Source organism: Rhodococcus sp. C1 (assembly GCF_020809065.1).
GTDB lineage: Bacteria > Actinomycetota > Actinomycetes > Mycobacteriales > Mycobacteriaceae > Rhodococcus_F > Rhodococcus_F qingshengii.
Genome location: NZ_CP078080.1, coordinates 4,312,672 through 4,427,243 on the forward strand (window position 1 = coordinate 4,312,672; position 114,572 = coordinate 4,427,243).

General features: G+C 63.0%; 114 protein-coding genes and 1 tRNA gene (2 of these 115 only partly in view). 45 read left to right on the plus strand and 70 right to left on the minus strand.

Annotated elements, in window-relative coordinates:
• Positions 1–389 carry the 5' portion of a VOC family protein gene (locus tag KTR60_RS19605; RefSeq protein WP_228401175.1) on the minus strand. Its footprint begins 22 nt before the window's first position, so only the first 389 of its 411 coding nucleotides appear in the window; its start codon is at positions 387–389; its stop codon lies off the left edge, out of view.
• A 154-nt stretch (positions 390–543) separates the two neighbouring features.
• On the opposite strand from KTR60_RS19605, the gene KTR60_RS19610 reads away from it, so the two are divergent.
• The 5 genes from KTR60_RS19610 (at position 544) to KTR60_RS19630 (ending at position 10,916) form a co-directional block, all read left to right on the plus strand.
• Positions 544–1,293 carry a hypothetical protein gene (locus KTR60_RS19610; protein WP_003945111.1) on the plus strand — a complete coding sequence of 250 codons (750 nt, stop codon included), beginning with the start codon at positions 544–546 and terminating at the stop codon, positions 1,291–1,293.
• Positions 1,294–1,361: 68 nt separating this feature from the next.
• Complete coding sequence (locus KTR60_RS19615) at positions 1,362–2,363, plus strand: ABC transporter ATP-binding protein (RefSeq protein WP_030536929.1); 1,002 nt, start codon at positions 1,362–1,364, stop codon at positions 2,361–2,363.
• Positions 2,360–3,133, plus strand: coding sequence for an ABC transporter permease (locus KTR60_RS19620; RefSeq protein ID WP_042450365.1), 774 nt, complete (start codon positions 2,360–2,362; stop codon positions 3,131–3,133). Before KTR60_RS19615 ends, KTR60_RS19620 begins: the two co-directional genes overlap by 4 nt.
• A 36-nt stretch (positions 3,134–3,169) precedes the next feature.
• Positions 3,170–6,979, plus strand: a complete 3,810-nt coding sequence (locus KTR60_RS19625; RefSeq protein WP_228401176.1) for an ABC transporter ATP-binding protein — start codon at positions 3,170–3,172, stop codon at positions 6,977–6,979.
• 175 nt (positions 6,980–7,154) lie between these two features.
• Positions 7,155–10,916: a multifunctional oxoglutarate decarboxylase/oxoglutarate dehydrogenase thiamine pyrophosphate-binding subunit/dihydrolipoyllysine-residue succinyltransferase subunit gene (locus KTR60_RS19630; protein WP_228401177.1), complete on the plus strand. Its 3,762-nt coding sequence runs from the start codon at positions 7,155–7,157 to the stop codon at positions 10,914–10,916.
• Positions 10,917–10,988: 72 nt separating this feature from the next.
• Here the strand turns inward: KTR60_RS19630 and KTR60_RS19635 are convergent, their stop codons facing one another.
• Positions 10,989–11,618, minus strand: coding sequence for a TetR/AcrR family transcriptional regulator (locus tag KTR60_RS19635; protein WP_007736130.1), 630 nt, complete (start codon positions 11,616–11,618; stop codon positions 10,989–10,991).
• Between the two features lie 71 nt (positions 11,619–11,689).
• Between KTR60_RS19635 and KTR60_RS19640 the strand changes: the two genes are divergently transcribed.
• From KTR60_RS19640 to KTR60_RS19650, 3 genes are all read left to right on the plus strand, one after another.
• Entirely contained in the window at positions 11,690–13,264 is a 1,575-nt protein-coding gene (locus tag KTR60_RS19640) for a flavin-containing monooxygenase (protein ID WP_003945071.1), read from the plus strand.
• On the plus strand, positions 13,261–14,091 hold the full coding sequence (locus KTR60_RS19645; RefSeq protein ID WP_007736128.1) for an SDR family NAD(P)-dependent oxidoreductase: 831 nt from the start codon (positions 13,261–13,263) through the stop codon (positions 14,089–14,091). The genes KTR60_RS19640 and KTR60_RS19645 overlap by 4 nt, the downstream gene beginning before the upstream one ends.
• Positions 14,092–14,154: 63 nt before the next feature.
• Positions 14,155–15,096: an alpha/beta hydrolase fold domain-containing protein gene (locus KTR60_RS19650; protein WP_007736126.1), complete on the plus strand. Its 942-nt coding sequence runs from the start codon at positions 14,155–14,157 to the stop codon at positions 15,094–15,096.
• On the opposite strand, the gene KTR60_RS19655 is transcribed toward KTR60_RS19650, so the two are convergent.
• On the minus strand, positions 15,090–15,974 hold the full coding sequence (locus tag KTR60_RS19655) for an ABC transporter substrate-binding protein (RefSeq protein ID WP_228401178.1): 885 nt from the start codon (positions 15,972–15,974) through the stop codon (positions 15,090–15,092). The genes KTR60_RS19650 and KTR60_RS19655 overlap by 7 nt on opposite strands.
• A gap of 203 nt (positions 15,975–16,177) precedes the next feature.
• Between KTR60_RS19655 and KTR60_RS19660 the strand changes: the two genes are divergently transcribed.
• The 4 genes from KTR60_RS19660 to KTR60_RS19675 are packed head-to-tail and all read left to right on the plus strand — an operon-like array spanning position 16,178 to position 19,640.
• Positions 16,178–17,116 carry an ABC transporter substrate-binding protein gene (locus tag KTR60_RS19660; RefSeq protein WP_003945094.1) on the plus strand — a complete coding sequence of 313 codons (939 nt, stop codon included), beginning with the start codon at positions 16,178–16,180 and terminating at the stop codon, positions 17,114–17,116.
• Positions 17,117–17,120: 4 nt separating this feature from the next.
• On the plus strand, positions 17,121–18,266 hold the full coding sequence (locus KTR60_RS19665; protein ID WP_003945084.1) for an ABC transporter ATP-binding protein: 1,146 nt from the start codon (positions 17,121–17,123) through the stop codon (positions 18,264–18,266).
• Between the two features lie 4 nt (positions 18,267–18,270).
• Positions 18,271–18,954 (plus strand): ABC transporter permease, encoded by a 684-nt coding sequence (locus KTR60_RS19670; RefSeq protein ID WP_054187352.1) that lies wholly within the window; start codon positions 18,271–18,273, stop codon positions 18,952–18,954.
• Entirely contained in the window at positions 18,951–19,640 is a 690-nt protein-coding gene (locus KTR60_RS19675) for an ABC transporter permease (RefSeq protein WP_228401179.1), read from the plus strand. Before KTR60_RS19670 ends, KTR60_RS19675 begins: the two co-directional genes overlap by 4 nt.
• Before the next feature lie 73 nt (positions 19,641–19,713).
• On the opposite strand, the gene KTR60_RS19680 is transcribed toward KTR60_RS19675, so the two are convergent.
• The 4 genes from KTR60_RS19680 to KTR60_RS19695 all read right to left on the minus strand — a co-directional run bounded on the left by KTR60_RS19680 (position 19,714) and on the right by KTR60_RS19695 (position 23,203).
• Positions 19,714–20,907, minus strand: a complete 1,194-nt coding sequence (locus KTR60_RS19680; RefSeq protein WP_058228126.1) for an NAD(P)-dependent malic enzyme — start codon at positions 20,905–20,907, stop codon at positions 19,714–19,716.
• 434 nt (positions 20,908–21,341) lie between these two features.
• Complete coding sequence (locus KTR60_RS19685; protein ID WP_007736120.1) at positions 21,342–21,734, minus strand: hypothetical protein; 393 nt, start codon at positions 21,732–21,734, stop codon at positions 21,342–21,344.
• 3 nt (positions 21,735–21,737) lie between these two features.
• Positions 21,738–22,352, minus strand: coding sequence for a MarC family protein (locus tag KTR60_RS19690; protein WP_164490628.1), 615 nt, complete (start codon positions 22,350–22,352; stop codon positions 21,738–21,740).
• Entirely contained in the window at positions 22,349–23,203 is an 855-nt protein-coding gene (locus KTR60_RS19695) for a PHP domain-containing protein (RefSeq protein ID WP_228401180.1), read from the minus strand. Before KTR60_RS19695 ends, KTR60_RS19690 begins: the two co-directional genes overlap by 4 nt.
• 169 nt (positions 23,204–23,372) lie before the next feature.
• On the opposite strand from KTR60_RS19695, the gene KTR60_RS19700 reads away from it, so the two are divergent.
• Together KTR60_RS19700 and KTR60_RS19705 are read left to right on the plus strand one after the other, a co-directional pair.
• A complete protein-coding gene (locus KTR60_RS19700) occupies positions 23,373–24,443 on the plus strand; it encodes a magnesium and cobalt transport protein CorA (protein ID WP_007736118.1) in 1,071 nt (356 codons plus the stop codon).
• Between the two features lie 134 nt (positions 24,444–24,577).
• Positions 24,578–25,024 (plus strand): SRPBCC family protein, encoded by a 447-nt coding sequence (locus KTR60_RS19705; protein ID WP_007736117.1) that lies wholly within the window; start codon positions 24,578–24,580, stop codon positions 25,022–25,024.
• Positions 25,025–25,049: 25 nt separating this feature from the next.
• On the opposite strand, the gene KTR60_RS19710 is transcribed toward KTR60_RS19705, so the two are convergent.
• Positions 25,050–25,634, minus strand: coding sequence for a suppressor of fused domain protein (locus tag KTR60_RS19710; protein WP_007736116.1), 585 nt, complete (start codon positions 25,632–25,634; stop codon positions 25,050–25,052).
• A 71-nt stretch (positions 25,635–25,705) separates the two neighbouring features.
• Between KTR60_RS19710 and KTR60_RS19715 the strand changes: the two genes are divergently transcribed.
• On the plus strand, positions 25,706–26,404 hold the full coding sequence (locus KTR60_RS19715) for a metallophosphoesterase family protein (RefSeq protein ID WP_221741908.1): 699 nt from the start codon (positions 25,706–25,708) through the stop codon (positions 26,402–26,404).
• Positions 26,394–27,257: a hypothetical protein gene (locus tag KTR60_RS19720; RefSeq protein WP_003945080.1), complete on the plus strand. Its 864-nt coding sequence runs from the start codon at positions 26,394–26,396 to the stop codon at positions 27,255–27,257. Before KTR60_RS19715 ends, KTR60_RS19720 begins: the two co-directional genes overlap by 11 nt.
• On the opposite strand, the gene KTR60_RS19725 is transcribed toward KTR60_RS19720, so the two are convergent.
• Positions 27,250–28,356, minus strand: coding sequence for a winged helix DNA-binding domain-containing protein (locus KTR60_RS19725; RefSeq protein WP_228401181.1), 1,107 nt, complete (start codon positions 28,354–28,356; stop codon positions 27,250–27,252). The two genes, KTR60_RS19720 and KTR60_RS19725, sit on opposite strands and share 8 nt — an antisense overlap.
• A gap of 10 nt (positions 28,357–28,366) precedes the next feature.
• Positions 28,367–29,632, minus strand: coding sequence for a sensor histidine kinase (locus KTR60_RS19730; RefSeq protein WP_218695464.1), 1,266 nt, complete (start codon positions 29,630–29,632; stop codon positions 28,367–28,369).
• A gap of 126 nt (positions 29,633–29,758) precedes the next feature.
• On the opposite strand from KTR60_RS19730, the gene KTR60_RS19735 reads away from it, so the two are divergent.
• On the plus strand, positions 29,759–29,995 hold the full coding sequence (locus KTR60_RS19735; RefSeq protein ID WP_202425898.1) for a hypothetical protein: 237 nt from the start codon (positions 29,759–29,761) through the stop codon (positions 29,993–29,995).
• 3 nt (positions 29,996–29,998) lie between these two features.
• Here the strand turns inward: KTR60_RS19735 and KTR60_RS19740 are convergent, their stop codons facing one another.
• From KTR60_RS19740 to KTR60_RS19765, 6 genes are all read right to left on the minus strand, one after another.
• Positions 29,999–31,168 (minus strand): ABC transporter ATP-binding protein, encoded by a 1,170-nt coding sequence (locus tag KTR60_RS19740; RefSeq protein WP_003945069.1) that lies wholly within the window; start codon positions 31,166–31,168, stop codon positions 29,999–30,001.
• A 4-nt stretch (positions 31,169–31,172) separates the two neighbouring features.
• Positions 31,173–32,003, minus strand: coding sequence for a carbohydrate ABC transporter permease (locus KTR60_RS19745; protein WP_054828231.1), 831 nt, complete (start codon positions 32,001–32,003; stop codon positions 31,173–31,175).
• Position 32,004: 1 nt separating this feature from the next.
• Complete coding sequence (locus KTR60_RS19750; RefSeq protein WP_058037429.1) at positions 32,005–32,970, minus strand: carbohydrate ABC transporter permease; 966 nt, start codon at positions 32,968–32,970, stop codon at positions 32,005–32,007.
• Positions 32,967–34,304, minus strand: coding sequence for an ABC transporter substrate-binding protein (locus tag KTR60_RS19755; protein ID WP_037131899.1), 1,338 nt, complete (start codon positions 34,302–34,304; stop codon positions 32,967–32,969). Before KTR60_RS19755 ends, KTR60_RS19750 begins: the two co-directional genes overlap by 4 nt.
• A 251-nt stretch (positions 34,305–34,555) precedes the next feature.
• Positions 34,556–35,050, minus strand: coding sequence for a general stress protein (locus tag KTR60_RS19760; RefSeq protein ID WP_003945065.1), 495 nt, complete (start codon positions 35,048–35,050; stop codon positions 34,556–34,558).
• Between the two features lie 107 nt (positions 35,051–35,157).
• On the minus strand, positions 35,158–36,120 hold the full coding sequence (locus KTR60_RS19765) for an HpcH/HpaI aldolase/citrate lyase family protein (RefSeq protein ID WP_020908461.1): 963 nt from the start codon (positions 36,118–36,120) through the stop codon (positions 35,158–35,160).
• Positions 36,121–36,192: 72 nt separating this feature from the next.
• On the opposite strand from KTR60_RS19765, the gene KTR60_RS19770 reads away from it, so the two are divergent.
• The 5 genes from KTR60_RS19770 (at position 36,193) to KTR60_RS19790 (ending at position 41,733) form a co-directional block, all read left to right on the plus strand.
• Complete coding sequence (locus KTR60_RS19770) at positions 36,193–37,479, plus strand: magnesium transporter MgtE N-terminal domain-containing protein (RefSeq protein ID WP_003945077.1); 1,287 nt, start codon at positions 36,193–36,195, stop codon at positions 37,477–37,479.
• Complete coding sequence (locus KTR60_RS19775) at positions 37,476–38,018, plus strand: DUF1003 domain-containing protein (protein ID WP_003945067.1); 543 nt, start codon at positions 37,476–37,478, stop codon at positions 38,016–38,018. The genes KTR60_RS19770 and KTR60_RS19775 overlap by 4 nt, the downstream gene beginning before the upstream one ends.
• A 75-nt stretch (positions 38,019–38,093) precedes the next feature.
• Complete coding sequence (locus KTR60_RS19780) at positions 38,094–39,563, plus strand: lytic transglycosylase domain-containing protein (protein WP_223304678.1); 1,470 nt, start codon at positions 38,094–38,096, stop codon at positions 39,561–39,563.
• Positions 39,564–39,708: 145 nt separating this feature from the next.
• Positions 39,709–40,572 (plus strand): lytic transglycosylase domain-containing protein, encoded by an 864-nt coding sequence (locus KTR60_RS19785; protein WP_192712342.1) that lies wholly within the window; start codon positions 39,709–39,711, stop codon positions 40,570–40,572.
• 24 nt (positions 40,573–40,596) lie between these two features.
• Positions 40,597–41,733: an Mrp/NBP35 family ATP-binding protein gene (locus KTR60_RS19790; protein WP_228401182.1), complete on the plus strand. Its 1,137-nt coding sequence runs from the start codon at positions 40,597–40,599 to the stop codon at positions 41,731–41,733.
• Between the two features lie 64 nt (positions 41,734–41,797).
• Here the strand turns inward: KTR60_RS19790 and tatB are convergent, their stop codons facing one another.
• The 4 genes from tatB to sigE all read right to left on the minus strand — a co-directional run bounded on the left by tatB (position 41,798) and on the right by sigE (position 44,827).
• On the minus strand, positions 41,798–42,190 hold the full coding sequence (gene tatB / locus KTR60_RS19795; protein ID WP_003945177.1) for a Sec-independent protein translocase protein TatB: 393 nt from the start codon (positions 42,188–42,190) through the stop codon (positions 41,798–41,800).
• A 74-nt stretch (positions 42,191–42,264) separates the two neighbouring features.
• Positions 42,265–43,788, minus strand: a complete 1,524-nt coding sequence (locus tag KTR60_RS19800) for a trypsin-like peptidase domain-containing protein (RefSeq protein WP_371747826.1) — start codon at positions 43,786–43,788, stop codon at positions 42,265–42,267.
• Between the two features lie 30 nt (positions 43,789–43,818).
• Positions 43,819–44,178 (minus strand): hypothetical protein, encoded by a 360-nt coding sequence (locus tag KTR60_RS19805; protein WP_003945180.1) that lies wholly within the window; start codon positions 44,176–44,178, stop codon positions 43,819–43,821.
• A 52-nt stretch (positions 44,179–44,230) separates the two neighbouring features.
• Positions 44,231–44,827, minus strand: a complete 597-nt coding sequence (gene sigE / locus KTR60_RS19810; protein ID WP_029255812.1) for an RNA polymerase sigma factor SigE — start codon at positions 44,825–44,827, stop codon at positions 44,231–44,233.
• Positions 44,828–45,157: 330 nt separating this feature from the next.
• Between sigE and KTR60_RS19815 the strand changes: the two genes are divergently transcribed.
• Entirely contained in the window at positions 45,158–45,793 is a 636-nt protein-coding gene (locus KTR60_RS19815) for an O-methyltransferase (protein WP_007736091.1), read from the plus strand.
• Here the strand turns inward: KTR60_RS19815 and glgC are convergent.
• Positions 45,790–47,004, minus strand: a complete 1,215-nt coding sequence (gene glgC, locus KTR60_RS19820; RefSeq protein ID WP_003945185.1) for a glucose-1-phosphate adenylyltransferase — start codon at positions 47,002–47,004, stop codon at positions 45,790–45,792. The genes KTR60_RS19815 and glgC overlap by 4 nt on opposite strands.
• Positions 47,005–47,136: 132 nt before the next feature.
• Between glgC and glgA the strand changes: the two genes are divergently transcribed.
• Positions 47,137–48,309, plus strand: a complete 1,173-nt coding sequence (gene glgA, locus KTR60_RS19825; protein ID WP_065351194.1) for a glycogen synthase — start codon at positions 47,137–47,139, stop codon at positions 48,307–48,309.
• 6 nt (positions 48,310–48,315) lie between these two features.
• On the opposite strand, the gene KTR60_RS19830 is transcribed toward glgA, so the two are convergent.
• The 10 genes from KTR60_RS19830 to dapE all read right to left on the minus strand — a co-directional run bounded on the left by KTR60_RS19830 (position 48,316) and on the right by dapE (position 56,765).
• Positions 48,316–49,155: a putative RNA methyltransferase gene (locus KTR60_RS19830; RefSeq protein WP_064112477.1), complete on the minus strand. Its 840-nt coding sequence runs from the start codon at positions 49,153–49,155 to the stop codon at positions 48,316–48,318.
• Positions 49,156–49,272: 117 nt separating this feature from the next.
• Complete coding sequence (locus KTR60_RS19835; protein WP_003945169.1) at positions 49,273–49,440, minus strand: DUF3117 domain-containing protein; 168 nt, start codon at positions 49,438–49,440, stop codon at positions 49,273–49,275.
• 151 nt (positions 49,441–49,591) lie between these two features.
• The gene (locus KTR60_RS19840; protein ID WP_003945189.1) at positions 49,592–50,161 is read right to left on the minus strand and encodes a DNA-3-methyladenine glycosylase I; all 570 of its coding nucleotides are present in this window, start codon (positions 50,159–50,161) and stop codon (positions 49,592–49,594) included.
• The gene (locus tag KTR60_RS19845) at positions 50,161–50,538 is read right to left on the minus strand and encodes a DivIVA domain-containing protein (RefSeq protein ID WP_007736086.1); all 378 of its coding nucleotides are present in this window, start codon (positions 50,536–50,538) and stop codon (positions 50,161–50,163) included. Before KTR60_RS19845 ends, KTR60_RS19840 begins: the two co-directional genes overlap by 1 nt.
• A gap of 32 nt (positions 50,539–50,570) precedes the next feature.
• Positions 50,571–51,512: a glucosyl-3-phosphoglycerate synthase gene (locus KTR60_RS19850; protein WP_228401183.1), complete on the minus strand. Its 942-nt coding sequence runs from the start codon at positions 51,510–51,512 to the stop codon at positions 50,571–50,573.
• Positions 51,509–52,408, minus strand: a complete 900-nt coding sequence (folP, locus tag KTR60_RS19855; protein WP_030536944.1) for a dihydropteroate synthase — start codon at positions 52,406–52,408, stop codon at positions 51,509–51,511. The genes KTR60_RS19850 and folP overlap by 4 nt, the downstream gene beginning before the upstream one ends.
• Positions 52,409–52,438: 30 nt before the next feature.
• The gene (locus KTR60_RS19860; RefSeq protein ID WP_003945170.1) at positions 52,439–54,211 is read right to left on the minus strand and encodes a long-chain-acyl-CoA synthetase; all 1,773 of its coding nucleotides are present in this window, start codon (positions 54,209–54,211) and stop codon (positions 52,439–52,441) included.
• A 112-nt stretch (positions 54,212–54,323) separates the two neighbouring features.
• A complete protein-coding gene (locus KTR60_RS19865) occupies positions 54,324–54,881 on the minus strand; it encodes a TIGR00730 family Rossman fold protein (protein WP_003945191.1) in 558 nt (185 codons plus the stop codon).
• Positions 54,875–55,678 (minus strand): TIGR00730 family Rossman fold protein, encoded by an 804-nt coding sequence (locus KTR60_RS19870; protein WP_003945176.1) that lies wholly within the window; start codon positions 55,676–55,678, stop codon positions 54,875–54,877. The genes KTR60_RS19865 and KTR60_RS19870 overlap by 7 nt, the downstream gene beginning before the upstream one ends.
• A 16-nt stretch (positions 55,679–55,694) precedes the next feature.
• Positions 55,695–56,765, minus strand: coding sequence for a succinyl-diaminopimelate desuccinylase (dapE, locus tag KTR60_RS19875; protein WP_174519520.1), 1,071 nt, complete (start codon positions 56,763–56,765; stop codon positions 55,695–55,697).
• A 49-nt stretch (positions 56,766–56,814) separates the two neighbouring features.
• On the opposite strand from dapE, the gene dapD reads away from it, so the two are divergent.
• On the plus strand, positions 56,815–57,768 hold the full coding sequence (gene dapD, locus KTR60_RS19880; RefSeq protein WP_019749368.1) for a 2,3,4,5-tetrahydropyridine-2,6-dicarboxylate N-succinyltransferase: 954 nt from the start codon (positions 56,815–56,817) through the stop codon (positions 57,766–57,768).
• A complete protein-coding gene (locus KTR60_RS19885; protein WP_003945184.1) occupies positions 57,768–59,150 on the plus strand; it encodes an amino acid permease in 1,383 nt (460 codons plus the stop codon). Before dapD ends, KTR60_RS19885 begins: the two co-directional genes overlap by 1 nt.
• A 9-nt stretch (positions 59,151–59,159) precedes the next feature.
• Here the strand turns inward: KTR60_RS19885 and KTR60_RS19890 are convergent, their stop codons facing one another.
• Both KTR60_RS19890 and KTR60_RS19895 read right to left on the minus strand, forming a co-directional pair.
• Positions 59,160–59,918: an ABC transporter permease gene (locus tag KTR60_RS19890; protein WP_065455456.1), complete on the minus strand. Its 759-nt coding sequence runs from the start codon at positions 59,916–59,918 to the stop codon at positions 59,160–59,162.
• Positions 59,918–60,907 (minus strand): ABC transporter ATP-binding protein, encoded by a 990-nt coding sequence (locus KTR60_RS19895; RefSeq protein WP_125051626.1) that lies wholly within the window; start codon positions 60,905–60,907, stop codon positions 59,918–59,920. Before KTR60_RS19895 ends, KTR60_RS19890 begins: the two co-directional genes overlap by 1 nt.
• Before the next feature lie 211 nt (positions 60,908–61,118).
• Between KTR60_RS19895 and KTR60_RS19900 the strand changes: the two genes are divergently transcribed.
• Complete coding sequence (locus KTR60_RS19900) at positions 61,119–62,339, plus strand: HNH endonuclease signature motif containing protein (protein ID WP_228401184.1); 1,221 nt, start codon at positions 61,119–61,121, stop codon at positions 62,337–62,339.
• Here the strand turns inward: KTR60_RS19900 and KTR60_RS19905 are convergent.
• The 8 genes from KTR60_RS19905 to KTR60_RS19940 form a co-directional block, all read right to left on the minus strand.
• Complete coding sequence (locus KTR60_RS19905) at positions 62,336–63,937, minus strand: substrate-binding and VWA domain-containing protein (RefSeq protein WP_228401185.1); 1,602 nt, start codon at positions 63,935–63,937, stop codon at positions 62,336–62,338. The two genes, KTR60_RS19900 and KTR60_RS19905, sit on opposite strands and share 4 nt — an antisense overlap.
• A 213-nt stretch (positions 63,938–64,150) precedes the next feature.
• Positions 64,151–65,563, minus strand: coding sequence for an acyl-CoA synthetase (locus KTR60_RS19910; RefSeq protein ID WP_007726254.1), 1,413 nt, complete (start codon positions 65,561–65,563; stop codon positions 64,151–64,153).
• Positions 65,564–65,575: 12 nt separating this feature from the next.
• Positions 65,576–66,256, minus strand: a complete 681-nt coding sequence (locus KTR60_RS19915) for a rhomboid family intramembrane serine protease (protein ID WP_064113470.1) — start codon at positions 66,254–66,256, stop codon at positions 65,576–65,578.
• Between the two features lie 64 nt (positions 66,257–66,320).
• Positions 66,321–67,424: a succinyldiaminopimelate transaminase gene (dapC, locus tag KTR60_RS19920; RefSeq protein ID WP_125051628.1), complete on the minus strand. Its 1,104-nt coding sequence runs from the start codon at positions 67,422–67,424 to the stop codon at positions 66,321–66,323.
• A 5-nt stretch (positions 67,425–67,429) separates the two neighbouring features.
• Positions 67,430–67,753 carry a ferredoxin gene (fdxA, locus tag KTR60_RS19925; protein ID WP_003945248.1) on the minus strand — a complete coding sequence of 108 codons (324 nt, stop codon included), beginning with the start codon at positions 67,751–67,753 and terminating at the stop codon, positions 67,430–67,432.
• Between the two features lie 146 nt (positions 67,754–67,899).
• A complete protein-coding gene (locus tag KTR60_RS19930) occupies positions 67,900–68,658 on the minus strand; it encodes a hypothetical protein (protein ID WP_228401186.1) in 759 nt (252 codons plus the stop codon).
• Entirely contained in the window at positions 68,658–71,216 is a 2,559-nt protein-coding gene (locus KTR60_RS19935; RefSeq protein WP_228402295.1) for a bifunctional FO biosynthesis protein CofGH, read from the minus strand. Before KTR60_RS19935 ends, KTR60_RS19930 begins: the two co-directional genes overlap by 1 nt.
• A gap of 118 nt (positions 71,217–71,334) precedes the next feature.
• Complete coding sequence (locus KTR60_RS19940) at positions 71,335–71,523, minus strand: hypothetical protein (protein WP_003945217.1); 189 nt, start codon at positions 71,521–71,523, stop codon at positions 71,335–71,337.
• 82 nt (positions 71,524–71,605) lie between these two features.
• Here KTR60_RS19940 and KTR60_RS19945 point away from each other — a divergent pair, with 82 nt between their 5' ends.
• Positions 71,606–72,109, plus strand: coding sequence for a PH domain-containing protein (locus KTR60_RS19945; protein ID WP_228401187.1), 504 nt, complete (start codon positions 71,606–71,608; stop codon positions 72,107–72,109).
• Positions 72,106–73,677, plus strand: a complete 1,572-nt coding sequence (locus KTR60_RS19950; protein WP_081305368.1) for a PH domain-containing protein — start codon at positions 72,106–72,108, stop codon at positions 73,675–73,677. Before KTR60_RS19945 ends, KTR60_RS19950 begins: the two co-directional genes overlap by 4 nt.
• On the opposite strand, the gene KTR60_RS19955 is transcribed toward KTR60_RS19950, so the two are convergent.
• From KTR60_RS19955 to typA, 6 genes are all read right to left on the minus strand, one after another.
• Positions 73,637–74,482 (minus strand): uroporphyrinogen-III synthase, encoded by an 846-nt coding sequence (locus KTR60_RS19955; RefSeq protein ID WP_003945251.1) that lies wholly within the window; start codon positions 74,480–74,482, stop codon positions 73,637–73,639. The two genes, KTR60_RS19950 and KTR60_RS19955, sit on opposite strands and share 41 nt — an antisense overlap.
• A 51-nt stretch (positions 74,483–74,533) precedes the next feature.
• Positions 74,534–74,950: a hypothetical protein gene (locus tag KTR60_RS19960; RefSeq protein ID WP_030536224.1), complete on the minus strand. Its 417-nt coding sequence runs from the start codon at positions 74,948–74,950 to the stop codon at positions 74,534–74,536.
• Between the two features lie 92 nt (positions 74,951–75,042).
• Positions 75,043–75,201 (minus strand): hypothetical protein, encoded by a 159-nt coding sequence (locus tag KTR60_RS19965; RefSeq protein WP_003945210.1) that lies wholly within the window; start codon positions 75,199–75,201, stop codon positions 75,043–75,045.
• A gap of 107 nt (positions 75,202–75,308) precedes the next feature.
• Positions 75,309–76,193: an N-acetyl-1-D-myo-inositol-2-amino-2-deoxy-alpha-D-glucopyranoside deacetylase gene (gene mshB, locus KTR60_RS19970; RefSeq protein WP_007726273.1), complete on the minus strand. Its 885-nt coding sequence runs from the start codon at positions 76,191–76,193 to the stop codon at positions 75,309–75,311.
• On the minus strand, positions 76,190–77,974 hold the full coding sequence (locus KTR60_RS19975; protein WP_030536226.1) for an ABC transporter family substrate-binding protein: 1,785 nt from the start codon (positions 77,972–77,974) through the stop codon (positions 76,190–76,192). The genes mshB and KTR60_RS19975 overlap by 4 nt, the downstream gene beginning before the upstream one ends.
• A gap of 150 nt (positions 77,975–78,124) precedes the next feature.
• Positions 78,125–80,032 (minus strand): translational GTPase TypA, encoded by a 1,908-nt coding sequence (gene typA / locus KTR60_RS19980; RefSeq protein WP_007726276.1) that lies wholly within the window; start codon positions 80,030–80,032, stop codon positions 78,125–78,127.
• 324 nt (positions 80,033–80,356) lie between these two features.
• On the opposite strand from typA, the gene KTR60_RS19985 reads away from it, so the two are divergent.
• Positions 80,357–80,533, plus strand: a complete 177-nt coding sequence (locus KTR60_RS19985) for a hypothetical protein (RefSeq protein WP_003945207.1) — start codon at positions 80,357–80,359, stop codon at positions 80,531–80,533.
• Here the strand turns inward: KTR60_RS19985 and KTR60_RS19990 are convergent.
• Entirely contained in the window at positions 80,511–80,936 is a 426-nt protein-coding gene (locus tag KTR60_RS19990; protein ID WP_007726279.1) for a (deoxy)nucleoside triphosphate pyrophosphohydrolase, read from the minus strand. The two genes, KTR60_RS19985 and KTR60_RS19990, sit on opposite strands and share 23 nt — an antisense overlap.
• Positions 80,937–80,952: 16 nt before the next feature.
• Between KTR60_RS19990 and KTR60_RS19995 the strand changes: the two genes are divergently transcribed.
• The 3 genes from KTR60_RS19995 (at position 80,953) to KTR60_RS20005 (ending at position 82,747) form a co-directional block, all read left to right on the plus strand.
• Complete coding sequence (locus tag KTR60_RS19995) at positions 80,953–81,255, plus strand: 4a-hydroxytetrahydrobiopterin dehydratase (RefSeq protein WP_003945236.1); 303 nt, start codon at positions 80,953–80,955, stop codon at positions 81,253–81,255.
• A gap of 271 nt (positions 81,256–81,526) precedes the next feature.
• Positions 81,527–82,270 (plus strand): hypothetical protein, encoded by a 744-nt coding sequence (locus KTR60_RS20000; RefSeq protein ID WP_003945233.1) that lies wholly within the window; start codon positions 81,527–81,529, stop codon positions 82,268–82,270.
• A gap of 78 nt (positions 82,271–82,348) precedes the next feature.
• A complete protein-coding gene (locus KTR60_RS20005) occupies positions 82,349–82,747 on the plus strand; it encodes a hypothetical protein (protein WP_042448789.1) in 399 nt (132 codons plus the stop codon).
• On the opposite strand, the gene KTR60_RS20010 is transcribed toward KTR60_RS20005, so the two are convergent.
• Complete coding sequence (locus tag KTR60_RS20010; protein WP_003945257.1) at positions 82,738–83,196, minus strand: MarR family winged helix-turn-helix transcriptional regulator; 459 nt, start codon at positions 83,194–83,196, stop codon at positions 82,738–82,740. The two genes, KTR60_RS20005 and KTR60_RS20010, sit on opposite strands and share 10 nt — an antisense overlap.
• A gap of 85 nt (positions 83,197–83,281) precedes the next feature.
• Between KTR60_RS20010 and KTR60_RS20015 the strand changes: the two genes are divergently transcribed.
• Both KTR60_RS20015 and KTR60_RS20020 read left to right on the plus strand, forming a co-directional pair.
• Positions 83,282–84,712 (plus strand): MFS transporter, encoded by a 1,431-nt coding sequence (locus tag KTR60_RS20015; RefSeq protein ID WP_047270338.1) that lies wholly within the window; start codon positions 83,282–83,284, stop codon positions 84,710–84,712.
• Positions 84,713–84,947: 235 nt separating this feature from the next.
• A complete protein-coding gene (locus KTR60_RS20020; protein ID WP_228401188.1) occupies positions 84,948–85,448 on the plus strand; it encodes a nuclear transport factor 2 family protein in 501 nt (166 codons plus the stop codon).
• On the opposite strand, the gene KTR60_RS20025 is transcribed toward KTR60_RS20020, so the two are convergent.
• Positions 85,435–86,217 (minus strand): DUF1906 domain-containing protein, encoded by a 783-nt coding sequence (locus KTR60_RS20025; RefSeq protein ID WP_042920828.1) that lies wholly within the window; start codon positions 86,215–86,217, stop codon positions 85,435–85,437. The two genes, KTR60_RS20020 and KTR60_RS20025, sit on opposite strands and share 14 nt — an antisense overlap.
• Positions 86,218–87,112: 895 nt before the next feature.
• On the opposite strand from KTR60_RS20025, the gene KTR60_RS20030 reads away from it, so the two are divergent.
• Positions 87,113–87,343, plus strand: coding sequence for a PLDc N-terminal domain-containing protein (locus KTR60_RS20030; RefSeq protein WP_030536232.1), 231 nt, complete (start codon positions 87,113–87,115; stop codon positions 87,341–87,343).
• On the opposite strand, the gene KTR60_RS20035 is transcribed toward KTR60_RS20030, so the two are convergent.
• From KTR60_RS20035 to KTR60_RS29220, 8 genes are all read right to left on the minus strand, one after another.
• Positions 87,331–88,272, minus strand: a complete 942-nt coding sequence (locus KTR60_RS20035; protein WP_030536233.1) for an antibiotic biosynthesis monooxygenase — start codon at positions 88,270–88,272, stop codon at positions 87,331–87,333. The two genes, KTR60_RS20030 and KTR60_RS20035, sit on opposite strands and share 13 nt — an antisense overlap.
• Before the next feature lies 1 nt (position 88,273).
• Positions 88,274–89,674: an amidohydrolase family protein gene (locus KTR60_RS20040; RefSeq protein WP_030536234.1), complete on the minus strand. Its 1,401-nt coding sequence runs from the start codon at positions 89,672–89,674 to the stop codon at positions 88,274–88,276.
• A gap of 69 nt (positions 89,675–89,743) precedes the next feature.
• Entirely contained in the window at positions 89,744–90,442 is a 699-nt protein-coding gene (locus tag KTR60_RS20045) for a CPBP family intramembrane glutamic endopeptidase (protein WP_051720844.1), read from the minus strand.
• Positions 90,443–90,610: 168 nt separating this feature from the next.
• Positions 90,611–91,573, minus strand: coding sequence for an iron-siderophore ABC transporter substrate-binding protein (locus KTR60_RS20050; RefSeq protein ID WP_228401189.1), 963 nt, complete (start codon positions 91,571–91,573; stop codon positions 90,611–90,613).
• Positions 91,574–91,683: 110 nt separating this feature from the next.
• Complete coding sequence (locus KTR60_RS20055; RefSeq protein ID WP_003945229.1) at positions 91,684–92,163, minus strand: VOC family protein; 480 nt, start codon at positions 92,161–92,163, stop codon at positions 91,684–91,686.
• Between the two features lie 85 nt (positions 92,164–92,248).
• A complete protein-coding gene (locus KTR60_RS20060) occupies positions 92,249–93,235 on the minus strand; it encodes an alpha/beta hydrolase (RefSeq protein WP_228401190.1) in 987 nt (328 codons plus the stop codon).
• Complete coding sequence (locus KTR60_RS20065; protein ID WP_228401191.1) at positions 93,232–94,236, minus strand: alpha/beta hydrolase; 1,005 nt, start codon at positions 94,234–94,236, stop codon at positions 93,232–93,234. The genes KTR60_RS20060 and KTR60_RS20065 overlap by 4 nt, the downstream gene beginning before the upstream one ends.
• A 315-nt stretch (positions 94,237–94,551) precedes the next feature.
• On the minus strand, positions 94,552–94,677 hold the full coding sequence (locus KTR60_RS29220; RefSeq protein ID WP_019744544.1) for a hypothetical protein: 126 nt from the start codon (positions 94,675–94,677) through the stop codon (positions 94,552–94,554).
• Positions 94,678–94,948: 271 nt separating this feature from the next.
• Here KTR60_RS29220 and KTR60_RS20070 point away from each other — a divergent pair, with 271 nt between their 5' ends.
• Together KTR60_RS20070 and KTR60_RS20075 are read left to right on the plus strand one after the other, a co-directional pair.
• Positions 94,949–96,070 (plus strand): winged helix DNA-binding domain-containing protein, encoded by a 1,122-nt coding sequence (locus tag KTR60_RS20070; RefSeq protein WP_007726312.1) that lies wholly within the window; start codon positions 94,949–94,951, stop codon positions 96,068–96,070.
• Positions 96,071–96,184: 114 nt separating this feature from the next.
• Positions 96,185–97,882: a fumarate hydratase gene (locus KTR60_RS20075; protein WP_007726313.1), complete on the plus strand. Its 1,698-nt coding sequence runs from the start codon at positions 96,185–96,187 to the stop codon at positions 97,880–97,882.
• Positions 97,883–97,942: 60 nt separating this feature from the next.
• Here the strand turns inward: KTR60_RS20075 and KTR60_RS20080 are convergent, their stop codons facing one another.
• From KTR60_RS20080 to KTR60_RS20110, 7 genes are all read right to left on the minus strand, one after another.
• A complete protein-coding gene (locus KTR60_RS20080) occupies positions 97,943–98,293 on the minus strand; it encodes a hypothetical protein (protein ID WP_003945214.1) in 351 nt (116 codons plus the stop codon).
• Between the two features lie 52 nt (positions 98,294–98,345).
• On the minus strand, positions 98,346–98,909 hold the full coding sequence (locus KTR60_RS20085; protein ID WP_003945221.1) for a mismatch-specific DNA-glycosylase: 564 nt from the start codon (positions 98,907–98,909) through the stop codon (positions 98,346–98,348).
• A 20-nt stretch (positions 98,910–98,929) separates the two neighbouring features.
• On the minus strand, positions 98,930–100,258 hold the full coding sequence (locus tag KTR60_RS20090; protein ID WP_030536239.1) for a WS/DGAT domain-containing protein: 1,329 nt from the start codon (positions 100,256–100,258) through the stop codon (positions 98,930–98,932).
• Positions 100,259–100,290: 32 nt separating this feature from the next.
• Entirely contained in the window at positions 100,291–100,767 is a 477-nt protein-coding gene (locus KTR60_RS20095; protein ID WP_030536240.1) for an SRPBCC family protein, read from the minus strand.
• Positions 100,768–100,842: 75 nt separating this feature from the next.
• A complete protein-coding gene (locus KTR60_RS20100; protein WP_007726323.1) occupies positions 100,843–101,208 on the minus strand; it encodes a VOC family protein in 366 nt (121 codons plus the stop codon).
• Positions 101,205–101,591, minus strand: a complete 387-nt coding sequence (locus KTR60_RS20105) for a phage holin family protein (protein ID WP_003945275.1) — start codon at positions 101,589–101,591, stop codon at positions 101,205–101,207. Before KTR60_RS20105 ends, KTR60_RS20100 begins: the two co-directional genes overlap by 4 nt.
• A 40-nt stretch (positions 101,592–101,631) precedes the next feature.
• Complete coding sequence (locus tag KTR60_RS20110; RefSeq protein ID WP_039972672.1) at positions 101,632–102,597, minus strand: L-lactate dehydrogenase; 966 nt, start codon at positions 102,595–102,597, stop codon at positions 101,632–101,634.
• Positions 102,598–102,704: 107 nt separating this feature from the next.
• Between KTR60_RS20110 and KTR60_RS20115 the strand changes: the two genes are divergently transcribed.
• Together KTR60_RS20115 and KTR60_RS20120 are read left to right on the plus strand one after the other, a co-directional pair.
• A complete protein-coding gene (locus tag KTR60_RS20115) occupies positions 102,705–103,547 on the plus strand; it encodes a PE-PPE domain-containing protein (protein ID WP_039972676.1) in 843 nt (280 codons plus the stop codon).
• Between the two features lie 62 nt (positions 103,548–103,609).
• Entirely contained in the window at positions 103,610–104,707 is a 1,098-nt protein-coding gene (locus KTR60_RS20120) for a glycerophosphodiester phosphodiesterase family protein (protein WP_172827019.1), read from the plus strand.
• A gap of 296 nt (positions 104,708–105,003) precedes the next feature.
• Here the strand turns inward: KTR60_RS20120 and KTR60_RS20125 are convergent.
• Positions 105,004–105,079 (minus strand) — tRNA-His (locus tag KTR60_RS20125).
• A 188-nt stretch (positions 105,080–105,267) separates the two neighbouring features.
• Between KTR60_RS20125 and KTR60_RS20130 the strand changes: the two genes are divergently transcribed.
• Positions 105,268–106,230, plus strand: coding sequence for a pseudouridine synthase (locus tag KTR60_RS20130; RefSeq protein ID WP_007726335.1), 963 nt, complete (start codon positions 105,268–105,270; stop codon positions 106,228–106,230).
• A gap of 18 nt (positions 106,231–106,248) precedes the next feature.
• On the opposite strand, the gene ychF is transcribed toward KTR60_RS20130, so the two are convergent.
• Positions 106,249–107,328: a redox-regulated ATPase YchF gene (gene ychF / locus KTR60_RS20135; protein ID WP_003945278.1), complete on the minus strand. Its 1,080-nt coding sequence runs from the start codon at positions 107,326–107,328 to the stop codon at positions 106,249–106,251.
• A 70-nt stretch (positions 107,329–107,398) separates the two neighbouring features.
• Positions 107,399–107,935: a CD225/dispanin family protein gene (locus tag KTR60_RS20140; protein ID WP_228401192.1), complete on the minus strand. Its 537-nt coding sequence runs from the start codon at positions 107,933–107,935 to the stop codon at positions 107,399–107,401.
• Positions 107,936–108,027: 92 nt separating this feature from the next.
• On the opposite strand from KTR60_RS20140, the gene KTR60_RS20145 reads away from it, so the two are divergent.
• The 3 genes from KTR60_RS20145 (at position 108,028) to KTR60_RS20155 (ending at position 112,212) form a co-directional block, all read left to right on the plus strand.
• Positions 108,028–109,605 (plus strand): FMN-binding glutamate synthase family protein, encoded by a 1,578-nt coding sequence (locus tag KTR60_RS20145; RefSeq protein WP_037132028.1) that lies wholly within the window; start codon positions 108,028–108,030, stop codon positions 109,603–109,605.
• Between the two features lie 112 nt (positions 109,606–109,717).
• Complete coding sequence (locus KTR60_RS20150; protein ID WP_007726338.1) at positions 109,718–112,000, plus strand: carbon starvation CstA family protein; 2,283 nt, start codon at positions 109,718–109,720, stop codon at positions 111,998–112,000.
• A 2-nt stretch (positions 112,001–112,002) separates the two neighbouring features.
• Complete coding sequence (locus KTR60_RS20155; RefSeq protein ID WP_003945213.1) at positions 112,003–112,212, plus strand: YbdD/YjiX family protein; 210 nt, start codon at positions 112,003–112,005, stop codon at positions 112,210–112,212.
• Between the two features lie 6 nt (positions 112,213–112,218).
• Here KTR60_RS20155 and KTR60_RS20160 read toward each other — a convergent pair whose 3' ends face one another.
• Positions 112,219–112,623 carry a hypothetical protein gene (locus KTR60_RS20160; protein WP_003945253.1) on the minus strand — a complete coding sequence of 135 codons (405 nt, stop codon included), beginning with the start codon at positions 112,621–112,623 and terminating at the stop codon, positions 112,219–112,221.
• A gap of 152 nt (positions 112,624–112,775) precedes the next feature.
• On the opposite strand from KTR60_RS20160, the gene KTR60_RS20165 reads away from it, so the two are divergent.
• Positions 112,776–113,969, plus strand: a complete 1,194-nt coding sequence (locus tag KTR60_RS20165) for an AI-2E family transporter (protein ID WP_003945249.1) — start codon at positions 112,776–112,778, stop codon at positions 113,967–113,969.
• Here KTR60_RS20165 and KTR60_RS20170 read toward each other — a convergent pair whose 3' ends face one another.
• Positions 113,970–114,572: the 3' portion of an AAA family ATPase gene (locus tag KTR60_RS20170; protein WP_065351207.1), read on the minus strand. Its footprint extends 2,376 nt past the window's final position; 603 of the gene's 2,979 nt are visible here — the last part of the coding sequence; its start codon lies beyond the right edge, outside the window; it ends in the stop codon at positions 113,970–113,972. It lies immediately after the preceding gene.

The following is a 114,572-nucleotide window of genomic DNA, read 5'->3' on the forward strand; positions in this document are numbered from 1 at the left end:
AAACTCCAGTACACACCTTCGGGATCACGGCAGGTGAACCCCCGCGAACCGTAGTCCTCGTCGCGCAATCCCTGCGTGATCGTGGCGCCCGCCGCGACAGCGCGTTCGTGGAGTGCATCGGCGGCGTCCGCGTCGTCCACGACGATGTACACCGAACCGATTCCAGGCGGCAGGCCGGCGATCGCAGAATCGGTGCGCGGCGAACCCAACATGATGCCGCCACCGCCCGGCCAGTCGAGTTGGGCGTGGTCCACCACGTCTCCCTCTCCGTAGACGGCCTTCTCCACGAAACCGAAGGTGCTCACCAGAAAGTGGATTTCCGCACGGGCGTCGAGGTAGCGCAGCGTCGGCCAGATGGTCGTCGAACGAGATTCCGAAGTGGCGGTCATAACACTCGAACTCCTGCCTGGGAAAACTCACGAAGAAAACCGAGTCTCGTACGAGCCTATGGCCCCGGTGATCACCGCCGCCAGCGAAAACTTCACCTATTCTCGAGATACGGTCCACCTCGCTTCAGAGGAGGACAACTGTGGAGGGGCAGCAATGAGCAAGTCGACGAACAACGACAGCGGGCGTATCGAGAAGGTCCTCGTTTCCGTTCTCGACAACGGAAGCCGCCTGCAAGCGCCCGCAGTGGCCAAATACGTCAACCATGTCCGTAAGGCCCACCCCGACGAGTCACCTGCTCAGATCGTCGAGCGGATGGAGAAGATGTTCATTCTCGCCGTGACCGGAAGCGGCAGTGCCGTCGGCGCCACCGCCGCCGTGCCGGGCGTCGGAACGGTCGCGTCCATCGCTGCCGTCGGTGCGGAATCGGCTTTCTTCCTCGAGGCGTCAGCGCTGCTGACGTTGGCAATTGCGTCAGTGCATGGAATCTCCGTACAGGATCACCAGCAACGACGTGCCCTGGTCCTGGCAGTCGCCCTCGGCGAATCCGGTATGGAGATCGTGCAGAAGGCCACCGGAATCACAGCCAAGAATTGGGGAACGGCAATCACGAGCAAGATTCCCGGACCCACGATGAGGGGAATGAACAGCACCCTCGTGCGGAAATTCGTGACCAAGTACGCCGCGAAGCGCAGCGCACTGATCCTCGGCAAGCTCGTTCCGGCCGGAATCGGTGCGGTCATCGGCGGTGCGGGCAACCGTGCAATCGGCAAGGGCGTCGTCAAGAATGCGCGCGAAGCCTTCGGACCGGCACCGGCCAGGTGGACCGACCACCTGATCGTGATGCCTGCCGACGATGCCGCAGTGCTTCCCCAGACGGAGACACGCCGGGCCATCCGCAGATAGCCGTCCGGGCCGTAGGCTCGCATCACGTATTCGCCGCCGACCCGGGAGCAGCATTGACGAACACCGCAATGGGATCCTTCTCTGCCCCCATCGAGATTCGTGGGTTGACGAAGACGTTCAAGGCGGCGCGCGCGGTCAACGACCTGAGCTTCGACGTTCAGGCGGGCTCGATCACCGGGTTTCTCGGTCCGAACGGTTCGGGCAAGACGACCACGTTGCGGATGCTCCTCGGACTGGTGTCACCGACGTCGGGATCGGCCACGATCAACGGCACCCCGATGCGTTTGCTGCCAAACCCGGCTCGGACCGTCGGCGCAGTACTCGACGTCGGCAGTCTCCATCCGAAACGAACGGCCCTCGGACACCTCGAGATCTACGCGGCCGCTATCGGCATGCCGACTCAGCGCGCGGCGCAGGTGCTGGACATGGTCGGTCTGAGATCGGTCGGAGCCCACAAGACCGGCACCTTCTCGCTCGGGATGCGCCAACGCCTGATCCTTGCCACCGCGATGCTCGGTGATCCCGAGATCCTCGTGCTCGACGAACCCGCGAACGGACTCGACCCCGAGGGCATGGCGTGGCTTCGTCAGTTCCTGCAGACCTTCGCCGGTTCCGGCCGAACGGTTCTGATCTCGAGTCACGCGCTTCGTGAAGTGGAAGCGACCGTCGACAGCGTGGTCATCGTCAGCGCCGGCTCACTCGTCTACCAAGGGACCATGGACGAACTTCGCCGCTCGCAGCGCAGTCGACTGCTCGTCTCGTGTTCCAACCCAGCGCTCCTCGCCACGGCATTGGCCGCTCGCGGAATCATCGACGCCCAGATCACCCAGGACGGACGGCTCGCCGTGGGCGGCACCGACACGTCGGTACTGCCACCGGTGGCATCCGCCGCCGGAGTCACGATCTTCGGTGTCGCAACCGAAGGCGCAGATCTCGAGCAACTGTTCCTGGCCATGACAACGCCGCAATATGCCGTCCCCCAGGTCGGATACCACCGCCCACCCGGTCCCGGTTCCGGACCGGGCTATTACGGCCCTGCCGCATACGGACCTTCCGGAGGACACCGATGACCACGCTCGTGCGCGCGGAGACACTCAAAGTTCTCACCCTGCGCTACTGGTGGGCACTGGCCATCGCACCGGTCGTCGTGGCCGTGCTGATTGCTGCCTCGACTCGGACGTTCGTCGAAGTCGTGGCCGATTCGGCTGACACCACCTTCGACGTCGATGTCGTGTCCACCGGCGTCAGCCTCGGTGTCTCCAACACGCTTGTCCTGGTGTTCGCGGCTGTCTTCGGAGCACTCACCGCCGGATCCGAATTCGGCTACAAAACTCTCACCACGACGTTCCTCACAGCTCGCGGCCGTGACGGAGTTCTCGGCGCAAAACTTGCCGTCGTCGCGGTATTCGCCGTCGGCTACGCATTGGCGGTCGAAGTAGTCAGCATCGGCGCGATGTTGCTCTTCGGCCGGGACTTCAGCTTCACCACCGATCTCTTCGCCATCTGCGCCGCAGGCATTCTGGCGTGCGCTCTGTGGGCACTGCTCGGCGCCGGGGTGGCACTGCTCACCGGTTCGTCGATGGCCGGTGCCCTCTCGGTCATCCTGTGGTTCGTCTTCGGTGAATGGATCGTCCGCGCAGTGCTGCTCGCGATGGATCTCGGCGGGGTCGGGGCCGCGCTTCCGGTGTCGGCCACGATCGGCACGATAGTCAATGCGGCCCCGTCGATCGACGTCGACGCGTTTGCGTCCTGGCCGAGCGGCCCGATGATGCTGGCAGCTTGGGTGGTTCTGTTCTGCGGGCTCGGTTGGCTGCGGACCAGGACCCGCGACATCACCTGAAAAGGCTGTCTGGGGCCGGGTCTACCGTGGATCTCGATGAACACGATCAACACGGACAGTCCGGTAGCTGGAGAGGACGATCGAGCTCCGGGCTGGATCCGCCGCTTGGCGCACGCATGCTGGTTGCACCGAAGAGTTGCCATCGGCGCGCTTCTGGTGACCGTCATCGCTTCGGCGATCGACATCTCGTTTCCTCTTCTGACCCGCTATGCGCTCGACGCCGCAAGCCAGGAGAACCCAGGCAAGGTGATCGGGTTCGCCGCGCTGGCGATCGCGCTGCTCGCGGTCGTGCGCTTCGCGTGCCAGTACGGCCGACGGATGCTTGCCGGCCGACTCTCGCTCGATGTTCAACACGACTTGCGGCTCGCCCTGCTCGGCTCGCTGCAACGCCTCGACGGACGCGGGCAGGATCAGATCCGCACAGGCCAGGTGGTATCCCGGTCCATCACCGATCTACAACTCGTCCAGGGTTTGCTCGCGATGGTGCCCATGTCCGCGGGTGCGCTCCTGCAATTCGTGCTCGCGATCGGCATCATGGCGTGGCTCTCGCCGCTGTTGACTCTCGTCGCTGTCGCCGTCATCCCCGCAGTAGGGCTGGTGGTGTTCCTGATGCGACCGATGCTCTTCGCCGCAACATGGTCCGCGCAGCAGCGGGCCGCCGACCTCGCCCAACATGTCGAGGAAACCGTCACGGGCGTGCGCGTCGTCAAGGGATTCGGGCAGGAACAACGAGCCGTCGACCAACTCGAAAAGCACAGCCGCACGCTGTATTCGGAGCGTCTTCGCGCCGCGTGGTTGAACGCGAAATTCGCGCCGACCATGGCCGCCTTGCCCCAGCTGGGGCAGGTGGGAGTGATCGCCCTCGGCGGGTATCTCGCACTGCACGACAAGATCACCGTGGGAACGTTTCTCGCGTTCGCCACCTACATCGTGACGATGACCGGCGTCACCCGAACTCTGTCGTCGGTCATCGTCATGGCGCAGCTTGCGCGCGCCGCTGTCGAGCGTGTCTACGACGTCATCAACGCTCAGCCGGACATCGCCGATCCTGACCATCCGGTGGACCTGCCCGACGGTCCGCTCGGCGTCACTTTCGAAGACGTCGCATTCGGGTTCGACACCGAACGCGACGTCCTGACCGGGCTGAACCTCCGCATAGAACCGGGCGAGACCGTCGCCGTCGTGGGGCCGGCCGCGTCGGGCAAGACCGCGTTGTCCTTGCTTCTCCCCCGGTTCTACGCCCCGACTTCGGGTGTAGTGACCGTCGATACCGCGGGCGAGACGTTCCCCATCGGCGAACTGCGCAGTGAGCAGCTTCGTGCCGCCGTCAGCCTGGTCTTCGACGAACCTTTCCTGTTCTCGGACACCATTGCCGCCAACATCGCACTGGGTCGCGAGGACGCCTCCGACGAGGACATCCGCGACGCAGCTGCATTGGCACAGGCAGATTCGTTCATCGAGGCACTCCCGGACGGATACGACACCGTTGTCGGTGAACGAGGTCTGACGCTGTCGGGCGGCCAGCGTCAGCGCATCGCACTTGCCAGGGCACTGCTCGTCGACCCACGGATCCTGGTCCTCGACGACGCGACCTCCGCAGTCGATGCGGCTACCGAAGCCGCGATCTTCGACTCGTTCCGGGCCAGACGGCGCCAGACCACGCTCATCCTCGCTCACCGGCGGTCCACCCTGACGCTCGCAGACCGGGTCGCGGTTCTCGACGGCGGACGGATCATCGACTCCGGAACCGTGGACGAACTGGAAGCGCGATGTCCGCTCTTTCGTGCCCTGTTCTCCTCGCCGCCGGAACTACCGGCCGAACTCGACGACGTCGACTCCGATGCTTTCGGACGTGACCGCAGCGAGCCGACAACCGAGCAGTTGTGGCCGCAGGCACCGGAATCCGAAGCCGACAGCACAGCCGCTACGACGCAGGGTGCGGGCGGACCGATGGCCGGAGCGCTCAGCGGAATCGCGGTGACGCCGTCCCTGCGGGCAGCAGTCGACGCTCTCCCACCCGCACGCGAAGACCCCGGAATCGCTCCTGAGAGCCTGCGCGAATCGAATCCACAGTTCTCACTCCGACAGATCTTGAGGCCGGTCCGCTGGGTTCTACTGGCGGTTGTCGTGTGCCTTGCCCTGGACTCCGCCGCGGCGATCGCATTTCCCTCCCTCGTCAGATATGCGATCGACCACGGAGTCGTGACCGCAGACAGCACCACACTCTGGATCGCGACGGCGTTCGGCGCGCTCCTGGTCGCCGCAGACTGGGTCATCGTGGCGGTCATGACGGTGCTCACGGCCCGAGCCGGTGAACGCGTGCTGTTCGGGCTCCGCGTCCGCAGCTATGCACACTTGCAGCGCCTGGGTCTGGACTACTACGAACGGGAATTGTCCGGCCGCATCATGACGCGTATGACCACCGACGTCGACGCGCTCTCGTCGTTCATCCAAACCGGTATGTCAACGGCGATCGTGAGCGTCCTGACCGTCGGCGGAATTTCGATCGCCCTCCTGGCGACCGACGTGACGCTCGGCCTGGTGGCGCTGGCCGTCATCCCACCGCTCGTGGTCGCGACCGTGGTCTTCCGCAAGATCTCCTCGGTTGCCTACAGCCAGTCCCGCGAACGGATCTCGCTCGTCAATGCCGACTTCCAGGAGAACATCGCCGGTCTGCGAGCGGCTCAGGCCTACCGCCGCGAAGAAGATGCTGCGCGTAGGTTCGCAGAACGCTCCGAGAGCTACCGCCGATCGCGGATGCGGTCGCAGCGAGCCATTTCGATCTACTTCCCTTTCATTTCGTTCCTGTCCGACCTCGCGTTGGCCGCGGTCGTGTTCGTCGGTGCGCACCAGATCGCCAACGGATCGACTTCGCCCGGCGTACTGATCGCTTTCGTGCTCTACCTCGGTCTGCTGTTCGGACCGATTCAGCAACTCTCACAAGTGTTCGATGGTTACCAACAGGCAAACGTCGGATTGCAACGAATCGGCGACCTGCTGCGCACTCGCAGTTCGATCGAGACTGCCGACAGCGAGGATTTGATCGCGATCTCCGGACGACTCGACGGCGCCGTCCATCTCGACGGGGTCGGGTTCCGGTACTCGGGTGCGGACGTCGACGCCCTCTCCGATTTCGATCTGCAAATCCCGCCGGGCACGACCGTCGCTCTGGTCGGCCGAACCGGTGCCGGGAAGTCGACGGTCGTGAAGTTGCTCGCCCGCTTCTACGACCCGACGTCCGGATCGGTCGACGTGGACGGAACCGACATCCGGAACTTCCACCTCTCGCAGTACCGACGTCGCCTCGGCGTGGTCCCACAAGAAGCCCATCTGTTCACCGGCACGGTCGCCGACAACATCGCGTACGGCAGGCCGTCGGCGTCGCACGCGGAGATCGAGGAAGCGGCACGTTCCGTCGGCGCACTGAATTCGATAGCCGACATGCGTGGAGGCATGAATCATCCCGTCGGCGAGCGCGGCCAGGGGCTCTCGGCGGGCCAACGCCAACTGATCGCATTGGCCCGTGCCGAACTCGTCGACCCGGACCTTCTGCTCCTCGACGAGGCGACCGCGACGCTCGATCCCGCGACCGAACGAATGGTGCTCGAAGCAAGTCGGTCGGTCACCCGGAAACGGACTTCCGTCGTCGTAGCTCACCGCCTCGCGACAGCTGCCCGAGCGGACCTCGTTGTCGTAGTTGACCGGGGACGTATCGTTGAATACGGCCCGCACGATGTTCTGCGGTATGCCGGTGGTCACTACTCGGGACTCTGGGATGCATCGCAGGCGCGTGAGGGGAATAATCTGACGTCGAGAACTGTCATCGAAGGCAACCCCGTCGCGTGACAGTCGGCACGGATTTGTACCGCCGAGAGGTAGTGCGCGATCGCAAGATCACGGACTTCCGTGAGACAGCTCACAAATTGTGTGCCGCACAATTGCTCGTCACACGCTCGGGCTAATCTCATGTATATAGGCGCTCTGATCGGGTACCGAAATAGAAACGAGGCGAACACCTGCCGTGAGCAGCAGTTCTACATCCCAATTCGGACAGAACCAGTGGCTGGTTGACGAGATGTACCAACGCTTCCAGGACGATCCGTCGTCCGTGGATCCCAGTTGGCACGAATTCTTGACCGATTACTCGCCGGACTCGGCGAACACGGGAGGTGGAAACGGGACTGCCTCGAACGGCAACGCGGCTGCACCCGCCGCTGTTGTAGCTCCGCCTGCTGCTCCCAAGGCCACGCCTCCCGCCCCCAAGACCGCACCTCCTGCGCCGGCTGCCAAGGCTGCCGCTCCGGCCCCCGCGAAGACGGCAGCGCCCGCCGCCAAGGCCGCCCCGGCCCAGCCCGCAGCAGCCAAGCCCGCGGCCGCTACTGCGAAGCCCGCCCCTGCCGGCGGAGCCGAGGAAACCAAGGTTCTCCGCGGCGCCGCAGCCGCAGTCGTCAAGAACATGTCGCTCTCGCTCGAGATCCCGACTGCAACCAGCGTGCGTGCCATCCCCGCGAAGCTGATGTTCGACAACCGCATCGTCATCAACAACCACCTCGCGCGTACCCGCGGCGGCAAGATCTCGTTCACCCACCTCTTGGGTTACGCGATCGTCCAGGCAGTCAACGCGTTCCCCAACATGAACCGGCACTTCGCCGAAATCGACGGCAAGCCGAACGCGGTCACGCCCGAGCACACCAATCTCGGACTCGCGATCGACCTTCCCGGAAAGGACGGCAACCGCTCACTGGTAGTTGCCGCCATCCGGAACACCGAGTCGATGAACTTCGTCCAGTTCCACGCGGCATACGAGGACATCGTCCGACGCGCCCGTGAAGGCAAGCTCACCGGCGAAGACTTCACCGGCGTCACCATTTCGCTGACCAACCCGGGCGGTATCGGCACGGTTCACTCCGTTCCTCGCCTGATGAAGGGCCAGGGCGCCATCATCGGTGCCGGCGCGATGGAATACCCCGCCGAGTTCCAGGGCGCCAGCGACGAGAAGCTGGCCGAGATGGGCGTCGGCAAGTTGATGACTCTCACCTCGACCTACGATCACCGCATCATCCAGGGTGCCGAGTCGGGCGATTTCCTGCGCACGATCCACAACCTGCTGATCAGCGACGAGTTCTACGACGAGATCTTCCACGCGCTCGGCAACCCGTACGAGCCGGTGCGTTGGCGCAAGGACGTGCCGGAAGGCGCTGTCGACAAGAACACCCGCGTTCTCGAACTGATCGCTGCATACCGTGACCGCGGCCACCTCATGGCCGACACGGACCCGTTGCAGTTCGTCAAGGACAAGTTCCACAGCCACCCCGACCTCGACGTCATCAGCCACGGCCTGACCCTGTGGGATCTGGACCGTGAGTTCAAGGTCGGCGGCTTCCACGGTCAAGAGAAGATGAAGCTGCGCGACGTGTTGAGCGTGCTGCGCGACGCGTACTGCCGCCACGTCGGCGTCGAGTACACGCACATCCTCGAGACGGATCAGCGTCAGTGGATCCAGGACCGCGTCGAGGGCCATCACGCCAAGCCTTCGGTCGCTCAGCAGAAGTACATCCTGAGCAAGCTCAACGCCGCCGAGGCCTTCGAGACGTTCCTGCAGACCAAGTACGTCGGCCAGAAGCGCTTCTCGCTCGAAGGCGCCGAAGCCGTCATCCCGATGATGGACGCCGTGATCGACCAGGCCGCCGAGCACCAGCTCGACGAGGTCGTCATCGGCATGCCGCACCGTGGCCGTCTCAACGTGCTTGCCAACATCGTCGGCAAGCCGTACTCCAAGATCTTCACGGAGTTTGAGGGCAACATGAACCCGGCAGCCGCTCACGGCTCCGGCGACGTGAAGTACCACTTGGGTGCCAGCGGAACGTACATCCAGATGTTCGGTGACAACGACATCGCTGTCTCCTTGACCGCAAACCCGTCGCACCTCGAGGCCGTCGACCCGGTTCTCGAAGGCCTGGTCCGCGCCAAGCAGGACATCCTCGACAAGGGTGAAGAAGGCTTCACCGTCCTGCCGCTCATGCTGCACGGTGACGCTGCATTCGCCGGTCAGGGCGTTGTCGCCGAGACGCTCAACCTCTCGCTGCTTCGCGGTTACCGCACCGGTGGCACCGTGCACATCGTCGTGAACAACCAGGTCGGCTTCACCACCGCTCCGGAACATTCACGCTCGTCCGAGTACTGCACCGACGTCGCGAAGATGATCGCCGCACCGGTCTTCCACGTCAACGGCGACGACCCCGAGGCTTGCGTCTGGGTTGCTCAGCTGGCCGTCGACTTCCGTGAGAAGTTCGGCAAGGACGTTGTCATCGACCTCATCTGCTACCGCCGTCGCGGTCACAACGAGGGCGACGACCCGTCGATGACCCAGCCGGCCATGTACGACGTCATCGACACCAAGCGCAGCGTTCGTAAGAGCTACACCGAGTCCCTCATCGGCCGCGGTGACATCTCGCTCAAGGAAGCCGAAGACGCACTTCGCGACTACCAGGGCCAGCTCGAACGGGTCTTCAACGAGGTCCGTGAACTCGAGAAGTTCCAGCCCGAACCGTCCGAGTCCGTCGAACTCGACCAGACTCCCCCGGCTCGCCTGACCACGGCTGTCGCTCCCGAGGTCCTCGAGCGCATCGGTGATGCGTTCGTCAACGTCCCCGACGGCTTCACCGTTCACCCGCGCGTCAAGCCGGTTGCCGAGAAGCGCCGCGAGATGGCCCGTGAGGGACATGTCGACTGGGCGTTCGCAGAATTGCTTGCGTTCGGCTCGTTGGCCGAGCAGGGTGCCTTGATCCGCCTCGCGGGTCAGGACTCCAAGCGAGGAACGTTCACGCAGCGTCACTCGGTCCTCATCGACCGCAAGACCGGCAACGAGTACAGCCCGATCGCCAAGATCGCTGCCGACGCCGAAAACGGCGGCAAGTTCATGGTCTACGACTCCGCACTCACCGAGTACGCAGGTCTGGGCTTCGAGTACGGCTACTCGGTCGGTAACCCCGACGCTCTGGTCCTGTGGGAAGCGCAGTTCGGTGACTTCGTCAACGGCGCGCAGACCATCATCGACGAGTTCATCTCTTCGGGTGAGGCCAAGTGGGGTCAGCTCTCCGACGTCGTGCTGCTCCTGCCGCACGGTCACGAGGGTCAGGGTCCGGACCACACCTCCGGTCGCATCGAGCGTTTCCTTCAGCTGTGTGCAGAAGGCTCGATGACCGTTGCGGTTCCGTCGACTCCGGCCAGCTACTTCCACCTGCTGCGTCGCCATCACCTCGACGGCATCCGCCGTCCGCTGGTGGTTTTCACGCCCAAGTCGATGCTGCGTAACAAGGCTGCCGTCAGCAACGTCGAGGACTTCACGACGGGCAAGTTCCGTTCGGTCTTCGAGGAGCCGGCATACGAGAGCGGCGAAAGCGCACGCGAATCGGTCAAGCGGGTTCTGCTGGTCAGCGGCAAGCTGTACTGGGAACTCCTGGCGAAGAAGCACAAGGACGAGCGTGACGACATCGCCATCGTGCGCATGGAGCAGCTCTACCCCGTGCCGAAGCGTCGCCTCAGGGAGACCCTGGACCGTTACCCGAATGCGGATCAGTTCCGTTGGGTCCAGGAAGAGCCCGCAAACCAGGGTGCGTGGCCGTTCCTCGGGCTGGCTCTGCCGGACCTTCTGCCGGAGACCTTGACCGGTATCAAGCGCATCTCGCGTCGTCCGATGTCCGCTCCCTCTTCGGGATCGAGCAAGGTCCACGCGGTGGAGCAGCAGGAGATCTTGGACGAGGCGTTCCTGCCGACCAACTGATCTCAGTAATTTGACAAGGGCCGGGCCCCACATTCCGCAAGGAGTGTGGGGCCCGGCCTTTCTGCGTTCACGTCAATTCGATTGCAGCAGACCCAGATCCGGCCCGGCATCGAAGCCGACGGCGGCCAGTGCCAACGCGGGCAACGACTGAACCGTCAGGTCGATCAGTTCCTCGCGGGTGATGGCGGGCGCTCGGAGCCAACTGATGGTGGCTTCCTCGACGAACGCGATCCAACCGCGAACGGCCAACTCCACCTGAGGTGTTCGAGTCAGGCCGATCTTCGGGAGCTGATCGAGGGTTCTCTTGGCCATGATGTCGCGAGTCTGCTCGAACACCTCACGCATCTGCGGATCCCCGCTGGCGGTCCCCCGGAGCAGCGAGACGTAGGTATTGCGGTTCTCGGTCACGTAGTCGACGTACGACGCCAGCACCGAGCGGAGGGTGAGCATCGGATCGTCCGACTCGCTCGGCTCCGTGCGCTGGAGCATCTGTTCACTGCTGTGGCGGACGATCGCCAGATGGAACTCGCTTTTCGACGCGAAGTAGTGGAACAGAAGCCCCCGCGAGACACCAGCCTGATCGGCGATGTCCTCGACGGAAATCTGTTCGAGCGGCCGTTCGGCCAGCATCCGCGCCCCGAGGTCGATGAGTTGCGCTCGGCGTTGCGCAGGGTCGAGCCGCGTTCGCTTTACTGCGTCCATGCCCAATAGACTACTGAATATTCGTCAATAAGCTATTGACCGTGACTCAATAAAGGCATATCGTTCCCTACATGAGTCTTCCAGTTACAGATACCTCAGCACCTGCCGCGGATACTCGCCACGTCGGCACACTGATCATCGGCAGTGGTTTCGCCGGTCTCGGTGCGGCGATCAAACTGGCACAGGCCGGCATCACCGACTACGTCGTTCTCGAGCGCGGCAACGACGTCGGCGGGACCTGGCGTGACAACAGCTACCCGGGCGCCGCGTGTGACGTGCCGTCGCATTTGTACTCGTACTCTTTTGCACTCAATCCGGAGTGGACGCGCTCCTTCTCCACTCAGCCCGAGATCTACAAGTACATCCAGTCGGTGGCCAACCGCCACAAGGTGCTCGACAAGCACATCTTCGACTGCGATGTTCTCTCCGCACGCTGGGACGAGGCGTCTGCTCGGTGGCACGTCAGCACCAACAAGGGCGAATTCGTCGCAAAGATCGTCGTCTCGGCCGTCGGCGCATTGTGTGAGCCTTCACTTCCGGACATCAAGGGCATCGACGGCTTCAAGGGCGAGATCTTCCACTCCTCGCGTTGGAACCACGACGCCGATCTGACCGGCAAGCGTGTGGCCGTCATCGGAACCGGCGCCTCGGCCATCCAGATCGTGCCGGCCATCGGCAAGAAGGTCTCGCATCTCGACGTGTACCAGCGCACGGCGCCGTGGATCCTGCCCCGCGCAGACCGCGAGTACACCAAGATCGAGCACCTCGCGTTCAAGTACCTCCCCGGCTTCCAGAAGTTGTGCCGCACCGGTATCTACTGGATGCGAGAGACGCAGGTCGTCGGCCTGGCCAAGGCGCCGGTCTTCATGAAGCCGTTGCAGTTCGCCGCCGAGCGTCACCTGAAGGCCCAGATCAAGGACAAGGATCTTCGCAAGAAGGTCATGCCCAACTTCCAGATCGGCTGCAAGCGCATGCTGATCTCGAACAACTACTTCCCCACCCTCGCCCAGGACAATGTCGACCTGGTGACCGAAGGCATCGAGGAGGTCACCGCCAACGGGATCGTCTCGAAGACCGGCACCACCCGTGAGATCGATGCCATCGTCGTGGCGACCGGATTCCACGTCACCGACTCCCCCACCTTCGCGGGAATCTTCGGCAAGGACGGACGCTCGCTCGCCGAGGTCTTCGAAGAGACCGGCATGCAGGGATACAAGGGCGCGGCAGTTGCCAACTTCCCCAACATGTTCTTCCTCGTCGGACCCAACACCGGCCTCGGACATTCGTCGATGGTCTTCATGATCGAGTCGCAGATCAACTACCTGGTCGACGCGATCGCCACCATCGACAAGTACGACATCGGCACCATCGAGGTGCGCAAGGACAAGCAGGACAAGTACAACAAGGACCTGCAGGCAGCTATGTCCAAGAGCGTGTGGAACAACGGCGGTTGCGCCAGCTGGTACATGGACAAGCACGGAAACAACACCACCCTGTGGCCTGGCTTCACCTTCCAGTTCCGCAACGCCACCAAGCATTTCGACCTCGCGGCATACCGCAGCGTCGCCACCTCGGATCTCGGCGCCGTCGGCACCGCGACCACTTCACAGATCGACCTCGACGACGAGAAGGCAGTAGCACAATGAGTGATTTTGCAGGCAAGGTCGTAGTCATCACCGGAGCGGGATCGGGCATCGGTCGCGCACTAGCACTGAACCTGGCCGGCCAGGGCGCCAAGTTGGCAATCTCCGACGTGGACACCATCGGGCTCGCCGAGACAACGCGTCTGGTGGAAGCCATCGGCGCCGAGGTGAAGTCGGACCATCTCGACGTCACCCAGCGCGAAGCGGTTCTCGAGTACGCCGACGCGGTTGTCGCCCACTTCGGCAAGGTCAACCAGATCTACAACAACGCCGGAATCGCCTACCACGGCACTTTCGAGAAGTCCGAATTCAAGGACTTCGAACGTGTCATGGACGTCGACTTCTGGGGAGTTGTCAACGGCACCAAGGCATTCCTCCCCCACGTCATCGCCTCCGGCGACGGGCACATCGTGAACGTGTCGAGCCTCTTCGGTCTGCTGTCGATGCCGGGTCAGAGCGCATACAACTCGGCCAAGTTCGCCGTTCGCGGTTTCACCGAGTCGCTTCGCCAGGAAATGCTGATCGCCAAGCACCCGGTGAAGGTGACCTGTGTGCACCCGGGCGGAATCAAGACCGCCATCGCACGCAACGCCACCGCAGGCCCGGGTGAAGATCTTGCGGTCTTCTCCGAGTTCTTCGACCGCAAGCTCGCGCGCACCACACCGGAGGACGCCGCCAAGACGATCGTCAACGGTGTTCGGAAGAGCAAGCCGCGAGTTCTCATCGGGATGGACGCAATCGCACTCGACGCCTGGGTTCGCCTCGTAGGATCGGGCTACCAGCGCATCGTCGCGATCGTCGCCGGCCGAATGATGCCCAAGTCCAGCTGAGTTCGTTTCACAGCGCAGTTCGTTTCACAGCGCAGTTCGCACAAAGAGTCAGGAGCCCTGCCGGTGAGCACGTTCACCCTTCCGCTGCCCGTGGTCGCATTCTTGTTGAAGCCGTACTTCCGTCTGGCTTTCAACTCGCGGCTGCCGTATCGGATTCAACGTCTGTTGCTCGAGGCCGGGGCACCGCTACAGCAGGTTCCAGCGGGCGCCGTCGTGCGCCCGCTGGAGCTGGCTTGCCGACCGGCAGAGAAGATCACCGTCGGCGCAACTGAGCGCCCCACCGCAGTTCTCTACCTGCATGGCGGGGCGTACACGCTGGGTTCGCTGTCCACACACCGTTCTCTCGCAGCTCATCTCGCCCGTGAGTCGTCCAGTGCGGTCTTCACCTTGGACTACCGTCTCGCGCCGGAGAATCCGTATCCCGCCGCTCTCGACGACGCGGTCTCAGCCTTCATGCAGTTGGTCACCGAGTTCGACTATTCGGAAGACCGCGTTGCCATCGCCGGCGATTCGGCCGGTGGCGGCCTGGCCGCGGCGACCGCTATCCGTCTGATCGAGCGTCACGGCGTGACCCCCGGCGCGCTTGCACTGATCTCACCGTGGGTCGATCCCGGCGATCGGGGTGCCACCAAAAAGGCCGACCTGGTGGTCAACACAGCGTGGTCCTTCGACGCCGCCGACGCCTACCTTGCCGGAGGCGACCGTACTGATCCTGGCTACGCGCCGATGCACGGCAAGCTCGACGGGTTGCCGCCCACCAGGATTCACGTCGGTTCCGAGGAAGTCCTCTACCCGCAGATCATGACGTTCACCGACAAGCTCTCCGCTGCCGGCGTCGACGTGTCCCTGGTGGAGTACGCGCGACTGTGGCACGTGGCTCACGCACAGGCGTCACTGGTGAAGGAAGCAGCAGACGCCGTTTCCGACCTCGGCCAGTTCATCGCATCGAAACTGATTCGTGCCAAGGATGATTCGAGTTCAGCAGTGGGCTCGAACAGTCACTGACGGGTGTCCCACCAGGTGCGGGCGACTTCCGAGGCTGACGCCTTGCCGGTCCGCACCTGCTCGATCATTGCGGCGAGATCGGTGGTGGACAGTTCACCGGCAACGACGCTGAGCGCCTTGACAGCCGAATCTCCCAGTGCGCCCGCTCGAAAGAGCGGAACGACATTCTGCGCAGCCAGAACGTGATTCGAATCAGCGAGCACTGTGACGGCATCGGATTGTGCCAACGCCGACAGCGTCGTGGTTCCGAATACTTGTGCACCGGGTACGTCTGCCTGCGTTGCCTGATCGACACCGGCGAAGACACACTCGGCGCCCTCGGCCAACTGTTCCACTGCCCCGTCCTCGACGAATCTCGCGGAGACGAGCGGCGTCGCCGCGGCACACGAAGGAGCAAAGGCTTCTATCGTCTTCGCTCCCAACGACTGTGCGTATCCGGTGTCGAGTGCGAGGACCGCACGATCTTCGGCCATCGCATAGTCGGAGACCGAAAGACCCTCCGGCAGAGAGCGACTCAAGGCTTCGAAGACGTCGTCGGCCTTGCGGGCCGGGGATGAAGGGTCGTAGTGATCGAGCAGCGCGCCGGTGAACTCGGGCACCAAAGTGACTCGCGCTGCGTCCAGAGCCTCGAGTGATTGGTTTCGGCCACCACCCACCGATTCGACGCGAGCCGACAGGCCGGAGGAGGAGAGCACCGTCGAATACACCTCGGCCAACACCGAACTCTCCACCGATGCGTCAGCAGCCACCACGATCTGGTCACGAGACTTCGCTTCGGCACCCTCTACCACCGAATCACCGTTTGCGCATCCGCTGAGAATCGGCAGGACCATCAGTGCTGCAACAACAGTCGAATACTTCGTGCGTGTGCTCTTCACCGAAATCCTCACATCCAATCCCATGGATCGAAAACCGTGCCATGTCGGTACCTATCGTTACACTTGTCGGGCGATGCGCGGTAACCAGTCCTGACGCAGCCACTCGGTGGCGGCGCCGTCGGAGTCACTCGGGTGGCTTCGCCACAAGGGAATGGTTTCCGACGCCCGAAACACGGGACGCCCGAAAAACCGGAAGGACGCTCATGCGCACCTCACGATTTCGTTCCAACCGTTGGCTCGTAGCCGCGGCAACCGTTGTCTCTCTGACTGCACTGACAGCGTGCGGTAGCAGCGACGGTGACTCCAACAGCGATCCCAACGCGATCGTCGTCGGCTCCGCCAACTTCACCGAATCCGAGACGATCGCCAACATCTACGCCGAAGCACTGCGTGTCAACGGGTTCGATGTGTCCACGTCGTTCAACGTCGGCAGCCGCGAGGCGTACATTCCGGCACTCAAGGACGGGTCCATCAGTGTCATTCCGGATTACACGGGAAATCTCCTGCAGTACTTGGATCCCGACAGCACGGCCACCAGCTCCGCTGACGTCCTCGCTGCTCTTCCCGCAGCTCTCGGGTCGGAATTGGCAATTGCGACGCCTGCATCCGCCGAGGACAAGGACGCCGTCGTCGTCACGAAGGAAACCGCTGACAAGTGGAACCTGAAGACGATCGCCGATCTGGCTCCGCATTCCGCCGAGGTCAAGTTCGGTGCTCCGGCCGAGTTCCAGGAACGTCCAGCCGGATTGCCCGGTTTGAAGTCCAATTACGGCCTCGACATCTCGGCAGCCAACTTCGTTCCGATCGCCGACGGCGGTGGACCGGCAACCGTGAAGGCTCTCTCCTCCGGTGACATCACCGCGGCAAACATCTTCACGACGTCGGCCTCCATCCCGGAGAACAACTTCGTGGTTCTCGAAGACCCGAAGAACAATTTCCCGGCTCAGAACGTGGTGCCGGTGCTGCGCGCGTCGAAGTCTTCCGACAAGTTGAAGACAGTCCTCGATGCGGTGTCCGCCAAGCTCACCACCGAAGAGTTGTTGGCACTCAACGTCCAGGTGTCCGGCGACACCAAGACGGAGCCGGCAGCGGCGGCCAAGGCGTGGGTGACGGCGCAGGGCCTCGACAAGCCGGTCTCGTAGTCACGTGATCACCTTCGAGGGCGTCACCAAGCAGTATCCGGACGGCACCACCGCCGTCGACCGTCTCGATCTCACCATCGAGGCCGAGTCGTTCACGGTGTTCGTGGGGCCGTCCGGGTGCGGCAAGACGACGTCGATGCGCATGATCAACCGGATGATCACACCGACGTCGGGCAAGATCTTCGTCGACGGTCGTGACATCGCCCAGACCGACGCGGTGAAGCTGCGTCTCGGCATCGGGTACGTCATCCAGAACGCCGGCTTGCTTCCGCATCGCACCGTGATCGACAACGTCGCAACAGTTCCGGTACTGCGCGGTGAGTCCCGCCGCGCAGCGCGCAAAGCCGCGTTGGGGGTACTCGAACGAGTCGGTCTGGACATCTCCCTTGCCACCCGCTATCCCGGACAACTCTCGGGTGGGCAGCAACAACGTGTGGGAGTTGCGCGAGCATTGGCTGCCGATCCGCCGATCCTGTTGATGGACGAGCCCTTCAGCGCCGTCGACCCGGTGGTGCGTGAGGATCTGCAGACCGAAATGCTCCGTCTTCAAAGCGAACTGAAGAAGACGATCGTCTTTGTCACCCACGACATCGACGAGGCAGTCAAACTCGGTGATCACATTGCCGTCTTCGGTCCCGGCGGGCGGCTTCAGCAGGTTGCGGCACCTCGCGACGTGTTGGCCGCACCGGCAACGGATTTTGTCGCCGGATTCGTCGGACGCGATCGCGGCTATCGGGGATTGTCGTTCCGCGCTGCCGACGAGGTTCCGTTGCACCCTGTACGCACGGCCGTCGAGAACGAATTGAAGGCTCTGCGTCTCGAATTGGGCGAATGGGTTCTCGTGGTCACGGACAACGGAACTCCGCAGGGATGGATCGACGTGACCGGCGTCGAAGGCCTGCGCTCGGGACGAACCCTTGCTCAGTCGACGTCTGCCGGTGGTTCGCTGTTCTCCCCCGGCGGCGATCTCCGCCAAGCACTCGATGCGGCAATCTCGTCGCCTTCCGGTATCGGCGTTGCCGTCGACGGCGAGGGAGCGGTCATCGGCGGGATCCTCGGTTCCGAAGTCGTGGCGAAATTGGCAGATCAGCGTCGACGCGAGGACGAGGAACGCAACCGCGTCGCCTTCACCGAGGGATTCGGGTCGTAGCGGCATGCGCTGGCTCATCGACAATTTCTCGACGGTCGTGGATTACTCGAAGACCCATCTGTATCTGGCACTGCTTCCTTTGCTGATCGGTCTCCTGATTGCCGTTCCGGTCGGAACAGCGATCCGCAACGTCAGATGGCTGCGCCGAATCACGTTGACCCTGGCGAGCATTGCGTTCACGATTCCGTCGCTCGCGCTGTTCGTCACCATCCCCCAGTTGTTCGGACTCAAGACCCTTGATCCTCTCAACGTCGTGATCGCACTCAGCGTGTATGCGACGGCACTGCTCATCCGGGCTGTACCCGAAGCACTCGACTCGGTGCCGGACAACGTCATCGACGCCTCCACCGCCGTCGGTTTCACACCACTACGACGCGCTCTGACGGTCGAGTTGCCATTGGCGCTGCCGGTAATGATCGCGAACATCAGAGTTATTGCCGTTACCAATATTTCGCTGGTGTCAGTCGGATCTCTGATCGGAATCGGCGGGCTTGGAGTCCTGTTCAAACAAGGCTACGACCGCGACTATCCCGACCAGATCGTTGCGGGCATCGTCGCGATCGTCGTGCTGGCACTGGCGCTCGATCTGATCCTGTATCTGATCGGCCGATTCCTGACCCCGTGGACCAGAACGTCGACCTCGTCGAAGGTTCCCGCCGTCCTGTCAGCCGAGGGGGAACCCGTATGAGCATCTTCACCGGGGCCTGGGACTTCATCGTCGATCCCGGAAATTGGAGCGGCGACACCGGAATCGGCACCCGCATCCTCCAGCACCTCTGGTACAGCGTTCTGGCCGTGGCACTTTCGGCTGTGATCGCGGTGCCCATCGGATTACTCATCGGCCATCTGCGTCGCGGTGAGATCGTGGTCGTCAGTCTGGTCAACGCACTGCGGTCACTGCCCACTCTCGGCCTGCTGACCTTCCTCGTTCTTCTCATGGGTCTGGGAGTGATGCCGCCGATTCTCGCCCTCGTCATTCTTGGTATTCCCCCACTACTCGCCGGCACGTACGCCGGAATCGCCAGCGCCGACCGCGGCGTCGTCGAGGCCGCACGGGCGATGGGTATGACCGAACTCCAAGTGCTCTTCCGCGTCGAGATACCCAATGCGCTGCCATTGATTCTCGGCGGACTGCGTAACGCGACACTGCAGGTGATTGCCACGGCAACGGTCGCCGCCTACGTCAACCTCGGCGGCCTCGGCCGGTACATCTTCGACGGTCTCGCGCTCTACAAGTACGACCGAGTGGTCGTCGGCGCAATCCTGGTCGCGGTTGTGGCTCTCGTCGTGGACGGCTTACTGGCGCTGGTGGTCTGGGCATCGGTTCCCGGCACCGGCAGGCTGCGCCGAACACCCGACCTCACTCGTCTGTAGCTCTCGGTACACACGAAAAAGCCCCGATCGGAACCTTGTGTGCGGGTTCCGATCGGGGCTTTCGTAGTCCCTCTTAGCTGGTCACGCCCTCAGCATGCGCTGCGGCCGCGACGGCTTCCGCTACTGCGGGTGCCACGCGAGGGTCGAGTGGGCTGGGGACGATTTTGTCCGCCGCCAACTCGTCGCCGACCACCGACAGGATTGCCTCGGCGGCAGCGAGCTTCATACCTTCGGTGATGCGACGGGCGCCGGCGTCGAGCGCGCCCTTGAAGACACCGGGGAAGGCAAGGACGTTGTTGATCTGGTTCGGGAAATCACTACGGCCCGTCGCCACGATCGCCGCGTACTTCGACGCGGTTTCGGGGTGAATCTCCGGGTCCGGGTTGGAGAGTGCGAACACGATCGACTCGGGAGCCATCGAAGCGATGAGCTCCTCGGGGATCTTGCCCGCCGAGACACCGAGGAACACGTCAGCACCTTCGAGAGCCTCGATGGCACCACCATGCAGGTCACGGGGATTGGTGCGGGCCGCGAGTTCTGCCTTCACGTCGTTGAGGTCGTTGCGCTCACCCGAGATGATGCCCTTCGAGTCCAGCACGATGACGTCGCTGATTCCGGCGGCGAGCAGGATGTTCGCGCAGGCAACACCCGCAGCGCCGGCGCCGGAGATGACGACCTTGAGTGTGGTGATGTCGCGGCTCTGGACCTTCACGGCGCCCTTGAGTGCCGCGAGGACCACGATGGCGGTCCCGTGCTGATCGTCGTGCATGACGGGGCAGTCGAGAGCTTCGATGACGCGCTTCTCGATCTCGAAGCAACGCGGCGCCGAGATGTCCTCGAGGTTGACCGCGCCGAAGCTCGGACGCAGTCGGATGAGTGTCTCGACGATCTCGTCGGGATCCTTGGTGTCGAGAACCAGCGGAATGGAGTTCAGTCCGGCAAAGTTCTTGAACAGCGCCGACTTGCCCTCCATGACGGGCAGCGACGCGCGAGGGCCGATGTCGCCGAGTCCGAGAACCGCGGTGCCGTCGCTGACCACGACGACGAGTCGGTTGGTCCACGTATATCGATCGGCGAGGGTTTCGTCTGCAGCGATGGCGCGGCTCACCTGAGCAACACCCGGCGTGTAGGCGATCGAGAGGGCACGCTGCGTATCGAGCGGTGCTGTGGTCTCGACCGAGAGCTTGCCACCGACGTGAGCGGCAAAGATTTCTTCGTCGGTCAACTCGACCTTGGGTACGTTGATGGCTTCAGTCACGAGGGACACGATGACACTCCTGATTAGTCCAGCCTCAAGCGGGGCTGGGTTACTGGGAAGTAATCCTTCGGACCGCTGCGAAACTACGTTCACAACGGTCAGAGATCATTTCTTCCGCGAACGACTACTGAGAAGAAGAGCATTCGGCGTGCGCGAGAAAGTGGGCCGCAATACATCCGAAGCGTCATGGTGTGGGGCGGGTGAGCCCTGGCGTATCCATGCAATCTAGGTTTCGGGAGAAATTCTGACGAAACCTGCACTTCGGGGCCGGGCTGTGGCGCCGCCTCGAAGTAACTCCAGTTTGCCACCAGAGTCGGATCACAATCAAATCCTCCAAGCGGTCGGATTCCTCACCACACTCGAACCCGAGCCGTCATCCCCACCGTGTCATCCCCACCCAGTCATCCCCACCCAGTCATCCCCACCGTGTCATCCCCACCCAGTCATCCCCACCACTGCGTCACCAACAACAGCCCTGCCACCACGAGCACGACCACCGATCCGGCAACCGCCGCGATACCCCGCCTGCGGTCGCACCAGATCTGCGCGGCGAGAGCAACCACCGAGGCCGCAATGTGCGCGGTGATCGACGTTGTTCCCGGACCCGGGAATCCGCGGTTGCCGCCCAGATATGCCGAACCGATGATCACGAGTGTCAAGACCACGATTCCGGCCGCCACGGTGCCACTCAGGGCGCGTAGAGCGCGGACCAGCAGCCATTGTCGTTTGTCGGCGGGATAGTCGTAATCGTCTTCGTACTGATAGTCCTGATATTCCTGGTACTGGTAGTCGTCCTCGTACCTGTCGTTCCGGTCGTACCTGTCGTCGTATGTCATCTCTTACGCTCCCGCGACGAATCCGCGGACTGATTCCGCAATGAGTTGAACCGCGATGGCGGCGAGCAGAAGACCGGCGATGCGTGCCAGCAGACTGATGCCACCCTCGCCCAGTATCCGGATCAGTGCGGTCGAGAAGCGCAGGACCACAAACAGCACGAGGTGGATGGACAGAATCGCCAACGCGATCGCCAGATACGACGCCGCTTCACCGTCGGCCTGGGCGACAAAGACGATGACGGCTGCAATCGCACCGGGACCGGCCATCATCGGCGTTCCCAGAGGAACGAGTGCGACGTTTACGTCGTCGGCTCCCTGCGGACGGTTGGAGGCCTTGCCGGTCAGCAGTTCGAGTGCGATGAGAAGCAGCAGCAATCCGCCGGCGCCCTGCAACGCCGGAATGCCGATGTGGAGGTAGTTGAGGATCGCCTGACCGCCGATGGCAAAGACCGAGATGACCGCCAGGGAGACGGCGGGGGCCTGCCATGCCGCTCGATTGCGATCTTCACGGCTTTTACGTCCGACCAGTGACAAGAACACCGGGATGACTCCGGGCGGGTCCATGATCACGAACAGCGTGATGAACACGGTGAGGTAGAGCGTGGTGTCGAGCATCAGCGCCCCAGTACCTCCACGCCGGTGGCAGCCGAGACGAGTTTGTCGAACTCGGCTTCGTCCGTGAGCTCGTCGCCGAGTCCGATCGTCTTGTTCTCGCCGTGGTAGTCAGAGGATCCGGTGACTGCCAAACCGAGGTCGACAGCCAGGCGGCGCAGGACGTCACGATCGTCGCTGCGATGGTCCGGGTGATCGACTTCGAGACCCCCGAGACCCAGCTCGGCCAGATCACGGATGTGGTCGAGCGCAAGCAATCCGCCGCGCGAACGCGCCCGTCCATGCGCGAGGACAGTTACTCCCCCGGCCGCTGCCACCAGTTCGACGGCGTACTCGAGCGGAGTGTCGTACTTGGGAACGTCGTATCGTCCTCGACTGGACAACAGGTCGGAGAAAGCCTCACTGATGCTCGACACCACTCCCGCTCGCATCAAGGCCGCTGCGACGTGCGGGCGTCCGACGGACGGACCGGCGTCGGCGAGGATCTGATCGGGATCGACGGGCAGACCGTCACGCGCCATCATGGTCGTCATCACCCGGATACGTTCGACGCGTTCGGCGCGCAGTCGCTCACGTTCTTTTGCGAATTCGGGGTGCGTCGGATCGAACAGGTACGCAAGCAGATGTACAGCGACCGGCCAACCACGCTCACTTCGACCTTCGCACGACATCTCCATCCCACGAACCAGGCTGACGCCGGCCGGCAAGGCCTGCGCCGCCTCGGCCCAGCCCGAAGTCGTGTCGTGATCGGTGATGGCGACGACGTCGAGTCCGGCGTCGGCTGCGGCGCGCATGAGGGCAGCCGGGGTGTCGGTGCCGTCCGATGCGTTGGAGTGGGTGTGAAGGTCTATTCGCACTGTTCCAGTGTGTCAGCAATCGGCAACTTCATCGCGCTCCGGTGGGCGAGCCGGAAGCTGACGTACGATTACGCCGCAGCGGCAGCGCAATTCGATCAGGTGTCTCTGTAGTGCCGTTCCCCTGCCGTTCCACTGCATTACAGACCGAGAAGGAGCGAGCGTGCCAACCATGCCGTCACTGCCGAATTGGTCGAACGGCAAATCGACGCAAGCCGATGCGCCCAAGATCCCCGTTCCGGCTGCCCGCGCGATCGTCGACTGCGCGGTCTACGTGGATGGCGTGCGGTTGCCGGGCAAGTACACGCACCGCGCCGCGTTGGCCGAGGTTCGTAGTCGCGACAACGCGTTCGTCTGGGTGGGAATGCACGCTCCCGACGAAGGTCAGATGCAAGATGTCGCAGCAACTTTCGGACTCCACGAGCTGATGGTCGAGGATGCCGTCCATGCACACGAGCGCCCGAAACTCGAACGCTACGACGACGTCATGTTCCTGGTGCTGCGCACGGTCGTCTACGTGCCGCACGAGTCCGTCGCGACGGCGAGCGAGATCGTCGAAACCGGCGAGATCATGGTGTTCGTCGGCCCCGACTTCGTGGTGACCGTCCGGCACGGGGATCACTCCGAACTGGCAAGCGTGCGCAAGTCACTCGAGCAGAACCCCGAGCGCCTCACCATGGGCCCGTTCGCGGTGTTGCACGCGATCACCGACCACGTCGTAGACAGCTATCTCTCCGTCATCCAACTCGTCGAACAGGACGTCGACAGCATGGAAGAGTTGGTGTTCAACCCGCGGAACACCGTTGCCGTCGAGCACATCTACCTGCTCAAACGTGAAATCGTCGAACTACGACGCTCGGTCACTCCACTCGGATTGCCACTGCTCCAGCTGACCCAGCCCGCGGGCGGCCTCGTCCCGAAGGAGATCCGGCGATACTTCCGTGACGTACGAGATCACCACACGATCGTGGCCGAACGTATCTCGGAATACGACGAGGTGTTGAGTTCGCTGGTCGACGCCGCACTCGCGAAGATCGCGGTGCAGCAAAACACCGACATGCGCAAGATCTCCGCGTGGGTCGCTATCGCCGCCGTGCCGACCGGCGTTGCCGGTATCTACGGGATGAACTTCGAGAACATGCCGGAACTCGGTTACAAGTACGGCTATCAGTCCATCCTGTTCCTCATCGCGTCGGTGTGTGTCGGCTTGTTCTTTCTCTTCCGTCGCAACAACTGGCTGTGAACCTCGCACGCTGACTCCCTGTACTTGCCACCGTCGCAGGCGGACAATGGATGTGGGTACGCATTTTCATTCCGTTCCCGAAATCCATTTTGCGACAAGCAAATTCAGATCCAAGGAGAAGTGGAGGAGCAACCATGCCTACAGTCGAGCAATCCGTGGAGATCGCGTTGCCACCCAAGGACGTCTGGGAGTACATCGCCGTCGCCGAGAACTGGCCCAACTGGGAGAATTCGATGGTCGAGTGCAAACAGATCACCGACGGCCCGATGGGCGTGGGAAGCCGCTGGCACGGTGTCTCGCGAATCCTGGGCAAGCGTCTCGAGTGGACATCCGAATTCACCGAGTACGACCCACCGAGATCGTCGAAATCGACGTCCGTCGAAAGTCCGGTCAGCTTCTCGCAGACCACGACCTGCGAAGAAGTCGGTGACGGCACTCGGGTCACCTACCGACTCGACAGCGAAAGCGGCCTGGGAGGAGTATTCGGCAAGATGGCCGACCCGATCGTCACGAAAGCATTTTCACGGACGGTTCGGGTAAGTCTCGAGAACTTGGCGGACATCCTCGTGCACGCCGAATGATCTGACGGACAAAGCGCCAGCGCAGCTAGAGCGAGGCAGCGGAACGGTGCGGATCGCGGATGTCGATCCCCGCCTCGGTCCACGCTTCCCTCAGTGCCTCCGCGCCGCGCAGACGCACCCAGGCGGCTTCGGTACCGGTCAGGGGGACCACACCAAGGAAGCGCACCGGGTCGAACGGCTCCGGCAGCGTCAGGTCTTCGATCCCGCTGTCACCGAGAAGCACCGCCGTGAACGCAGTGTCCTTCCACAGCGGCTCGCCCAGGTCCAACAGTGCGTCCTCGAGCAGCACGACGCCTTCGACGGACGGCGCCGCGGCCAGCACCGCGAGCGTCCTGGCCACACCTGACGCCACACCGGTGCCACCGCGCAGCGTGAGTACCAACTCGGCGCGGGGTCCGCGTGTGGGGTCTGCGACCAGTTCGTTGGGGTCGCCCATCGGATGACGCGAGCACCCCAGTGTGACGTAGCGGACCAGGCCGTCGGGTGATTCGAAACGCAGCACGTCCAGCGGTTCGACACCGAGGAACGTCACTGAGGCCGCGGTGGGGTCCGGCCCCTCGATGCTGCTGACGAGATGGGCCCGGACGGAAGATACGACGCTGTCTGACACTCGTCCATCTAAACACCGTGCCCGCGAGGTTCGCAGCGCAGATACCTCGCGGTGGCGGTAGCGTCGTCGAAATGGTCTCCGTTCTCGCTGTCAGCGACGAGACTGTCGAATTCCTGTGGAGCAGTCAGGTTCGTTCACTCCGAGTCGACGTGATCCTCGGCGCAGGCGATCTGCCGTTTGCGTATCTGGAGTACCTGTCCGATCAGCTGAATGCGCCGTGCGTGTTCGTTCCCGGCAACCACGACGCCGATCTGTCCGGATATTCGAACAAGAGATCCGGTTGGACGCGGGCAGGGATGCCGGCGCAGTGGCCAGGGCCGACCGGCGCAGTCAACGCCGACGGACGCATCGTGACCGTCGCCGGTCTGCGGATCGCCGGCCTCGGCGGTTCCATCCGATACAACACGGGTCCCAATCAGTGGTCCGAGCGCCAGCAGAGCCGACGCGCTCGCTCGCTCGCCTGGCGAAACGCCTGGCAATCGCGGCTTCCCGGCAGCCGGGCGGGCGTGGATGTGCTGCTCACCCACAGCCCCGCCCGCGGTGTCGGCGACGCCGAGGATCGGCCACATCGAGGGTTCGAATGCTTCACGCCTTTGATTCACAACCTCGATCCGACGGTGATGGTCCACGGACACATCCACCCGCACGGGCGAACCCCTCTCGATCTGGAGGTAGGCCGGACTATCGTGCTCAATACCGTCGGCTTCACGCTGATGGAGATTTCCCCAGGTACTCCGCCGACGATCGTGAGGCGCCGACATGGCTCGTGACACCGGATTTCCCACAGCCGACGCGGAAAACGACTTCGCCCGTCAGCGTCGACGTGCCGACGTTGCCCGTCTGGTCAGTTGGCTACGACGCGAACCCGACGACGTCAACGCGATCCTGCCGTTCGACGAGGTTGTCGCAGCTCTGGGCAAGGTCGGCGAGAAGTCTCTGGGTCTGCAGGTCGTCACCATCGAATCGATAGTCGGAAGTGTCGACCGCACAGGTGATTTCGACAGGTACTTCCGTCCGACGTCCACTCATTCGCGCGCTCGTTGGGAGCGACTTGCGGTGGCGCAACGACGCGGCGAATCGGTACCACCTGTTCAGTTGTATCGCGTCGGCTCCATGCATTTCGTGATCGACGGGCACCACCGAGTGTCCATTGCGTGTGCGATGCACCAGAAGACAATCGACGCGTACGTCACCGAGATCATCACGCGTATCTCGCCGGAAGGCATCACTCAGCGCGCTGATCTGCTCATCAAGGATCATCGTCGACTCTTCCTCACCCGCGTTCCGCTGCAGGGTTCACAACGCGAAGCCGTCCAGGTCACCGACCCGTGGGAGTACGCCGAACTCAGTGAGTGTGTGGAGGCGTGGGGTTTTCGGCTCATGCAGGAAAAGGGTGAGTTCCTCGGCCGAGACACCGTCGCCCGCCGCTGGTTCGGCGAGGAGTTTCTCCCGGTCGTGCGAATGCTGCGGGGCGCCGACATGTTGCCCGAGCACACCGACGCCGAGGCCTACTTGTGGATCGCCCGGGAGCGGTACCGACTGGTGCGGCGGCACATGTGGAACGACGAGATCGTGGCCGAACTACGCGATCGAGCACCGCGAAAGCACAAGCCCGCTACGTAGCGACAGCGAACCGCACCTCTCGGTTCGGGATCTTCGGGTGCATGAATTTCAGCAACGCACGCGCTTCCTTCTCGATGGATGCGAGCGCGGTCTTCGGTTGCTGTGCAAACAGAGTCGCGCTCAACTCGACCGTCTCCTTGGCCGGCGTCACCGTCGCGAATCCCACCACCTTTCCGCGCACCAGGATGGCGGGCTTGATGATGCCGTTGACGGTGAAGACGCGAGTTCGATACTGCTCGTCCATGATTCGCGAGCGGTCGGCGTGCGAGAGCAGGATGTTGTCGAACGGAGCAAGGATTCTGACCGGCGGTGTTCCGGAGTTCGGTCGTGGCGCATCCGGCAGGTCGAACACCTCGGCCCCTTTCGCGTTGACAAAGGTGATCAGGCCGGGACGCAGCCTCTCGAAGACTTCGGCGAGTCTCGTGAGTCCCGACCACGCTTGCGCATCCTTCACACTCGCGGGCCCGAAGGCAGCCAGATAGCGCAGCACCATCGCGTCGGGATCCGGCGATGAACTCACCTCTGCGCCAAGCCAATTCTGCAAGGTCGTCAGTGCCGGCGCTCCGGATCGTCCCCACAAACCTCGCGGTGGGACCTGCACCATCGGCAGAAGCCCTCGAACGCCGTGCGCCAGTCCCTCGGCCGCGTGGCCGGGAAAGCGCTCTGCCAGTAACGGTCTCATCTGCATCTGAGTAAGCGGCCCGTCCGCTACCAGGTCACGCCCCGCCCGCGCAAGCGCGTCGAGATCCAACCCGGTGAGCGCAGCACGCTGAGTGCTGTTGGTGTGGAGATCGCGTTCCATGATCGTCTGAACCGTGGCCCGGAAGGGACCCGCATCCGCGGCCGAGAGGGCAAAGACCGTGCCCCGCATGGCAACCAGCCGCACCACGTGACGCTTCTCGACAAGGGTGGAGAGGTCTTCTGCCGCAAAGTTCTTCAGCCGCGCCCACAGTGCCAGGTAGGGCGGATTCGGCGCCTGGGCCTGCAGACCTGCCAGGTGCTCGATCGCATCCAACGCGCTGACCTCGGCCCGCCGCAGCAGGAACTGCCTCGCCAGTGTCGCCAGGTTGAGCTCGCGATCGGTGATCAGTGCAGCCATCGACAACTCCTCAACGATCGTGGTCAGTGGCGGTGACGATCTCGAACGGTATCTCCACTCGTGCGAGTGTTCCGGACTCTTCACCCGGTCCGACCGAGAACGAGCCACCAGCGGCAACAACCCGCAGTTCGTGCGAGAGCAGTCCGATGTGCCCGGCGGCCCGTCGTTCGGCAATCCGATCGGCGCTGATCCCCCGACCGTCGTCCGAGACCACGAGCACCGCACGGTGGTCCAGTCGTGCAAGCTCGATCCGGACGTTCTGCGCGCCGGCATGTTTGACGACGTTGCCCAGAAGCTCTCGGGTGGCGCCGAACAAGACCTCGTCGGCAGACGTGCGTAGATCGTCGTTCCAGCCCGAAGTGTCGACGTCGACCACCACTCCGCCGCGTCCCTGCGCCGAGCGCGCGAGGTCTCCGATTGCACGGGCGAGACCCACGTGCACGAGGACTGTGGGATGCAGCTCCGAAACGGAGGATCTCAACAGCGTGGTCGCTTCACCGAGCGCTTTTCCGGCTCGCGCCAACGCGACAGGCTCCGCACTGTCTGCCAATTCGTCGAGATCCATCCGCGCGGCGAGAACGTACTGGAGCGCCCCGTCGTGCAACTGCTCGGACAGTTCCGTGCGCTCTCGCTGCTCGAGCCCCATGAGTTCGGCCAGAAGGCTGGTTCGATGCCCGACGAGTTGTCCGATGGTCAACACGCGTGATCTTTGAATCCGAGTCAGTCCGATTGCGCCTGCGCCCACTCCGGCCAAGGCCATGGTGCTCAGCAGGATCGACGGCCACGGCTCGGAGTTCGAAGTCATCGTTGCCCAGCTGGAAACGAAGAACACCCCGATCGTGCAGGCAACGACGCCGACACACACGTCCGTCCGCAGTTGCGTACACGCCAGAACCGGAATGACGAAGAGCCCGTTGCTCAAGATGTCGGCGGTCCAACTCTGCTCGGCCGCGAGACCGGTCAGCAATGTCAGAGTTGCGAGCACGGCAAGGTCGACGAACAAGCCGAGCCAGATCATCGTCACCGGGCCGGTGCCGCCCTTGCGGATCCACAGCGCCACGGCTGCCGACCAGAGTGCATAGGCGCCCAGAATCGCGAAACACCATCCCGCGTCGTTCATCGGCGGGACGAAGATCAGTGTCAGGGCGATGAACAGCACCAGAGCGCCGCGCACCGTCAGTTGGAGGTACGCACCGCGGTAGGCGTGTTCGCGCATGATCCGCTCGAGGTCCGGGCCACCGGGCAGGTGCTCGGTTCGTACCGAGGATTCGTTCATCTGTCCTCCTGTGCCGCCCATCCCAGTTCCCTGTGAATGAGCTTCGCACACGAGATTTCACAATCAACCCGCAATACCGTGAATGGCACAGCATTCACCGAACCTCGAAACCACGCAGGAGTGCTCATGATCTCGACCCGAGCAAGCAAGCGCCGCATCGCCACTCGATTTGCCGTCGCCGGCGCCCTGGCAGCGGCGCCGATCGCCGTGGTCGCCGGGACAGCGCAAGCCGCCCCGGCCTCCACCCATCACGAACAATTCGGCCGCCTGGTCCCCCTACCCGAGCCGGCCGACGCAGCGCCCGGCCCCGAACAGGTACCGCTCCCCCTGGACGCGACGTATTCGGTCACCTTGCCCGGGTAAAGGTCACAGCAGCAGATTGGCTCCCGTACCGCCGTCGAACACTGCGATCTTGGCGGGATCGAACCACAGATCGACAGACCTGCCCTGGGCCACCGTGGACTCGGACGAGAGCCTGGCAACCAGTTGACCGCCACCAGCGACGGCCGTTCCCGAATCGGCGGCGAGTTCCTCGAGTTCACGAGAATTGACGGCGGGGCCACCAGCGAGGAAATACGCGTACTTGTCCGAACCCATCGATTCCAGCACGTCGACGTCGACGGTGAACGTACCGCCGTGCGGCTTCTGCGCTGCATCGACCAGCGCCACGTCCTCGAAATGCTCCGGTCTGATACCGACCACCACGTCCTTGCCCGAACCGCTGCCCGAGATCTTCGACTGCGCCGCCGCTGGCAGGCGAACATCGCCGATCGGCGTGCTCACACCGTCGGCCGTCAACTGTCCGGGGAAGAAGTTCATGGACGGGGACCCGATGAATCCCGCCACGAACAGATTGTTCGGACGATCGTAGAGTTCCTGCGGCGCACCGATCTGTTGCACGATTCCGCCGCGCAGCACGACTACCCGATCGCCGAGCGTCATCGCCTCGGTCTGGTCGTGGGTCACGTAAATCGTTGTCGTACCGAGTCGCTGCTGCAGACGGGCGATCTCCGTCCTCATCTGCACGCGCAGTTTGGCGTCCAGGTTGGAAAGCGGCTCGTCCATGAGAAACGCCTTCGGGCTGCGCACGATTGCGCGTCCCATCGCGACACGCTGACGCTGACCGCCCGACAGGTTCGCCGGTTTGCGATCGAGATGCTGGGTGAGGTCGAGGACCCGCGCAGCGTCGTCGACCTTGGCGTTGATCTCGTCCTTGGACATCTTCGCCAAGGTCAACGGGAACGCGATGTTCTGGCGCACCGTCATGTGCGGATACAGCGCATACGACTGGAACACCATCGCGATGTCGCGGTCCTTGGGGGCGCGTTCGTTGACGCGTTCACCCGCGATCCGCAACTCACCGGTCGAAATGTCTTCCAGCCCGGCAATCATGTTGAGAGTCGTGGATTTTCCACAACCGGACGGGCCCACGAGAATGATGAATTCTCCGTCGGCGATGGTGATGTCGACATCACTGACCGCCTTGGCTCCGTCCGGGTACAGCTTGGTCACCTTGTCCAGCACGATCTCGGCCACAGGCTTATCCCTTCACTGCGCCGGAAGTAAGCCCGGCCACGATACGACGTTGGAAGAACAGAACAAAGACGATGATCGGAATGGTGATGACCATGGCGGCCGCGGCGATCGACCCGGTGGGCTCCTCGAATTGTGAAGCGCCGGTGAAGTTCGCGATGGCCGCGGGGGCGGTGATGGAGCGTTCGGTCGACGTCAGCGAAATCGCGAACAACAGGTCGTTCCAGCAGAAGATGAACACCAGGATTCCCGCAGTGACGATGCCGGGCGCGGCCAGTGGAGCCACCACCTTCCGGAACGCCTGCCCCGGCGTCGCGCCGTCCATCTGCGCCGCCTTTTCGAGTTCCCAAGGAATCTCTTTGAAGAACGCGGAGAGCGTGTAGATCGCCAACGGCAACGCAAAGGTGATGTACGGCAGGATGAGTCCGGCCCAGGTGTCGAAGAGCCCGAGCCGTCGTTCGATGTCGAACAGCGGGCTCACCAATGAAATCTGCGGGAACATCGCGATCAGCAGGGCAACAGCCACCAGCAGCTTCTTGCCCGGAAAATCCAGGCGCGCAATCGCGTAAGCAGCCATGGTTCCGATCACCACGGCGATGACCGTCGAGATGAGTCCGATGCCGATGGAGTTGATCAGAGCACTGGTGAAGGCGCTGGTGTCGAAGATTCCTCGGTAGTTGTCCAGGGTCCACTTCTCCGGAATGAACTTGCCGTCCTTGATCGTTCCGGCCGGTTTGAATGACAGGCTGGCGATCCACAGGACGGGAACCAGCGCGTACAGCAAGACCAGAAGGTTGACGACGGACCAGCTGATCTTGAGTCTGGGAGTCACGGTCATGTCAGCGTCCTTCCGTATCGGATCCGGGAGCCGAAGCACCGAAAAGTTTGATGAAGATGAACGCGATCACGGCCACACACACGAAGATCAACACGCTGATCGCGGATCCGATGCCCAAGTTGAATGCCTTGAACAGATTGTCGTAACCCAGAATCGACACCGACCCGGTGTCGTTCGCTCCCTTCGTGAGCACGTAGATGTTGTCGAAGATGCGGAATGCGTCGAGTGTGCGGAACAGCAGAGCGACGAGGATGGCGGGCTTCATCAGCGGAAGGATGATGCGTACCAACCGGGTCCACGCGCCGGCGCCGTCCACCTGAGCCGCCTTGAGAAGGTCATCGGGCACGAGCGCCAAGCCGGCGAGCAGGAGCAGCGCCATGAACGGCGTCGTCTTCCAGACCTCGGCAAGGACGATGATCGCGAGCGACGGGATCTGGTCGGTGAGCGGCGCACTGCCGTCGGGCAGGAGATTGGCGAGGTAGCCGGTCCCCGGCGTCCACGCGTAGTACCAGCTGTATGCCGCCGCGACGGTGACGATGCCGTACGGGATGAGCACAACGGTGCGGACGAGCCCCTTACCCACGATCGTTCGGTGCATCACCAGTGCGATGGTCAGTCCGAGAACGAACTCGATGACGACCGAGACAACCGTGATCGACGTCGTCACCGCGAACGCTTGCCACCAGTAACCGTCGGTCAGCACCGACACGTAGTTGTCGAACCACACGAACTTTCGTTGATCCGGGAAGCGCAGGTCGTAGCGCTGCAAACTCAGCCAGACGGCGTAGACCACCGGATACGCGGTCACCGCGATCATGAGAATCGCGGCCGGGGCCACCAGCCAGAGACCGAGGCGACGCTCGGCCGCCTTTCCGTCGGATATCTTCGTTTTCGCGGAGTGCTTCGGCTCCGGCGACGCCGTCGCGACTGTTGGTGCAGCTCCCGAATTTTCGCTGTCGATCGTCACGGAATCAGCCCCTCGGAATTGACTGCCTTGCGTACCTGCTCGGCAAGATCGTTCACGGTCGATTCCGGATCGATGTTTCCCACAGGGTTCAGCGTGGCAGTGATGAGCGTCGAAATACTCTGATAGGCAGGAGAAACCGGACGAACCGAAGCGGTGTCCAGGCTGTCGCGAACCTCACGCCACGCCGGGTACGCCTCCTGGAACGCCGGGTCGTCGTACAGGCTCTCGAGAGTCGGCGGAACGCCACCGGCTACCGCGTTGTTGCGCTGATTCTCCTCGTTACGCAGACAGGTGAGCGCCTCGAACGCGAGGTCCGGATGCTGGCTGGTCTTGGCCACCGCCACGTTGAAGCCGCCGATCGTGACCTCGGCCGGCTTACCCTCGATCACCGAGGGATACGGAGCGGCAAGGAAATTCCGTTCTCCGTTCACCGTGAGCACCGTGTTTCCGGTGTTCTCACTGGTGACGTTGCCCTTGTCGTCGATGTACGGCAGATCGCCCTTCTCGGCGTTCTCCATGATGCCGGGCAGCACGAACGGCCAGTTGACCTGGAAGGCAGATTTGCCGCTCTCCATACCCAGTCGCGACGACGCTTCATCCCCCTGCGAGATCGAGGGATCCGCACCCTTGGCGGTAGCGACGCGCTTCATGACGGTCAGCGCCTGCTGGGCAGCATCACCGTCGGCCACCGTCACGGTTGTTCCGTCCGGCCCCACCACCGATCCGCCGGCACTGGCGAGAAGGGTGTTGAACCAGACCATCAATCCTTCGTACTGCTTGCCCTGCACACCGATCCAGCTGGGGCGCCCCTCCGCGGCCAGGCCTTCGGAGATGTCGATCATCTGATCCCAGGTCTGGGGTGGTTGCCCGTCCGGCATCAAATCCTTTCGATACCAGAGCAATTGGGTGTTGGTGTTCAATGGCGCCGCATAGAGCTGGTCCTGCCACTTCGCCGACTCCAGCGGACCCTCGAGCGTCCCGTTGCTGACCTCGGCCGCCACGTCGTCAGGAAGCGGCAATGCCCATCCCGCTTCGGCGAATTCGGCAGTCCACACCACGTCGAGCGTCATCAGATCGAGTGACTTGTCATTGCCGGTCAGACGCCGGGCCAACTGAAGTCGCTGGTCGTCGGCACCCTTGGGCAGAGTTTTCTGCTCGACCCGGTACGCGCCGTTCGACGCCGCCGAACAATTGGCGGCGGCCTCCGCATACTGCTCGGCGCCGTCGGCAGCGGTGTAGAAGGACAGCACCACGCCGTCGTCATTGTCCGATCCGCACGCACTGAGCAAGGGCGCCAACAACAATGTTGCCGCGCCGAGCAGCCCCGCCCGCAATTTCTTCTTCTGTCCCGCCCGCGATCTCTCGTTCTGCCCCGCCCGCGATCTCTTGTTCTGCACAGCCGTCCTCCTCGGGCGGCGAGACGGCGCAGTCGTTACGGCTGGCCGACGCACCACACATCGGCACTTTTGCCGGAGAAGGGACCTATTTCCTTGTCCGGCAAACGGTCACGGGAAGCGAGTACTACCTCGCCCGCGTGTACATAAAGTAACCGAGATCACACAAGTTGGCAGCCCGAGCGAGAATGTCAGATGGCGAGCTTGGCGAGCAGGTCGCGCGCCGACTCCGCCGTCTTGGGCTCACACAGTACGTCGTAACGTCCGGCGACCAACTGCATCGTCGAGGCGAAGTCCCGCTGCCCACGCGTCGCGGCGTACGGAATCGTCGTGGAGATGACACCGAAGATGATGCCGCCCACGATGCCCGCGATCAGCGGAGCGAGGAAACCACCGGTGACGATTCCGAGCACCAGGCCGAAGAAGACACCGAGCCAAGCACCGGAGACGATGCCGCCACCGATCACCTTGGCCCACGTCAACCGACCGAGAACTCGCTCGACCTGCATCAGGTTCACGCCGACGATCGTGACGTCCTGAACCGGGAATTCCTGATCGGAGAGGTAATCGACTGCGCGCTGCGCCTCGGCGTAGGTGGGGTACGACCCGATGGGCCATCCCGAAGGCGGTGTCGGCAACGCTCCACGGCGCGACCCATTCGACGATTGACCGAGCGGATTGGACATGGCTGGCTGCGCTCCTCTTTTCGGGCACGTCATCCACGCGGATGACGCAAGTACATCTACCCCCTATTGTGCCCTTTACAGACCTGATTCGTTCGGCTATGCGAGCGTCAGGCGTGTTCGGGCGGCGTGAATTCCGAGGTGCGCGTCATCCCCGCGGCGCGGCCCTTGGCCGAAATCACCAGTGCCATCTTGCGACTCGCCTCGTCGATCATCTCGTCGCCGAGCATGACGGCGCCCCGCCCTCCCCCGGCAGCCGAGGTGTGGAACGCGTACGCGTCCAAGATGAGTTCCGCACGGTCGTAGTCGGATTGGCGCGGACTGAACACCTCGTTGGCCGCCTCGATCTGCGTGGGGTGCAGAACCCACTTGCCGTCGAAACCGAGCGCTGCCGTTCGCGCAGCCGACCGAGTGAAAGCCTCGACGTCGCGGATCTGCAGGTACGGCCCGTCGATGGCCTGGACGCCGTGCGCCCGCGCGGCCATCAAGATGGTCATCAGGATGTGGTGATACGCGTCACCGCGGTCGTAGCCGTCCGGTTGCTCACCGACGACCAGAGTTCGCATGTTCAAGCTCGCCATGAAGTCGGCCGGGCCGAACACGAGCGCCTCGACGCGGGGACTCGCGGTGGCGATCGCGTCGATGTTGGTCAAGCCGATCGCGTTCTCGATCTGCGGTTCGATCCCGATCTTGCCGACCTCGAGACCGTTGGCCTTCTCGACCTGCGTCAACAACAAATCGAGCGCCTGGACGTGACTCGCATCGGGAACCTTGGGCAGCAAAATGGCGTCCAGATGCGCTCCGGCGCGGCCCACCACCTCCACGACGTCGGCATACGTCCATTCGGTGGTCCAGTCGTTGACCCGGACGACCTTGACCTGTTTGCCCCACCCGTCCTCGGCCAACGCGTCGCCGATCGACTCCCTGGCCGCCTGCTTCGCCAGCGGCGCCACCGCATCTTCGAGGTCGAGAAAGATCTCGTCGGCGGGCAATCCCTTCGCCTTGTCGATCATCTTCCGACTGCTGCCGGGAACTGCCAATACCGATCGACGGGAACGGTTGCGTGAAGTCATTGCGGACTGCCCTTCTCGATTTTCGGTGGCGCCGTTGCAGATTTTGACGCTGGACGAATTAGCCTTGCAATCATGGCAGCAGCAGGCAAGGTATTTGCAGCCAGGCTTGCCGGCCTGGTTGTACTCGGCCCGGACGGCGAATCGATCGGTCGTGTGCGCGACGTCGTCATCACGGTCCGTATCGGACGCCAGCAACCGCGGGTTCTCGGTCTGGTGATCGAAATGTTCACGCGCAAACGTATTTTCGTTCCGATGTTGCGTGTGACAGCAATCGAACCGAGTGCAGTCACCCTCACCACCGGCAACGTCAGTCTGCGGCGCTTCAACCAGCGCCCGGGCGAAGTGCTCGCTCTGGCGCAGGTACTCGATTCGCATGTGCGCGTGGACGACCCGGAACTCGAGGAGCTTCACGGCGTCGACACGATAGTCGTCGATCTCGGAATCGAATCGACGCGGACGCGAGACTGGGTGGTCTCCAAGGTCGCGGTTCGCGGCCATCGCGGACGCCTCGGTCGACGCGCGGCGATTCACATCGTCGACTGGCAGCACGTCGCCGGCCTCACCCAGAGCGACCTCTCACTCCCCGGCCAGGGCGTAGCTCACCTGCTTCTCCAGTACGAAGGCATGCGACCCGCCGATGTGGCCAACGCCATGCGCGAACTGCCGGAGAAGCGCCGCCACGAACTGGCCGTGGCGCTCGACGACGAACGCCTCGCCGACGTCGTGCAGGAACTGCCGGCGGACGACCAGACCGATCTGCTGATGCACCTGGAAGTCGAACGCGCCGCCGATCTACTCGAAGCGATGGATCCCGACGACGCCGCCGACCTGTTGGGCGAGCTGCCCGAAACCGAGGCCGAGTCACTGCTTCAGTTGATGGACCCGCAGGATTCCGAACCTGTTCGACGCCTGCTCGAGCATTCCCCGGACACTGCCGGTGGTCTGATGACGCCCGAACCGGTGGTACTGACGGCCTCGACGACGGTCGCGGAGGCCCTTGCCCGCGCCCGCAACTACGACGTGACCCCGGCGCTGTCGAGCATGGTCTTCGTCGTACGTCCGCCGACGGCGACTCCGACCGGGCGGTATCTCGGCTGCGTCCACTTGCAGAAGCTTCTCCGCGAGCCTCCCGCCAGCCTGGTAGGCGGACTACTCGACACCGACATGCCCCGGTTGGCCCCGGACGACTCGTTGGCGTCGGTCACCCGGTATTTCGCGACGTACAACTTGGTATGCGGGCCGGTCGTGGACGACGAGAACCACCTGATCGGGGCCGTGACGGTCGACGACGTGCTCGATCACCTCCTGCCGGAAGACTGGCGTGAGGATTACTCCGACGACGAGGAACTACTCCGATGAGCGAACGGGCGTCGAGCACGACCGCACGGCAACGACTGGAAACGCCCCGCGGAAGCCGCCGGTTCAATCTCGATTTCGACGTCGAAGCTGTCGGGCGCGTCAGTGAACGCATCGCCCGCTTCCTCGGTACCGGGCGTTATCTCGCAATCCAGACGATCATCGTGATCGTCTGGATCCTAATCAACGTGTTCGCGGTGGCCCTGCAGTGGGACCCGTACCCATTCATCCTGCTCAACCTGGCCTTCTCCACCCAGGCCGCCTACGCGGCGCCGCTGATCCTGCTGGCCCAGAACCGTCAGGAGAACCGCGACCGGGTCTCGCTCGAGGAGGACCGCTCACGCGCCGAGCAAACCAAGGCGGATACCGAATTCCTCGCCCGAGAACTCGCAGCTCTGCGTATCGCCGTCGGCGAGGTTGCCACCCGCGACTACCTGCGACGGGAGCTCGAGGAGATCAAGTCGATCCTTGCTGCCGACGGCGAACCGACCCCGAAGAAGAAGCACCGTGACTCGAATACTGCGAAACAAAGTCACAACTAGCTGAGCGTTCGCTGAGTTTTGCTGCACGCACCGTGACCGATATGTAACGTAAGTCACAGCAATATGGATATCACGGTGGGTACTCCGGAGCGGGAGCGCCAGCAAAGGGGAATCGTGCGAGTACGCGGAATGATTGCAGCATCCACACTGGTGGGGGGACTGCTCGTCGTCACAGGTCCAGCGGCCCTCACTGCCGGAAGCGCACCGACCGGAGGGTCACAGGTTCCGATCGCACTGGCGGGCTCCGCCTCGATTGCGCAGCCGGACTCTGTCGACTTCCTCCCGACGCCCCGCACGGTCCGAACGCAAAGATCGGCCCCGCCCAGCGATACGGTCGCCGGCGCCCCGGCAGCGCCTAACGCTGCGGCCGTCGTCCTCACCTCTCTGGGCATCCCCGAGATCGTCCTGAACGCGTACCGCTCCGCGGAGCTGGTGATGATGACCGAGGCACCGGGATGCGGAATCCCCTGGCATCTTCTGGCCGGCATCGGACGCATCGAATCCGGTCACGCCAACGGCGGCAAGACGACCTCGGTGGGTACGACAGTCACCCCGATCCTCGGCCCCGTCCTCGACGGACGGCTGGCAGGCAACGAAGTCATTCGGGACACCGACAAGGGCGCGATCGACGGCGACCCCACTCACGACCGCGCCGTCGGGCCGATGCAGTTCATTCCGGCCACCTGGGCCGGATATGCCAGCGACGGCAACGGGGACGGAATCAAGGACCCCAACAACGTCTTCGATGCGGCGCTCTCGGCAGCGAAGTACCTCTGCAGCGGCGGACTCAACCTGCGCGATGTCGCCCAGGAGACCAAAGCTGTTCTGCGATACAACAACTCGGCCGCTTACGCAGCAAACGTGATCATGTGGTCGACGGCATACAAGAACGGTGTCATTCCTTCCGGTCAGCTGCCGTACACCTCGGGCATCAACACCGGCAGCTCCGCGATCAACGCCGCCGCCTCGGCAGACTCCGCCGCTTCGGCCGTACTCGCCGCGGCTGCGGCTACCGATCCGGCGGCCGGCGACAAGGAATCAGCGTCGACGACGCCGACCCCGACCACCACTCCCCTCTTCCCGGGTCTGCCGGACATGCCTGCACTCTCACCCGAGATCCAGGCACTGATCCCGCCGGGCGTCATGCCGACCAGCCCCGCTCCGGGACCCAACGCCGCCCGGAATGCGGCTCCCGGTCCGATCATCCCGCTCCCCGTCCTCACCTCACGGGGTCTCGTGTGGCCGATTCTGACGGCCGAGGGATGGCGCTGGCCCGACGACATGTGTGTGATCCTTCCGGACCCCGCAGCCCTCGACGCCTTGCAGGACGGCATCCTTCTGCCGTGCACGATCCCGGGCATGGCAGTGGCCGCCACGGCACCCGCCACCACCGACGCGGCTCCCGCGGAATCCTCTCCACCCGCCGCCCCCTCTCCGGAGCCCGCACCGGCACCGGCACCCGCACCCGCACCGGAGCCCGCTCCGGCCCCGGCTCCGGCATTCGTGCCGTTCTTCCCGGGCCTGCCCGGCATGCCCGCTCTGTAACCGAAAAATCACGAAAGAACAGTGCATATGCCCCAAACTGCCCTTCTAGATCACGGTTGAATAACGGAAACGCAACAAATCAGGTAGCCTCGACTCCGTCAGTTGAACGGAAAACCTCCTCGCGGAGGTTCAGGAGGCATACACAGTGGGTCGGCACAGCAAGAAGACAGATTCGCACATCCGTCGAAATTCGGTCATCGCGCTCACCGGACTCATCCCTATCGGACTCGTCACCGCAGCCAACACGGCCGGCGCCGCTCCCAAGGTCCCGTTCTTCAACACCAGCTCCGCCGAAACGGTGGACACCGCCGCACAAGCCACGCAGGAGCCGCAGGCGCAGATTCTGCCCGCCGTCGAAGCAATCGCCGAGCCGGCTCCCGCCCCCGCGCCGGAACCCGCGCCGCTGGCTCCCGTGCAGGCCACTCCCCCGCTCCCCGCGTCCATGGCCGAGGGAGCACTCGGAATCCCGAGCGTGAGCGTCGCCGCCTACCAGAACGCCGAGCGGATCCTCGCCGTCGAGAAGCCCAGCTGCAACATGCACTGGACGCTCCTCGCCGGTATCGGCCGCGTCGAATCCGGCCACGCCAACGACGGCAAGGACGCCGACGCGAACGGCAACCTCTACAAGCCCGTGATCGGCCTGCCACTCAACGGCAGCCTCCCCGGCCAGGCCGTCATCATGGACACCGACGGCGGCGCCCTCGACGGCGACACCGTCTACGACCGCGCAGTCGGCCCGATGCAGTTCATCCCGTCCACGTGGAACCAATACGCCGGTGACGGCAACGGTGACGGAATCGCCGACCCGCAGAACCTTTTCGACTCCGCACTGACCACCGGCAAGTACCTGTGCGACGGCGGACTCAACATGCAGGACGTCACGCAGGTTGCCTCCGCGATCCACCGCTACAACAACTCGGCCGCCTACGTCGCCAACGTTCTGGCCTGGTCGCTCGGGTACTCCACCGGCATCGTGCCCGCCGCATCGGACCTGCCGCGCATCCACTGACCTACCTGGACTTACCATGGAGTCATGTCTGTACTGACCGAGTCCGACGTTCGCTCCGCGCTCGCGCGAGTTCTGGACCCAGAGATCCGCAAACCCATCACCGAACTGGGGATGGTCAAGGGGATCTCCCTCTCCAGTGACAACAGCGTCGACATCGGCATCTATCTCACGACCGCCGGCTGCCCGATGCGCACCGAGATCACCGAACGCGTCACCAAGGCCGTCGCCGATGTCGCCGGGGTCGGTGCGATTCGCGTCGAACTCGACGTCATGGACGACGCTCAGCGAACCGAGCTCCGCAAGTCGCTTCGCGGTGATTCCGCCGAGCCCGTCATCCCGTTCGCCCAGCCAGGTTCACTCACCCGCGTCTACGCCGTGGCCTCCGGCAAGGGTGGCGTCGGAAAGTCCAGCGTGACAGTCAATCTCGCGGCAGCAATGGCCGCGCGCGGACTGTCCGTGGGTGTACTCGACGCGGATATCTACGGCCACTCGATCCCCCGCATGCTCGGCACCGACGCCAAGCCGACTCAGGTCGAGCGCATGATCATGCCGCCCGTCGCCCACGACGTGAAGATGATCTCCATCGCGCAGTTCACCCAGGGCAACACACCTGTCGTCTGGCGCGGACCGATGCTGCACCGCGCGCTCCAGCAGTTCCTCGCCGACGTGTTCTGGGGCGATCTGGACGTGCTGCTGCTCGATCTGCCGCCCGGCACCGGTGACATCGCCATCTCTGTGGCTCAGCTCATCCCGAGCGCCGAGATCCTGGTCGTCACCACACCGCAGCAGGCTGCTGCCGAGGTCGCAGAGCGCGCGGGCGCGATCGCCCTGCAGACCCGCCAGCGCGTCGCCGGCGTCGTCGAGAACATGTCCTGGCTCGAACTTCCCGACGGCACCCGTATGGACGTCTTCGGCGAAGGCGGCGGGCAGACCGTCTCCGATCGCCTCACGAAGGCCGTCGGCGCCAAGGTTCCGCTTCTCGGACAGATCCCGCTGGATCCGTCCGTCCGCGAGGCAGGCGACGCCGGGACGCCGATCGTCCTCAGCGCTCCCGATTCACCCGCAGCCGTCGCACTCAAGGACATCGCCGACAAGTTGGCCGTCCGTCAGCGCGGGCTGGCCGGAATGTCGCTCGGTATCAACACGGTTCGCAACCTGTAGAACCCCCTCATACGGAAGGGCGCCTGTCACCGATCGGTGACAGGCGCCCTTCCGTATGTCGAATCTAGGTGGCGTCGAAGTCCACAGGAGGACGTTCGCCGGCGGTGAGTGGCTTGTCCTTCGACAGCGTCTTCGGCTCCTGTACTCCGCTCTGCGGCTTCTTGTCGAAGTTGCCCGTGAAGATGGAGTCGTCGCCGTCGAGGAGGTGCTGGGTGATCACAGCGCGCGGCGTCATTCCGCGCAGCTTGTTCAGATCTGCGAGCGGTTTACGCAGATCCTCGAAATCGGTGCCCAGTTCCTCCTTGAGCTGATTGGAAGCGCCCGAAGCATATTCGCGCACCTGCCTCAGGGATTTCGTGACCCAGGAGACCGCACCAGGAAGCCGCTCAGGTCCCAAGATGACCAGAGCCGCTACGAGGAGGATCATGAACTCGCCCCAACCGATGTTGCCAAACACAGGGTCAGCCTACTGTGTGCTCGCTCGGTGCGCGCATGTCCGGATCAACCTCACAGGAAGATCGCAGGGTCCGATCAGTCCGACACCGGCGTGACCGAAATGTCGACCTGCCGTCCATCCCGGATCAACTGAACGTTGACGGGTTGGTCGACGGTCGTCGCGTTGACCGCAACCACCAATTCGTCGGCACTTGTCACCGGTCGGTCACCGACCTTGACGATGACGTCACCCTCGACGATCCCCGCACGTTGCGCTGGGCTGCCGTCGCGGACATTGGCCACCGCAGCACCACTGGTCGCGTCGTTGACCGCGGTGCGGGCATTCACGCCGATGTCGGGGTGATGAACCTTGCCGTCGCGAATGATGGTCTGCGCCACCTCGGTCACCGTGTCGATCGGAATCGCGAAGCCGAGCCCGACCGAACCACCGGACTCACTGAGCATTGCGGTGTTGATGCCGATGACGCGAGCTTCGTCGTCGACGAGCGCACCACCGGAGTTGCCGTGATTGATCGCCGCGTCGGTCTGGACGGCGTCGATGACGGCGTTGGTGTCGGTGCCTTCACCCGACAACCGCAGAGGCCGGTTCAGTGCACTGACGATTCCGCGGGTGACGGTCTTGCTCAATCCGAGCGGTGAGCCGACGGCGACGACGTCGTCGCCCACCTGTACATCCTCGGATTTTCCGAGCTGAGCGACCGTCAGATTGTTCGCCGACACCTTGAGCACTGCGAGGTCTGTCTTGACATCACGTCCGACGATCTGGGCGTCGGTCTTGGTTCCGTCGGAGAAGATCACCTGGATCTTCGCGTCCTGAGCGGGCGGAACGGCCGAGGAGATCACGTGGTTGTTGGTGACGATGTATCCCTCACCCGAGATGACCACACCGGAACCCGTGCTGCCCTGGTCACCGACGGCGACCTGAATCGACACCACGGATGGCAGTACCGCGTCGGCGACCTTCGCCACCTGAGACTCCGGCTGTTCCCCACCGCCGGATTGAACGAGCGTGACACGTGAACTGGTGAGTGAACTGCGATCGGCAGTGATGACAGTGGCAAGCAACCCACCGACGAGAGCGATGACAAGCGCAATGCCCGCAAGGGCGGCCAGCGCCGAGGGGGCGACCTTGCGACCGAACAACAGCTCACGCACGTCGAGTTTCTGCGCGGGAGGCAACTGCACCGGCGCCTCGGACTCTGCGGGCTTGCCCAGCGAGACGGCGGATTCAGGATCACGCCACGGATCACGCGGCGGTTCTTCGTCGGGCGTGTTGTTCGCCGTCGCCTCGGGATCGCGACCGATCGACTCGGTGGCGTCTGCGGGTCGACCGAACGCTTCGGCCAGAACCGGGTCCGGAGTCCCGATCACGACATCGGAGGACGGAGTCGATCGCGCGGCCACCGGAGTGAACGAGCCCTCGACTCCACTCGGCCGACCGAACACCTGGCGCGAGGCCGGATCGATCTGGGGTCGATAGACCGGACGGGGGTCGAGAACCGGCGCATCTGCCGGTCTGTCCACCGAACCGTTTGCCGAAGAATCCGAACTCACTCCGGAGTGCCCCCTTTTTCCGTCAGTCACATGGTCCAGTATCACTGATCCGCGCCGGGAAGCTGGCGCGCGGCGTCATTTGCGCCAGCGACGGGACAACCTCTTGCTGATGGTGGAGAAGCCGGCGGGTTGATTACCGACGGAACTGTCGGCGTTTTCCGAATTCGGCCCGGTAGTCGGACTGTTGCACGAAGGAATCTGGCTGAGAAGTCCCACCAGGGACAACGGCATCGTCATCTCGCCGCTTCGACGCAGCGCACCACGTGCCTGCTGCTGAGCATCGACGGCCGCAGCGCACTCGGCACAGATCGAGATGTGATGCGAGGCCCGCAAGTAGGCCTGCATTCGGAGTTCTCCGTCGACGTAGGCAGCGATTGCCTCGCTGGCCAGATGTTCGGTCGAACCGAACTGGCGATGTGCCCGCGCCTCCGTCATTCGTCCCTCCAGGTGATTGACCACGTCCCGCTCTGTAGCTCGAACCCGACCGTCAGAAACCGACGAGTTCGGATTCGGCTGCGCGCTGCGCTGCCAGATGATCACGAATCGCCTGTCGCCCACGATGGATACGGCTACGAACCGTTCCGAGCTTCACTCCCAGTGTGGCACCGATTTCCTCGTACGACAGACCTTCGATGTCACAGAGCACGACAGCGGCACGAAATTCAGGTGCGAGTGAGTCCAGTGCGGCCTGCAGACCTGCGTCGAGGCGCGCGTCGTGGTAGATCTGCTCGGGGTCGGGACCGGGCGAGGGAACGCGGTCGTAGTCCTCGGGCAGCGCTTCCATACGGATGCGATTGCGTCGGCGAACCATGTCGAGGAACAGGTTTGTGGTGATGCGGTGCAACCAGCCCTCGAAAGTTCCGGGCTGATAATCGGAGAGCGAGCGGAACACCCGGATGAAGGTGTCCTGCGTCAAGTCCTCGGCGTCCTGGGCATCGCCTGACAACCGGTAGGCCAGGCGGTACACCCGGTCACCGTGCTGACGCACGAGTTCGTCCCAAGACGGCATGGAGGACTTCTCACCAGTTGCATCGAACACAGCAGTGCCGATCAATTCGGAATCCACAGCCGATTCCGTCGTCAAAACTTCCGACTCTCGAGGGCGAGGCTCGTCGTTGACCTGGTAAATAAGTTGATCCTCCTGCTCGGGATCGCGTAGTTCGATCACCGCGTTGTCCGAATCACGTGATGCGCGATATTCGGGAGAACCAGCCGATGCTGTGATTTGTTCCCGATCACCGAGCTGCGAAAGATCAACTTGGTAGAAATCGATACCGCCGTGCGATCTTCGATCCGGCGATGTATACACCTTTTCTCATCGCGGTGTGCACGCCATATGAGGAGCCTGAGGGATTCCTGAGAATCCTGGTGACTGCGCGCCTTGCAGCGACAATCCGAACCGCCCGATAACCTCATGAGCGTGACCCACGCCGAACAGATACTCCGCCACGTCGAGGACGTAGTTTCCGAGGACGAGATTTTGACCGCGGCGCGAGATCGAGCGCTGGATCTCGGAGCCCATCCGGTGACGCCCGCCGTCGGTGCGACGCTCGCGATGTTCGCGAGGATGCTCGACGCGAAGACGGCCGTCGAGGTGGGTACCGGAGCCGGCGTGAGCAGCCTGTGGCTTCTGCACGGAATGCGCGACGACGGCGTCCTGACCACGATCGACAGCGAACCCGAACATCAGCGGGCCGCCAAGCTGACCTTCCGCGAAAGCGGAATCGCTCCGGCACGCACTCGCCTGATCAACGGACGGGCTCTCGACGTGCTTCCCCGGCTCGCCGACGGCGGCTACGACCTGGTATTCGTCGACTGCGCCGCGATCGACCACCCGCACTACGTCCGCGAAGGTGTCCGCCTGCTGCGCTCCGGCGGTGTCATCGTACTGCACAACGCCCTGGCCGACGGCCGCGTTGCCGACAGCTCCGCACGCGACGCGACAACGGTTGCGGTCCGAGAAGCGGCAAAGGCCGTGACCGAGGACGAGCGACTCATTCGAGTCCTCCTCCCCCTCGGTGACGGCCTCCTCTGCGCGAGCAAGCTCTAGATCCAGACGCCCTTACCGATGGCGACGACGCCACCCTGACTGACGGCAAATCGTTCGCGGTCACGTTCGAGATCGACGCCGATGATTTCGCCGTCACCGACGACGACGTTCTTGTCGAGGATCGCTCGCCGTACGACGGCACCCTTGCCGATGCGCACACCCGGCATCAGCACGCTGCCCTCGACGGTCGCACCGTCCTCGATCATCACGTTGGAACTGAGTACCGAATTGCGCACGGTCGCCGCGGACAGGATCGACCCAGCACCGACCACCGATTCCTGCGCGAGTCCGCCCTTCACGAACTTTGCGGGCGCGAGATTCTCGGTGGCGCCGCGGATGGGCCAGCGACGGTTGTAGAGATTGAAGATCGGGTGCACCGACACCAGGTCCATGTGAGCGTCGTAGAAGGCGTCGAGGGTACCGACGTCACGCCAGTAACCGCGGTCTCGATCGGTGGCGCCGGGAACGACGTTGTCCTTGAAGTCGTAGACCGACGCCTCACCCGCGGCGACCAAGGCGGGAATGATGTCTCCGCCCATGTCGTGATCGGAATCGGAATTCTCTGAATCAGCGCGGATGGCGTCCACGAGTACCTTGGTGGTGAACACATAGTTACCCATGGACGCGAACGTCGAATTGGGGTCGTCCGGTGTCCCGGGAGGATGGGCGGGCTTTTCCAGGAACTGGGTGATGCGTCCGGACTCGTCACTGTCGATGCAGCCGAAAGCAAAAGCCTCACTTCGCGGTACACGAATACCCGCGACCGTCACGCCTGCCCCGGATTCGATGTGGTGCTGAACCATCTGTTCCGGATCCATCCGGTACACGTGGTCGGCACCGAAAACCACGATGTACTCGGGGTCCTCGTCGTAAACGAGATTGAGCGACTGCAGGATTGCGTCGGCACTGCCGGTGTACCAGCGCGGCCCGAGCCGCTGCTGGGCCGGGACCGGGGTGATGTACTCACCCGCGAACCCGGACAATCGCCACGTCTGCGAAATGTGGCGGTCGAGTGAATGTGACTTGTATTGCGTCAACACACAAATACGCAGATATCCCGCGTTGACAAGGTTGCTCAACACGAAGTCGATAAGTCGATATGCACCTCCGAAGGGCACTGCGGGCTTCGCTCTGTCCGCGGTCAGCGGATACAAGCGTTTGCCCTCGCCCCCGGCGAGCACGATTCCAAGCACATGCGGCTGGCTTCTCACACCGCTAACCTATCCGCACTGGTGAACTCCCGCTAGCGAAGCAGTCCGAGAGGTCCGATCGTGTCCCCCTCCGAACGGCCGGGGATAACGTGATCGGTAGCCGGATCGACCACGGGCGGTTAGGTTTAGCGCGTGCGAGTCGCGATGATGACCAAGGAATACCCGCCGGAGATCTACGGCGGCGCAGGAGTACACGTAACCGAGCTCGTCGCTCGGATGAAACGGCTGTGCGAGGTCGACGTGCACTGCATGGGCGCCCCGCGCGAAGGCGCGATCGTCCACTCTCCCGACCCCGCTCTCGCCGGATCCAACCCGGCCCTGACGACGCTCTCCACCGAACTGCGCATGGCGGACGCCGCGGCCGGTGTCGACATCGTCCACTCCCACACCTGGTACACCGGACTGGCCGGGCATCTCGCGTCGGCTCTCTACGACGTGCCGCACATCCTCACCGCGCACTCACTCGAGCCCAGACGCCCGTGGAAGGCCGAACAGCTAGGCGGCGGCTATCGGATCTCGTCGTGGTCCGAACGCAACGCCGTCGAGCACGCAGACGCGATCATCGCCGTCAGTTCCGGTATGCGACTCGACGTCCTCGACGCGTACCCCGCTGTCGATCCGAGTCGCGTTCACGTAGTCCGCAACGGAATCGACACCGAGGTATGGCATCCCGGGGGATCTGCGCCGGGAGCACAGTCCGCACTCGCGTCGATCGGCGTCGACCCGGCGAAACCCATCGTGGCCTTTGTCGGACGCATCACGAGGCAGAAGGGCGTCGGGCACCTCGTCGCGGCAGCCCACCACTTCGACCCGGAGATTCAGCTCGTGCTGTGCGCCGGCGCTCCCGATACGCCGGAGATCGCCGCCGAGACGGAGAAGGCGGTGGCCGAACTCGCCCGGCACCGGGGCAATGTCTACTGGGTGCGCGAGATGCTCCCGACCGAGCAGATCAGGGAAATACTTTCGGCAGCAACGGTATTCGTCTGCCCTTCGGTGTACGAACCCCTCGGGATCGTCAATCTCGAAGCCATGGCGTGTGAGACCGCCGTGGTCGCTTCCGACGTCGGCGGCATCCCCGAGGTGGTCGCCGACGGCGTCACCGGTCGACTCGTGCACTACAACGCCTACGAGCCGAACGCATTCGAGGAATCGCTCGCGGCCACCGTCAATGCCGTTGTCGCCGACCGAGAAGGCGCCGACGCGATGGGTCGTGCGGGCAGGATCCGTGCGATCGACGAGTTCTCCTGGGCCGAAATCGCCAAGCAGACGCTCGAGGTCTACGCGGACGCCGTCACGAGACGCTGATCCGCGTCAGATCTTGCGATAGCTCGAGACCGTCGCCGACGCGGTGACGGTGCTCGGCTGCGGCAGCTTCGCCACGGCGGCAGCCAGATCGGCGGGCGTCAGGTGTCTCGCCGACGGTCCCATCCCCACCAAGTCGAGGACGTCCTGGTGTGAGAGTGACATCGTGAACTCGACCTCGTCGCTACTCACACGCTCGAAGTATCCGGCCATCGACGATTCGAGACGTTCCACTTTGCGGTCGTCGACCCGGACCATCGCGAGAATGTCGATCAGCTCGCGCAGATGCCTGTCGGTGGGCGTCAGGACCACCAGAACGCCGTCTTCGGCGAGAACTCGATGGGACTGCGGACCGTTACGAGGAGCGAACACACAGAGCACATGAGAGAGCGCTCCGCCGCGAATGGGCAGTGGTTGCCAGACGTCTGCGACGATCGAACCGATTCTTTCGTGGACCTTCGCGGCACGTCGGGCCGCGAACTTGGACACGTCCAACGCTATCGCCCGAGAATCAGGCAGCGAATCCACGACGTGTGCGAGGTATTGTCCTGTGCCTGCGCCGATTTCGACGATCCGCGCGGGGTCCGACCCCGCCGTCGTCGCGCAGGCCCGGGTGACGGCATCCATCAGCGGGCCGAAGTGGCCGGCGCCGAGCAATCGTGCACGCGCGGCAATCATCTCGGCACTGTCGCCGGTGAACTTCGTGGCACCGCCACTGATCAGGCTCACGTAACCCTGGCGAGCGATATCGAATCGATGTCCGCGGTCGCACTCGGCGGCGCCGTCCACCAATTCCAGATCAGCAGCACACTGCGGGCAGGACAGAAGATCGATCACGGCGGCAAGCATTGATCCGTCCTTTCGGCTACCGGCGGTGCGCACACACTTCAGGCCCCGTACCGAAACGGATACGGAGCCTGCGTGCAATCACGTGCTGTTGTTCGTACTGCTACAACCTGGACCCGACTAGCTGGTGACGTTCGTGAGTTCCACACCGAGCGCTGCAGCTTCATCCGGGGTCAGCTCGACGACGAGGCGTCCGCCACCCTCGAGTGGAACCCGCATGACGATTCCTCGTCCCTCTTTGGTTGCTTCGAGGGGACCGTCCCCGGTCCGGGGCTTCATGGCCGCCATCCTCTGCTCCCTCCAGATCTGCGCTGCATTGCTCTGCGCCTCGACTAACGGTGCGCCCCGCCAACAATCAGCGAGGCTCGTACCCTCCATTGTTCCCTATGGATGCGGGAACCGGGAATCTGAGTCACATTTAGGGGTGTTCAGTCGACCGTCACACCTGCGCCGGAACCCAGCAATCAGCCACGTGATCATCGACCATTCCGGTGGCCTGCATGAGCGCATAAGCCGTGGTAGGACCCACAAACTTGAACCCGCGCCGCTTGAGTTCCTTAGCCATGGCAGTCGACTCGGGAGTGACCGCGGGAACCTCTGCAATTGATGTCAGTCTTCTGGTGCGTCGAGGCGGCGAGAACGACCAGAGTAACGAATCGAGGTCCAGATCGGGCGAATTCACGAGCACTCGGGCGTTGGAAATCGTCGCCTCGATCTTCGCGCGATTGCGGACGATCGCGGCATCGGAGAGCAATCTCTCGACATCCGCAACTCCGTACGCTGCGACCTTGTCCGGATCGAACCCGTCGAAGGCTTCGCGGAACGCCTCGCGTTTGCGCAGAATCGTGATCCACGAAAGTCCCGATTGGAATGCTTCGAGGGCGAGTCGTTCGAACAGTTCGTCGCGCCCGTGCAGCGGACGCCCCCACTCCTCGTCGTGATAGTCGCGGTAGAGCGTGTCGCCGGGCGTCTCGACCACCCAGCCGCACCGAACGAGTCCGTCGGCCATCAGCCCTGGGAATCCTTCGATTCGGATACGGTCTCAGGCTCCTCCTGCGATGCTTCGGCCTTGTCCGGAGCATCCGCTTTCACCAGGACCTCAGACCGCTCGTCACGGCCCAGTTGTGCACGCAGAGAATCGATTTCCAACCCGAGGCGATGCAGGGCCCAATCCACTTCACTCGCCTTGTAGCCACGCAGCACCTGCTGAAAACGCAGCGCGTCGACATCCGCCCCGGTGACGTCCTCTGCCGGGAGTACGGTCGCCGTCGTGCCAGGAGGCAGCGGCGGCAGCTCTTCCGAGCGCCCGAACACAGCGCTGGCGGCGAGGAAGATCATCGCGCCGACCAGTGCCATGACAATCAGGTACAGGAGGATCGTCATCATGGACCGATACTCCCATACCCGAGTGTGAGCGGTCAGGCCCCCGCGGTGCGCACTATCGAATTCATCGGGGGTCGATCGAGTAGCGAAACCTCGGTGGTCTCGGGCACGAAAGAATCGCCGTCGACCAGGAATTGGGTCAACCCGGCACCCGAATCCTCGATCCCGCACCGCCGGAGCATCGTTCCGATGATCTGCCGGCTCATCACACCGAGGTCGGCGAGCGGCCGGTTGCGATGCTTGCGCACACCGAGATTGACCTGACCGATCGCCGCCAGCCCCAACGTGTCGTACGTGTCGAGCAGAAGGCCGATCTCGACGCCGTAGCCGGGCGCGAACGGGACAGCGGACAGCAGCTCACGGGTGCCCGCGTATTCACCGCCAAGCGGTTGCAGTACCGACGTGAGTTCCGGCCGCAGCGCGGCCAACATGGGCCGCGCAACCAATTCCGTGACTCGCCCGCCGCCGTTGGCATCCTCCGTGCCGCTCACGCGCAGCGGACGGCGGTAGTAGCCCTTCACCAGATGGATGCCGTCAACCGTGAGCAGCGGCCCCAGCAGTTTGGGCACGAACGCCGGATCGGGATTGATGAGATCGGAGTCGACGAATGCGATCAGATCGCCGGTCGTTGCGGCGACCGAACGCCACAGCACCTCGCCCTTGCCCGCGGTCGGCGGGATGGACGGGACTGCGCTCTCACGACTGATCACCGTTGCTCCAGCCGCGCGAGCACGCTCGGCGGTACGGTCGGTCGAACCGGAATCGAGAACGATCAACTCGTCGACCAAACCTCCGAGCAACGGATGAATGGTGTCGACCACCGCAGCAACGGTGTCCTCTTCGTTGAGTGCGGGCAACACCACCGAGACGGTTCGGCCACCCTTCGCCCGTTCGAGCTCGGCGACCGTCCAACTCGGATGGTCCCAACTGTTGGCGTCTGCCCATACGCGGGTCGGGCCCGCACCGGTGATGCTCATGCCAGACCTCGAACCGTACGTACCGGGGCACGGCGTCCCTGGATCGCGGCCACCATGTCGACGACTCGACGGGTGGACGCCACCTCGTGAACACGGAACACCCGGGCGCCGCCCGCCGCGGCCATTGCTGTCGCTGCCAATGTTCCCTCCAACCTCTCGGAAAGCTCCACACCAAGAGTCTCCCCGATGAAGTCCTTATTACTCAGCGCCATCAGCACTGGCCACCCGGTGTTTACAAGAACGTCCACTTTCCGCAACAACTCGAGCCCGTGAAAGGTGTTCTTACCGAAATCGTGGGTGGGATCGATCAGGATCGCGTCCCGCGGAACCCCGAGTGCCAGGGCGCGCTCTGCCGCCGACACGACCTCGGTGACCACATCTGCGACGACGTCGTCGTAGCGGACACGATGCGGGCGGGTGCGCGGAACCGCGCCACCCGTGTGCGAGCAGACGATCCCGGCACCAGTCTCGGCAGCAACCAGGACGAGGTCGGGATCCGCACCCGCCCACGTGTCGTTGATCAGGTCGGCGCCTTCGGCGCGTGCCAACCGCGCGACGCCGCTCCGCCAGGTGTCGACGCTGATGATCAGCTCGGGGTACTTGGCTCTGATCGCGGCGACGAACGGAACGACTCGCCTGACCTCTTCGTCGGCGTCGACGAGGTCACCGGGCCCAGCTTTCACTCCCCCGATGTCCACCAGATCGGCGCCCTCGTCGACGGCCCTGTCGACGGCAGCCATCGCTGCCGAATCCGAGAACGTCGCGCCTTGGTCGTAGAAGGAATCGGGAGTGCGGTTGACGATGGCCATCACCAGTGCACGGTCGACCGCGACCGGACGCCCACACAGGGTGGGCGCCGGACCTGGCTGCGCGGTAGAACCGGGGAGTGAAGACATGCCACTCATACTGGCATGACGGAACTCGGTCTAGCCCTTGGGTACCGAGCCCGCCGCGACCTTTCCGACGTATTCGTCGTACGAGTCCACGTAACCACCCTCACGGCCTTCGAGAACGTGCAGAGTGTCGGCGCCGACGTCGTAGCCCTCGTTGCGCAATTCCACCTTGCGCGACTTGAAAGTGCTGGTGTGTTCGAGTGAGTCGACGATGCGGATGAACAGCGGGACCGCGTAGTTGGGGAGCTTGCCGTAGAGGTGTGCCGCGACTTCACTTCCCTCCAAGCTTTGACCGTCCCGCAGCTTGACCGCCGCCATGCCCGCGCGACCGTCGGTGCCCGGAATCTCGACGCCGTAGACAACTGCTTCCTCGACGGCCGGGTGCGAACTCAGCGCGCCCTCGACCTCCGTGGTGGCGACGTTCTCTCCCTTCCAACGGAAGGTGTCGCCGAGACGGTCGACGAAGGCGACGTGGCCCCATCCCTGCTTGCGCACCAGGTCTCCGGTGTCGAACCAGGTGTCGTCGTCCTTGAATCCGCCGCGTACCAGTTTGCTGTTGCTCGCCGCTTCGTCGGTGTAACCGTCGAAAGGCGCCCGGTCGGTGACCTTCGACAGCAGGAGTCCGACCTGACCCGTGGAAACCTTGCGGAGTCGACCGTCGGCTCCACGCAACGCTTTTCCGGTGTCCTCGTCGAACTCCACGACGGCGTGCGGCAACGGGCAGATGCCTGCTGTCTTGTCGACGTTGAGTGCGTTGACGAACGCGATGTTGCATTCGCTCGCACCGTAGAACTCGGCGACGCGGGGTATGCCGAACCGCTGGGTGAATTCGGCCCAGATCTCAGGGCGCAGACCGTTACCCACCATCAGCCGAACAGCATTGTCGCTGTCGGTCGGCTTGACCGGCTGGTTGAGCAGATAGCGGCACAGTTCGCCGATGTAGGTGAACGCGGTCGCCTTGTTCAGTGCGATGTCGTCCCAGAACCGCGAGGCCGAGAACTGACGTCCGATCGCGATTGTCGCACCGGACGCGAGCACCGAGGACAGCGAGACCGTCAACGCGTTGTTGTGGTAGAGCGGCAGGCAGCAGTACAGGGTGTCCGAGCCGCGCAAGCGCACGCCCATCAACCCGAGGCCCGACATCGACTTCAGCCAACGGAAGTGAGTCATCAAGCTGGCCTTGGGCATTCCGGTGGTGCCCGAGGTGAAGATGTAGAACGCCTTCTCCTTTGCCAGCACCTCGGCGGTGACCGCGGGGTTGGACGGATCAGCCGTCTTCGCCAGATCCGCGAGTTCGCTGACGAGAAGTTGGTTCGGTCCGCTAAATCCGGCGGGCAACGATTCGAGGGCTTCTTCGCACTCGTCGGCGACCACCAGGACCCGCGCGTCGAGGAGCGTAAGGCTGTGTGCCAGAACGTCGTCGCGCTGGTTGTAGTTCAGCATGCCCGCTGCCGCGCCGAGTTTTACCGCGGCCAAGGCGATCAGCAGCGCTTCGGGAGTGTTCTTTGCCAGCACTCCGACGACGTCTCCGCGGTCGACTCCTCGTCCGCGGAGGACGTCGGCGTAGCGGTTCACCAGTTCGTTGGCCTCCGCGTAACTGGTCGCGTGGCCCTCGAACCGGATGAACGGGCGCGACGGGTGCGCGTGCGCGGCCTTCTGGAAGATCAACCCGATCGATTCCTTGGCCGAAGGCTTACGGGTGAGCCCGGCGGCCCCCCGCGCCAGGATCGGCACCTCGGTGATCATCGACGGCAGTTTTGCCGCCAGATCGAGCAGGCCGACGGTCGAACGGGCTTCCGAACTCATGGCTCCCCTAACACGTATCCGGCGCCCATTCGGCCGCCCAGTCTGCGGCCACCTTACTGCACGGTAATAAAGCCCGCCATGCCCCAGGTCAGGGTTTCACGCACGCGTCTGATCAGGATTTGACGCACGCGTCGAGCGCGGCCTCGACGTCCGTCCTCACCAGCAGAGTGTCCAGCGCCTGACGCCCGACGAAGCCGGTCCCGTCGAGCTTGTTCAACCACTCGAGCAGGCCGGTGAAGTGGCCGACGGGATCGAGCATCACGACAGGTTTCTCGTGCATTCCCAGGTAGCCGGCTGTCCACGTCTCGAACAACTCTTCCAGCGTCCCGATTCCGCCGGGCAGCGTGATGAACGCGTCGGCGTGGTCTTCCATCAGCTTCTTGCGTTCGCGCATGGTGTCCGTGACGATCAGCTCGTCGGCATCGACGTCGGCAACTTCCTTGTGCACCAAGGCCTTCGGGATGACGCCGACGGTCCAGGCACCCGCCGCGCGAGCGGACTCGGCGACAGCGCCCATCATCGACACGTTGCCGCCACCCGAGACCAACTGCCATCCGCGTCGACCGATCGCGGTTCCCACCTCGGCAGCCAACGCCAGGAACGATTCGTCCACCGGACCCGACGCGCAGTAGACGCAGATCGAGTACTTCTTGTCGGAATCGGTCACCATTCTTCTTCTTTCCCCAGATCTGCGGCCTCGTCGACGCCCTTGTCGGCGTTGAGGACGATTCGTACTGCTTCTTCCACGCTGTCGGTGACGTGCAGCAGATTCACGTCACCTTCGGAAATCTTGCCGTCCCGCTCGAGGGTGCCGCGAATCCAGTCGACGAGTCCGGACCAGTACTCGGTACCGAACAGGACGATCGGGAAGCGCGTGACCTTGTGGGTCTGGACCAGGGTGAGTGCCTCGAACAGCTCGTCGAGTGTTCCGAAGCCGCCGGGCAGGCAGATGAATGCCTGGGAGTACTTCACGAACATCGTCTTGCGTGCGAAGAAGTACCGGAAGTTGATTCCGAGATCCACCCACTCGTTGAGTCCCTGCTCGAACGGCAACTCGATGCCGAGGCCGATCGAGTACCCGCCGGCCTCGCTGCAACCGCGGTTGGCAGCTTCCATCACTCCTGGCCCACCACCGGTGATGACGGCGTACCCGGCCTCGGCCAACGCCGTTCCCAGCTCGCGCCCGGATTGGTACTCGGGATGATCGACCGTGGTGCGGGCCGAACCGAACACCGTCACCGCACGCGGGACCTCGGCGAGTGCGCCGAAACCTTCGATGAATTCGCTCTGGATACGCAGCACACGCCACGGATCGGTGTGTACCCAATCCGTGGGTCCGCGCTTGTCGAGCAAGCGCTGATCCGTCGTGGTCTTCTCGTCCTTGCGCTTGCGTCGAAGCTGAACCGGCCCGCGGTGCTTGATCGACGAGCTCTGCTTCTTCGAAGCCGAATTCTTCTCTGGTGCCATGCGGCAAGGCTAACGGTCAGGCCGACAGATACTTCCTCAGCACGGCCGCGACGTCGGTGATCTGCTGCACCGGAACGTGCTCGTCGCGCTTGTGCGCGAGGTTCGGATCACCCGGTCCGTAGTTCACGGCAGGAATGCCGAGCGCCGAGAACCTGGACACGTCGGTCCACCCGTACTTCGCACGGAACTGACCACCGGCCGCCTCGATCAGGGCGGCAGCGGACGGGTTCGCCAAGCCAGGCAGCGCGCCGGGCGAGGAGTCGGTGACCTCGAATCCGAGGCCCAGACCGTCGAACACTTCGCGCACGTGCGCCTCGGCTTGTACCTCGCTGCGATCGGGTGCGAATCGGAAGTTGACGTCCATCTCGGCTTCGTCCGGGACGACGTTTCCGGCGACACCGCCGGAGATCCGCACCGCCGACAAGCCCTCGCGGTAGCCGCAACCGTCGATGTCGACCGAGCGCGGCTGGTACGCCGACAACCGCTCCAACGCTCCGCCGAACTTGTGAATGGCATTGTCCCCCAGCCAGGACCTGGCCGAATGGGCGCGAGTTCCCGAAGCCGTCAACCGCACCCGCATCGTGCCCTGACACCCGGCCTCGATGAAACCGGCCGTCGGCTCACCGAGAATTGCGACGTCCGCCGCGAGCCATTGCGGGATCTCGCGTTCGATCCGTCCCAGGCCGTTGTACGTTGCGGCGATCTCTTCGCAGTCGTAGAAGACGAGGGTCAGATCGTGGGCCAGGTTCTCGATGGTGGCCGCAAGGTGCAGGAAGACCGCGTCGCCCGACTTCATGTCCACGGTCCCGCAGCCGTGCAGGATGTCGCCGTCACGCCGCGAAGGAACGTTGTCCGCGATCGGCACCGTATCCAGATGTCCGGCGAGCATGACCCGACTGGGCAAACCACGCGACGTACGCGCCAACACGGCATTGCCGTTGCGGATGATCTCGAAGCCCGAAGTCTGCTCACGCAGCGCATCCTCGACAGCCTGCGCGATGACGGATTCGTCGTGCGAGACGCTGGGGATGTCGACCAGGGCGGCCGTCAAGTCGATGGGGTCCGAAGCAAGATCGAGGATGCTCACACGCACCAGCCTAGGCCGGTGCACCCACCACCCAGTAATCTCTAGTCCCGTGAGCGCACAGGGAGCAACAGCAGTAGGTATCGCCAACGTGACCGCGGACGGAACCGTCCTCGACACCTGGTTCCCGGCACCGGAGCTGGGAACATTCGACAAGACCGGTACCGAGAACGTCGAGGGAACAGATATTCCTTCCGATCTTGCACTGCTGGCAGGCACTGATGACGCTCGCGAGGTATCGCAGGTCGTCGTGCGCACCACCATCGCCGATCTCTCCAAGGCGCCGGTCGACGCACATGACGTCTACCTGCGCCTCCATCTCCTCTCGCACCGTCTCGTCGCACCCCACGGTGTCAACCTCGACGGCCAGTTCGGCCTGCTCAGCAACGTCGTGTGGACCAACTTCGGCCCGTGCGCCGTCGAAGGTTTCGAGCAGGTTCGCTCGCGTCTGCGCATCCGCGGCGTCGTGACCGTGTTCAGCGTCGACAAGTTCCCCCGCATGGTCGACTACGTCGTGCCGTCCGGAGTTCGCATCGGTGACGCGGACCGTGTCCGACTCGGTGCACACCTCGCCAGCGGAACGACCGTCATGCACGAGGGCTTCGTCAACTTCAACGCCGGCACCCTCGGCAACTCGATGGTCGAAGGTCGCATCTCGGCGGGCGTCGTCGTCGACGACGGATCCGATGTGGGCGGCGGCGCCTCGATCATGGGCACCCTCTCCGGTGGAGGCAAGGAAACGATCTCCCTCGGCAAGCGCTGCCTCCTCGGTGCAAACGCCGGCCTCGGCATTTCGCTCGGCGACGACTGCGTCCTCGAAGCGGGCCTCTACGTCACCGCCGGCACCAAGGTCACCGGCCCGGACGGAACCGTCGTCAAGGCCAAGGAACTGAGCGGCAAGTCGAACCTTCTCTTCCGTCGTAACTCGGTCTCGGGTGCCGTCGAGGTCGTGCCGTGGAAGGGCACCGGCGTCGAACTGAACGCTGCTTTGCACGCCAACGACTGATGAGTAGCACCGACGTCTCCGACGGAACAACCACTGCTCTCGGCCACGGTCTCAAGGTCCGCCATCTGACGATGATGGGCCTGGGCTCGGCCATCGGCGCCGGCCTGTTCCTCGGAACCGGCGTCGGTATCGCCAAGGCCGGGCCGGCCGTCCTGATCTCCTACATCCTTGCGGGCGCCGTCGTGGTGTTCGTGATGCGCATGCTCGGCGAGATGGGCGCCGCGATCCCGGCCAGCGGTTCCTTCTCTCACTACGCGCGCCTGGGGATCGGCGAGTGGGCCGGCTTCGTGATGGGCTGGCTCTACTGGTTCATGCTGATCATGGTGCTGGGCGCCGAGATCACCGGGGCTTCGGCGATCGTGAACGACTGGGTGCCGTCGATCCCGCAATGGGTTGTCGCCCTGGTTTTCGTGGTGTTCTTCGCCGTGGTGAACCTGGCGAAAGTCAGCAACTTCGGTGAGTTCGAGTTCTGGTTCGCCGCAATCAAAGTCACCGTCATCATCGGCTTCCTGATCATCGGTGTCCTGCTGGTGTTCGGCATCCTCCCCGATACCGACCCGGTCGGTACGAGCAATCTGTTCGGCCAGGGCGGCTTCATGCCCAACGGGCTGTCCGGCATTGCCGCAGGACTTCTCGTCGTGGCATTCGCCTTCGGTGGGATCGAGATCGTCACCATCGCCGCAGCCGAATCCGAGAATCCGGAACGCTCCATCGCCGTCGCTGTCCGGAGCGTCGTGTGGCGCATCAGCGTCTTCTACATCGGCGCCATCTCGATCATGGTTCTGGTGCTGCCCTGGAACGACCCCGAACTCGAGAGCGGCCCGTTTGTGGCCGTCCTGAACAAGGCGAACATTCCAGGCGTTGCCGGGTTCATGGAACTCGTCGTAGTGGTGGCGTTGCTTTCCGCCTTCAACGCCAACATCTACGGCACCTCTCGCATGGCGTTCTCACTTTCGCGCCGCGGCGACGGACCCGCCTTCATGGCGAAACTGTCGAGCACCGGAGTTCCGACCAATGCCGTTCTGCTGTCGGTGTTCTTCGGTTTCGTCAGCGTCCTGCTCAACTGGCTGCTCCCCGACGACCTGCTCGGCATCCTGCTCAACGCAGTCGGCGCTGCGCTGCTGGTCATCTGGATCTTCATCGTCGTCTCGCATCTGCGACTGCGAAAACAACTCGAAGCGTCGGGCAAGCTGACGGTTCGGATGTGGCTGTTCCCGTATCTGAGCTACGCGACACTCGCGATGCTCGGTGTGTTCGTCGTCCTCATGCTCTTCGACGCCGATGCCCGTGCACAGTTGATCTCGACCACCGTGTTGTTCCTCGTGATCGCGGCATTGGGTTTCCTGAACGCCCGTTGGCGTAAGCAGAATCAGCCCGTCTGATCCGTGTGCCTATGCATCCCGCCTGTTCACGACGACGATGCTGAGACCGAATACGACGAGCACGAAGAGGGCGAAGTAGATCAGGCTGCCCCAGGGTCCCCAGTGGAAATCGACGCCACCGCTGGAACCGAGAAAGTTGTTGGCGTTCATGAACGGCAGGAACGGCATGATCTTCTCGCCGATACTTCCGAACAGGTTGAAAAGATTCTCGATCAGCAAGGGCCACAACAGCAATAATGCGATCGCACCTGCAGACTGCCGGAGCAACGCGCCCACTCCGACTGCTAGAACTACGCAGAAGAACGCGTAGATCGGTGTTCCGTAGACGACCCGCCAGTTCTCGTCGCCGGACAGAGTCAAGAATCTTCCGGCGTCACCTGCCGTGGCCTTCGTGAGGGCGAAGGCGCCGAACGACAACACGAGAGTCAGCACCGCTCCGAACCCACCGATGAGGCCCGCTTTGGCGACGAGCACCGAGGCGCGGTTCGGAACTGCCTGGAAGGTGGTGCGGATGGTCCCGAAACGATATTCGCTGGTGATCGCGAGAGCCGCCATGATCATCAGAACCAACACACCGAAGCCGGTCACTCCACTGAGTGCCCCCGAAACTGTCGGCATCATTGCACCGTTGGGGCTGCTGAGCGACGACTTGGCGCTCAGTCCGAAAACGGTAGCGAGTCCCAACCCGAGCACGATGATGATGATCGTGCACCACAGCGGCGACTTGGTCGTGGTGATCTTGATACGTTCAGCACTGAGAACAGCCATTACAGTGCACCTCCCATAGCCTGCTGCGTGTTTGCCTGCTGTGTATTTGCGTGGTGTGCACCGACACCCGGATCGATACCGGATGCGTGGTACTGGACATCGTCCCCGGTCAACTTCATGAACGCATCCTCGAGCGACCCCTGCACAGAAGCCAACTCGTACAACACGATCCCCTGCGAACCAGCTAAACCACCGATCACATCGGTGGTCGAATCCACCACCACCAATGCCGGGGCAACACCGGAACCGTCCTCACGCACCGTCAGCCCCTGCGAGAGCAACACACTGCGCAACGCATCGAGCTGAGGACTACGCACCCGCACCGTCGACTCCGACGAACGATCCACGAACTCCGCGACCGTCGAATCCGAAATCAACCGACCCCGACCGATCACCACCAACTGCTCCGCCGTGAGCGCCATCTCCGACAGAAGGTGACTCGACACCAACACCGTGCGGCCCTCGGCCGCCAACCGCTGCATGAACTTACGAATCCAGACGATGCCCTCCGGATCGAGACCGTTGACCGGCTCGTCGAACAACAACACCTTCGGATCCCCCAACAACGCACCCGCCAACCCCAGACGCTGCGACATACCCAACGAGAACCCGCCGGCCTTCTTGCCCGCCACCTCGGACAACCCGACCAACCCGAGCACCTCGTCGACGCGGGACTTCGGAATCCCGTTCGAAGCAGCCATCCACTGCAGATGCGCACGCGCACTGCGATTGGGGTGCACCCACTTCGCATCCAGCAACGCACCCACCGTCCGCAACGGCGTCTTGAGCTCTCGATACGGCTTGCCCTCGATCAACGCCGCACCCGACGTCGGCTGATCCAAACCCAGGATCATCCGCATCGTCGTCGACTTACCTGCACCGTTCGGGCCCAGAAAGCCCGTCACGATGCCCGGCTTGACCGTGAACGACAAATCGTCCACCGCTTTCGTCGGTCCGTAAACCTTGGTCAATCCCCTCAGCTCGATCATGAGGACCAGTCAACCATGAAAACCGAACTGTCGGAACTTTCAGACGCCAACGGAGAAAGGCGTTGCGTCCGTTCGCTGTCGAGGCTAGTATCGAATGTATGTTCGACACTACCGGGGGGTAAAAGTGACGACGCAAGTATCTGAACAGGCCATATCCAAACAGGCGATATCCGAAGAGACCATCGGACAATTCCGAGCATCACTCGTCAGCATGGATCGATCCATCGACAACGCAGCACGCGTGGATCTTCTGCGCGCTTTGGAAGAGTTGAAGGCCAGTTGCGCTGGTGCCCAGGCATTGCTGGCTGCCGATCTCGACGCGTTCACCCGCAACGACCGCAGCGAACGGGGAGTGCCGCGCGCATACCAAAGCCGTGGAATCAACGCGCAGATTGCCCTCGCACGGCGAGAGTCGGCTTGGTTCGGAACTCAGCATCTGAACCTGGCCCGCGCACTGAACGACGAGATGCCGCACACACTTCGACTACTCGTCGACGGCTCCATCAGTGAGCATCAGGCGACGATCCTCATGCGCGAGACTTCATGTCTCACCGCCCAGGATCGCGCTACGTTGGATCGCGAGTTCTGCTGCGACGCTGCAATCTTGGACGGATGCGGCAACCATCAACTGACACAAAGAATCCGCGCACGCGCTGCCGAAATAGACTCCGACAGTGTTGCCAGACGAGCACGCAAAGCCGTGGGAGACAGACGAGTGACGTCACGGCCTGCGCCCGACACGATGTGCTGGCTCAATGTGTTTCTTCCCGCGGCCGAAGGTATCGCCGTGCACGCCACGCTCAGGCGCGACGCAGATTCCGTACTTGCCGGCGGGGACAAGCGCACCCGAGCGCAAATCATGGCTGATCTCCTGGTCGAGCGGGTTACCGGAATCGGCCGCGCCACACCGACACCCGTCACCGTGAATCTGGTTGTCTCCGACCAGTCATTGTTGGGCGACAATTCCGCCCCGGCGTACGTCCACGGGTACGGACCTGTACCAGCCGCTATTGCACGCGAATGGATCACCAAGGCCAGCGAAGACTCCGAAACGGTGGCAACGGTCCGAAAGCTCTACGCACGCCCCGATACGGGCGCGCTGACCGCAATGGAATCCACGGCGAGAACCTTCCCGAAGGGGTTGGCGCGATTGATCGAACTCCGTGATCGAAGCTGCCGTACTCCGTGGTGCGACGCGCCGGTTCGCCACCGCGACCACATTCGCGATCACTCGAGGGGTGGACTCACCAGCGCAGCCAACGGTGCCGGGTTGTGTGCGGCATGCAATTACGCGAAACAGGGCTCGGACTGGACTGCCGAACCTGTACCAGGTAACCGGCACACCTTCACCACAACGACACCTACCGGGCACCGGTATTCGTCTGAGGCTCCGCCACTTCCGGCACCCTGGACCAGTCCGGATGCGGCCTAAGTTCCTCGGTGAGCCAATGCGTTCACGAACACCTCGGAAATCTCCGAGGGGTCACGAGCGATGTACGTCGAACCGCCCGTCACGCGGGAGATATCGGCGAGCGCCGCCGCATCTGCGTCATCGGTGATGCCGATGGTGACGATGATGACCGGACGCGCCGGATCCTGCTCGCGTGCAAGTACATCGAGCAACTGTTCACGGCTGATGCTGTCAGGATCTTCGTTTGCGCCGTCGGTCAAGATGATGACGCTGTTGACTGCTCGCGGATCGTACGATTCCTGAACCTTACGGAATGCGGCCAGCGTCGTGTCGTACAAACCTGTGGCGCCACGTTTGAGTTCGGTGAGCCGGTTCGCCTGATCTGCCATCAACTTTCGTTGAGTCACACCGTCGACGATCGTGTCGTAGCGCCTGATCGGCACCAATTCCTGGAAGTCCTGGGTTCCGTTCATACCTTGGGAAAACGCCCAGAGACCGGCAGCGACGCTGTCTGGGAAGACCTGATTGCCGGCCAGAGCAGCAGCAGTGGTCAACTGCATGCGCGTCTTGCCGCCTGCCGCCGGGTAGTCCATCGACGCAGACACGTCGATCGCAACGAGTGTCCGGATCGGCTTGGCCATCAGAGCCCAAGCGCCCAGTGTCTGATCGGCCACCGACTGTTCGGACACGGTCAGTGCCGTGACGTCACCGACTCCACCTTCGACGGCTCCACCGCCGGAAGTACGGAACCCGCTGCGCGTCAGCACTTCCTGAGCAGATTCACTGTGCAACAGCTCGGCGATGGCGTCACTCTTCTTGGCTGCGGCGTAGTGCCGGTCCGGTGCCGAAGCACTGACCACCAGGGGGTAATCCATGATCATGGTTCCCGTCGCCGGTACTGTCGCGGAAATCTTCGACTCAGCCTTCGTGAACTCGACGACCTGTTGCTCGGTCGAAACACCGACCTTTCCGGAGCTGACCAATTCGGTGAGCATCTTCTGTCCTACCGGCTGATCTTCGGTACGAACACTCTCCGCTTGCGCATGGGGTACGAGTGCCGCTCGAACGGATTCGGAGGTGGCCCCGGTCTCCGCGAGAGCTCCGAGAATGGGCGCCGACGCAACCCCTGTGAACAACGGATTGCCCAACGCCAGGTCGGGAACCTGTAGCGCCGCGAGCCAACTGGCAAACTGTTCGCCACCGCCGGAGGCGAGAACGACAGGCGAGGTGGCGATCGAACCGCCGGCGGCAGCGACCGGCCCTTTGGCCGTCAATGCAGCTTTGCCCACCCACGCTGTCGAATCCGGTATCCACATGTCCGGCGCGTCCACGCCCTTACCCAGGGTTCCCGCAACGTCCCCGGGCAGCGCAGAGGTAACCGTGATCCGCGAACAGCCTGCCTGCTCCGGCGACGATTCTGCGAGGATCTCTGTGACTGCCGGCGCGATCGCAGGATCCGCTGCCAGCGAGTACTCGTCGACGCTCTCGCAGGAATCGGACTGTGTTGCCTTGAAGACCACCACCCCGGTGGCGATTACCGCGACGGCAACCAACCCACCCACTGCGTAGAACCCGATCGACCGCCCGCTGTCAGGACTCGAATGCCGTCCGCCCGCCATGAAATCTGCCCTTCCGAGGCCACTCGCACTCAGGCATACCGACGGTATGCGCGCGACTGGAACTGTCCCTACCGGGCGGTAGTGTAGCCAAGAACACAGAAATTCCAACTAGCGCTGAATCGTCGGAGAACCGGCGAGCCCACATTTCGGGACAGGCCGGCCGAATTCACGAACCTTCAAGCGTCGCAGCGACTTTTCAGCAAACTGACTTGCCTAGAGCAGCTCACGCTTCTGAACCTTGCCCATCGCGTTACGTGGCAGAGTCTCGGCAAATCGAACCTCACGGGGACGCTTGTGCGCCGACAACTCCGCCCCGACCAACTCGACCAATTCGGCTTCGGTGACCTCGGGAGTCCCGGGCTTACGGACTACGACGGCGATGATCCGCTGCCCCAGATCGGCGTCGGGGACACCGATCACCGCAACTTCGGACACCGAAGGGTGCCCGAGGATGGCGGTCTCGATCTCGCCGGCGCCGACTCTGAATCCACCGGATTTGATCAAGTCGATGGATTCGCGGCCGACGATTCGGTGGAACCCACCCTCGTCGATGACGGCGACGTCACCGGTCTTGAAGTAGCCGTCCTCCGTCCAGGACTCGGCGGTTGCGTCCGGACGGTTCAAGTAGCCGTCGAAAAGCATCGGCCCACGTACCTGTAGGCCGCCGATACTCTCGCCGTCGTGCGGCACATCGTTGCCCTTCTCGTCACGAAGACGAGTCTCGACTCCGCGCAGCGGCACGCCGACCCACCCCGGGCGTCGCTCGCCGTCGAAACGCGTGCTCAGGGTCAGCATCGTCTCACTCATGCCGTAACGCTCGATGGGCGTCAATCCTGTTCGCTCCCGCAGCTTTTCGAAGACCGGCACGGGAAGCGGCGCACTACCGGAGACCAGAAGTCGGGCACCGGACAACGCGCGGGCAGCTTCTTCGTCTTCGGCGATACGCGACCAGACGGTGGGGACACCGAAGTAGAGGGAGCCTTTGGCCCTTGCGTAGTTTTCCGGCGTCGGCTTGACGGTGTGGATCACCCGGCTGCCGATCCGGAGGGGGCCGAGGATTCCGAGAATCAGTCCGTGCACGTGGAAGAGCGGAAGCCCGTGTACGAGGGTGTCTCGCCACGTCCAGTCCCAGGCCTCGGCGAGCGCGTCGAGCCCGGCTGCGATAGCCGAGCGACTGAGCAGAACGCCCTTCGGTGGGCCGGTAGTTCCGGACGTGTACAGGACGAATGCTGTGGACTGCGGTGCCGGTTCGGGATAGCTGTGCCACGAGCGAGCGTGCAATCGGACGGGAACCACGGGCAGGCCTTCGCAGTGGTCGTCCGTTTCGCCGAGCCACGCCTGGGCACCGGAGTCACGCAGAATGTGCTCTCGCTCAGCCTTCCCCGAGTCCGGCGGGACCGGCACAACGGTGACGCCGGCAATCAACGCCCCGACGACGGCGAGAATCGTTTTTGCTGTGGGAGTTGCCAATACGGCAACCCGATCGGCCTGCGCCACTCGCTCCGCGACCGAGGTCGCGGCACCGAGAATGGCACTCCGCGAGAGAACCGTGTCACCGATCGTCACGGCGTCGTCGAGGTCGTCACCGCGGGCAACAGCAAGGGGGTTCAAGGATCTCAGCAGCACCACGACAGCATCTCACAGCGCGGATGGTCGCAAACTTTCTCCTGCCCGACGCGCGTCCATCGAGTGCGGAGGGAACAGCGTCACCAGCGCAGCCCCCAAGAGCGCCCCGGAAAGCACCGCGAATCCGTGTGCGTCGTCGACCGTCACCAATGTTGCGCCGCCGACGACAATCACGACCGTCAGAACAATCTCAGGCATTCGCGGGCGCACCAGAACGCCGATGCCCGCGGCCGCCGCTGCCAGAGCAAGCGTGGCACCGGAGTTGCCTGCGCCGGTCGACGGGAAGACTGCGGTGGTGAGCAAACCGAACAACAGTTGACCGAGCAGGAAGAGTGCCCAACCGCGTGCGGCGCCCCAGAGCCGAAAAGCAGGCGGCGCCACCACTGCCAACGTGAGAAGGTTGGCAACCGTCCCGGCAAGGCCGCCGTCCTGGACGAACACCGACGTCAGGATCCGCCACCACTGACCGTCGCGGATCAACGTGGGATCACGGCGAAACATGTCCAACAGTCCCGGCATCAGCGCCTGCAAAATTGACGGCACTGCCACCACGAGCCAAAGCACAACGGCCGAAAGAGGTAGGTCTCCGAGTATTCGACGATCCTTCAGCCACGCGAGCATCAGCGCGATCGAGGCAACAACGACGGCGACAATCAGTACCGCGTCCAAGCCGCCGGTCCCTGAGGTGGTCACAGCGCGACCTTACATCGGACCGATACCGACATCAGGGAACCTGACACCTGGGAAAGCACACGATTCAGGCGGAGAGGCGCTTTGCTGCCGCGGCGATTCGCTCGTCTGTTGCAGTGAGCGCGATCCGCACGTGCTTGCTCCCGCTCGGTCCGTAGAACTCACCGGGGGCAACGAGGATCCCACGATCGGCGAACCAACTGACCGTCGCTCGACATTCCTCGCCGCGCGTCGCCCAGAGGTACAGACCTGCCTCGGAATTGTCGACGGTGAATCCGGCGCCTCGAACAGCTTCGATCAACACACTACGACGCTCGCGGTACCGCTCGCGCTGGATGTTCTCGTGTTGGTCGTCGCCCAAGGCTGCGGTCATCGCCGCCTGGATCGGTAGCGGCAGGATCATGCCCGCATGCTTGCGCACCTCGAGCAGTTCCGACACCAGAGCCGGATCACCGGTGACGAACCCGGCGCGATAGCTCGCGAGATTGGACGTCTTCGAAAGTGAGTGGACCGCAAGCAAACCGGTCAGATCACCGTCGTTGACACGAGGATCGAGAATGGAGAGCGCATCGGCTTCCCACGTCAATCCGAGGTAGCACTCGTCGGAGACGACGATGGCGCCGCGCTCGCGCGCCCAGGCCACGACCTTCTGCAAGTGCTCGAGGCCGAGCACCTTGCCGGTGGGATTCGAGGGCGAGTTCACGAAGATCATCGCCGCCGACTCGGGACCGAGCTTGTTCAAGCCGTCGGCGCGCAGGACGCGAGCACCTGCCAGTTTCGCTGCGACCTCGTACGTCGGGTACGCCAACTCCGGAATGACCACTAGATCGTCGGCTCCGAGACCGAGCAATGTCGGCAGCCACGCGATCATTTCCTTGGTACCGATGGCCGGCAGCACCGCTGCCGGATCGACGTCGGGAATGTTGTAGCGGCGATCCAGTGACTCCGCCACGGCCTCGCGAAGCGCGAGCGTGCCATGAGTCGTCGGGTATCCGGGCACCTCGGCAACAGAGGCCAGAGCCTCCTGAATCACCGGGTCCACCGGATCCACCGGCGTCCCCACGGACAGGTTCACGATGCCGTCGGGATGAGAGTGCGCCTTCGCCGTGACGTCGGCGAGCGAATCCCACGGAAAATCAGGAAGCCCAGCGGCCACCGGAGTACGAGACAAGATCGCTATTCCTCACCCATGGGAGGCAGCGCCTTGATGAACGGCGTGTCGTAGTCGACCTTGCCGAGCTTGGCCGCTCCACCCGGTGAGCCGAGATCGTCGAAGAAATCGACGTTGGTGCTGATGTACGCGTTCCACTGGTCCGGGACGTCGTCTTCGTAGAAGATGGCTTCGACGGGACAGACAGGCTCACACGCGCCGCAGTCGACACACTCGTCGGGGTGGATGTAAAGCATGCGTCCACCCTCGTAGATGCAGTCGACAGGGCATTCTTCGATGCACGCCTTGTCCATCACATCTACACACGGTTCAGCAATCGTGTAGGTCACTGCCGATCTCCCTGCCTTCCTGTCGTGCATCGCCGCCGCAACACGCAGTTGCAAGGGGCCGAAAATCCGATACGACTCTCACGTACCGCGGGAACAGCCTATTATCCCCCTGCCGACCGACTCTGAGCAGGCGGGGGTAACACATTTCAGCCTACTGCGGTGATGTTCCTCGACCGAATCGCGATCCACTTCTCCCCCAGAGCGGCCGCGCGTACCAGTGCGCCCCGCTCACCGAGGTAATCCGCCACGACGCCGACCACCGGAATCTTGCCGATGATCTCGTACGGTTTTGTCCGAGACGGCCGCTTGTGCAACTCGTCCGTGATGGCACGAAAAGTCTTGGACGTGCGCCACAACGTTCCGATGAGCGCGAACGGGCGCCAGGTCTCGTCGGCGCCGCTGGCTGATTTCTCGGCGAAGTCAACTCCGGTGAGAAGCTCTCGAGACTTCGTCTCACGCCGGCACAGCACCGACGCCAGGAGGTCCACCTGCTGATCCCGTTCGGTCACTCCGTGTTCACGGGCAACCGCAACGAGCACAACGGCCTGATTCGCGAAGGCCAGCAGGTCCTGGATCGGCAACCGATTGAGGAGGACACCGAAGATGCCGGGAAACGCGACGGCAACGGTGTTGAGTGCACCCAACCGGGTCGTCCACCACTTCGAGCGCTGCTCGTCGGTCATCACCGACCACGCCGCCGTCCCGGGGAACTTGACGACGTCGAGGACCCAAGCGGCCGCGTCCAACACCATCGCAGCAGCGTTTCGCTCGGGATCGGTCGGCTCGAACGTCCGACGCTTGATACCGAGCGGATCGCTGTAGGCGAGGTCGAGAACCGGGTTGATCCCCCACACCGCTCGATCGAGAACCTCGACGACCTTGCGGTCCCCCAGTACGTCAGCCATCAGGCAATCGCTCCTTCGCGTCGTGCATGTGTGGTGGTTCGTTCGCGTGCCGGACGTCCGATTCCCTCGGCGATGGCGCGCAGTTCTGCGACGGTCTTCTCGGAACCGTGTTCGGAGCCGGCCATCCGCGAGATCGTCTCTTCCATCAGCGTTCCGCCGAGGTCGTTGGCGCCGCCGTTGAGCATCATCTGCGTTCCGGTGATGCCAAGTTTGACCCAGCTGGTCTGGATATTGGGTATGCGGCCGTGCAGCATGATGCGTGCCAACGCGTGCGCAGCGCGGTTGTCCCGATTAGTCGGCCCTGGCCGTGAAGCGCCCGCCAGGTACAGGGGCGCGCTCTGGTGAACGAACGGCAGCAGCACGAACTCCGTGAATCCGCCTGTACGGTCCTGGATTCCGCGAAGAACGTTCAGGTGCCCGACCCAATGGTGCGGCTGATCGACATGCCCGTACATCATCGTCGAACTCGACCGCAGCCCCACCTCGTGGGCCGTGGTGACCACTTCGATCCATTCCGCCGTCGGCAGTTTGCCCTTGGTGAGGATCCAGCGCACCTCGTCGTCGAGGATCTCCGCTGCCGTACCGGGAATGGTGTCCAGGCCCGCCTCACGAAGGGCCGTCAGCCAATCCCTGATGCTCTCACCACTGCGCGATGCACCGTTCACGATCTCCATCGGAGAGAACGCGTGGACGTGCATCGACGGCACGCGCTTCTTGACGGCCCGGACCAGGTCGGCGTAACCGGTGACGGGAAGTTCCGGATCGATACCGCCCTGCATGCACACCTCGGTTGCGCCGGCGACGTGCGCTTCCCACGCACGGTCGGCGACCTGCTCTGCCGACAGCGTGAACGCGTCGGCGTCACCCTTGCGCTGCGCGAACGCACAGAATCGGCAGCCCGTGTAGCAGATGTTGGTGAAGTTGATGTTCCGGTTCACCACGTAGGTGACGTCCTCGCCGACGGCATCCTTGCGCAGCGCATCCGCCAGTGCCACAACGGCTTCCAGGCCCGGGCCCTCCGCCGTGGCGAGGGCCAGGTACTCGTCGTCGGAACATCCGGCCGGGTCGCGTTCGGCACTGCGGAGCGCAGCCAGCAGATCGGTGTCGACGCGAATCGGAGCACTGAGCTCGAGAACCTGTTCGCGCACGGTCTCCCAGTCGCCGAACGCACTGCCCAGGTCACTGCGGGTCTCGGTGTTGCGCCCGTCCGTGTCGATCTCGGTATTGAGATCGACGCGTCCGCTCGATTCCCACGACTCGTCCGGTTCCTGCCACGGCCGACCCACCGGCTTGGTGTCGGGCAAGGCGAGACCGGTCTTGGGATCCGCCAGCGCCTGCACGTGACCCGCAATACGCGGATCGATCCACGGAGCCCCGGCCAGGACATATGCCGGCTGAGCCGCAGTGCGTTCGGTCAGCGTGAAGCCGCCCTCGGCGCTGATCTCGGCCAAGGTCTCGAGATTCGGCCAGGGACGCTCGGGGTTGACGTGATCGGGGGTCAACGGTGATACCCCGCCCCAGTCGTCCACGCCTGCGCCGAGCAGCGCGAGGCACTCGCTGTTCGAGACGAGATTCGGCGGACTCTGGATCCGCATCGTCGGCCCGAGCAGCAGGCGTGCGACGGCGATGGCCGCGAGAAACTCGTCGAGTCCAGCATCAGGCGTATTGCGCATCGCGGTATCGGGCTTGGCCAGGAAGTTCTGAATGATCACTTCCTGGATGTGGCCGAACGCCTTCTGCGACTTGCGTATCGCCAAGATCGACTCGGCACGTTCGAGGAAGTTCTCCCCGATGCCCACGAGAATTCCCGTGGTGAAGGGGATGTTCAGTCGGCCTGCGTCGGTCAGGGTGCGTAGCCGAACCGCCGGGTCCTTGTCCGGGCTGCCGTAGTGGCACTCACCCTTGTCGGTGAACAGCCGGGTAGCGGTCGTCTCGAGCATCATGCCCATCGACGGCGCAACGGGCTTGAGCCGCGAGAGTTCCTGCCAGCTCATCACACCGGGATTGAGGTGTGGGAGCAGGCCTGTCTCCTCGAGTACCCGGATCGACATCGCTCGCACGTAGTCGAGGGTGGAGTCGTAGCCGCGTTCGTCCAGCCATTGCTTGGCTTCCGGCCAGCGAGCCTCGGGGCGATCCCCCAGCGTGAACAACGCTTCCTTGCAGCCCAATTCGGCGCCTGCCCTGGCAATGTCCAAAACCTCGTCCGGTTCCAGGAACATGCCGTGCCCAGCGGCACGCAGCTTCCCCGGCACCGTGACGAATGTGCAGTAGTGGCACTTGTCCTGGCACAGACGGGTCAGCGGAATGAAAACTTTTCGCGAATACGTCACGGTGTTCGGCCGACCCGCTGCCAGCAGACCGGCATCGCGAACCTTGGCCGCCGAAGAACACAGATCGGTCAGATCGGTTCCCCGTGCCTGCAGCAGCGTTGCCGCCTCGTCGACGTTCAGGGTCGCTCCGTCGCGTGCACGACGGAGAACTCGCCGCATCGCCGACGCTGACGGGCCGGGCGACGGACTGGACGAGGCGGACGCGGAAATACCTGGCATCGGAAGCATGGTGGGTTTGCCGGAGTCATCACCAGTTCGGTTCACCTAGCGATCATGCGCCATGTGGGACGACTAGTGCCACCCGGTGCCAGAAGTAGGAGGCCTCACCGCCCCGACACCGCCTCGATCACGACGGCCGGTAGTCGTCGTCGACCGCAACCTCGACTCGTTGATCCACCACGTCAGCCACTGGCGCGTCGAGCGGAATGTCGGTCAGATCGGGTTCTTCAGGGGCGTTCGGATCTACGGGTGTCGATTGTTCGAGCGCATCTGATTCCGGAGCCTCCGGGTCGAATGTCGCATCTTGTTCGGTCATCACGTGCTCCCTTCGCGGTCGCCACACTCCACGATAGGGCCGATGTCGACAGATCGCCCCTCACTCGACCAAAGTAGTGCCCATGACTGCGCCGCAACCGCTGACCATGGCCGACCCCTTATGGCGACCCAGCACCAAAGCCCCGAGGCTGTGGGCAATCACTGCCTCACTGTTCTGGGTACCCGTCATCGTCGCCGAAATCGTCTGTGCCGTCTTGGTACCCGGAATCCCGTCCTGGTTGGTCGGCACCGTATTCGCAGTCACCGTACTCTTCGCTGCCACCTACATTCTGATGGTCCCGGCGTGGCGGTATCGGGTCCACCGATGGGAGATCAGTGACACCGCGGTATACACCCGCACCGGCTGGTTCACCCAGGAGCGACGCATCGCACCGATCTCGCGCGTGCAGACCGTGGACACCGAGCGCGGACCGATCGACCGCATGTTGGGTCTGGCAACCGTCACGGTCACGACAGCGTCGTCGGCCGGGGCCGTGAAGATCTCCGCACTCGACCAGGAAGTCGCCGACCGCACGGTGGCTCAACTGACGGAGATCGCGGGTACCAACGTGGGAGACGCGACGTGAACGAGAAACAGTTGGGCGACCCGACCGCGATCGAGATCCCGGTAGAGGCGGAAACGGCAGCTGCCGAGGCCGCGGAAGAGGAACAGCCCTGGCTCCGCCTCGACCGACGCATGCTTCTGGTCCACCCCGTCAACGAAGTCGTCAAACTGCTCCCGGTCCTACTCGTCTCCGTAGTTCTCGGCAGCCAATCCGGAAACCACTGGTGGGGACTCGGCGTCGTCACTCTGCTCGTCATCTTCGGTTTGTTGCGGTATTTCACCACCACGTACCGAATCGGACCCGTCCACGTTCAACTGCGCACCGGGGTCTTCCAGAAAAAGCTGCTCTCCGTCCCGCGTAGCCGCATCCGATCCGTCGACGTCGAGGCCGGGGTCATGCACCGGTTGCTCGGACTGTCGATCGTGCGCATCGGTACCGGCCAGCGCGCCGGGAGCGGCCACGATTCGAACAAGTTCGAGCTCAACGCCCTGTCGACCGCCCTGGTTCCGGACCTACGCGCCGCACTGTTGGCCGGCGCCCAGCAAGCACGGCGACTGGAAACCCCGGGCACGCCGGTCGAAAGCATCACCGAACCGGTCGACACCGAAATCGGTCACTGGGAACCGAGTTGGGTTCGCTACGCCCCCTTTTCGTTCACCGGAATCGCCATCATCGCAGCCATCATCGGCATCTCGTTCCAATACGGCATCGGCACTGCCGTCGCGAAATCCTCGGCAGTGAGCGACAGCTTCGACTCACTCGAGAGCCTCGGCATCGCACTGATGGTCGTCATCGCACTCGTCGTGCTGCTGGTGCTGTCGAGTGCACTCGCCTGCGTCCAGTACCTGATCGCGTTCGGCAACATGAAACTCACCGACAACGGCCGCATCCTGCATGTCAGTCACGGCCTGTTGAAGACTCGGCAAACCACACTCGACCGCGCCCGCCTCCGCGGCACGACGCTCAAGGAACCGCTCCTGCTGCGATTGGCTCGCGGCGCGCGGCTCGACGCCATCATGACCGGGGTCAGCGCCGAGAAGAAGGAATCTTCGCTACTGCTCCCGCAGGGACCGCGCAGGGAAGCCGAGCGAGTGATGGCCACCGTGATCGGTGACTCACGCCAGGCGTCCGCCCCGCTGATCCCGCACGGCCCGGCCGCGCGGCGTCGCCGGTACACCCGAGCACTGTTCCTCGCCGCGGTGGCGTTCCTGGTCTGTGTGGCGTGCGCGGCTTCTGGACTCGATGTACCGATCTACGCGTGGTTCGGGGTCGCCGTACTCGCCATCGGTGGCACTGCCCTCGCCTTCGACCGATACAACGGCCTCGGCCACGCAGTACTACCCGGATGGTTGATCACCCGAAACGGCTCGCTCGATCGCCAGCGTCACAGTCTCGAATCCGAAGGTGTCATCGGATGGACGGTGCGCGAGACGTTCTTCCAACGACGCGCGGGAGTGGCAACCGTCGTCGCCGCGACGCCCGCCGGCACCGGAAGCTACGAGGTGATCGATCTCCCCGCCGAGAACGCGTGGGCATTGATCGAAGCCGTCACTCCGGGCGGTGGCGACGTGTGGGCAGGTCGTCGATGATGAGCCGCGCCAGCGAACCGAGACGCGATCGCTCCGGCTGGATGGTCGGAACACCGAGGAGTTCCAGCGGGGCGGCCGTCACCGGTCCGACGCAGTAGGTCGGTACCGGTCCGCGCATAGCTGCGACGAACCGCTCCAGCTCGCCCATTTCTTTTGCCGTGCTGAGCATCGAGGAGACCGCGGGGGCACTGGTGAAGGTCAGCGCGTCGATCGCACCGGAACGAACTGCAGCGACCAACGCGCGGACCGGCGACTGATCCGGCGGCCGGATCCACCGATAGACCGATACCGGAGTGACAACCGCGCCGATGTCGGCGAGGGAGGCGCTCAGGTCCGTCAACGGCTCCCATTCGGTGATGGTGCCGTGCAACTGGACTGCGATGCGCAAGCCTGCCACTCCCTCGCTTCCGAGATGTGCCAGAACTTCCTCGGACGACTCACCCGAAGGCGACCATTCCTCGCGCAGTCCGGCGCCTCGGATGGCACCCGTCGCCTTGGGGCCGCGGGCGATGATGCGCGTGTGGGCGAGAGCCCCGAGGAACTCCTCGGTCAAACCCCACGAGGCGACGGCGTCGAGCCAACCCCTGAAGCCGATCCCGGTACTGATCACGACCAATTCCGGAGGATCGGCAATCAAAGCGGACGTCTGAGTCCTCAGGTCTCGATCGTCCACCAACGGCAGCACATGGATCACCGGTGTCCGCACGATCTCCGCGCCTCGACGTTCGAGGAGCGTCGCAAATTCTTCGACACGCCGTTCTGCGGTCAAGGCGATAGTCGCACCCGCCAAATCATGTTCAGCCACAGGCTGAGTGTCCCTTATGCACGGGTCAGTTTCCTACGCGCGCGCCGAGAACTATTGCGAGCTGAGGGTGGCGAGTCTGTTGATCGCCACTTTGAAGAGGAAAACGGCGGCCGGAGCGATCGCACCGACCAGCAGCAGGAAGGTCAGAGGGGACGAAAGCACGAGTACGTCGCCGCCGGGGCCGCCCACCATGCACACCAAGAACCCGACGATCCAACCGGCGAGCGGCAATGCGGCCCTACCCGGCGTCGTAACCGTGCGGGCGGCGATCACCAATACGAGGTTCGCGGTTGCGGCTACGAGAATGCTGATGGGAAATGCCGTCGTACCGAGATGAGTCGGCAAGAACAGGACGGACAACACCGCGCACAAGAATCCGTCGAAAATCAGGACGCCGAGGATGACAGGGTCGAGCCACGACAGCGACGTTCCTGTCGAGGCGTCCGTGTTGTTCTCGACGGTCGTCATGGTTTTGATAGTGGTCTATCGGTCGTCATCGCGCGAGCGCGGGGTCCCTCCCGACAAGCACCCCGGCTCGCGCCCGAAAAGCACGAAGCTGATCAGGGAACCGGCGGGAACCCGAGCAGAGTCAGCAAATGACTCTGCTGATCTGCGAATGCGTAGAGCGACCCGTAATACAAGTCGTGGTAATAACCAGCCATCGGACGCAACGAATCGACGAAGGCGACGATCTGGTTCTGCAGGTCCCAGTTGTACATTTCTTCAGCCCCCAGGCTTTGCTGTTACCGAAAGGACCACCCATCCGGTGACACGCATCACACACCACTACGGCGTCGATCGCAATGCCTGTGAGCCGACGCCCAGGTCAGCTGTGCAGCCCGCCGAACAGATCGCGCTCGCGGCCGTCCTCACCCACCGGACCGAGCGCGCCGGCGGCCAATACGAAATGCTCGACCGTCAGGATCGGTTGGACCACGTTGTTCGACAATGCGAACTCGGCTCGACTCGGGGCTACCGTCACCTGAGTGGCGTGGGCGCTCAATGCCCTCGCCTTCGCATCGATGACGCCTCGAACGTCGATTGCCGTCGTCACGTCTGTGTCCTCGACGCTCGGCAATTCCCCGGGCTCGGGCAGACGCCAGTTCTCCGGGAACTCGGAAATCGCCGCGATGCCGCGTTCGAGTCCGCTGCGCTCGGTCACGGTCCAGTAGAACTTCGGAGTCGACCACGGCTCGCCGGTCTCGGGATACGCGGTCGTTCCTGCAGCTTCGACGGCCGCTGTCGTGATCGCGTGCGCCTGGATGTGATCCGGGTGCCCGTAGCCGCCGTTGGGGTCGTACGTGATCACGACGTGCGGCCGAATCTCACGAATGACGGCGACCACCGCGCCGACTGCTTCGTCGAGTCGAGCATTGACAAAAGCACGGGGATTGGCGGCCGAAGGTGTGCCGATCATTCCGGAGTCGCGATACCGACCGGCACCGGCGAGGAAGCGAGGAGCGGCACTGCCCAAAGCCGACAAAGCAGCGCTCAGTTCCGCGATCCGGTAGCCACCGAGTTGATCGGCCTCGGAAGCCACGAGCCCGGCCCACGCATCACCGATCACTTCGCCTTCCTCCCCCAACGTGCAGGTGAGGACTGTGACCTCGACGCCTTCGGACGCGTATCGCGCGATGGTGCCACCGGTGGTGATCGTTTCGTCGTCCGGATGTGCGTGTACCAACAGAAGTCGCTTCGCCGACGCGGTCACTTTTCCACCCTCACCCAGTCCGTAGCGTTTCCGAATATCCCCACCTGCACCGGCCCGTCGAGGACCACGCCCTCGACTCCGGTCCCGACCGCGACCAGCGCTCGGCTCTGCACGATCGGCAAAACCGCCGCAAGATCCCACAGCTTGGGTTCCGCATCGGCGATCAACGACCCCAGATCCCCGATGCCACTGAGCGCTTCGTCGATCCGACCTTGCAACGCCGGATCACACAGCCCGGACAGGTTGCTCGGAGCCTCGACGCTTGTTGTTCGGATGGGCTCCGGTGTCTGCGACGGCGTCGGTGCGGGCACTGCCGAACTTGTTGCCGGAGTGGAAGGTGCGCTCGGGCAACTGAACCGCGAGGCCAGCGAAGTGGCCGTGTCGGCGCCTGCCCGGCTCCAACCGACGATCATGTCGACGCGTCCTGTCGTCAGGTCCTCGCCGTAGAGTTCCTCCGGCGCCACCGATTCGACGGTCGCCAGGATTCCCACGTCACGCAATTCGTCGGCAGCGGTGTTTGCCACGGCGATCGCGATGTCGTCGTTTTCGGGAGCGCCGATCAGCAGCGTCAACTGGGCGCCGTCACGGACGATCGATCCGACCGTTCCAGTGCCCGTGACGATTCCGGTGGGCGGTGCCGTCAGGTAGCCGGCTGCGGTCAGCTCGCCCAGCGCCTGCTCCCTGGTCGGTTTCGGCGGCGCGGTGGGCGCATATCCCGGATCCGACGGAGCGAGGATCTGAGCTTTCACCGGGGCCGACGCCGATTCACTCCCTGCCGCCACCACGGCGAGCAGGTCCGGATCGAGCAGTCCCAGAACACCTTTACGCACCCGAACATCCGCGAAGTTCTTGCTTCGCCCGTTCACGTTGATGTCGAGAGTGCGCGGAACGTAGGAGAATGCCGTCCTGACACCCGGGATTGCAGACAGCTGAATATCCGTGGCACTACCCGAATGAACCTGCGCCACTTGGGCATCGTCGGTACGCAGCGCATCCGCCAACTGTGCAGCCGTTCCTCCGCGTCGCAGAACTATCTGATCCGGGTCTGAAGGCTTGCCCCAGAATCGGTCGTTGCGTTCGAGCACGATTTCGTCCCGGCCGCGGTCGACCGAGCGCACGTGAAAGTGGGCTCCCGACACCGGAATCCCCTCACTCAGGCCGGTGCTGAAACCGCCGGGAGTGTCCTTGATCAGGTGGGACGGAAGAATATCGGTGAACAACTCTCGCCATGCCGGATACGGCGCACGCATCACGACGTTGACCGTTTTGCCGCCGCCGGACGAGTTCACGTCGTCGATCATCTGATAGCCCGCGGGATTGACCACTCCGGGAACCGAGATCATCTGCTGCCACAGGTAGCGAAAGTCTTCTGCCGCAATGGGAGCGCCGTCCGACCATTGGGCTTCGTTGCGCAGTTGGTAGCGAATCGTGAACGGGGCCTCCGACGTCACTTCAGCGGAAACGAGGAAAGAATCGTCGATCGCCCACTCCGTCGCGCCAGGTTGTGTGGGCGAATTGATCGGGCGAAACGCACTGGGCAGTACGAGGTTGCCGACTGCGGAGTTGACCGGCGACTGATCCGCGAGCAGGTGCGGGTTGAATCCGCCTCCCACCTCGTCGATTGCCACAGTGACCTGCTTCATCGCCGGAACGACCGGAGTCGGTGTGGGCTTGACGGTTTCGGTGCTCTCGACCGGAGGCGGCGGATCGGCTGTACATGCAGTCAGTGACAACGCCGTCACTGCCACTGCCAACGCCAGGTAGCGACGTCCTGAGGCCACAGACAATTCCTTCCGTACGGGGCCGCGTCGCCCCTTCGCACTCGATTTCCAGGCAGAACTTTGCCCGGAAACCATGAAGGCGAATGTACCTTTCCGCCGAAAACTCGGCTGAAAGGCACATCCGCCTGTCAGGTTGTAACCGACGAAAGACTACAGAGCAGCCTTGTCGCGTGCCTTGCTACGTGAACGCTCGCGAGCGCGCTCGGTTGCGTTGAGGTGCACCTTGCGGACGCGAACGTCCTCCGGGGTGACCTCGACGCACTCGTCGCTGGAGCAGAACTCCATCGCTGCTTCGAGTTCGAGCTTGATCGGCTTTGCGAGGGTCTCCATCACGTCTGCGGACGACTGACGCATGTTGGTCAGCTTCTTCTCGCGAGTGACGTTGATGTCGAGGTCTTCCTGACGCGGGTTGATACCGACGACGTGTCCCTCGTAGGTGTCTGCGCCGGGCTCGACGAAGAAGGTTCCACGGTCGGCCAACTGGATCATGGCGAACGGCGTCACCGTGCCGGAGCGGTCCGAGACGAGCGAGCCGGTGTGGCGCGCACGGATCTCGCCGGCCCACGGGCCGTATCCGTCGAACACGGCGTTGGCGATACCGGTTCCGCGGGTTTCCGTGAGGAAGTCCGTGCGGAAGCCGATGAGGCCACGCGAAGGAACGATGAACTCCATGCGAACCCAGCCTGCGCCGTGGTTCGACATCTGGACCATCTTGCCCTTGCGGTTGGCCAGGAGCTGCGTGATGGCGCCGAGGTACTCCTCGGGGCTGTCGATGGTCAGCTCTTCGAAAGGCTCGTGAACCTTGCCGTCGACGAGCTGCGTGACAACCTGCGGCTTACCGACGGTGAGTTCGAAGCCCTCACGACGCATCTGTTCGACGAGGATGGCGAGCGCGAGCTCTCCACGACCCTGGACCTCCCACGCATCGGGGCGACCGATGTCGAGGACCTTGAGCGAGACGTTACCGACGAGCTCCTGGTCCAGGCGGGACTTGACCATGCGTGCAGTCAGCTTGTGACCCTTGACGCGACCGACGAGCGGTGACGTGTTGGTGCCGATCGTGACCGAGATTGCCGGCTGGTCGACGGTGATGCGGGGCAGTGCGACCGGGTTCTCCAGATCAGCGAGGGTGTCGCCGATCATGATGTCCGGGAATCCTGCGACGGCGCAGATGTCACCGGCGACGGCGACCTCACCGGGAACGCGCTCGACACCGATGGTCGTGAGGAGTTCGGTGATCTTGGTCTTCGTGACGACGGGCTCGCCGTCGACCTCGCGGCACCAGGACACGGTCTGGCCCTTGCGCAGCTCGCCGTTGTGGATGCGAACGAGTGCGAGGCGACCGAGGAATGCGGATGCGTCGAGGTTGGTGACGTGAGCCTGCAGCGGTGCGTCGACCGAGCCCTTCGGCGCGGGGACGTACTCCATCAGCACCTGGAAGAGTGCGGTGAGGTCCTCGGCGTCGGGAGCCTTGCCGTTCTCGGGCTGCACGGTCGATGCCTTGCCTTCGCGACCGGACGCGTAGAGGACGGGAAGTTCGAGTGCGAGCTCAGCGGCTTCGGCGGCCTCGTCGGACAGGTCCGATGCGAGGTCGAGGAGCAGGTCCTGAGCCTCGGTGACAACCTCTTCGATGCGGGCGTCGGGGCGGTCCGTCTTGTTGACGACCAGGATGACGGGCAGCGAAGCGGCGAGTGCCTTGCGCAGCACGAAACGCGTCTGCGGCAGGGGTCCCTCGGAAGCATCGACGAGCAGGACGACGCCGTCGACCATGGACAGGCCGCGCTCGACCTCGCCACCGAAGTCGGCGTGGCCGGGGGTGTCGATGACGTTGATGACGGTGATGGAACCGTCTTCGTTGACCTTATGTACTGCGGTGTTCTTCGCGAGAATGGTGATGCCCTTCTCGCGTTCGAGGTCGCCGGAGTCCATAACGCGATCGACCAGCTCGGCGCGCTCCTCGAACGCGCCGGACTGACGAAGCATGGCGTCGACGAGGGTGGTCTTGCCGTGGTCGACGTGTGCGACGATGGCAACGTTACGGAAGCTGGTGATGGTCACGCGATGGCTCTCCTGGCTGAGTTGATTCGGCCACGCGAAAGTCAAGTCGCACGGCTCTTCTGGTGGCCGCTGCACGAGTGTGTGATCCGAATCAGGGCACGAATCGCCTGAGAAGGCACCGCGGCCTAGTAAATACTACTCGCTCCGGGCTGATACTCCTGCATTGTGCGGCCTCTATCACCGCCCCCACCAGCGAATAGTGATCTGCACCACGCCGATGCGCGTAGGATTACGACCTGGAGAAACAGGTCATTTAAGGGTACGCTAACCTCGTTCCAAGAGCGGGCTCTCCGCCGTAGTGAAACAGGAAAGCCGCAGCGTCACATGGGAAAAGTCAAGGCAAGCAAGGTCTCGCAGCTCAAGCCGAAGAAGAAGTGCTGCCGCAAGAAGACGCGGTGCATCAAGTGTCCCGTCGTCATCATGCGGATGAAGAAGCTCGAGAACGAGGGCGCATCCAAGAAGGAACTGAAAGCGGGTCTCAAGAAGGCTCGTGCGGCGTAAGCGCGCTCAATTCCGCGAGTAACTCGGGGATCCAGGCTCGATCGTTGTCCACCAGATCCATCGACAACAGTTCTTCGGCGTCGACCCATGTCAATTGAGCATGGTCGAGCGCGACCGGTTCTCCCGACACCAACTCCGCCCGGTAGGCCCGCAGGACCAACCCAGGCGACAGTGGCACGTCGACGCCGATTCTGGCGCCGCATCTCACCTCGACCGCCAGTTCCTCGAGCAGCTCCCGCGCCAACGCGTTCTGTGGCGATTCGAATTCTTCGACCTTCCCGCCCGGCAGCTCCCAACGACCGGCCAAAGCCGGCGGACTCGTCCGCTGCGCGAGGAGCAGCCTTCCCTCGCGGAAGATCGCACCGGCGACAACTTCCCGATCCCTTGCAGGTGCATCACTCATCGCACCATGATGGAGTATGGCCACTTTGTTGTCCGACTCCGCGATCCAAAACGCTCTCGACGAACTGCCCGCCTGGCAACTGTCGCCAGGGTCGATCACTCGCACGGTCGACTCCGCGACATTCCCGGACGCCATCGCACTTCTTCAACGCATCGCGGCAGTCGCCGAGGCCGCGGATCATCATCCCGACATCGACGTTCGCTGGCGAAAGGTCACGTACACGCTTTCGACACACTCGGCGGGCGGTCTCACGGAACTGGACTTCGACCTTGCCCGTCGAATTGACGTACTCGTCGACGATTCGGTCCGTTTCGACTGATCTTCGAGTGAACAAACCTCGCAATCTGACGTAACAGTTGCATCAACTTTCACATAGATCACTTCAGTCACAGGTATGGTCGCCGTAAATCACGATCGAGGCCGGTCATGCCATAGACTCCCCCCGGTGCGTAGCTGCTCAGCAACTGAACAGCTGTACAACCCGGGGGCTCTGTACATAGAGTGACCCCTCGAGCCGTCAAACGCGGAGCTCGCCTAGGCGCCCGCGCGGTATGACTAAGGATGGGGAAACAGTGCTTCGAACCCGAGGTATGCGAAAGGCGTTCACCGCCGTCGCTATTGCCGCAGTAGCAGGACTGGCATTGCCGGCACAGGCAATGGCCGATCCGGCAGCACCGCCCGCACCCGAAAGTGTGCCGATCGAGTTCCTCGCATCGTTTGCGCCCGCCATCATCGGCGCCGCCGCAGGTCCGGCCGATGTTGCAGGCGGACCGCAGCAAGCGTTGCTCGACCAGGCTCGCGCGATCCTGAACTCCCCCGGCATTCCGCCCGAGATCAAGGCCACCCTCGAGAAGGTCATCACCTTCCTCGACGGCAGCGGCGGCGGCGGACCGGCGATCCCGGACGAGAACGCCCCCGTCATCGCGCAGTTCCTCTACCCGACGCTTGGCAAGGGCTGCATCTCGGCCACCGCCGATTCGGTCGGAACCGCACTTGCCGTTCCCGGCCCGGCTCACCTGCCTCCTCCCGGTCCCGCTGCCGGTCAGGCTGGATTCGTCTTCACCGCTCTCGGTACGGCTCCCGCCGTCGACGACCAGCCGGTGCCGATGACCGTCACCTGGGTCAACATCGACAACCAGCGCAGCGCCACCCAGAACTTGACCAACGCCGCACGCATCAACCCGGACGGCCCAGCCACTCTGTCGGCTATCGCCGATACCGGCCCCGGACGCGTTCTCTCGGTGATCAGCGGTTCGCTGACCACCCAGCCGGAAGGCGCAGATCGCATCACCTGCAGCTTCCTTCCGACCGTGGGCATGTTCGCGGTAGCTTGATCGAAGTCTTGTGAAAGGGACCCACCGAATTTCGGTGGGTCCCTTTTGCATCTCCGATCACCGTGATAGACCCGATAGATGGGACATCTACGAGTGGACATCACGCACGGTCGTCCAGAGAAGAAATCCGGCCCAGACCAGTCGATACGGTCACACAAGTCGACGCGATCGATACTGTCCATCCGATCCGAGGGGTCCATTCTCTCGATCGGATCGGCGTACTCGATCCTGTCGATCGGTAGCGTCGGCTCTTTTCTTTCGATCGGAAGCATCGGGTCTACGGCGTCGGTCCTGAGTTCGGGCTCGTTCGCCAGTCTCGGGTCCGCGCTGTCCGGTCTCTCACGTTGGTCACTGCTCTCCTGGCGTGGAAATCATGCAGCCCCCGAAGAACACCCGAAACTTGTTGTCATTGCGCCGGAATCGGATTCGAGCGATCCGGACCGCTCACTACGATCCGTCTCGCACTCTCAGACCTGATTCGGTCGCGGCCATTCGCGGCCTTCCAGCGCTTCGACCGAGGTATTGAATTGCCGCAGTAGGTCACCGAGCGCGAGACGCTGCTCCGGCGTCCACTCGCGGAGGACCTTTTCGACACCGGCTGTCGAATGTTCGCGATCAGCACGAAGTTTCGACAGCCCCTGCGCCGTCGGCCGGACCTTTCGCGCGAGCCCTCCGTCCGGATCCTCCACTCGCTCCACCAAGCCCTGACGCCTCAGCGCGCCGATCTGCCGGTTGATGGTGGAGATGTCGAGCGAGAAAGCGCAGGAGAGCTCCTTGAGGCTCATGGGATGTTGCAATTCCAGTCGACCGAGCAGTAGATACGCCGACCGGTCCAGATGAAGTTCGGCCCGTTGTGCGAGCGCGTGGTAACGCGAGAGCAGAGTCAACTCGTACTCGATATTCACCAGATCAGGGTCCCGGTCCATCCTCATATTGTGCAGACTACACACGATGTGTAGCGTGCACACTGGGGCGAACGCACCAATCAGAACACGCCATGGCGGGAGCCGCATGTCCGTTCACGCAGGGTCGTCCAATGTCGACGAGAAAATCCCCGACACGAACTACGCATCCTCGGGTCCAGTGCTCACCGTTCTAGGACTGTGCGGAATCGTCGTCGCCTTGATGCAGACGCTGGTAGTCCCCATCATTCCGCAATTGCCGCACCTGTTGAACTCCACTCCCGCCGACACCTCGTGGGCGGTCACCGCAACACTCCTCGCCGCCGCGGTGATCACGCCGATCAGCGGGCGCCTCGGCGACATGTTCGGCAAGAAACGAATGCTGCTGGTCAGTCTCGCGATGGTCGTTCTGGGCTCGGCCATCTGCGCGATCGCACCTTCACTGATCGTGCTCGTTGTCGGCCGTGCACTTCAAGGAGCATCGGTCGGGGCAATTCCATTGGGCATAGCCATCATTCGTGACGTTCTTCCACCGAAGAAAGTGGCCGGCGCGATGGCGGTCATGAGCGCCACCCTCGGCGTCGGCGGTGCGATCGGACTGCCGATCGCCGCGGTGATCGCCCAGAATGCCAACTGGCACTTCCTCTTCGTCACATCGGCAGTGTTCGGGCTGATCTGCATCGCACTGGTTGCGTTCGTCATTCCCGAATCGACCGTACGACGCCCGGGACGTTTCGACTTCGTCGGTGCGCTCGGCCTCACCGTTGGTCTGATCACCCTGTTACTCCCCATCACCAAGGGCGGAACCTGGGGATGGAGCGACGCGAAAACCCTGGGGCTCCTTGCGGTTTCCGCGCTCAGCTTCCTGATGTGGGGATGGTGGGAACTTCGACGCAACGCACCGCTGGTGGACCTCCGCGTATCGGCCCGGCCGCAAGTTCTCTTCACCAACTTCGCGTCGATCGCCGTCGGTTTTGCCATGTACGGCAATTCTCTGACGCTCCCCCAACTGCTCATGGCACCGACGTCCACCGGTTACGGACTCGGACTGTCCATGGTTGCAGCGGGACTCGCACTGGCCCCCGGCGGACTCGTCATGATGGCGCTCTCGCCCGTCTCCGCTCGAATTTCGGCGTGGCGTGGCCCACGAATCACGCTGATGCTCGGCGCCCTCGTCATCGGATTGGGTTACGCCTTCGCATATTTCACGGTGTCGAGCGTCTGGCAGGTCGCGGTGGCCGGAATGTTCATCGGAGCGGGCGTCGGGCTCTCGTACTCGGCCATGCCGGCCTTGATCATGGGCGCAGTCCCCATCACGGAATCTGCAGCCGCGAACGGACTGAACTCACTGATGCGATCGATCGGCACGTCGACGTCTGCCGCGATCGTGAGCGTCGTCCTGGCCGGAATGACCATCACCGTCGGCACCGCAGTGATCCCCTCGTTCGAGGCGTTTCGTGCCACGTTCCTGATCTCCATCGCCGCCGCCGTCGTGACGATGGTGTTCGCCGGGTTGATTCCCAAACAGAAAGTCTCGTAAGGGAATCAACCCGGCGGAGGACTCACTTCTCCGAAGAGCCTTCGATGCTGCCCGTCTGCAACTTCGACAGAAGTGTGTAGATGAAATTGATGATGATATCCACGTGGTGCCCTCTCACATAACGGGTCCCCGACCCGACAACGACGGTACCGCAGAACTCTTCTCCATCGAATCGCCGACAATCAATTCTGCAACGTGTTCTAATTTGAGGCGACGACTACCCGAGGAGCCTTTCATGACCTGGACACGCACCGAACTCGAAGACGCCTTCGCGGGTTACCAGAACACCGTTGTCGAGTGCACTCGTTCCGACGATTGGAACGCCTTCGCGGACATGTTCACCGAGGACGTCGTCTACGTGGAACACGCTTTCGGCACCCTCAATGGCCGAGAGGCCGTACGCAAGTGGGTCACTCGCACGATGACGGAGTTCCCGGGGCACCGCATGACCGAATTCCCGGCCAACTGGTTCGTGGTCGACGAGCAGCGCGGATGGATCGTGTGCGAGATCGACAACCCGATGGAGGATCCGGGTGACGGATCCAAGCACGGAGCCGCCAACATCACGATCCTGCACTACGCCGGCAACGGACTGTGGTCTCGCGAAGAAGACGCCTACAACCCGATGAACTTCCTGTCGATGGCAAAATCATGGTGCCTCGCCGCGGAAGCGGCGGGCACCCTCCCCGACGACGCCAAGGCCTGGCTCGCCAAATTCGGCGCTATGGTGCGATAGATCCTGTCGGCAACGAGGATCCGACCGGCTGGGCCGGACCGACCGCACCGGCCAACGACCACTGCCCGTAGTCCCGAGTGAGGATCGAGTTCAGATCCACGCCGACGCCGTCGACCTTGCGCTTGTCGATCTCGAACTGATGCAGGTTTGCCCGCGGGTGCACATACCCTGCGGGCGAGCCCCAGTTGTGCTGCCAGAACCAGGTTCCGACGCCGGCACTGATCATTGCGTCGATCACGCGAGTGTTTCCGTAGACGCCGAGCGCTCCGTTGCCGACAACCGAGGCCCACCCCTCGAGGTACGGCGCGATCAGCGTAGTGATTTCAGTACTGGTCGGGTTGTCGTCGATCGACGCGTAGATCGGCCGACCGGACGGCCCACCAGCCGCCGCATGTAGTTCGAGGCCACGGGCAGCATGACGCTTGCCCGCTTCGCGGGCCCCGCGCCAGTCCGCCGTTCCGCCCTTGCCGAATTGATAGCAAGAAACGACTTGAAGTCCGGCCGCGGTCAACGCGTCGGTTTCCCGCGCCAGTACGGGCTTGCCGACCATCCAATCGGCGCCCGGGCGCCTGTCCGAGACGTATCGAATGGCGCCCGCATACCCGGCGGCCTTGATTGCCTGAGCGGACGGCACACCGGCGGCGTAATCGAGCAGGGTCCCGAGCGAACCGGCATTGGCCACCGACGTCGTACCGCTCAATGCAGCGAGTCCGGCAGCCGCCGATCCAGCCGCTGCGTACTTGAAGAGGTTTCTTCGCGAGACGTGCACAAAGCTCCGATCATCGGCGTGTCCCGCTCGAAGTGGCGGGCAGGCAAGCTATCTTCTTTCGCTCGCATTCCACCACAGTCACATCATCCCCGCCATGCACTTGGCCAACATGAGCCACATTTGCGACAAATGGGCTCGGTGCCCACTCCACCGCGCAGCTCGACGAAACAGAGAAGTGCCCCCGCGCCACAGGCTCGGGGGCACTTCTTGCTCTGCGGGACTTACTCTGCCGACAGGCCTTCAACGCTTCCGGAGATGAAGTCGAGGAATCCGAAGAGGTCAGCGAAAGCGCCGAGGAAGTCTGAGATGTCGCCGAAACCGATAGTAGGCATTGATATTGCTCCTGTCAGTGATGAACTGTCCGTGATGGCGGGCCACTGGCTGGCTGCCGGGGCTAACACTAGAGCCCTTCCGTTACTTTTACGACACCGAATGTGTCCGGGACGTTACATTTCAGGCCCGCTCGACTGACCTGATATCCACAGGTAACAACCAGTCACGGTGAACAATTTGTCACCATATTGCGCATTCCTGACAAAATTCGAACATGGTTGCCGAGAGCAGTTATCGTGCAGCATCACCGCTGTACCGGTGCGGCAAGAACAGAGGGCTCGACTTCCCCACCCTGAGAGATTCGCCGTCAAAGTCTCTTACTTGCGAATCGATGCCAAATCTCCCCATCCAGGGCACATTGCATCCTGAGCGTGTGCGCAATTTTTCAGCCATAACTTCAGTTAGCGAGATCTTTACGCCGAACACGACCGTCCCGACGGTCCGCGAGACCGTACCTATCGGTCGTCATGGTGACGCTATTCACACTGATTTGAGGAACTCCCGGCACCGATAACAACCGGATCTCGACACCGATTGGACGTTCGAGGGCACAGTGGAGTTCATGAACCTCATAAAGAAGAAGTCCTGGAGTGAGCTGTCACCCGCGCAACGCCGCGTCGTCGCCGTGCTCGCAACGATTCAGTCCCTGTTGGCGATCGCCGCGTGGACAGACCTGGCGCGACGCCCTGCCAATACGGTCAACGGCAGCAAGAAGAAGTGGGCGGCGATCATCTTCGTCAACTTCTTCGGGCCACTCACCTACTTCCGCCGAGGCCGGATTCAGTCGAAGTAGTCCCAGAACTGCAGCCACTTCACCGACGCAAAGAGCGTCAGAGTCACTGCGTACACCGCAATTACCGCTGCGCCACCGCGCCAGTTGGTGCGGGGAACGGCGCCGTCGACCGGGTCGAGCCAGTGGCGGAACCACCTGGTGACCGTCGGCATCAGGAACCACGTCATGGCGCCGACGCTGACTATCTGGCTCAACCACATCGACAGCCACGGCGGCGCTCCGATCCCGTCGAGCAGCGGCCCGAGAAACCTCGACAGCGTCATCACCGTCGGATAGAGGACGAGCAGGATGATCATCGCCGTCTTCCAATTCGGCGTCGCGCGAGTCTGCCCGTTCTCCGTGCGCAGAATGGTGCCGAACGGTGTCGACCGCGTGGTCTCGGTGAAGTCCTCGGCCAACTCGGCCCGCAGTTTCGGTAGTGCTGCGGCCCTCTCGGGCGACGCCATCCACACCGCCAACTGCTGCTCTGTCCGAAACCGAAGGACGGACTTCCACTGGGTGGAGTCGGTGACCGACCGCAACAACATCACCGACTCGTAGCCGGAGAATCGCGAACTGAGATCGATGAGGTGTCGTTGCGTTCGCAGAAACTCGTTCTCCTTACCCACGACGACGGCGTGGTCGTACACACCGATACCGGGCGGCGGCAGCACGCCGTCGATCAGAACGAGATCACTCGTCTGCGCCAGAATTCCCGTTGCAGCAGCTGATCTTTCGAGATCGCGGCGATCAGTCGACTCCAGCCAACGATGAAGATCGTCGGCACTGTCGAAAGTGACGGACACGCCGTGCGACACCGGTTCCGGTTGATCACTGATGCCACAGCTCAGGTAGCCGTCGAATCGACCGGCGGTCTCGGCCGCACGCTCGACCCACGCCCGGAATCCCGAACTCGTTCGGTGGTACCCGGTGATGGCAGTTGCGGACACGTCAGCCCGATATCCGGCGCCCTTGCACGTACACGTGCGCAATCGCGGGCTCGCGCATCGCCATCAGGAGCCCGAAGAGCGTCTGGTCGCGGGCGAGTATCGGATCATCCGAACGCGTTCCGTAGTTGACGAGCCCGGCGAGCGGCGGCCACCCGGACGGATCGATCACCAGGAAGTCGGCCTCTTTGCCCTCGTCGAAGTTGCCGATCCGGTTCTCCATGTCCAGCGCGCGAGCACCGGCGAGTGTTCCGGTGAACAGCAGTTCGGCAGGGTGCATCGACACTCCGTCGTCGCCGGCTTCGGAGATGTGAACCTTGAAGGCGTCGCCGAGGACTCGGGTGAGCAGGCACTCGTCGCCGCCACCGAAGTCCGATCCGATCGCGATGTTGACCCCTGACGCAACGGTTCGTTTCCACGGCATGGTGCCGGAGCCGAGAAACTGCTGGGAAGTAGGGCAATGTGCGATCGAGGTTCCGGTCTCGGCCATTCGTGCGAGTTCGGAGTCCTGGCAGTGCACCGAGTGCGCGAGTATCGCGCGTGGACCCAGGAAGCTCTTTCCGCCGACCTGTGAGCCGGGGAGGAACTTGCCGTCGTACGTGTCGAGATAGGTCTCGACCTCGTACTCGGCGAGTGTGGTCGCCACCTCGCCGGTTCCGGGCCGATTGTTCTCGTTGAGATGACTGTGGAAGTAGACGCCCCGGTCACGGACGGAGTCGTACAACTCCCCCAAATCCTTCAGCGTCCGTGTTGTCACCGCGAGAGAAAAGCGGGGAACCACTGCGACGTGAACGAGCGCAGTGTTCACGTCGCCGGTGTCGGCCGCGTGCCACTTGTCGATCTCCTCGCGGGTGAGTCTGATCGCGTCCTCTTCCGAGGTGATCAGCGCGGCGGCGGAGGCCGGGCCGGTGGTCTGAATCCCACGTCCGCTGACCACCCGAAGGCCGCGTTTCAGAGTTTCCGAGAACAGGGCGTCCTGCGCGTGCGGGAAGGCCGATCCGAACACCATCGCGGCCGTGGTTCCCGTGGCGATTCGGCGAGCGCAGAAGGCCTCGGCAGCGTGCTGGGCAAACTCCGGATCAGCGAATCTCGATTCGGAGGGAAAGACGCACAGGTCGAGCCACTCGAGGAGTTGGCCGCCGCCGTATGCGTCGCCGGCGTAGGTCTGCGGGAAATGAATGTGTGCATCGACGAATCCGGGCAGCAGGAAACCCGGTCGGTGGTCGTGGGTTTCAGCGCCTTCGAGACCGCTCGGGAGTGATCCGAATTCTCCGCAGTAGACGATCGTTCCGGCATCGTCGATCGCCAAGACGCCGTCGGGGATCGAGACGAGCGACTGCGCCGCATCCTCTACCGTCGGACGACCGGAGATGTGGAAGACATGGCCTCGATGAAGGTGCGTCACTTACTGAGCAAAGCACAAAACTACCCGGCGTCGCGCGGCGAATGCTGTCCTTTTTGTCAGATATCGGGATCAAGCAAGAGTTGCATGCCAAACAAGAGCCGCAGCCAGCGCACCGGCACCGTTCAACGACCAATGCAGAGCAATCGGCGCAATGAGGCTGCCGCTGCGATGACGAAGCCAGGTGAATACGAGACCGGCCGCAGCGGTGGCGAGAACGGCTCCGAGGATGCCGGCGACCTGGCCGACGACTCCGGTACCGAGAAAGCCGGACAGCCCTTCGTTACCGCTGGTCAAACCCATCGACGACGCGATGTGCCACAGTCCGAACATCAGAGAACCGGCAGCGGCGACGCCGCGGAATCCACTGACCCGGTTCAACGTGCCGTGCAGGACGCCACGGAAAGCCAACTCTTCGGGAATGACGGTCTGCAGCGGGATCACGATCATCGACGCGACGATCGCGCCGGAAATAGTGGCGTAGCGATCCGCCATGAAGAAAGGACGTGTGAGCGGAAGCAGAGCGCCGACGGCGACAACCGTCAGGACCAGGCCGACGGCAGCAAGCGCGTACTTCGAACCTCGCCGCAGGTCACGAGGGGACAGCCCCAATTCCGCCCACCCCATTCCCCGGCGCTTGGTGAGCGCCAACAGGACGAGAGCAGAGATGGGTACCGTCGCGATGCTTGCCCAGGCGGTGGTGAAATGCGCGATCAGATTGGTTCCCACCAGCACCACGATCACAACAGCGATATCCACGTATGCATGCATCCGCGGAAAACGAGGAGCGGTCGCTTCGATCTCCAATGGACCGATCTCCACTGGGCCGCCGCTCGTTAGCTGAAAGTTCACTTTGTCCAGTGTACCGGCGCACGAGAACTGCCCGCCACTGTTTGCGAACACGCTCACAGTGACGGGCAGGTCCCGAAACAGCTCTGATCAGGCGCCGAGCGTGCTCGCAAACTTCGGAACGGCGTTGTCGATTGCGTAGGTCAACCCCGGTACCGAGCCACTCGAGAACGCATTGACGAGTGCCGGGTCATCGAGGATCAACAGATGTCCCTCCTGAGCCGACGGGATTGCGCGCAGTAGCGGATCGTTCGCAAACGCACTGCTGTCGAGGAAGATCGGAAACAGCACCGTGAGATCCGCGTCGAACAGGTTCAGGTTCTCGTTGGCGACCGGGATGTAGAAGTTTCCGGTGGCTTTTTCGGTGATCGCCGTCGGGATCGTGAAGCCGAGGCGGGTCATGAAGTCTGCGCGTGCGTCGCCGGGTACGTAGGCGCCGTAGCCGTCGGAACTGTAGGCGCCGACCGCCGCGGTCTTGCCCGCGAAGTTCGGATTGGCGGCAATCGCGGCCTCGAACTTGGCGTCGAGGCCGTCGAGTAGCGCCTTGCCTTCCGATTCTTTGCCGAGTGCCTTGGCGACGAGTTCGGTCTGCTGCTCGACCGTCGTCCCGTAGGCCGTGGCGAGACCCGGCGGCGGCCCGACCGTCGGTGCGATGGCACTGAGCTTGTCGTAGGTGGCCTGCGTGTTGTCGCTTCGCGTCCACAGAATGAGGTCCGGTTCGAGCGCGATGACGTCTTCGACGCTCAAGTCCATCGTTCCGAGGATCTTCGGGTCGGTGGCGAACTCGTCCGCAATCCACGGTCCAACGCCCTTGCCGCCGAACGCCATCCAGTCCGCGACGCCCACTGGTTGAGTGCCCAGAGCGAGTGCCGTCTCGGCATCCGACCAACCGAGCGCGACGACGCGCTCCGGGTTGGCCGGGACCTCGACGTCGCCGAACATGGTCGAGACGGTTGCTCCCGCCTCCGCGGGTGCGTCAGCGCTGTCGCTGCTGCAGCCGGCAAGTCCGGCGACGGCGAGCGAGGCGGCCAAGGCGGTGACTGCAATCTTCATTCGAGAGACTTTGATTCGCATGGTTACCAGCACTCCTCCAACGCTCCAGCGAGAATTAGGGAAGGCTAGCATCAGCTAACGAAGGCTGTCGCCCATCGGCCAGATCGTGTTCAGGACGCGTCTGCGGCCCGTTCGAGCTCCGCGATATCGATCTTCTTCATCTTCATCATCGCGTCCGTGGCGCGTTGCGCCTTGGCCCGATCCGGATCCTTCATCAGTTCGAGAAGGCGATTCGGGACTACCTGCCAGGACAATCCGAACTTGTCCTTGGCCCATCCGCACGGGCCCTCTTCGCCACCCTCGGTCAGCCTGGACCAGTAATGATCGACCTCAGCCTGATCGACGCACGGAATCTCGAAAGACACTGCTTCCGAGAACGTGAACATCGGTCCGCCGTTCAATCCGGTGAATCGCTGACCGTCGAGCTCGAAGCTGACGGTCATCACCGATCCCGCCGGCATTCCGGAAGGCGATCCCTCGACGTATCTTTCGATTCCCAGGATCTGCCCGGAACCGAACACCGAGATGTAGAAGTTGGCTGCTTCTTCTGCTTGGTTGTCGAACCACAAACAGGGAGTGATGGAAGGCATGTTCTGTCCTTGTCGGAGAGGTTACGAAACAGGTGTACAGGGTTATAGACCCGGCCCGAACCGGAAACTCATCGCAAGGAATTACTCAAGCCGACAACGCAGAGTCAAACATCGGCCAGGAGCGAACGAGTTCGTCGCGCCAGTACGGCCAACCGTGCGTCCCCACCGGTTGAGCGCTGCGGGTGACATCGACTCCGCGATCACGCAACACCTGAGTGATCTGGTCGGTGCACAGGTTCGATCCCAGTTCCATGACCCCGCCGACGACCAATACCCGGCCCAGGGCAGGAGTATCGAGAGTTTCGTGCGGACCTGGTAGTCCCGATCCCGAGGCGAGATACACCTTGGTGCCGCGCAGCTTGTCGGCATTGGCGAAAATGTCGTGCTCTTGCCAAGCCTCACTGCCGGCCGGACCCCACATCTGCTCCGAACGGGCATTTCCGTTGATCACCACAAGATCGGTCAACGCCTTGCCGAATCCTCCGACGGTTGTGTAGCAGCCGCTGTAGCCCGCGACCACGTCGTACAACCCGGCCGAGCGTTGGGCCAGAATCAGCGCGGCTTCTGCACCCATCGAGATCCCGCCGATTGCGTTGTGCCCGTTGGTGGCGAACCTCGTGTCGATCAGTGGGGGAAGCTCTTTCGTCAGGAATGTCTCCCACTTCAGACGACCGAATTTCGGGTGGTCTTCCTGCCAATCGGTGTACATGGTGCCGGTTCCACCGATGGGGAGTACGACGTTCACGTTTTTGTCGGCAAAGAACGGGACGATATCGCCGTTAGCCGGAGCCAGCCAGTTGTTCTCTTCGATCTGCCCGGAATTGCCGTCCAGGAGATACAGCGTCCCGCGCGGTTCCGAGCGGTCGGCAGGAAGCAGCACTTTCACCTGCATGGTGCGCCCCATGGCGGGACTCGCGACGTCGAGAAGAACCAAGCGCGAAGACAGTTCGGTGACACTCGTTATCTTCGGGGTCTCGTCGGCGAGCGCGGTCGAGGGCAACGCAAGTAGTGAAATCAAGGCGAGCGCGCCGACGAGAACGACGCTTCGAAGGCTTGCTCGATGGGGCCTCACACGCCGAGCGACGCGGCGATCATCGGCCACGAGTCGTGTAAGTCGTCTTCCCAGTATCCCCATGAATGCGTTCCTGCCGGCTTGAAGTTGTAGCGAATGTTGTTCATACCCAATGCGTTCGTCCTGTCCGCAAGCTGGGTGGTGCAGTAGTGAGTTGCCGCCTCGATTCCGCCACCGAGAACAAGTTGCAACGCCAAATCTGTGACGTCGTTGTCGATCCGCGGATCGGCAAGTGTGTCGTACGGACCCGGAATTCCGGTTGCTGTTGTGATGTACATAGGGACTCGAGGTAGCTTGTCCGCGTTGACAACCGGATCGTGAGCCGGCCAACCCGGACCATCGTACGGACCCCACATTTTTTCCGCGTCACCCCCACCCACGGCAACCACGAGTTTCACGAAGTTCTGCCCGATGCCCGGACTCGTCATCGCGCACCCGCTGAAGGACCCGACACTGTTGTACAGCGCGGGCGCCGCCATAGCCAGATCCAGTACCGACGTGCCTGCCATCGACAGGCCTGCCAGTGCGTTCTCGCCGGTCGTCGCGAACATTGAATCAATGACTGGCGGTAGTTCTTCCGTCAGGAACGTGGTCCACATGTTGACCCCGTTGTTGTTGCCGGATTTCGCGAGGCCGGGGTCCGGCCGCTCCCAATCGGTGTAATAGCTGAATGCTCCACCGAGAGGCGTGACCACGTTGACGTGCTTGTCCGCGAAGAACTTCGGTGCGTCGGTCCGCACCGACCACGTCGCGTCGTCTTTTCCTCCGTCTACTCCGTTGAGTAGGTAGAGCGTCGGAGCAGGCGTCGAAGTATCAGCCGGCCGCAAGACCTGCAACGGAATGTCGCGCCCCATCGACTGTGAGTACACCGAGATGTCGACCAGCCTGCTGTCCGCCGACTGAGCGTGACCCGGTGCGGTGAGGAGCTGGAGCCCACACACTGCCGTGGCCAACGCCACGAAGACACGGAAAACCGTTCGTAACGCACGAGTCTCGATCATCCGGGTCACTCTCTTCGGCAGCGGAACCTTTCGAACGGTACCGCCTGAAACAGGCAAACCCGACGTGATCGGAAATACTCGATCCGGTCGACACGGAAAGGCTCACGCACCGAGTGCGTGAGCCTTTCTCGTCAGACGACGCTTACTTGGGCGTAACCGTGCCGCCGCTGAGCGTGGTCAGTGCGTCGACGAGACGCTGACCGAGGTTGTTGACGCTTCCGATGGCTTCACCGAGAGATCCCATGAGTTTCCTCCTGCAGTTTGTCGAAATTGAAGTAACTACACCCGGAGCGGGCGTGGCAATGTCGCGCTGAATTAGGGGGTGGGGTCCTTGGAGATGGTCTCTACCGATCCCATGAAGGTCTTGAGCAGACCGTCAGCGCTGAACAGTGATCCCAGGCCCTGAACAACAGCGCCGAGAATTCCTTCCATTGAACCCATGTGAATCTCCTTGAGAGGTCAGAGGTCAGCTGCCAAAAGCACCCGACAGTGCTGTGACAGCTGCGTCACATCTGTAATGTATCCGTGACGTGGGTAACAGTAATCATACGAACGACCAGTTGGCAAAGGATTCCGACAATGGGGTCATTATTTCGACTAATAAGGTCTGCTACTGAAAAAATTCCGGCCAATCGGTCGAATTTGACCAATTCTGTCGCCGCATTGATCAACCGCCCCAAATCCTGCGGTTACCCATCAGTAAACTGAAATCATGTCTAGCGCAACCTCACTCACGCAGGTAGCTAATTTCCGGTGGCACCGCCATCAACTCGACCGAGCGGTTGTCGGTGACGCCGATCACAGCGATTGCAGCATTCTCGATCTCGGGATTCAGAACACCGGACCTGACGGAGCCGCCTGGGCCCTGCGGATCCGCGGCGTCCGCGTCGACGCCACTGAGCTCGCTCTTGCCTGGACGTTGCGCGGAGCCCCCCACTATTACCGTCGGGGCGACCTGCCTGCCGTCGCCGCCGCCACGTCGCCGTTCAGCGAAGCCGATGCAGCCAAGCGCATTTACGACGCGAATCGGCCCCTGAAGGCCGCCGGCATCCCGACGCTGACTGCCCTGCAAACAGTTGCTGCTGCGATGCGGGACATCGTCTCGAAACCAACCGTCAAGGGCGAGATGTCCGCGCAGTTGACCAACCGAGTGACCGAGCCCTATCTGAGATTCTGCCGCCCGTGCAACGCCACTCATCTGTACGAGATGCCGTTCCGGCTCGCGGCACTCCAGGCAGGCCTCGAGCTACAGCCGGACACATCTCCCCCAGTGCTCGAACGCATTCCGGGTTGGCGCCGACGCCCATTCAGCGCCACGGGCGCAGACGCAGATTCCCGCTTCGACGTGATCCGGGGTTATCTGCGGTTCTACGGCCCCGCGACACCTGCTCACGTCGCGTCGTTTCTCGATGCTCCGGTCAGGGACGTCAAAGCCCACTGGCCAATCGATGCCGAGGAGATCGAGGTGAACGGCGAGAAGCGGTGGATTCTCGAACAGGACCGCGAAGACTTGTTCGGCTCCCCCACCGATTCAAATACGCGCTTGCTCGGGCCTTTCGATCCGTATGTACAGCTCAAGGATCGGGAGACCCTGGTTCCCGATCCGACCGCCCAGAAGACGGTGTGGCCGACCCTCGGGCGACCGGGCACGGTGGTAGTCGGTGGCACGATCACCGGATTGTGGCGACCACGAGCATCCGGAAAGACGCTGAAGGTCGCGATCACCCCGTGGGGAACGTGGTCACGATCGGCCCGCGCAGCAGTGGCCGAGCAGGCCGAAATACTTGCCGAATTTCGCGGCGTCGAGCTCTCCGAACTGGTCGAAGTATCTTGATCGAGCCAGTGGCATCCGGATAATTCCAGCTCACACCCGCCCCGATTCGGAGAAGGAAACCCCCAACGATAACCTGAATGCGACCTTCGCACGCACCCTTGTTCAGGAGAGATGATGGCCGACTTCCTCTATGAGGACCTGTTGCCGATCGGTGATGACACCACCGAGTACCGATTGCTCACCACCGAAGGGGTGTCGACAGTCGAGGGACCGGACGGCCGCACCTTCCTGCAGGTCGAGCCAGAAGCGATGCGCTTGCTGACCGAAACGGCGCTGCACGACATCTCTCATTACCTGCGCACGGATCACCTGACGCAGCTCGCGAGCATCCTCGACGATCCCGAAGCGTCGAACAACGACAAGTTCGTCGCGCTCGATCTGCTCAAGAACGCCAATATCGCCGCTGCCGGCGTTCTGCCGATGTGCCAGGACACCGGAACCGCCATCGTCATGGGCAAGCGTGGACAGCATGTGCTCACCCCCGGCGACGACGAGAAGTCCATTGCCCGCGGTGTCTACGACGCCTACACGCGTCTGAACCTGCGCTACTCGCAGAACGCCCCCATCACGATGTGGGACGAGAAGAACACCGGCAACAACTTGCCCGCGCAGATCGAGCTGTACGCCGATACTGCTGCCGGACATGAGAACTCGTACAAGTTCCTCTTCATGGCCAAGGGCGGCGGAAGCGCCAACAAGTCCTACCTGTACCAGGAAACCAAAGCGATCCTCAATCCCGACTCGATGATGCAGTTCCTCGAGGCGAAGATCCGCTCACTCGGCACCGCAGCCTGCCCGCCCTACCACCTTGCAATCGTCGTCGGCGGTACTTCGGCCGAGTTCGCGATGAAGACGGCGAAGTACGCGTCGGCGCACTATCTCGACGAATTGCCCACCGAAGGCGCCATCACGGGTCGCGGCTTCCGCGATCACGAGCTCGAGAAGAAGGTTTTCGAGCTGACGCAGAAGATCGGTATCGGAGCACAGTTCGGCGGCAAGTACTTCTGCCACGACGTCCGCGTCGTCCGACTCCCCCGCCACGGCGCTTCGTTGCCCGTCGCCATTGCGGTGTCCTGCTCGGCAGATCGACAGGCGAAGGCCAAGATCACCCCGGAGGGCGTGTTCCTGGAACAGCTCGAATTCAACCCGGGCCGTTTCCTGCCCGAGGTCACGGACGCTCAGCTCGACGAAGAGACGGATGGCATTTCGGGTACCGGCAAGGGCGCTGCGGTCAAGATCGATCTGACCAAGCCGATGTCGGAGATCCTCGCCGAGCTCTCCAAGCACCCGGTGAAGACTCGTCTCTCCTTGACCGGTCCGCTCGTCGTGGCACGCGACATCGCGCACGCCAAGATCAAGGAACGCCTCGACGCAGGCGAAGAGATGCCGCAGTACCTCAAGGATCACCCGGTGTACTACGCCGGCCCCGCCAAGACGCCCGACGGCATGGCGTCCGGTTCGTTCGGCCCGACCACGGCCGGCCGTATGGACTCGTACGTCGAGCAGTTCCAGGCCGCCGGTGGCTCGATGATCATGCTGGCCAAGGGAAACCGCTCCAAGCAGGTCACCGACGCCTGCAACTCGCACGGCGGTTTCTACCTCGGGTCGATCGGTGGACCGGCCGCTCGCCTGGCGCTCGACTGCATCAAGAAGGTCGACATCCTCGAGTACGCCGAACTGGGAATGGAAGCCGTCTGGAAGATCGACGTCGAGGACTTCCCCGCCTTCATCGTCGTCGACGACAAGGGCAACGACTTCTTTGCGCACACCGGTGAAGTGACCCTGACGATCGGCAAGCGCCCGGGTCTGTAGACACGTCAACAGCAAAGAGCCCCGGCGAGTTTCGATCGCCGGGGCTCTTTTGTGTCTTTGTCAGGTCCAGAGCGCGGCCACGAATACGGTCACGATCGACAACCCGCCGACGACGTGTACCAGATTCGGATTGGGCTGGCCCTTCTTCTGCTTCGCCCGGGTGATCTCGGCAAGCGCCACGATGACCAGCGAAAGCACCAGCTTCACAGCGATCTTCGCGTGAATGTAGTTCTTGTCCAGGGCGCCTTCGCCCAACCCGACGATGATCAGGCCGGACACGAACTGCATCCTGGCACCCCACACCATGACCTCGGTGATCGAAGGAGCCTTGAGGACGGTGAAGTAGCTACCGACCAGGGCAGCCATGCCGAGTAGGTGAATCACTACAAAGACGTTGTATAGAACAGACATACAAGCACTTTAACTTGTACCTTGTTCTGGCCGAACGGAACTGCGACTTCTCTCAGAGAATTCCGGCTTCGGATGCGGCGGAACGATATTTCGCTGCCAAGGTGTCCACCGTCTCGTGTGCGTTGAGACCACTGGGATTGGGCACGATCCACAGTTTTGCCCCCTCGAAATCACGGTCCTGACGCCCGGCCTTCGCCTTCTTGTCACCGAAAGCTGTTCGATAGGCGGTGATTCCGGCGAAGGCAACGACTACTGGATTGGTTGCGCGCACGATGTTTCGGACCCGAACTCCGCCAGTTGCGAGTTCCTCCGACGTCAATTCATCGGCGCGCGCAGTTGCCCGCACCGCCAAATTGGTGATGCCCACTCCCCGATCGATCAGATGCTGTGTGTCAGCGTCCGACATACCCGCGGAAGGATCGATCGCATGCTCGATTATGCCTGCCCGCAGCAGTGCCGGATAGAACCGATTACCCGGTCTGGCGAAATGCGCGCCGGTCGCCGCCGTCCACAGTCCCGGATTGATACCGACGAACAACAGCCGGCAATCCGGCCCGATCAGATCCTCGATCTCGGCGTCTCGGAACGATTCCAGTTCGGCGCGCGTGAATCCCATGCAGCCAGTACATCAGGCCGTCACGACAGCGCTTCGCGCACCTCGTCGATCGCGTCGTGCATCATCTGCTCGTACACATCGATGTCCGGAATCGAGGCCGGACTGCTGGTGATGCTGATCGTCACAGTGTCCCCGATCCCGTGTACGCCGTGGGTCAACGACATGACCGGCGACAAACTCGGGAAGCCCGCTGTGAACCGAACGACGCCGCCTCCGAGCACCAGATCCGCGTCACCGCGCGCGACACTCGACACCACGGTGTTTCCAGTGACCTCGTCGGGTACTGCCGTGAAATCGTATTGCTGCACGCCCCAACGGACCAGCGGGCCGGGAACCGCGTTCAGCGCGAGATCCGACGCTGCGCTGGATGGATGGGACGCACGTGCGCGACGCTCGTCCATCGACTCCCTGATCAATTGGGCTCGCTCACGAAGATCATCGACTTCCGGGAACAGCCCGACACCTGCATTGCGGAAGTGATTGCGCGCCGTGGGTGTACCTGCCTTGGCGATGGTCACCTCAGCTCCCAATTCGGGCGGTACCGAGCCGTCTCGCTCGGTGAGGTAGTTCGCCATCGCTACCGAGATGGCTGTCATCGCTCCGACTGTGACGGATACGCCGTCGCCACGGAAATCGGCGCTGTCCCGCACGACCATGCGCACCAGTCGGTGCGGTCCGGGAGGGATGTTCGAGCGCACCTTCGGACGGCTCGCCGCCTGCGGCGCAACAACTCCCGATTCGGTGTCCGCCTGCAGCTGTAACTGCGCGCGGTGCCCCGCCCGGCCGTCGCGGAACAGCGAAACGAGTTGGCCCGGAAGGCGCAGGGCGGCGCGGCCCAGAATCTCGGCTGATCCGCTACGCCGCACGTCCGTCTTCTGCTTCGCGGGCGGTTGCGGCGAGAACAGTTGGCGAGCAATCGCCGACGCGCGTTTGCCGTCCGCCAGAGAATGAGCGACCTGCAGAACTGCGATCAGCGCCGGGCCACTGCAGCGCGGCACGCCGGTGACGCCGTGAAACAGGTGCAGCGTCCACGGGGACTCGCGCGGGTCGACGTGGTTCTCGAGTAGTTTCTCGATTCCGTGAATGCACGAGAGCCACGAGTTTTCGGGCAGCTCATGCACTCTCACCAAGGAGGCGTCGACCGGCATGGGCTCCCACACCGGATAGTCGAGGTGCCACGGCGATTCACGAATCCGAACATTGAGATCCGGAATGAGCGACGCTCTTTCGACCACCGAGCGTCGTAGCTCGTCCATGTGCTGGCTCTGCCCGTCGAAACAGTAGAGCAGCAGCTGATCGTTCGGGATCTTCTCCGAAATCCAGAAGGTTTGGGCATCGGTGGGCGTCATCCGTAACACCGGGAGACGGTACCACCGGCTTGTCAGCTCTTTTCTGCAGCAGCTTTCAGCTGGGACAGGCCCTTCTCGAAATCCTTTCCGACAAGCTTGTCCATGCTGAAGATGAAACCGAAGATCTTGAAGAACAGATTCTTCTTTCCGGTCATCTTCCACGTCACCTGAACTTCACCGGAATTCGGCGAGATGAGAAACGTGGTGACGTTCTGCGCCTTGAACGGCTTGAGGAAGGCCAGGTCCAAAACTACTCGTTCATTCGGGACGGATTCGGTGATCACCATCGAACCGGAGCCCGCCTTCTTGTTTCCCGCCCAGGCGTACGAAGCCCCGACGCCCGCGTCAGGCCCCGCGTACGTCCGCTGCATCGCCGGGTCGAGACCTTCCCACGGCGACCACTGAGTCCACTGATGGAAATCGTTGATCAACGCGAAGACGACCGGTGCTTCTGCCTTGACGATCTTCGTACGTTCTACCAGGAATTCGTTGGAATTCTGCGAAGCCATCGTCGATCTCCAATTCTCGGGCGTGACAAGTGTTCGGAATTATCCACGGTCGACGAGATCGGAGCGAGTCGACACTCAGTCCCGCAGGCACAGGCAGAAATAGTGACCGACCGGGTCGCGGTACACGCGGAAAGTCTGATGCTCCGGAATGTCGGTCACCCGCTGCGCTCCAAGGTTCGTCACCCAAGCCTCGGCGGGGTCGAGAGAATCCACGAACAGATCCAGATGGATCCCGACACCGGAGGTCGGCCAGTCCACCGGAACAAAATCCGGAGCGAGCTGAAACGCGAGCCGCTCCCCGCCGGGTCCTTCGATCACGTGCCAATCATCCTCGTCGCGAACACTTTTCCACTCGAGGACCTGGACGTAGAAGTTGGCCAATGCAGCCGGATCCGGGCAGTCCAGGACTGCGTAGTCCATACCGATGTTCGGGCGCGTCACTGTGCCTTCTTCTCCTGAACTTTCTTACGCACGAACAACAACGGAAGAACCAGCGTCGCAACGGCGGTTACCAGCCACACGACGACGGTTCCCAGAATCCACGTCGAGACACCGGAGATCGACAGATTGGAGAAGAGCGACGCCACCAACAGCGCGACAAATGTCGACACCAATCCGATTCCGCCGAGAAATGCCGGTGCATGGCGCTTTGCCACCGTGGCGATGAACGGCGCCAGGACCGACTGCGCAATCGCAAAGATCACGACCGCAACGATGAATCCGGATGTGGGCGCCGAGAAGCCCGAAAGAATCAACGACGCAACAAGAAGCCCGACAGCGGCAGAACCCAGGAAGATCGCGGCGCGAATCAGGAAGCTGATCATTTGTTGATCCTATATGTCGGATATCGAGGAGAACAGATATTCACAATCCCAGAGATTCCTGCACCTCTCGCAATGTCCGGGCAGAAGATCGGAGCCCCGAAGCCTCCTTTTCCGATAGCGGTACTTCGAGGACTCGGCCGGCACCAGCGCGACCAACCATCGTGGGAAGGGACAGGCAAACGTGCTCGAGTCCGTGGACGCCGCTCTGCAAAGTCGATACCGGCAGAACCCGTTGTTCGTCCCGCAACACGACTTCCGCGATGAATGCGCTCGACAATCCGATGGCGAGGTTGGTCGCGCCCTTACCCTCGATGATCTCGTAAGCACTCTCGACTACAGACTTCGCTACTTTCGCGCGTAGGTCGGGGCCGAGGACGCCACCCGACGGTCCCACGAACGAGGTTGCCGGCACTCCGCCGATGGTTGCGCTCGACCAGAGCGGAATCTCGGAATCCCCGTGCTCGCCCACGATGAAGGCATGAACGTTCTCCACCGCGACTCCGAGTTCGGTAGCCAGCAGGAATCGCAATCGGGCCGTGTCCAGCACGGTCCCAGATCCGAAAATTCGGCCGCGGTACGACGGTCCCGCGGCCTGGATCGCTGCGTAGGTCGCCACGTCGACCGGGTTGGTGACGAAGAGAAGGACCGCGTCCGGTGACACCGCCAACAGTTGTTCGGTCAGTGTCTGCGCGATCTTGACGTTCACCGCGGCAAGTTCGAGCCGCGACTGACCGGGATGCTGTTTGGCGCCCGCGGTGACGACGACCAAGTCGGATCCCGCGGTGACCGAGATGTCATCGCCTCCGTCGACAGTGCACGGCGGTGTGAACTGGGTGCCGTGGTTGAGATCGAGAACTTCGGCCCGGACCTTTGCGCTGTTGGTGTCGTAGAGGGCGAGCGCGTCGGCCGATCCGCGTATCAGGCACGCATACGCAATTGCGGTGCCGACGCTTCCCGCACCGACAACGGACACTTTTCGTCTGGATGAACGATTCGGCGTCGTCATGGGTAAATGGTGCTCGCTCGATAACGATTTCGCAGTACAACGGATTGCCAGTCTCTTCTCAGGGTTTGGATGCAGACCTCTCAGAATCGACGTGGATGATCGCTGACATGGCTGAGGTAACCGTTCTTGCAGTTGGCGGCACCGGCGAATCCCACGTCGGCGACCACGGCGCCCGTGTGCGCGGACTCCTCAGTGCCGTCACCGACGAACTCGACAGTCGATTCGATTCTCGCTGGGTCGCTTATCCCGCATCGTACGGTCCGGTCGCCGACGGTGGCCTGAGCTTTCGGCACAGCACCGCGATGGGTGTGAAGGCCCTCACCGCCGAAATCGCACAGACAGACGGCCCGGTCATGCTGATCGGATACTCACAGGGATGCACCGTGATCCGCTCGGCTCTTCCGACGCTGAACCGCGCCAACGTCATCGGAGTCGGACTGATCTCCGATCCTCAACAACCGGCAGGCGTGATCGAAGGTTGTGAGGGACACGGAGTTGCCGGCGACGGACCCGAGATCCAGCCGTGGATTCCGGTCAAGTGGATCGGGCACCCGCAGGACATGATCTGTAATGCCAGCGACGACAGCTACATTCGCGACATCGCAGACTTGACGCGCTGGATGTCCTTCTCGCAGGCACGCGTGTGGGCAGGAAAGGTTTGGGAACTACTTCGTAGCAATGCTTTCCAAAATGCGCAGAAGACTCGTTTCAGTCCGAAACAGTGGCGTACCGATCTACGACGTATTCGCACCGCGTTCCTCGAAGTACTTGGTTACCTGCCGACGAAGTTGAACCTGAACCGATTTCAGCTCAAGAACCCTCGCGGCGGTAGACACATCAGCTACGCGATCGAACCTCTCGACGAGAGCGGACTGACCGGGTGTGAGCTTCTGGCGTCGTGGATGAAGGTCCACGCGAGCGGCGTCGGGCAGCGCATTCACGCGGCCTGACCTTTACCGTTAGTTTACCTAACGAACCCCGGGGAGCCATTCGACGCCTCTACGTTCCTTTCATGCAACTGAGCAGAATATTGTCGTGTGCCGCCGTGACCGTCGCACTCCCCCTCACCGCCCTGGCGGCCCCGGCCGGCGCATCGCCAACCGGCAGTCTCGACTGGTCCGGTTCGTTCGGTAGTTCAGCACCCCAGCCGGTTTCGACGTTCGACGTCCAAGCCCACCGCGGCGGGCTCGGCCTGTACACGGAAAGCAGCCTGGCCGCGTTCGCGAATGCCCTCGAAATGGGCGTCAGCACACTGGAACTCGATACCCAGATCACCGAGGACGGGATCGCTGTCGTCACGCACGATCGTAAGATCTCGAACAAGAAATGCCTCGACACCGAGCCCGCAACTGCGGGTGACCCGGAGTTCCCGTACGTCGGCAAATTCGTCAACACGCTGAGCCTGCAGCAGATCAAGACCATGGACTGCGGCACTCTCCCCCTTGCCGGATACCCTGAACAGCAGAATGTTCCGGGAGCGAAAATGCAGACGCTCGAAGAAGTGCTTGCCCTGGTGAAGTCGTACAACGCACCCGGAATCAAGCTCAACATCGAGACCAAGGTGGAAGCGGGAGCGCCTCACGAGACCGCCCCGCGTGAGCAGTTCGTCTCTGTAGTCCTCGATACGATCCGGGCAGCCGGATTGTTGGACAGCGTCACCATTCAGAGCTTCGACTGGGGCTCGCTCATGCTCACCCGTCAACTCGCGCCGAGTGTCCCCGTCGTTGCGCTCACAAACGGCGACTTTCTCCAGGTAGGCAAGGACGGAGCGTCACCGTGGCTCGGCGGTCTGGACATCGATGATTTCGGTGGCGACGGCATCGCGGCGGTAGCAACCTTTGGTGCCTCCGCCTACTCCCCCGTCCAAGGAACTCCGCAGGGCGGAAAGGTCGGGGATCCCGGTTTCACCCTCTATCCGACAGCCGACATGATCGCGAGCGCACATGCGCGTGGCATGAAGGTCATCCCGTGGACCGTCGATGATCCCGCCACCATGCACGCCCTGATCGACCTCGGTGTCGACGGGATCATCACCGACTACCCCGATCGTCTCCGAGCCGTTCTGGCCGAGCGAGGCATGCCACTACCTGCACCTGCGGTCAAGAAGTAGCCTCCACCGCGCACCGAAGCAGGTACCTGAACAGGTACTACGGCCGATGTCCCCGGGGTCCCGTCGGCCGCATCCTGGACAGGTACTTGCTCGGGTGATCGGAGGTGAATTCTGATGATGTCTTTGAAGGATCAACTGGACAACTGCGAATACCTACTTGCCGACGCGGAAATGGCCGGCGACTGGAATGCTGTCCGGCGATTCAGGGAATACCGGCTCAGGCTCGTTCGACAACTGTGCAGGCAAAGGGCCGCCGGCCTCTGCGCCTAGAGGCCCGACCTCAACCGTATCTGAGCTGGTCCCTCTGGGCGGTTACGATCCGCCGTCGCCCGAGTCACAGTCGGGTGCTCTCACCAATTGAGCTACAGAAGGTATGGCCCGCAGTGCTTTTCGACTGCGATCTTTCTCTGCCGAACCATACGGGCCCGCATCTCGTGCGCGCTACTGATTTTCGAGTAGACGATCTACACCGACCACCGCTGTGAGTTCGGTTTCCGCGTCCCCGCGGGGACGTCCCCGTCGAGGCCACACCGAATCACCGCTGACCAGTAGTCGATGGGATGATGACCTGCGTGTCCATGTCCCCACCGCTGCCCGTCAAGAACGGGGTTGGCCCGACGCGCCTACGCATCCCGCTCTCTGGGCCGTGGGCGACGATCGCCGAGTACGTCGTGGCCAAGTTCGACCATCTGGACGCCGAGAACCTGTATCGGCGGTTCGACGACGGCGAGTTCGTGGGTATCGACGGCCAGTCGCTCTGCCGGAGCACAGAACTCAGTGCGCACCGGTTCGTCTGGTACTACCGCGAGTTGCCGGCGGAGGACCCGGTGCCGTTCCACGAAGAGATCCTGCACATCGACGACGATCTCGTCGTCATCGACAAGCCACATTTTCTCCCGACCACCCCCAGCGGGCGCTACCTGCGCGAGTCGGCACTAGTCCGACTGCGCGTCCGCCTCGACAACCCAGATCTGACTCCGATCCATAGACTCGACCGCGGCACCGCAGGCGTGGTGATGTTCTCGGCCCGCCCCGCGACGCGCGGCGCGTATCAGTCACTGTTCGAGAAGCGTCAGGTCACGAAGGTCTACGAGGCGGTGTCGGCGCGACCCACCCGGCGGGGCCAGGATTCACCAGCGCTCGACGTCCCTCTCGTTTACCGCAACCACATCGAAGCTCGACGCGGCGAGTTGCGAGTCGTCGTCGACGACAGCCGTGAACCCAACTCCGAGACCATGATCGAGGCACGAGGGACGGGCGTGAGCGCCTCCGGACGTGCTGTGCTGCACACGGTTCTACGTCCGCGCTCCGGACGGATGCACCAGTTGCGGGTGCATCTGGCAGCTCTCGGCGCCGGGATCCTGGGCGACCGGCGATACCCCGACCTGCTTCCCGACGCCCCGGACGATCATTCTCTCCCACTCCAATTGCTCGCGAGGGAACTCGAATTCACCGACCCGTTGTCGGGGAGAGCGCGGCGGTTCGTCACCCGTCGGACGCTCAGCGAGATGCCCGTGGGGTGACGACCAGAAGCCGCGGATTTAGACGTTGAAGCGGAACTCCACCACATCGCCGTCGGCCATGACGTATTCCTTGCCCTCCATGCGGACCTTGCCGGCAGCCTTGGCTGCGGCCATGGAACCCGCCTCGACGAGATCGTCGAAGGACACGATTTCAGCCTTGATGAAGCCGCGCTCGAAGTCGGTGTGAATGACGCCGGCAGCCTGGGGAGCGGTGTCACCCTTGTGGATGGTCCAGGCGCGAGCTTCCTTCGGACCAGCCGTCAGGTAAGTCTGCAGTCCGAGGGTGTGGAAGCCGGTGCGCGCGAGAGCGTGCAGGCCGGGCTCGGTCTGACCGATCGAGTCGAGCATCTCCTGGCGGTCTTCCTCGTCGAGCTCGAGAAGTTCCTGCTCGACCTTCGCGTCGAGGAACACAGCGTCGGCCGGTGCGACGGATGCGCGCAATTCCGCAATCTTCGCTGCGTCGGTGAGCACAGACTCGTCGGCGTTGAAGACGTACAGGAAGGGCTTGGTGGTGAGCAGGCTCAGCTCACGAAGCAACGAGAAGTCGAGCTTGTCCTTGACGCTGAAGAGCGTCGTGCCCTCGTTGAGGAAGGCCTGAGCCTTGAGTGCCTCGTCGTGGGCCGGCTTGAGCTCCTTGTTCTTGCGAGCTTCCTTGTCCAGACGCGGGAGAGCCTTCTCCAAGGTCTGCATGTCGGCGATCACGAGTTCGGTCTCGATGACCTCGATATCGGAGGCCGGGTCGACCTTGCCGTCGACGTGGATGACGTCGTCGTCGGCGAAGACGCGAACTACCTGGCAGATGGCGTCCGCTTCACGGATGTTGGCCAGGAACTTGTTACCCAGGCCTGCGCCCTCGGACGCTCCCTTGACGATGCCGGCAATGTCGACGAACGACACGGTCGCGGGGAGGATGCGCTCGGAGCCGAAGATCTCGGCGAGCTTCTGCAGCCGCGGATCGGGCAGCTCGACCAGACCGACGTTGGGTTCGATGGTCGCGAACGGGTAGTTCGCTGCCAACACGTCGTTGTTGGTCAGTGCATTGAAAAGGGTGGACTTGCCGACGTTGGGCAGTCCGACGATTCCGAGGGTAAGGCTCACGGTCTGTGGATTCTACGGCCTCGCGGCGACGTGACGGGTACTCGCCCCACCGTCACGTCGCGGCAGGTGATCAGTTGTAGGTATACGAATCGACGGACGACACGATCGCAACCAGGAAGATCACGTAGAACGCGATGAACAGCACCCAGCAGATGACGGCTATCAGGAGCGAAATCTGCCCGAGCTTCTTCACCCGCTCGGACGCGTTTTGCGCGCCCTGGTGATCGCCCATCGCCCACTTCGGGTAGATGTCGTGGAGATGGTTGAACGCGGCGAACGCGATAGGCCAGAAGAAGATGATCGACGCGACGGCCCATCCCGCGTTGGACTTCGGCGGACCGTACTGAGGCGCCGCGTACGTGGGAGCAGCGCTGTACTGCTGGGCTGCGCTGTACTGCTGACCGGTCGGATACTGCTGTCCGGCTGAATACTGCGGGTCGGTTGGGTACTGCTGACCCGTCGGATATTCCTGGCCTGCTGAATATTGCTGACCGGCTGAATACTGCTGGCCTGCCGGATACTGCTGCTCCTTCGGATACTGTTGCTCCTTCGGATACTGTTGCTCCTTCGGATCCTGCGGGTCGGTCGGATATTGCGGTTCGGTCATCATTCCCCCAAAGAGTCGGATTCGGTTCTCTATCGCAGAACCTAGTGGAGACTTACCGCTGCCGTGTCACAGTGAGCGCCTACGCTCTCGAGGTGACTCGGATGCTGATCGTGCTCTTGATATGGATAGTGGGTCTCGGCACCGCCGCGCTCGCAATTGTCGCCTCGCCCGGATGGTGGGTGATCGCTGTCGTCACACTCGCGCTGGCGGCCATGGGCACCTACGACCTCACTCAGAAGTCCCACAGCATCCTCCGTAACTATCCGGTCCTGGGGCACGCGCGATTCCTCCTCGAGAAGATTCGACCGGAGATCCAGCAGTACTTCGTCGAATCATCCACCGATGGAATGCCATTCGATCGCGAAACGCGAGATCTGGTTTACGAGCGGGCAAAGGGAACACTGGCGGAAGAGCCCTTCGGGACCGAGCGCGACGTCAATGCGATCGGCTACGAGTTCATGACGCATTCGATTCGCGCACGGACCGCCCCCGACACCGTTCCGCGAGTTCGCCTCGGCGGACGCGATTGCACGAAGCCGTACGACATCGCTCTCCTGAACGTCTCCGCGATGAGCTTTGGGTCGTTGTCCGCCAACGCAATCGAGGCCCTCAACGCCGGCGCCGCCAAAGGCGGTTTCGCTCACGACACCGGTGAAGGCGCGATCAGTCCGTATCACCGCAAACACGGCGGCGATCTGATCTGGGAAATCGCTTCGGGATACTTCGGATGCCGGACCGAGGACGGCCGATTCGATCCTGACCGTTTTGCCGAGCGCGCAGGCTCCGACCAGGTGAAGGCCATTTCGATCAAGCTCTCGCAAGGTGCGAAACCCGGGTTGGGTGGCGTGCTTCCCGGAGTCAAGGTCTCCCCCGAAATCGCCGAAACCCGCGGGGTACCCGTCGGCCAGACTGTGATTTCGCCACCCGCGCACACCGCGTTCAGCACCCCGGTCGAACTGGTCGATTTCATCGCGACCCTGCGAAAACTGTCGGGAGGCAAGCCGGTCGGGATGAAACTGTGTGTCGGCTCGCGTCGTGAATTCCTCGGAATCTGCAAGGCGATGATCGAACGCGGCATCACGCCCGACTTCATCATCGTGGACGGTTCCGAAGGCGGCACCGGCGCAGGTCCGGTGGAGTTCGAGGACCACATGGGCATGCCGTTGACCGAGGGCCTGATGCTGGTGCACAACGCTCTGGTGGGAACTGGTTTGCGCCCTCTCGTGAAAGTCGGCGCTTCCGGAAAGGTGGCGAGCGGTTCCGACATCGTCAAACGCATCATCCAGGGCGCAGACTTCACGATGGCGGCCCGCGCAATGATGTTCGCAGTGGGCTGTATTCAGGCCCAGATGTGCCACACCAACCGCTGCCCGGTCGGCGTTGCCACTCAGGATCCGGCACGCACCCGCGCACTCGACATCCCCGACAAGAGCGAGCGCGTCTACCGATTCCAGAAGGCAACCGTCGCCAGCGCGCAACAGATGATCGCGTCGATGGGCATCGATTCCTTCGACCAACTGCAACCGGGAATGCTCAACCGCCGCGTCGACGGTCTCACCACTCGCACCTATGCCGACCTGTTCGACTGGCTGATGCCGGGCGAACTGCTCGACTCCCCGCCGCAGAGCTGGCTCACCGATTGGATCGACGCCGACGCTCACCGATTCTGACGTCGGTCGACTCCCGCGTTTCAGATCGCGCGGATTCACCCTCCTGGTCCTACAGTGACAGATGGCCCGCTGTGACGGCGGCCACACGTGCACTAGTGGACGGAGTTCGACGATGAGCTTGACGACTGCGCCGGAACCAAATGTCGAGTACCTGAAAACCGATCCTGACCTGCCACCTGTCGGCGTCATCGACAAAACACCCATCTCCACGACTGCGCGCGTCGTCTTCCTTGTTCTCGGACTGGTCGGCGCGGGCGCCTGGTACATGATTGCGATCGTCCGCGGTGAACACATCAGCGCTGTGTGGTTCGTGTTGGCCGCAATCTGTACCTATCTGATCGCCTACCGCTTCTATGCGCGGTTGATCGAACGCAAGATCGTCAAGCCCCGCGACGACGTCGCAACTCCCGCCGAAATCATGGAGAACGGCGCCGACTACATGCCGACCGACCGTCGGGTGCTGTTCGGTCACCACTTCGCGGCAATCGCCGGTGCCGGTCCCCTGGTCGGACCCGTGTTGGCCGCGCAGATGGGATATCTTCCGGGAACGATCTGGATCATCGTCGGCGTCGTGTTCGCCGGGGCGGTGCAGGACTTCATGGTCCTGTGGATCTCGTCGAAGCGCCGCGGGCGCAGCCTCGGTCAGATGGCCCGCGAAGAACTCGGCCTTGTCGGCGGCGTCGCCGCACTGATCGGCGTGTTCGTCATCATGATCATCCTCATCGCGGTGCTCGGACTTGTGGTCGTCAATGCGCTCGCCGAGTCCCCGTGGGGAGTGTTCTCGATCGCGATGACCATCCCCATCGCGCTGTTCATGGGCGTGTACCTGCGGTATCTGCGGCCGGGCAAGGTTTCCGAGGTCTCCCTGATCGGCGTCGTCCTGCTTCTCCTTGCCATCGTCTCCGGCGGATGGGTTGCCGATACCGGTTGGGGCGCAGACTGGTTCACACTCTCGAAGGTCACCATCGCGTGGCTGATGATCGCGTACGGATTCGCCGCATCGGTGCTGCCGGTCTGGCTGCTCCTGGCACCGCGCGACTACCTGTCGACGTTCATGAAGGTCGGCACCATCGCGCTGCTGGCCATCGGAATTCTGGTCGCACGACCCGCTCTGAACATGCCGGCAGTGACGCCATTCGCCTCCAACGGCGAAGGCCCGGCCTTTGCCGGTTCACTGTTCCCGTTCCTGTTCATCACCATTGCCTGTGGCGCACTCTCGGGCTTCCACGCACTGATCGCGTCCGGTACGACGCCAAAGCTGCTCGAGAAGGAAAGCCAGACCAAGATGATCGGGTACGGCGGCATGCTGACCGAATCGTTTGTCGCGATCATGGCTCTGGTCACCGCCTGCATCCTCGATCAGCACCTGTACTTCGCACTCAACGCTCCCGCGGCACTGACCGGTGGAACACCGGAAACCGCAGCCGAATACGTCAACAATCTGCCCCTCGGCACTGCCCCCATCACACCGGACGTGCTGACTCAGGCAGCCGAGGCCGTCGGCGAAGAATCGATCATCTCGCGAACCGGCGGCGCCCCGACGCTCGCGTTCGGAATGTCCGAAGTGCTCAGCGACGTCTTCGGCGGCGACTCGCTGAAATCGTTCTGGTACCACTTCGCGATCATGTTCGAGGCGCTCTTCATCCTCACCACGATCGATGCCGGCACCCGCGTCGCTCGATTCATGCTCTCCGACTCGCTCGGCAACTTCGGCGGTCCGGCGAAGAAGTTCAAGGACCCGTCGTGGCGCATCGGCGCGTGGCTGTGCTCGCTGATCGTCGTCGCTGCCTGGGGCGCGATTCTGCTCATGGGTGTCACCGATCCGCTGGGCGGAATCAACACACTCTTCCCGCTCTTCGGCATCGCCAACCAGCTACTCGCCGCGATCGCACTGACGGTGGTCATGACGATCGTCATGAAGAAGGGCCTGTTCAAATGGGCCTGGATTCCCGGCGTGCCGCTGGTGTGGGACCTGGTCGTAACCATGACCGCGTCGTACCAGAAGATCTTCTCCGACAACCCCGCGATCGGGTACTGGGCTCAGCACAACGTGTTCAAGGACGCGAAGGCTGCCGGCGAGACGGCGCACGGTTCCGCGAAGACTCCGGAGGCCATCGATGCCGTCATTCGCAACACCTTCATCCAGGGCACGTTGTCGATCATCTTCGCGTCACTGGTGATCGTCGTGGTCATCGCCGGGATCATCGTATGTGCCAAGGCAATCCGAGCGGGCGGGCTGCCGACCACAGAGTCCCCGGAAGAACCGTCGAAAATCTTCGGACCCGCCAGCTTCATTCCGACGCCCGCGGAGAAGGAAATCCAGAAAGAATGGGACGAGCTGATCAAAGCCGGGAAAGTCCGGGCGCCCGGCGCCGCACACGGAGGTGGGCACTGACCATGACGACGGCGACCATGACGGCAAAACTCACCACAGCGTTCCGCGGAACGCTGTGGTGGGTTCGCTCGGTGATGGGTGATCTCGACTATCAGCGCTACGTCGAGCACACCCGACGCCACCACGCCGACTCACCGGTGATCAGCGAACGAGAGTTCTGGCGCCGCCGACACGCAGCAGCCGACGCCAACCCAGGCGCCCGCTGCTGCTGAATCCGGTCAGGGGCAGGTGGCCTTCGCGAGTTCGTATATGTGGCCGGCCTGCTCGTCGGTGGGCTTGTTGCCGTTGTTCTCGGCCAGGTCGGTGATCTTGGTCTTGACCTCCGCCTCGTCCGTGCCGTTGGCGACCTCGGTACACGTGGTCGTCAAGATCTCCTCGATGTCTGCGTCGTCGCGGTTCTCCGCCAACGGTGCGTAAGCCCCACGGAACGTGGCGACGAACAGCGCCGTCTTGCCCTGATCGATGGCGTTGCCCGCTGACTGTTTCGCCGTCTCGAGCGCCTGTTGCCCGCTCGTGACTGCCTCGCTGATCTTGTTCTGCGCGTTGTCCTGATCCTCGGTGCTACACGCGGTGAGCCCGAGAACGACGATTGCTGCTGCCCCGACTGCTGCTGCGATTCTCATGACGGAAATGTTAGTCCGATCAGCATGCTTCAAAACACAGTATTGCAGCGCAACACACGAGTTATCGCATGCAGTCGTTACGATCAGCTCAGCTAGATCACCGGATTCGCACATCGGCGAGGAGATCCCTGCGCCGACGGAAAGGACGATCAGTGAGCGAGCAAGACAAGGGGACGTCCGCAGGGGTGCGCAAGCGCGACCGCGGCGAGATCATCGGGCAAGGGGGTATGTGGCTCGCAAAATGGTCGTTGGTGTTGGCGTCGATTTCGCTGGGCGCCTGGATTTTCGGCTGGCTGATCGAAAAGCTCTGGGTCATCATCCTGCCGGTGGCTCTGGCTATCGTTGTTGCGACAGTCATGTGGCCGCCGACCCGCGGCATGATCAAGCGCGGGATGCCACCGGCCGCGGCAGCCGGCATCACCCTGGTGCTCTCGATCGGAATCCTGGCCGGTGTGATCGCCGGCATCGTTCCGTCAGTGGTCAGCCAGGCCCCCGAGCTCGCGAACAAGACCACCGAGGGCATCAACCAGGTTCAGGACTGGCTCCAGGGTCCGCCGCTGAACCTGAAGGACGACCAGATCGACAACGCCGTCCATGCCGTCATCACCAAGGTGCAGGAAAGCGGAACCGCCATCGCTTCAGGCGTTTTCAGCGGCGTGAGCACAGCGAGCTCGTTGTTGGTCACGCTCGGTTTGGTCCTGATTCTCGCTTTCTTCTTCATCAAGGACGGACCGAGGTTCATCCCCTGGCTCCACGCTGTCGGCGGCGGCCGTGCCGGTCGGCATCTCGAAGAGGTCCTCACCCGCATGTGGGACACGCTCGGCGGATTCATCAGGACACAAGCACTGGTGAGTCTGATCGACGCGGTCTTCATCGGCGCCGGACTGCTGATACTCGGGGTCCCGCTGGCACCGGTGCTGGCAATTCTCACGTTCATCGGTGGCTTCATCCCGATCGTCGGTGCCTTTGTCGCCGGCGCCCTGGCCGTGTTGGTTGCGCTGGTGGCCAACGGTCTCACCACCGCCATCATCGTGTTGATCATCATCCTGGCCGTTCAGCAGATCGAAGGAAACGTCCTTCAGCCTGTGCTGCAGAGCAAGTCGATGAAACTCCACGCCGTCATCGTGCTGCTTGCCGTGGCCGCCGGTAGCTCGCTGTACGGCATCGTCGGCGCCTTCCTCGCAGTGCCCGTCGCCGCTGTGGCAGCAGTTGTCATCCGGTACATCGGCGAGCAGATCGACGAACGCGCAAGCGACAACGAGCCGATGCCCGCCGGCGATGCGTCGGACATCCTCGAGGATCAAGACGACGACGCCGAGTCAGAGGTAGAGAACAAAAAGGCCTGATCAGCCCGCGATCACCTTCACCGAGGAGCCTGCACGTCCGCGAATGACGTGCAGGCGACTCGGGATTCGCTGCCTCATCTCGTCCACGTGACTGACGATGCCCACCACTCGTCCACCGTCGCGAAGCTCGTCCAACACAGCCATCACCGAGTCGAGGGTGTCGGCGTCGAGAGTGCCGAATCCTTCGTCGATGAACATCGTGTCGAGAACGATTCCGCCGGACTCCGCCGCAACCACATCGGCAAGTCCGAGGGCCAAAGACAATGACGCCAAGAATGATTCACCGCCCGAGAGCGTCTTCGCCGAGCGAACCACACCCGTGAAGTCGTCCCGGATGTCGAGTCCCAGACCGCCGCGGCGACCCCGAGAACCTGCCTCGTCACTGTGCACGAACTCGTATCTGCCCCCGGACATCCGCTGCAGCCGAACCGATGCCGACACGGCGATCTCTTCCAACCGCGACGCGAGCACATACGCTCGCAGCGACATCTTGCGACTGTTCTGACCTTTGCCGGCGATCACGTCGGCGAGGCCAGCGAGTTCGTCGTGCAGTTCCCGCTCAGGTGCAACCGCTTCGTATGCTTTCTCGAGTTGTCCGCTGAA

Excerpts from the sequence above, each read along its gene's own strand:
- KTR60_RS19610 (WP_003945111.1), top strand. The coding sequence starts at position 544 with ATGAGCAAGTCGACGAACAACGACAGCGGGCGTATCGAGAAGGTCCTC.
- KTR60_RS19615 (WP_030536929.1), top strand. The coding sequence starts at position 1,362 with ATGGGATCCTTCTCTGCCCCCATCGAGATTCGTGGGTTGACGAAGACG.
- KTR60_RS19620 (WP_042450365.1), top strand. The coding sequence starts at position 2,360 with ATGACCACGCTCGTGCGCGCGGAGACACTCAAAGTTCTCACCCTGCGC.
- KTR60_RS19625 (WP_228401176.1), top strand. The coding sequence starts at position 3,170 with ATGAACACGATCAACACGGACAGTCCGGTAGCTGGAGAGGACGATCGA.
- KTR60_RS19635 (WP_007736130.1), bottom strand. The coding sequence starts at position 11,618 with ATGGACGCAGTAAAGCGAACGCGGCTCGACCCTGCGCAACGCCGAGCG.
- KTR60_RS19640 (WP_003945071.1), top strand. The coding sequence starts at position 11,690 with ATGAGTCTTCCAGTTACAGATACCTCAGCACCTGCCGCGGATACTCGC.
- KTR60_RS19645 (WP_007736128.1), top strand. The coding sequence starts at position 13,261 with ATGAGTGATTTTGCAGGCAAGGTCGTAGTCATCACCGGAGCGGGATCG.
- KTR60_RS19660 (WP_003945094.1), top strand. The coding sequence starts at position 16,178 with ATGCGCACCTCACGATTTCGTTCCAACCGTTGGCTCGTAGCCGCGGCA.
- KTR60_RS19670 (WP_054187352.1), top strand. The coding sequence starts at position 18,271 with ATGCGCTGGCTCATCGACAATTTCTCGACGGTCGTGGATTACTCGAAG.
- KTR60_RS19675 (WP_228401179.1), top strand. The coding sequence starts at position 18,951 with ATGAGCATCTTCACCGGGGCCTGGGACTTCATCGTCGATCCCGGAAAT.
- KTR60_RS19685 (WP_007736120.1), bottom strand. The coding sequence starts at position 21,734 with ATGACATACGACGACAGGTACGACCGGAACGACAGGTACGAGGACGAC.
- KTR60_RS19700 (WP_007736118.1), top strand. The coding sequence starts at position 23,373 with ATGCCGTCACTGCCGAATTGGTCGAACGGCAAATCGACGCAAGCCGAT.
- KTR60_RS19705 (WP_007736117.1), top strand. The coding sequence starts at position 24,578 with ATGCCTACAGTCGAGCAATCCGTGGAGATCGCGTTGCCACCCAAGGAC.
- KTR60_RS19715 (WP_221741908.1), top strand. The coding sequence starts at position 25,706 with ATGGTCTCCGTTCTCGCTGTCAGCGACGAGACTGTCGAATTCCTGTGG.
- KTR60_RS19720 (WP_003945080.1), top strand. The coding sequence starts at position 26,394 with ATGGCTCGTGACACCGGATTTCCCACAGCCGACGCGGAAAACGACTTC.
- KTR60_RS19725 (WP_228401181.1), bottom strand. The coding sequence starts at position 28,356 with ATGGCTGCACTGATCACCGATCGCGAGCTCAACCTGGCGACACTGGCG.
- KTR60_RS19730 (WP_218695464.1), bottom strand. The coding sequence starts at position 29,632 with ATGAACGAATCCTCGGTACGAACCGAGCACCTGCCCGGTGGCCCGGAC.
- KTR60_RS19735 (WP_202425898.1), top strand. The coding sequence starts at position 29,759 with ATGATCTCGACCCGAGCAAGCAAGCGCCGCATCGCCACTCGATTTGCC.
- KTR60_RS19745 (WP_054828231.1), bottom strand. The coding sequence starts at position 32,003 with ATGACCGTGACTCCCAGACTCAAGATCAGCTGGTCCGTCGTCAACCTT.
- KTR60_RS19760 (WP_003945065.1), bottom strand. The coding sequence starts at position 35,050 with ATGTCCAATCCGCTCGGTCAATCGTCGAATGGGTCGCGCCGTGGAGCG.
- KTR60_RS19765 (WP_020908461.1), bottom strand. The coding sequence starts at position 36,120 with ATGACTTCACGCAACCGTTCCCGTCGATCGGTATTGGCAGTTCCCGGC.
- KTR60_RS19770 (WP_003945077.1), top strand. The coding sequence starts at position 36,193 with ATGGCAGCAGCAGGCAAGGTATTTGCAGCCAGGCTTGCCGGCCTGGTT.
- KTR60_RS19775 (WP_003945067.1), top strand. The coding sequence starts at position 37,476 with ATGAGCGAACGGGCGTCGAGCACGACCGCACGGCAACGACTGGAAACG.
- KTR60_RS19790 (WP_228401182.1), top strand. The coding sequence starts at position 40,597 with ATGTCTGTACTGACCGAGTCCGACGTTCGCTCCGCGCTCGCGCGAGTT.
- KTR60_RS19805 (WP_003945180.1), bottom strand. The coding sequence starts at position 44,178 with ATGACGGAGGCGCGGGCACATCGCCAGTTCGGTTCGACCGAACATCTG.
- KTR60_RS19815 (WP_007736091.1), top strand. The coding sequence starts at position 45,158 with ATGAGCGTGACCCACGCCGAACAGATACTCCGCCACGTCGAGGACGTA.
- KTR60_RS19830 (WP_064112477.1), bottom strand. The coding sequence starts at position 49,155 with ATGCTTGCCGCCGTGATCGATCTTCTGTCCTGCCCGCAGTGTGCTGCT.
- KTR60_RS19835 (WP_003945169.1), bottom strand. The coding sequence starts at position 49,440 with ATGGCGGCCATGAAGCCCCGGACCGGGGACGGTCCCCTCGAAGCAACC.
- KTR60_RS19840 (WP_003945189.1), bottom strand. The coding sequence starts at position 50,161 with ATGGCCGACGGACTCGTTCGGTGCGGCTGGGTGGTCGAGACGCCCGGC.
- KTR60_RS19845 (WP_007736086.1), bottom strand. The coding sequence starts at position 50,538 with ATGATGACGATCCTCCTGTACCTGATTGTCATGGCACTGGTCGGCGCG.
- KTR60_RS19850 (WP_228401183.1), bottom strand. The coding sequence starts at position 51,512 with ATGAGCATCACCGGTGCGGGCCCGACCCGCGTATGGGCAGACGCCAAC.
- folP (WP_030536944.1), bottom strand. The coding sequence starts at position 52,408 with ATGTCTTCACTCCCCGGTTCTACCGCGCAGCCAGGTCCGGCGCCCACC.
- KTR60_RS19860 (WP_003945170.1), bottom strand. The coding sequence starts at position 54,211 with ATGAGTTCGGAAGCCCGTTCGACCGTCGGCCTGCTCGATCTGGCGGCA.
- KTR60_RS19865 (WP_003945191.1), bottom strand. The coding sequence starts at position 54,881 with ATGGTGACCGATTCCGACAAGAAGTACTCGATCTGCGTCTACTGCGCG.
- KTR60_RS19870 (WP_003945176.1), bottom strand. The coding sequence starts at position 55,678 with ATGGCACCAGAGAAGAATTCGGCTTCGAAGAAGCAGAGCTCGTCGATC.
- KTR60_RS19885 (WP_003945184.1), top strand. The coding sequence starts at position 57,768 with ATGAGTAGCACCGACGTCTCCGACGGAACAACCACTGCTCTCGGCCAC.
- KTR60_RS19890 (WP_065455456.1), bottom strand. The coding sequence starts at position 59,918 with ATGGCTGTTCTCAGTGCTGAACGTATCAAGATCACCACGACCAAGTCG.
- KTR60_RS19895 (WP_125051626.1), bottom strand. The coding sequence starts at position 60,907 with ATGATCGAGCTGAGGGGATTGACCAAGGTTTACGGACCGACGAAAGCG.
- KTR60_RS19900 (WP_228401184.1), top strand. The coding sequence starts at position 61,119 with ATGGATCGATCCATCGACAACGCAGCACGCGTGGATCTTCTGCGCGCT.
- KTR60_RS19905 (WP_228401185.1), bottom strand. The coding sequence starts at position 63,937 with ATGGCGGGCGGACGGCATTCGAGTCCTGACAGCGGGCGGTCGATCGGG.
- KTR60_RS19930 (WP_228401186.1), bottom strand. The coding sequence starts at position 68,658 with ATGGCTGACGTACTGGGGGACCGCAAGGTCGTCGAGGTTCTCGATCGA.
- KTR60_RS19935 (WP_228402295.1), bottom strand. The coding sequence starts at position 71,216 with ATGCTTCCGATGCCAGGTATTTCCGCGTCCGCCTCGTCCAGTCCGTCG.
- KTR60_RS19940 (WP_003945217.1), bottom strand. The coding sequence starts at position 71,523 with ATGACCGAACAAGATGCGACATTCGACCCGGAGGCTCCGGAATCAGAT.
- KTR60_RS19945 (WP_228401187.1), top strand. The coding sequence starts at position 71,606 with ATGACTGCGCCGCAACCGCTGACCATGGCCGACCCCTTATGGCGACCC.
- KTR60_RS19960 (WP_030536224.1), bottom strand. The coding sequence starts at position 74,950 with ATGACGACCGTCGAGAACAACACGGACGCCTCGACAGGAACGTCGCTG.
- KTR60_RS19965 (WP_003945210.1), bottom strand. The coding sequence starts at position 75,201 with ATGTACAACTGGGACCTGCAGAACCAGATCGTCGCCTTCGTCGATTCG.
- KTR60_RS19985 (WP_003945207.1), top strand. The coding sequence starts at position 80,357 with ATGGGAAAAGTCAAGGCAAGCAAGGTCTCGCAGCTCAAGCCGAAGAAG.
- KTR60_RS19990 (WP_007726279.1), bottom strand. The coding sequence starts at position 80,936 with ATGAGTGATGCACCTGCAAGGGATCGGGAAGTTGTCGCCGGTGCGATC.
- KTR60_RS19995 (WP_003945236.1), top strand. The coding sequence starts at position 80,953 with ATGGCCACTTTGTTGTCCGACTCCGCGATCCAAAACGCTCTCGACGAA.
- KTR60_RS20000 (WP_003945233.1), top strand. The coding sequence starts at position 81,527 with ATGCGAAAGGCGTTCACCGCCGTCGCTATTGCCGCAGTAGCAGGACTG.
- KTR60_RS20005 (WP_042448789.1), top strand. The coding sequence starts at position 82,349 with ATGGGACATCTACGAGTGGACATCACGCACGGTCGTCCAGAGAAGAAA.
- KTR60_RS20010 (WP_003945257.1), bottom strand. The coding sequence starts at position 83,196 with ATGGACCGGGACCCTGATCTGGTGAATATCGAGTACGAGTTGACTCTG.
- KTR60_RS20015 (WP_047270338.1), top strand. The coding sequence starts at position 83,282 with ATGTCCGTTCACGCAGGGTCGTCCAATGTCGACGAGAAAATCCCCGAC.
- KTR60_RS20020 (WP_228401188.1), top strand. The coding sequence starts at position 84,948 with ATGACCTGGACACGCACCGAACTCGAAGACGCCTTCGCGGGTTACCAG.
- KTR60_RS20030 (WP_030536232.1), top strand. The coding sequence starts at position 87,113 with ATGAACCTCATAAAGAAGAAGTCCTGGAGTGAGCTGTCACCCGCGCAA.
- KTR60_RS20045 (WP_051720844.1), bottom strand. The coding sequence starts at position 90,442 with ATGCATGCATACGTGGATATCGCTGTTGTGATCGTGGTGCTGGTGGGA.
- KTR60_RS20050 (WP_228401189.1), bottom strand. The coding sequence starts at position 91,573 with ATGAAGATTGCAGTCACCGCCTTGGCCGCCTCGCTCGCCGTCGCCGGA.
- KTR60_RS20055 (WP_003945229.1), bottom strand. The coding sequence starts at position 92,163 with ATGCCTTCCATCACTCCCTGTTTGTGGTTCGACAACCAAGCAGAAGAA.
- KTR60_RS20065 (WP_228401191.1), bottom strand. The coding sequence starts at position 94,236 with ATGATCGAGACTCGTGCGTTACGAACGGTTTTCCGTGTCTTCGTGGCG.
- KTR60_RS29220 (WP_019744544.1), bottom strand. The coding sequence starts at position 94,677 with ATGGGTTCAATGGAAGGAATTCTCGGCGCTGTTGTTCAGGGCCTGGGA.
- KTR60_RS20070 (WP_007726312.1), top strand. The coding sequence starts at position 94,949 with ATGTCTAGCGCAACCTCACTCACGCAGGTAGCTAATTTCCGGTGGCAC.
- KTR60_RS20075 (WP_007726313.1), top strand. The coding sequence starts at position 96,185 with ATGGCCGACTTCCTCTATGAGGACCTGTTGCCGATCGGTGATGACACC.
- KTR60_RS20080 (WP_003945214.1), bottom strand. The coding sequence starts at position 98,293 with ATGTCTGTTCTATACAACGTCTTTGTAGTGATTCACCTACTCGGCATG.
- KTR60_RS20085 (WP_003945221.1), bottom strand. The coding sequence starts at position 98,909 with ATGGGATTCACGCGCGCCGAACTGGAATCGTTCCGAGACGCCGAGATC.
- KTR60_RS20090 (WP_030536239.1), bottom strand. The coding sequence starts at position 100,258 with ATGACGCCCACCGATGCCCAAACCTTCTGGATTTCGGAGAAGATCCCG.
- KTR60_RS20095 (WP_030536240.1), bottom strand. The coding sequence starts at position 100,767 with ATGGCTTCGCAGAATTCCAACGAATTCCTGGTAGAACGTACGAAGATC.
- KTR60_RS20105 (WP_003945275.1), bottom strand. The coding sequence starts at position 101,591 with ATGATCAGCTTCCTGATTCGCGCCGCGATCTTCCTGGGTTCTGCCGCT.
- KTR60_RS20110 (WP_039972672.1), bottom strand. The coding sequence starts at position 102,597 with ATGACGACGCCGAATCGTTCATCCAGACGAAAAGTGTCCGTTGTCGGT.
- KTR60_RS20115 (WP_039972676.1), top strand. The coding sequence starts at position 102,705 with ATGGCTGAGGTAACCGTTCTTGCAGTTGGCGGCACCGGCGAATCCCAC.
- KTR60_RS20120 (WP_172827019.1), top strand. The coding sequence starts at position 103,610 with ATGCAACTGAGCAGAATATTGTCGTGTGCCGCCGTGACCGTCGCACTC.
- KTR60_RS20130 (WP_007726335.1), top strand. The coding sequence starts at position 105,268 with ATGATGACCTGCGTGTCCATGTCCCCACCGCTGCCCGTCAAGAACGGG.
- KTR60_RS20140 (WP_228401192.1), bottom strand. The coding sequence starts at position 107,935 with ATGACCGAACCGCAATATCCGACCGACCCGCAGGATCCGAAGGAGCAA.
- KTR60_RS20150 (WP_007726338.1), top strand. The coding sequence starts at position 109,718 with ATGAGCTTGACGACTGCGCCGGAACCAAATGTCGAGTACCTGAAAACC.
- KTR60_RS20155 (WP_003945213.1), top strand. The coding sequence starts at position 112,003 with ATGACGACGGCGACCATGACGGCAAAACTCACCACAGCGTTCCGCGGA.
- KTR60_RS20160 (WP_003945253.1), bottom strand. The coding sequence starts at position 112,623 with ATGAGAATCGCAGCAGCAGTCGGGGCAGCAGCAATCGTCGTTCTCGGG.